Genomic DNA, 106,100 nt, shown 5'->3' with positions numbered 1-106,100 from the left:
AAGGAACGCGACGACGGTCGTCGAGCCGTTGATCCAGCGAAGCTAACGGGCGCAAGGTCCCCTTCCCACCCGTTGCTGACTTCGAGCGGACCGGCTTCCGGCCACTCCATTGACCGGATCAGGTCGGATCTCGATCTTCGAGTTCACCCAGCTGGCGTTGATGCTCCAGGGAGATTCGGCGCGCACCAATCATGTTTCGTAGCCGCTCAGGGGTGAGCTGATAGTAGCCTTCCAGTGAGGTCCAGACTTGTCCTTCAGAAACTTCGAAGGCTCTGTATCGGCACTCAAGCGCCTCCATCTCCGCCAGCGCTTCCGCAAAGATCTCCGCAAACGGCGGGGTCTGCCGATCAAACAGATTGCGCGTCACCACGGGCTGGCCGTGCTCGATTGATCTTCGCACCTCGAGGAGGCTCAACGAGAAGCGCTTTGAGAGAACGCTAAGACACCTTGCTCGGTGCGGGCCCAGGTCGTCGACCAATAAGACTGCTATTGGCATAGTCGCCGCTCGCTACCGTAAGGCCCGAGCCTAACAGATGACCTGGCCGCCGCCTGCCAATATCCGCAACCCACTCGTTGCTGACCTAGCGCCCCGTCCCCTTACGCCTCATCCCAGGCGTACGCCTTGTCCAGCCAGTCCCCCAGCCGCCCGTCCGGCCGCGCCAGGCCGTGGATGCGGGTCATCTCCTCGTCCGTCAGGCTGAAGTCGAGGATGTCGAAGTTCTCCGCGATCCGGGCCGGGTTGCTGGTGCGCGGGATGGCGATGACGCCCTGCTGGACCAGCCAGCGCAGAGTGACCTGGCCGGGGGTCTTGCCGTGGGCGCGGCCGATCTCGATCAGGGTCGGGTCCTGGGCGACCTTGCCCTGGGCCAGGGGCGACCAGGCGGTGATCGAGGTTCCCAAGGCGTGGGCCTTGGCGATCAGGGTCTTCAGCGACAGGTAGGGATGGTACTCGACCTGGTCGGTGGCGATCGGGGCCTCCGACAGTTGGGCGGTCTCTTCCAGCAGCGCCGAGGGGAAGTTCGACAGGCCGATGGCGCGGGTCAGGCCGCGCGAACGCACCTCGTTCAGGGCCTTCAGGGTCTGGGCCAGCGGCACGTCGGGCTTGGGCCAGTGGAGCAGCAGCAGGTCGACATGGTCGACGCCCAGCTTTTCCAGGCTCTTCTCGGCCGAGCGCTGCAGGTCCCCGTCCGCGAAATGGTCGATCCAGACCTTGGTGGTCAGGAAGATCTCGTCGCGCTTGATCCCGCTGTTCCGGATCGCCGCCCCGACGTCGCGCTCGTTGCGATAGATCTGGGCGGTGTCGATATGGCGGTAGCCGACCTCCAGGGCCTTCTCGACCAGGGGGACGGCGGTCCCGTTGTCCAGCTGCCAGGTGCCGAAGCCCAGGGCGGGCATCAGGACGTCGCCCGAACGGACGGCGGGAACGAGCTTGGACATGGGCGACTCCGAGAAAGCGGTCAGGCCGATATAGGCGCTGGGCGAACCAGCGCCACCTTGGCCCGAACGCGCGAGAGGGCGACGAAGACCAACGCGACAGCCGCGAAGGCCAGACTCATCTCGATCATGGTCAGCACCACGGCCGGATAGCCGCGCTTGGTGACGTTCATGAACGGGTACGGATAGAAGCCCGACAGCGCGCCGTGCACCAGGGTCCAGGCGCCGAACAGGGCCGGGAAGGCCATGGCCTTGGCCGCCGCGATCCACCGCGCCTCGCCCTGGCCGCCGCGCAGGGCCAGGTCGATCAGGAAGGCGATCGGCGTGATCGTGTGCAGGATGGTGTTGGACACCACCCGCAGGCCTTCCAGCTTCCACAGGCCTTCCAGCAGCAGGTGGTAGACCACCGCGGTGATGGTCAGATAGGTGGCGATCGCGGCGCGGGGGCCGCTCTGCTCGGCCCAGATCGCGAAACGACTGGCCGGCGCGACCAGGGGCGCGGTCAGGGCGGCGGCGGCCAGCATGTTCGACAGCACGGTGAAGTAGCTGAAGAACTCGACCGACTTCACGGCCGCCGAGACCAGCGTCTCGTCATAGACCATCAGGCCGTACTGCAGGACGGGGCCGAGGCACGCGATGGCGGCGATCAGGATGCGCCAAGCTTTCATGGGGTCTCCGTCGGATGGGTCTCGTCCCAGGCTCTCAGCACCTTCTTCGGCGCCGTGGCCCGCCACTGGCGGGTAATGAGCCGCTCGACCGTGCCGGCATGGGCGCGGGGCAGGCGGACCAGGACATAGGGATAGTTCTTGAAGTGGTCGGTGAAGTGGAAGGTCTCCGGCTCGGCCTCGACCAGCATCTCGCGCTCGTCGAACGGCACGCCGGGACAGACCAAGCTTTCGCCGTCCTCGAACAGGCGGGTCAGGAACTTGCCGTGCGCCTTCAGGCAGGGGCGGCCATAGGCGGTCCCGTCCTCGACGCCGGGCAGGCGAAAGGCGAAGGCGCGGACGTCTTCGTAGGTCATCGGCGGGCGCCATGGGCAAGAGCTTCGCAGCGGGACTATATGAGCAGGATGGACTCCGACAACACCCTGAAGACTCCCGTCCTGGTGCTGGGCGCCACCAGCCTGATCGGCCGCCACCTGCTGGAGCGGCTGAAGGCCGAGGACCTCGACCCGTTCGCCATCAGCCGCCGGCCGCCGGCGGGCGAGGCCTGCTGGCTGGACGGCGACCTCAAGGACCCGCATCTGGCCGACCACCTGCCGGCCGTGGCCACGGTGTTCTCGCTGTCGCCGATCTGGCTGCTGCCCGCCGCCCTGCCGGCCCTGAAGGCCCGGGGCATGGTCCGGCTGATCGCCTTTTCCTCGACCAGCCGCTTCACCAAGGCCGACTCTCCGGACGCTGGCGAGCGGTCGGTGGCGCTGGAGCTGGCGGGGGCGGAAAAGGCGGTCGAGACCTGGTGCGTCGAGCACGGCGTCGCCTGGACCCTCCTGCGGCCGACCCTGATCTATGACGAGGGCCATGACGGCAATGTCAGCCGCATCGCCCGCCTGGTGCAGCGCTTCCACGTCATGCCGCTGTCGGGGCGAGGCGAGGGCCTGCGCCAGCCGGTCCACGCCGCCGACCTCGCCGCCGGCGCCCTGGCCGCGGCTCACGCGCCGGCCACGAAGAACCGGGCCTACGACCTGGTGGGCGGCGAAACGGTGACCTATCGCGTGATGGTCGATCGGATCTTCGAAGGCCTGGGCAAGCGGCCGCGCAGCCTGCCGATGCCGGCCTGGCTGTTCGCCCTGATCATGCGCCTGGCCAAGCCGTTCTATCCCGGCGCGACCACGGCCATGGGGACGCGGATGGGCCAGGACCTGACGTTCGATTCAGCGGAGGCGGTCAGGGATTTCGGGTGGTCGCCGCGGGATTTTCATCCTCGCTTCTGACCCCTCTCCCCTTGCGGGAGAGGGTGGCCCGCGCAGCGGGTCGGGTGAGGGGTTGATGGACGGGGACGCTGCTGAGGCGGTGACGCCGGGCGCCAAGCCGATAGGGCTATCGGCCCCTCATCCGTCGGCTGCGCCGCCACCTTCTCCCGCAAGGGGAGAAGGGAGATCACTCTACATCCGCCAGCACCATGGCGAACGGCGTCAGCGCCCCGTCCTGTTCGACATAGCCGCTGACCAGCTTGCGGTCGGGCGACAGGGCGCCCAGGTCGATCTCCTCGCTGGGGAACACCACGATGCGGCGGTCGCCGACGCAGACCACCAGCTCGTAGCCGTCGAACGACCGGCGCGACATCGCCTTGATGTATGAATAGTAGGGCTCGCGGCGCCAGGCGGCTGGCTTGCCGGGGTCGACGACCAAGTTCAGCCGCTTGCCGTCGCGGTCCGAGTACATCACGAAGCCGGCCTTGTCGGGCCGCCAGTCGTCGCCGAGCTTCTCGGACGTCAGCCACAGGCAGTGGAAGCCCCGGCAGGCGGCCGGCCGGTGTTCGTAGAAACCGCAGCCGCCGCCCTTCTTGAAGTGCGAGCACCAGACGCCGTCGGCCTTGTCCAAGGCCTCGATCGCCAGCACCTTGCAGCACAGGCCGCAGGAGCCGCAGGCCTTGCCGGGGGCAGGAGCGGGCGGGAGTTCGAGCACGGTCTCGCTCATCATGCGGCCCCCCGCACCAAACCGAGGTCGATGTCACGGTCGGCGCGGACCTCGAAGGCGCGCTGGCCGACCAGCACGTTCAGGGTCAGGCCGTCGACGGCGCCGCGCGCGGCCCAGGCGCGCAGGGTGGCGTGATAGGGCGCCTTGCGCCAGGCGTCGGGGCTGGCCGGATCGACCTCGACCACCATGCGGCGGCCCTGGTCCTCGCGGTGCAGGACGAACCGCGCCCGGTCGGGCCGCCAGTCCTCGCCCAGGCCCTCGCTCTTCAGCCAGTAGCAGGCGAAGTCGGCGCAGGCTCGGGGGCGGTCAACGTAGATGGCGCAGCCCGCGCCCTTGCGGAAATGACCGCACCAGGCGTGGGGCGGCTTGGCCAGCGCCTCCACGCCCATCAGCTTGCAGCACAGGCCGCAATCGCCGCAGCTCTTCTCGCCCATGTCCCGCCCCGTCGGGTTCGATCGTCAGGAGGCGGACATTAGCGAGGGTATGTGACGGTTTGACGGGGCCCCCCTCCGCCCTTCGGGAGAAGGAAGGCTACTCGACCCCCGTCGCGCTCCACACGCCCAGCTCGTTGCCGGACGGGTCGGTGAAGTGGAACCGTCGGCCGCCCGGGAAGCTGAAGATCGGGGCGGTGATCACGCCGCCGGCCTTCGTCACCTTGTCCAGCATGGCTTCCAGGTCGTGGGCGTAGAGGATGACCAGCGGCCGGTCGGTCGCGCCCTCCTGCGGCTTGGTGAAGCCGCCGTCGGCGCCCTGGCCCTCGAAGGCGGCATAGTCGGGACCGTAGTCGACGAAGCTCCAGCCGAAGGCGGCGGAATAGAAGCTCTTGGTGGCCGGCAGGTCGCCGCCGGGCCATTCGATATAGTCGATCTTGCCGTCTTCGCGCATGGCGGTCTCCGTAAACTATGTTCTTGAAATGTTCTAGTTTGGCGCTAGGGCAGAGTCCAGACGCTGGTGCGCTTGACGGCGAAATCCTCGAGCTCGCGGGTGGTCTCGACCTGGTATTCGGCCAGCTTCAGCAGGTCGTCCTTGCGGAAATAGGTGCGACCCGGATCGCCGATCAGCACGCTAGAGCCGCTGGCGCGGCCTTGTCTCAGCCAATCCATCACCGCCTCGGCCATGGGCTTCTCGTAGCAGATGTCGCCGGCCAGCAGCACGTCGGCCTGCGGTGGCGGCGCGTCCAGCAGATTGACCTCGGTGAAGCCGACCACGACGCCGTTGGCTTCGGCGTTCAGCCCGACCGCGGCCTCGCAGAAGACGTCGATGTCGGCGGCCAGCACGCTCGCCGCGCCGGCCTTCATGGCGGCGATGGCGACCAGGCCCGAGCCGGTGGCGAAGTCGATCACTCGCTTGCCGGCGACGATCTCGGGGTGGTCGAGGATGTAGCGCGCCAGAGCCTGGCCGCCCGCCCAGGCGAAGGCCCAGAACGGCGGCGGGAGGCCGATCTCCTGCAGCGCCTCCTCGGTCAGCGTCCAGATCGGGGTGATCTCGTCGGCCAGGTGCAGCGACAGTTCCGGCGTGTGCGGCGGCGGTTGCAGGCGGGTGTTGTCGCGGATGAAGGCCCGACGGCCTTCCAGGGTCTGGACGATCATGCGGGCGCTTAGAGCACGGCGGGTCGGCCGCGTCAGGCGTGAACGGTCTCGGGCCGCGCGGACGCCGCCTTCAGCACCGCCACATAGCCGGGCGCCGTCAACATCCCACCCGTCAGGCCCTTTTGCGCCAGCAGCCGGTGAGCCAGCGGCAGGTTCCAGCACGGGGTGTGCATGAACAGGTGGTGCTCGGCGTGGAAGTTGACGTGGTAGGGCGCGATCAGGGCGCGCTCGAGCCAGTTGGCGCGGGTGGTGCGGGCGTGGCGGAACGGGTCGGGCTCGTCCTTGGCCACCAGGGCGTGCTCGGCGATGTTGCGCAGGCGGGTGACCAGCGGGAACCAGGTGGCCATCGGCACGATCCACAGCGCCAGCCACGCCCACCACAGACCCATGGCCGACAGCGCCACCAGGATGCCGAGGTTCCACAGCAGGAACGGCTTCTGCCGGGCGACCTCGCCGGCGAAGATGGCGCCCTTGGGCTGCCCGATGGAATTCGAGCCCTTCATCTTGCCCAGCAGCGGTCCGAAGCGCTGCTTGAAGAAGGTCTGGCCGGTCAGGTCGCGGACGATCTTGCGACGCAGCGAGGCGCGGGTCGTCGGGAACGGGGCGGACAGGATCAGGTCGGGATCTTCGGCTTGCTGGGCGAACTTGTGGTGGGTCAGGTGATAGGGGCGGTACTTGGCCAGCGAGGCGCCGGTCGGGGCGGCGCACAGCCACTCGCCCAGCCAGTCGTTGACCTTCAGGTTCGGGTGCAGCCCGCCGTGTGCGGCCTCGTGCATCAGGATGGCTAGGCCCAGCTGCCGCGCGCCGATCAGCATCACGGCCAGGACATAGGTCAGCGGGTTGGGGAACAGGACGAACAGCGCGCCGGCGGCGATGATCACCGCCCAGGCGTGGGCGACCAGGACGATCCCGCGCCAGGACGAGCGCGCGGAAATCCGCGTCCATTCGTCGGGCGTGAACAGGTCCTGGGGTTTGACGCGCGCTGCGACGGCCATGGAACGATCATCGCACATTCAGCTTAGGGCTGACAGGATGACCCGACGTCACATTCTCCGGAGTTGCCGATGCGCCGCCTGATCCCCGCTCTCGTTCTGACCGCTGTCTGCGCCGCTGGCGCAGCGCCCGCCACCGCCGCTAGCTTCGATTGCCGCAAGGCCCGCACGGCCGACGAGAAGGCGATCTGCGCCGAGCGGTCCCTGAACGACAAGGATGTGCGGATGGACGTGCTGTACGGGATCAACCGCCACACCCTGGCCATGGGCGGGCGCGGCGCGCTGATCGACCGGCAGCAGGAATGGTTGCGCAATCGACGCGCGTGCGGTTCCAGCAAGGCGTGCCTGAACCGCGCCTACGACCAGCGGCTGGGCGAGCTGGAGAACAGCATGCAGCGCATCTACCAGCAGGGGCCGTTCTAGCTAAAACCGCACGCCCGGCTTCCACAGCCCCGCGACCAGCCCCGCCACGACCAGCAGGCCGGCCACGGCGTTGGACTTGAACAGCTTCAGCGCCGCCGGGCCGTCGTCGATCCGGACGGCGGCGGCCTGGCGCGACAGGTGCAGGGCGAACAGGGCGGCCAGCGGCAGGAACAGCGGCCCGACGTTGCCGACCCAGCCGGCCAGCATCACGAACACGAACGAGGCCAGGTAGAAGCCGGCCACGCCGATTTGGACGCGATCGCCCAGCCGCCGGGTCGACGACTTGATCCCGGCCAGGGCGTCGTCCTCGATGTCCTGGATGGCGTAGATCGTGTCGTAGCCCAGGGTCCAGAAGATCCCCGAGGCGTAGAGCAGGGCGGCCGACCACGACAGGTGGCCGACGGCGGCGGCGTAGCCCAGCAGGGCGCCCCAGTTGAAGGTCAGGCCCAGCCAGGCCTGCGGCCACCAGGTGATCCGCTTCATGAACGGATAGGCCGCGACCAGGCCCAGCGACAGCACGCCCAGCCCGATCGCCACCCAGCCCAGGCACAGCAGGATCAGGAAGCTGATCAGACTGCAGCCGACCAGGAACATCCAGGCTTGCTTGACGGTGATCTGCCCGGCGGGGATCGGGCGCATCGCAGTTCGGGCGACCTGGGCGTCGAAGTCGCGGTCGACGATGTCGTTGAAGGCGCAGCCGGCCGCCCGCATCAGGGCCGCGCCGACGAACACGGCCAGCAGCAGCAGCGGATTAGGCCAGCGGCCCTGCTCGGCGGCGGCCAGGGCGATGCCCTGCCAGCCGGGCAGCATCAACAGCCAGATGCCCGCCGGCCGGTCGAACCGTCCCAGCTTCAGCCACGGCCGCAGGCGTTCGGGCGCGTGGCGATCGACCCAGTTGGTGGCGACGGCGTCGGGCAGGATGGTGGTGGACGTCATGGGCGAGGCTTAACCCGCAATCGCGGGCGTGGAAAAGGCCGTGTTCGCGCGGGGCTCGCCTCTCCATAGGAAAATCCAATCGCGCCGAGAGGAACGATCAATTGGATTTATCGGGAGCGGACAGCGAAGGTCGCCTCACGAGATCAGCCGCAGGAGCCCGCCATGACCACCGCCATTCGCCTGTCCGGCTGGAGCCTGCTGCTGGCCGGGGTCGGGGCCGGGATCGTCCTGCCGCATCCGGTGACCACCGCCTTCTGGACCGCCTCGGCCAGGCTGTTCGCCCGCGCCGGCGACCACGGCATGGTCGCGCGCCTGACCGCGGCGACCAAGTTCGGCCCGAAGGTCCGGCGCAGCCTGAACCGCCGTCCCGCCCGCCGCGTCGGCGGCGTGGCGGAGGCGTTCTGAGGCTTCCGGCCGCCGCGACGGCGCGGTAGCGTTCGCCCATGAGCCTCGAGCCCCGTCGCAAGCCGCGTCGCCCCCTGACCCGCGCCGAGCGCTGGGCCCTGGACGGTCTGGGCGGCGCCTTGCTGGCCACCGGCGCGGTCGGCATCGTCACGCCCGGCCTGCCGACCACGGTGTTCTGGATCGGCGCGGTCCTGTGCTTCCTGAAGACACGGCCCCACGCCGTGCGCCCGATGCTGCGCGTGCCGGTCGTCGGTCCGGCGATCCGAGGCTTCCTGCGCTGGCGGCCGTTCGGCGGCGGGCGGCGCAAGCGGCGCGGGATGACGGCGAACCGCTAAAGCACTATCTCCCCGCCATGACCGACGCTTTCGAGGACGAAGACGAGATCGGCGCCCGCAAGCGCGCGCTGTCCAACCGCCAGGTGCTGGGCTTCGTGGCCCGCTTCTGGAAGCGGCGGCCGGTGCTGTTCGGCTTCGGGGTCGGCCTGACCCTGGTGGCGATCGCCTTCGACCTGGCCTTGCCCTACGCCTCTGGCCACCTGGTCGACACCGTCACCAGCAAGCCGCGCGGCGACGCCGGCGCCTGGTCGGCCCTGGCGATGTTCATCGGCGTCTATTTCGCCTTCGCGGTGGTGCGCAACATCGCCCACCGGTTCTGGATCCCGCTGGCGGCCCGGAACATGGAGGAGATGACCAACGAGGGCTTCGCCAAGGTCCAGGCCTTCTCGTCCGACTGGCACGCCGACAGCTTCGCCGGCGCGACCGTGCGCAAGCTGACCCGGGCCATGTGGGGCTATGACAGCGTCACCGACGCGGTGACCATCTGGCTGGGGCCGGGGATCATCGTGCTGTTGGGCCTGTCGATCGCCATGCTGCTGCGCCAGCCCCTGGCCGGCAGCGTGTCGCTGGCCGTGGTGATCGCCTATCTGTCGGTCAACCTGTGGATCACCGAGCGCTATGTCCGGCCCAGCAACCTGCGCTCCAACGCCCTGGACTCCCAGATCGGCGGCGCCCTGGCCGACGCGGTGACCTCGAACCCCACCGTCAAGAGCTTCGGGGCCGAGCAGCGCGAGGCAGCGCGGCTGGCCGAGGTCACCGCCGCCTGGCGCGACGCTGTCATGGTCACCTGGACCCGCTTCACCGACGTCTGGCTGGGCCAGAACCTGCTGCTGGTGGTGCTGCAGGCGGGCCTGACCGGCTCGATGGTCTGGGGCTGGGCCCAGGGCACGGCCACGCCCGGCGACGTCGCCTTCGCCATCACCGCCTTCATGCTGATGAGCGGCTATCTGCGGAACCTGGGCGAGAACATCCGCATGCTGCAGAAGGGCATCGACGACACCGAGGACGTCGCCGCCTGGACACGGCTCGAGCCGCAGATCGCCGACGCCCCCGGCGCGCCCGACTTCCAGCCCGGGGCCGGGGCCATCGAATTCCGCGACGTGACCTTCCGCTACAAGGCGGCCGGCGCGCCGCTGTACGACCGCTTCAGCCTGAAGATCGCGCCCGGCGAGCGGGTGGCGCTGGTCGGGCCGACGGGCTCGGGCAAGTCGACCTTCGTCAAGCTGGTCCAGCGCCTGCACGACCTGCAGGACGGGGAGATCATCATCGACGGTCAGGATGTCTCGAAGGTGACCCAGACCAGCTTGCGCCGCGCCATCGCGGTGGTGCCGCAGGATCCGGCCCTGTTCCACCGCTCGCTGTTCGAGAACATCGCCTACGCCAAGCCGGACGCCACCCGCGAGGAGGTCGAGGCGGCCGCGACCAGGGCCCGGGCCCACGACTTCATCCTGCGCCTGCCCAAGGGCTACGACACCCTGGTCGGCGAGCGGGGCGTCAAGCTGTCGGGCGGCGAGCGCCAGCGGGTGGCCATCGCCCGCGCCTTCCTGGCCGACGCGCCGATCCTGGTGCTGGACGAGGCGACCTCGTCGCTGGACGTCGAGACCGAGGGCCTGGTCCAGGCCGCCGCCGAGGCGCTGATGGAGGGCCGGACCACGATCGTCATCGCCCACCGCCTGTCGACCGTGCGCGGCGCCGACCGGATCCTGGTCTTCCAGAAGGGCCGCGTCGTCGAGGAAGGCCGCCACGCCGAACTGACGGCCAGGGGCGGGGTCTACGCCCGGCTCAACGCGATCAGCGCCGGGGTGGTCTGACCTACTGCCTTTCGAGGGGCGCCAATCCGTCCTTCAGTGGCGGCGCGAGCGCCGGTCGCGAGGCGCAGGCCGATCCCGAAGGCGTCAGGACGTAACGATGGTCGCCGACCAAGAGGTCGCGCCGCTCCGTCGGGGCGTCGAGGCGCACGTCGCTGGCGGCCTTGTCGTCCGGGAAGGCGGCGGCGCCGCAGGCGGCCTTGGCTTCCGCGACCTTCTTCCAGGATCCGCCGCCGGACTTGAACACGTCCATCGTTTCGCCGTTCACCAGCAGCACCTCGTCGACGCCGTCGCCGTCGACATCGAACACAAGCGCGGGACACTGCATTCCGACAATGGTGCAGCTCGAAGCGGGCTCGGACCGGTTCCAATCCTGCTCGCGGAAGTCGCGCGGCAGGGTTTTTCCGGCCGGATAGACCTTCATCTTGTCGAAGTCCGGTCCGCGCTTGCCTTGCGCATAGGTCCTTTCCTTGTGGGCGATCGCCTCGCGAGCGCGGTTGGCGACCTCGGCGTTGCGGTCGGCCTCGAGCCTGTCCAGGCCCTCCCGCCCATAGCGCCCACTGTCGAAGCGCAGGAACTGAAAGTCGAACTTGTCGGGCGCGACCTTGCCGCTTTCCAGCCGCTTCACCTGACTGGCCACCGACAATCGCGCCGGGTCGGCGATCGGCGTGAACAGGGCGATCAGAAGCAGCACCGACACCGCCGCCATGATCAGGTTGGTCGGCTCCAAAGGCTTCATCCACGGACCCGGCCGCACGGCGGCGACGGCGTAGCCGACGGTAAAGCCGATCGCGACCACCAGATAGGCCGTGGCGAGCACCCGGTCCGGCGTCAGGCCGTACTGGTCGATCCGCAGCCACAGGGCATAGGCGGCCAGCACGACGATGGGGATCAGCAGCAGGCCGGCGATCCGCGCCGCCCATTGGGGGACGGCGTGGGGTGGCTCGACGCCGTCCTGGTAGGCGGCGTTGACCAGGATGATCAGGGCCGCGGCGGCGGCCAGCAGCAGGGCTGTGGCGGCCTTGGTGCCCCACAGCGGGGCCAGGCCCGTGAAGGGCAGGGTCGCCAGGAAGCCGGCGGCGATCACCACCATTAGCGGCGACAGCCAGGCCAGCAGGGTCAGGCCCACCGTTCGAACGCCGCGCACAAGGCCGGCCCGCGCCTCGGTCAGCTGCACGGCCATGTGGACGGCGGCGGCGAACATCAGGCCGGTGGCCGGGAAGGCGAAGGCGGTCTCGCCGATCAGCTTCTGGATCGCCTCGATCCCGATCAGCTTGAACAGCGCGCCGGCCAGGACCAGCAGCAGCCAGAACGCGCCGGTGAAGGCCAGCGACAGGAACAGCCGGATCAGGTTGGTGAAGGCCAGGTCGAAATAGTCGGCATAGGGCGCGACGGGCTTGCGCGCGGCGTCGGCGGGCTGGATCAGGTGATGGGCGATGAACAGCAGGGCCGCCGCGGCGATGAAGATCGGCGGCGACAGCGGTCCCGCGCCCAGCCGATCGGGCGCGGCGCCCGTCCAGGCGGCGTGGACCGCCAGGATCGCCGCCAGGACGGCCGCGACCAGGCTCCAGGCGATCAGCGACGTCCGGCGCATGGCCGACAGGGCGGCCAGCGGGATCAGCGGGACCATCAGGGCGCAGACCAGCAGCGGGGCGTAGAGCATCGGCTGGGTCGCGGGCCAGGCCTTGGACTCGTCGGCCTTCTGCAGCAGGAACAGGGCGATGCCCTGGATCAGCCCGATGGCCAGCCGGGTCAGGGCGGTTGCTCGAACCGTCCTAGCGTCCATGGCGTCCATTCCGGCGTCTCCCCTTCGCGTCCGGGCACAGCACCACGGCGGGACAAGATTGTGAAGTTGAACGGTTGGATGGTGTCGGGGCGGAGCCCTTTCGCCCGTCCTTGCTTGCGGCCAGATGACCGCCTGCCGGAGACCCTGACGATGATGAAGCCGCCCGCCGCCTCGATCGACGACTATCTGAGCAAGTTGCCGTCCGACCAGCGCGCCGCCCTGGAAACCCTGCGCGGCCAAATTCGCGCCCTGGCGCCCGAGGCGGAGGAAACGATCAGCTACGGCCTGCCGACCTTCAAGCTGAAGGGCAACCTGGTGCATTTCGGCGCGGCCGCGAAGCACTGCGCCTTCTATCCGGGCGGGGTGGTCGACCGCTTCGCTGACCGGCTGAAAGGCTTCGAGACCGGCAAGGGCACGATCCGGTTCCAGCCCGATGCGCCGCTGCCGCCCGACCTGATCCGCGACATCGTCGAGCATCGCGTGGCCGAGAACGAACGGATCGCGGCGGAGAGGGCGGCGCGGAAGAAGCGCTAGCGCGCCAGCCGCCCGTCCTCCAGCGCCGCCGGTTCGAACGAGAAGATGACGCCGGGGTCCGGCTTGGCCACGCCCTTGACCAGCTTCTTGTCGCCGGCCGCGTGCAGCAGCCAGCGGATGACGTTGAGCCGCGCGGCCTTCTTGTGGTCGGCGCGGACGCAGATCCACGGGGCGACGTCGCTGTGGGTGCGCATGAACATCTCGTCGCGCGCCTTGGTGTAATCGTCCCACTTGTCCTGCGCGACCTTGTCGAGGTCGCTGGTCTTGAAGGCCTTCAGCGGGTCCTCGCGGCGGGCCTTCAGGCGCTCGGCCTGCTCCTCGCGGCCGATGTCCAGCCAGAACTTGACGTAGCGCAGGCCGTTCTCGACCAGCATCCGCTCGAAGGCCGGCACGTCGCGGAGGAACTGCTCCTGCTGCTCCGGCGTCGAGAAGCCCATGACCCGCTCGACCCCGGCCCGATTGTACCAGGAGCGGTTGAAGATCACCGCCTCGCCGCAGGCCGGCAGGTAGTCGACATAGCGCTGGAAGTACCACTCGCTGCGCTCGCGCTCGGTCGGCTTGGGCAGGGCGACGATCGTGGTGGCGCGCTTTGAGAGGTGCTCGGTGACCCGCGCGATCGTGCCGTCCTTGCCGGCGGAATCGCGGCCCTCGAAGACGACCAGCAGCTTCCAGCTGTCCTTGATCGCCTTCTTCTGCATCTCGATCAGGGCCAGCTGCAGTTGGCGGAGTTCGTTGTCGTAATCGTCGGACTTGCTCATGAGCCGAGCCTACCCCCGCGAAGCGTTGTTGCGCTAGAAGGACGCCATGATCCGCCTTTTCGTTCCCAATGACCTCTCAGTCGGCGCCGGCGTCGCGCCCACCGTCGACCAATCGCGCTACCTGACCTCGGTCATGCGCCTGGTCGTCGGCGACGAGGTTCTGCTGTTCAACGGCCGCGACGGCGAGTGGCGCGCCAGCCTGGTCGAGGCCGGCAAGCGCGGCTGCCTGCTGAAGGCCGAGGAACAGACCCGGCCGATGGAGCTCGGCCCCGACCTCGACCTGATCGTGGCCATGGTCAAGCGCGGCCGGGTCGAGACCATCGTCGAGAAGGCCGCCGAGCTGGGCGCGCGTAGAGTGCGGCTAACGGTGACCCGACGGACGAATGTCGACTTCGTCAAGCTGGGCCGCCTGGACGCCATCGCCATGGAAGCCGCCGAGCAGACCGGCCGCCTGGACGTGCCGGAGATCGCCGACCCCGAGAAGCTGGACAAGATCCTGGACGGCTGGGACCCGGCTCGGCGCCTGGTGTTCTGCGATGAAGGCGGCGACGCCAGGCCGGCCATCGAGGCGCTGGCGGGAACGGGCGCGCCGGCCGCCATCCTGATCGGTCCCGAGGGCGGCTTCGCCCCCGAGGAACGCGAGCGCCTGCGGGGCCTTTCCTTCGTCACGCCGGTGTCGCTGGGCCCTCGCATCCTGCGCGCCGACACCGCCGCGATCGCTGCCATGACGCTGTGGCAAGCGGCGGCGGGGGACTGGCGTTAGAATTTAAGGCGAAGGTCGCCCCTTGAGGTTCGGAAAGAAAACGCCCAACTGGGCGTGACTGAGTTCGCCGTCGGCGGAGAGAATGGGCCCTCTCCACCCTCAGCATCGCAACCCTGGGGAGGGACGGCTTGCATGGCCGACACCACTAGCGTCCAAGAGCGTCCGCTGACGCTCGCCGATCTGACCGACTATTTCGCCCAAGGGTCCAAGCCCAAGGAACGCTTCCGCGTGGGCGCCGAGCACGAGAAGTTCGGCTTCTATCTCGGCTCGCACGAACCCGTGCCCTACGAGGGCGACAAGGGCGTCCACGCCCTGCTGACCGGCCTGCAGCGCTTCGGCTGGAAGCCGGTCATGGAAGGCCCGACCATCATCGGCCTGGAACGCAACGGGGCCAATGTCAGCCTCGAGCCCGGCGGCCAGTTCGAGCTCAGCGGCGCGCCGCTGGCGACCATGCACGACATCTGCGACGAGACCGGCCAGCACCTGGACGAGGTCAAGACGGTCGCCGACGAGCTGGGCCTGGGCTTCTTAGGGTTGGGCTTCTCGCCGCTGTGGACGCGCGAGCAGGTGCCGGTCATGCCCAAGGGCCGCTACGTGATCATGCGCAACTACATGCCCAAGGTCGGCGGCCTGGGTCTCGACATGATGCTGCGCACCTGCACGGTGCAGGCCAATCTCGACTTCTCCAGCGAAGCCGACATGGTCGCCAAGTTCCGCATGAGCCTGGCCCTGCAGCCGATCGCCACGGCCCTGTTCGCCAATTCGCCGTTCACCGAAGGCAAGCCCAACGGCTTCCTGTCGTCCCGCGCCAATGTCTGGACCGACACCGACCCCAACCGTACGGGCCTGCTGTCGTTCGTGTTCGAGGACGGCTTCGATTTCGAGCGCTACGCCCGCTGGGCGCTGGACGTGCCGATGTACTTCGTCAAGCGCGGCGACAAATATATCGACGTCGCCGGCCGCAGCTTCCGCGATTTCATCGAGGGCAAGCTGCCCGAGCTGCCGGGCGAGATCGCCACGATGAAGGACTGGGCCGACCACACCACGACCGCCTTCCCCGAAGTGCGGCTGAAGACCTATCTGGAAATGCGCGGCGCCGACGCGGGCCCCTGGAGCCGTCTCTGCGCGCTGCCGGCCCTATGGACGGGCGTGTTCTACGACGACGCGGCCCTGGCCGCGGCCTGGGACCTCTGCAAGGACTGGACGATCGAGGATCGCGAGGGCCTGCGCCGCGACGTGCCGAAACTGGGCCTGAAGGCCAAGGTCGCCGGCCGCACCGCCCAGGACGTGGCCAAGGACTTCGTGGCCATCGCCCGCTCGGGCCTGAAGAACCGCGCCCAGTTGAACGGCGGCTTCCTGGACGAGACGATCTATCTGGGCGAGCTGGAGCAGATCGCCGATAGCGGGATCACGCCGGCCGAACGCCTGCTCTCGCTGTACGAGGGCGAATGGAAAGGCGACATCAGCCGGGTCTTCACCGACTGCGCCTACTGACGGCCGGGGCGGTCCTTAGAGGATCGCCCGCACGCCCGCGATAATTCCGACCCATAGGCTCACGGCCGCGGCCAGGGCGAACAGGCGGCCCCAGGCCACGCGGCGCTGGGGTAGGGTGGTGGTCGTCGCGTGAACAGCGGACGTCCGATGGTACGAGACGTAGGCCATGGTTTCCTCCGCGCCCCTCTGATGGGAGCTGGACCTTATGGTCACGCTCCCAGCGGTTAACGCGGGCTTAAGCCCGGCGGGACCCTACAGCGACCCAATGCCGCGGTAGGGCTGGTCGACGTCGCGCTCGACTCGGTCTGGGTCGGGCATGTCGACATTGGGCGGCCAGCGCTCGGCCTGGCTGGCGCCGGAACCGCTGTCGGTGTGACGGACCACGTCGTCGACGTTCAGCGCTTCGGTCTGGGCCGCCGTCAGGTCGCCGAGCTCGAATTCGACATGCTCCGGATAGAACGCCACCCGGTTGCCGATCTGGCCCACGGCCGGGAACGGGTCCTCGTAGGACCAGACCGCGTTCTCGATGATCTGCCGGTCGCGATAGATCGTGAAGTACGAGGCGTCGCCCTTATAGGGGCAGTGGGTCACCTTGTCGGTCCGGCGCAGGAACGCCATCCGCACGTCGTCGCGCGGGAAATAGAACACGGGCGGATAGTTCGCCTCCTGCAGCACCAGCACGTCGCCGCTGTCGGCGATCTCGTGGCCCTCGAACAGGACCCGCACCGCGTTGGGTGCGCGGGTGATGGTGATGGGGTGGCTCTCGTCGGGGATCTTCATGGGCGGGCTCCCGCGTGAAAAGGTTCACTAGTCAGAACGCGCGAGGCGACCGCCAAGCTTCAACCCAAAGATTGGAAGGCCACAGCCGCCCGGCAAGGCGTTGCTTGTGAAACGCCGGCCCGCGTGATCTTCTCCCCGCCAATTGGGGCCGGCGAGGGCGATTTGACCGGGGGTGGTCAAGGCCCAGCCACTCGTCACGTTCAAGGCTAGTGTATGAATATCGTTATCGCCGCGGGCATTCTGGTCACGCTGGTGACCGGAATTCCCGTCGTCATTCAGCTCCTGAAGGGCCACCCGCGCGGCCTGATCATCTGTTTCCTGGCCGAGATGTGGGAGCGCTTTTCCTACTACGGCATGCGGGGCCTGCTGATCTTCTATCTGACCCAGCACTTCCTGTTCGACCCGAAGGTCGCCAGCGGCCACTACGGCTCCTACACCTCGCTGGTTTATATCGTGCCGTTGCTGGGCGGCTTCCTGGCCGACCGCTACCTGGGCACCCGCAAGGCCGTCGCGTTCGGCGCGATCCTGCTGGTGGCCGGCCACCTGGCCATGGCGGTCGAAGGCAAGCCGGCGGTGCAGACCCTGACCTATGCCGGCCAGACCTATGAGTTCCAGGCCCAGGGCCGCGGCGACGAGCGCCTGGCCCGGATGATCGTGGCCGGCAAGCCTTATGCGGTCACCGCCAGCGAGGCGGGCGATTTCGAGATCAAGGGCCTGCCCGCCGACGCGGCCGTCCCCGCCGTCCTGCCCAAGGGTCAGTACAAGCTGGACGTGAAGGACCGCGACCCGCTGTACCTGAACATCTTCTGGCTGGCCCTGTCGCTGATCATCGTCGGCGTCGGCTTCATGAAGGCCAATGTCGCCACCCTGGTCGGCCAGCTCTATCCGCAGGGCGATCCGCGCCGCGATCCGGGCTTCACCCTCTATTATTACGGCATCAATCTAGGCTCGTTCTGGGCCGCCATCCTGTGCGGCGTGCTGGGTGTCAATGTCGGCTGGTGGGCCGGCTTCGGCGCGGCGGGCATCGGCATGCTGGTCGGCTTCGTGATCTTCGTGCTGGGCAAGCCCTGGCTGCTGGGTCATGGCGAGCCGCCGGAAGGCGCCAAGCTGAAGGAAAAGGTCGTCGGCCCGATCAGCCGCGAGCTGGTGATCTACGGGGTCTCTGCGCTGGCGGTGGGAGCGGTGTTCCTGCTGGTGCAGCACACGCCGGTCGTAAGCGCCACCCTGCTGGCCGGCATGTTCGGTTCGCTGGGCTATATCCTGTGGTTCGCCTTCGCCAAGTGCGAGAAGGTCGAGCGCGAGCGCCTGCTGCTGGCCACGGTGCTGGTGCTAGGCGCGGTGGTGTTCTGGACCCTGTTCGAACAGGCCGGCTCGTCGCTGAACCTGTTCGCGGCCACCAATGTGAACCTCAAGCTGCTGTCCAAGCCGGTCGAATGGTTTGGCGGGGCGGTGGTGCTGGGCTCGCCCGAACAGCTGACCACGGCCGGGATCTCCACCACGGGCAAACTGTGGGTCAACACGGCCTTCAACGCCGCCCAGACCCAGGCCATCAACGCCGGTTGGATCCTGATCTTCGCTCCCGTCTTCGCCGCCCTGTGGACGGTGCTGACGGCGCGCGGGGTCAATCCCAACCCGATGGTCAAGTTCGGCCTGTCGCTGATCCAGGTCGGGGCCGGCTTCCTGATCCTGCTGATCGGGGCGCAGTTCGCCGACGGCGCCTTCAGGATGCCGCTGATCTTCCTGGTGCTGATGTACATGCTCCACACCAGCGGCGAGATGTTCATGTCGCCGGTCGGCCTGTCGCAGATGACCAAGCTGTCGCCGGTCCAGATCGTCTCGTTCGTGATGGCCGTCTGGTACATGGCCCTGGCCATGGCCAACCTGTTCGGCGGCTGGATCGCCGCCATCGCCTCGACCGAGACCATCGGCGGCCAGGTCCTGAACCCCGCCGCCGCCATGACCCAGTCGCTGCTGGTGTTCAAGATCATCGGCCTGGTGGCGATCGGGATCGGGGTGCTTTTCCTGGTCCTGGCGCCCTTCCTGAAGAAGTGGTCGCACGGCTCGGACGACACCAGCGCCGCGCCGATCGCGGATTCTACCGTCTCCGGTCAGGCTTGACCTGACCAGAGGAACGAAGGGCCCCAGCGCAAACTGGGGCCCTTCTCCAAGGCGTGGAGGGGCCACGCCTTCCCTCGGGTGGGAACGGCCTTCGCGGTGGCTCAAACCACGAAGGCCGCTTTCCGCTCCTACCCGAAGCTCTTTCGCACCTTGATGAACAGGTAGGGCTCGAACGGGAGTTCGCGCTGTTCGGTCTGCGCGACGATTCCCGAAGCCCGGTTGCCCGCGTACATCACTCGGGTGCGGGTTTTGTGACGGCTGGTCCAGTTGGCCAGCTCGGTGCGGATAGTCAGGTCCTGGCGCGGCCGCCATTCGACGAAGCCTTCCAGCCATTGCTCGAACTTGAAGGTGCGCACCTCGCCGACGCGGTAGTAGCGCTCCTCGTTCTGGCAGTTGGTGATGGCGCCCCAGCTCCACCGGCCGCCCGGCATGTCGCGCGTGAAGCTGATGTTGCAGGTGAACGGCGTCTGGCCCGAGATGCGGCGCTTGACCCGGGTGACCGGGTCGGTGACCTGGCTCTGCGCCCACGAGAGCCGCGCCTTCAGTTGGCCGCCGCTGACGCCCAGCCTGTCGGTCGGCAGGGTCAGGTTGGCCTGGTAGAAGTCGCTCTTGCCGTCGCCGATATTGCCCGGGGCCTCGAAAGTGGTGTTGATCGGGATGACGTCGACGACGTCCTTGATCTCGGCGTGGCGGTACAGCAGCACCAGGGCGCCGCCGCCCCAGAAGCGCTTTTCCCAGGCGGTCTCGATCGTCCAGCGGCGGTCCGGCTCGAGGTCGGGATTGCCGGCGTCGACCGTGCCGGTCTCGGTGCCCGCCGACGAGACGAAGTCGTCGAAATCCAGCTGGCCGACCTCGCGCTCGATCCGCACCCGCAGCTGGTCGGTCGTGGTCGGCGACCAGGTCGCGAGCAGGCGGGGTTTGGGATAGAAGAACGACTTCGAGAGGTCGGTGTCGCCGCTCTGGCTGATGCGCGAGACCTCCATGCGGGCCCCGGCCTCGAGGTTCAGCTTCGGGCTGGCCCGCCAGATCGCCTTGCCCGACAGCTCGCCGCGCAGCTCCTCGACCTTGACCTGGGCGGCCGGCAAGCGGATCGCGACGCGGTTCTCGGAATAGCGGGTGTCGCCGTCCAGGAAGTTGTAGGCGCCCTCGACCCCGGCCTCGAACGACAGGCTGTCCGAGCGCCGGTGCTTCAGCTCCGAGCGCAGGATGGTTTCGCCGGTGTCGGTCTTGGACGCGTAGTCGACGAACAGGCTGGGGGTCTCGAACGTCGAGCCGTAATTCTCACGCTTCAGGTTCTGCAGCAGAACCAGCTGCAGGTCCGAGCGCGGCGACAGGCTCCGGTCGTAGCGGGCCCCGAATTCGCCGGAGAGGTTCTCCCGCGTCTCGCCGTTCAGCTCGCGGGCCGGGGCCGGAAAGACGCGGGTGGCGGTCACGTCGCGGTCGAAGCTGAAATACTCCAGCTTGCCGTTGACCCGAGCCTTGCCGCCCAGCACCGGCCGCTGGACGGCCCCGCGCAGGATGTAGTTCTCGAAGATGTCGTAGCCCTTCAGGGCGTCCTTCGAGATCGGAACGCCGGCCCCGTTGACGCGCAGGCGTGACGCCCCGTCAAAGGTGTTGTCGGTGCGGTCGCGGGTGGCCTTCAGCGAGCCTTCCAAGGCGTTGTCGCCCTCGCGGCGCGAGCCTTCCAGTTCCAGGACCGGGCCGAAGAAGCCGTCCGGATAGACGTAGGTCTGCAGGTTGACGACCTTCTGGACCTGGACGGTGCGCTTCAGGACGATGTTGGCCATCACCGTGCGGCCCTGCATATCGATGCCCGGCGCGCCGCCGCGGATCAGGTCGATGCGCTCGACCGTGGGCGCCGCGATCCGCCGCAGCATGTCCTCCAGGGACTCGTTCTTGCTGGTGGGGCGTTCGCCGTTGATCAGGAAGTTGCCGGACGTCCCGGCGAAGCCGCGGGCGCTGTCGCCCTGCTCCAGCGAAAAGCCGGGCAGGCGGGTGATCATGTCCAGCGCGGTGCGGGGCTGGGCGGCGGCGAAGAACGCGGGCGGGTAGGCGATGACGCCACGCTGGGCCGGATCGACCTCCTGCGGCGCGGCGGCGGCCGGGGGCGAGGACGGCTCGGCCGTGCTCACGGCCTGGTCCTCGTCGAGGGGCGCGACGCCCGCCAAGGCGATCAGCAGCGCGGTCGCAAGCATTGGCGTTCGTCCCCCAAAAGCGGCCCTCCCCTGGGCCGGGCGAAATGTGGGGGCACGGTGGCGTTGGCCGTGGCGCGAAGAAAGTTACATCCGTGAAATGTGGATTAAACCTTTGAAAGGTTGCCGCTGATCACCCAACGCGGCGGCTTGCGGGGCGAGGCTCGGGGCCATAGGTGCGGGCGTGATGGGGAGCTTGAGATGACCGACACCGTGGCGCCGCTGACGGCGCAGGACCTGGCGGGCGCCGACGGCGCGGCGCTGCTGGCGCTGAACAACGCCCATGCGGTCGAGCTGTCGTGGCTGGAGCCGGAGCGGCTGGCGCATCTGGTCGCCGAGGCGTTCGTGGCCCGGCGGGTCGGCGTGGCCGACGCCCTGCTGCTGACCTTCGATCAGGCCGCCGACTACGACAGCCCCAACTTCCTGTGGTTCCGCGAGCGCTACGACGCCTTCGTCTATGTCGACCGGGTGGTGGTGGCCGACGGCGCGCGGGGCAGGGGCCTGGCGCGGCGGCTCTATGACGACTTGTTCGCGGCCGCCAAGGCGGCGGGCCACGAACGGATCGTCTGTGAGGTCAATGCCGATCCGCCCAATCCGGCCTCGGACGCGTTCCACGCGGCGCTGGGGTTCGTCCCGGTGGGGACGGCCCAGATCCACGGCGGGAAGAAGACGGTGACGTATCTGGAACGGGTGATTTAGGGCGGTCCTAAACCGCCGTACCGCCCACCGTCAGCCCCGTGATCTTCAGCGACGGCTGGCCGACGCCGACCGGCACGCCCTGGCCCGACTTGCCGCAGACGCCGATGCCGGGGTCGAAGTCGAAGTCGTTGCCGATCATGGTCACCCGGGTCAGGGCGCTGGGGCCGTCGCCGATCAGGGTCGCGCCCTTGACCGGCGCGGTGATCTTGCCGTCCTCGACCAGATAGGCCTCGGTGCACTGGAAGACGAACTTGCCGTTGGTGATGTCGACCTGGCCGCCGCCAAAATTGGCGCAGTAGAGGCCGCGCTTCAGCGAGGCGATCATCTCCTGAGGATCGTCGTTGCCCGCCAGCATGCCGGTGTTGGTCATGCGCGGCATCGGCATGTGGGCGTAGGACTGGCGGCGGCCGTTGCCGGTGGCCTTCATGCCCATCAGCCGCGCGCTCATCCGGTCGTGCATGTAGCCTACCAGAATGCCGTCCTCGATCAGGATGGTGCGCTCGGTGGGCGTGCCTTCGTCGTCGACGGTCAGCGAGCCGCGGCGGCCCGGGATCGAGCCGTCGTCGAACACCGTGACGCCCTTGGCGGCGACGCGCTCGCCCAGGCGGCCCGAAAAGGCGCTGATGCCCTTGCGGTTGAAGTCGCCTTCCAGGCCGTGGCCGACGGCCTCGTGCAGCAGCACGCCGTTCCAGCCCGGGCCGAGCACCACGTCCATCTCGCCGGCCGGGCAGGCCACGGCGTCGAGATTGACCAGGGCCATGCGCAGGGCCTCGTCGACCTGCTCCTGCCACTTGTCGGGCGAGATCCAGGCCGCGAAGCCGGCGCGGCCGCCGGCCCCGGCGCTGCCGGTCTCGCGGCGGCCGTCCTTCTCGACAGTGACCTGGACATTGACCCGCACCAGCGGGCGCACGTCGCGGATCAGCTTGCCGTCGGCGCGCAGGATCTCGACCACCCGCCGCTCGCCGGCCATCGAGGCCATCACCTGCACGACACGCGGGTCGCGGTCGCGGGCGAAGGCGTCGATCTCCTGAAGCAGGGAAACCTTGTCGGAGAAGTCGGGCGCGGAAACCGGGTTGTCCTCGCCATAGAGCTTTTCGTTGGTCGAACGCGGGCTCTCGGCGGAAACGCCGGCGTGGCCGCGCTTGGCCAGGCTGGCCGAATCGGCGGCGCGGCGGATGGCGGCCTCGCTGATCTCGGCGGCGTGGGCGTAGCCCGCCGTCTCGCCGGCCACGACGCGCAGGCCGAAGCCCTCGCCGCTGTCGTAGGAGGCGCTCTTCAGGCGTCCGTCGTCGAAGACGAAGGCCTCGCTCTCGGAGCGTTCGAGGAACAGTTCGCCGTCGTCGGCCCCAGCCAGGGCCTCGCCCAGGATGGTCCGGGCGCGTTCGGGATCGACGCCGGCGGCGTCCAGGAGGGAGGGGCCCAGAAGGGAAGAGGCGGAGAGCGGTGCGTTCATGAGCCTACAGGTAGGCGTTCCGAAGGCGTCCGTCACCCCGCCCCTATTGTCGCAAGGGCCTTCTGTGTCCTGATCAGTACTCGCGGCGGATCTCGCCGGAGCCACTGATCTCGCTGCTGACGAGCTTGGGCTCGGTGCGCAGCTCGACGTCGCCGCTGCCGGAGATGTCGATCTTGGCCTTGTTGGTCGCGAACAGCGCGCCGCCGCCGCTGCCCGAGGTGTCGAACACCGCGTCCTTGGCCTTCAGGTCGGTCAGGTTCACCCAGCCCGAGCCCGAATTGTCCACGGCGACGGTCTCGGTTCGGCCGGCGGCCTGGACGTCGCCGCTGCCGCTGACCGTCACGGCCAGGGCCGGGTGGTCGTAGCGGCGGATCTCCAGGTCGCCCGAGCCTCGAACGTCGAACTTGGTGATGTCCGGGGCGATGACCGTGATCTTCACGCGGTCGGAGTCGCTCTGAACCCGAACGCCGTGATGGTCGATGGTCAGGGTGTCGTGGTCGACGTCGTCGCCCTCGTCCAGGCCGATGTGGCCGCCGTCGACGCGCAGGCGGTCGAGGTAGCTCTTCGGTCCCGAAGCCACGATCTTGGCCTCGGCGCCTTGGACGAACACCACGTCGACCGGCAGGTCGATGATCAGCTGGTCCTTGCCGCTCCAGGCGAAGGTGCGGTCGACGGACGGCGAGGGCCGCTCGCCGGCGACGGTGACCTTCCGGGTCGTGCGGATCACCTTGCCATTCTCACGGACGACGATGGTGTCGCGGTCGTCGAAGGGCAGGGTCCAGCCGTTCTTCATGATCTCGGGGCCGGCGATGGCCGCGACCCCGGCGAAACAGGCGATGGCGAGCGCGAAGCTTGCGGCGCCGACAATGAGTGTGTTGCGGATTAGCATAGTGTCCCCTCCTCTTCGCCGCTCAGGCTTGGTCCATGGCCGGCTTCAGGAGCCGGAAGTGCAGGCGGCCGTACCAGACGACCGCGTTGACGACGCCGACCGTGACGACGGTCAGCAGGGCCCCCAGGAAGGTGGCCGTGGCCATCAGGCCGACGCCCGCCAGGAAGGCGGTGATCGGTCCGCCCGGAGGCGCGGCCAGCGGCCCCATGGCGAAGACGAAGCCGCCGACCACGAACAGGGTGACGACCGCGACCAGCACGCCGAACAGCGCGCCCAGCACGCCCATCAGCAGGGGCAGCAGGAACATCAGGTCCAGCGCCCCCAGGCCCAGCAGGGCGATGACGGCGGCCATGGCGTTGGAGGGATTCTTCTTCTCCTCCCACTGCTTGAGGCCAGCCTCGGCGCGCAGCTCGCGGGCCAGGCGGTCGGGATCGCCGAGCGCGGCGGCCACTTCGGCTTCACTGCGGCCGGCGGCCTGAGCGTCGGCGAAGTGGGCCTCATGGTCGGCGACGATGTCGGCGATGGTGGTCACCGGCAGGCCGGCCAGGCCACGGCGCAGGCGGGTCATGAACTCGGCCTGGGTCATGCGGAGGCTCCCACGATGTCGTTCACCGCGTTGGCGAACGTGGTCCACTCGGCCTTCTGCTGGGCCAGGCTCTGACGGCCGGCGGCGGTCAGGCGGTAGTACTTGCGCGGCGGACCGCTCTGGCTTTCCACCAGATAGGTCTCGACCAGCCCATCCGACTGCATGCGGCGCATCAGCGGATAGATCGTCCCTTCCCCCATATCGATGTCCCTCGTGAGCCTGCTGGCGATCTCGTAGGCGTAGCTGTCGGCGTGCGAGAGCAGGGCCAGCACGCACAGCGCCAGCACGCCTTTCTTCAACTGTATTTCAATGGCTTCCGGCACGATGTCCTCGCCTCCTTGGATGCTGCCTTCTATCGCACGGTACTGAGTGGTGCAAGGTACCTACTGATGAACGATACGTAATGATGCGGAAGCCCTTTTGGCGGCCGAGGAAACGGATTCCCGGCCATAGCGCCTCATGCCGGGGGCAACCGGGCAATCCCATGCCGCGTGCGTGGTCTCTGGCGCTTGGCAACCGCTGGCGATGCGCGTATGCAGCCTCGGACCGACCATCGGGCGGACTGGACGTCGACGCGCGACTCACTATGAGCGACGTCGACGGCGGGCGCTGGATCGAGGGTCTCGTAAATACAAGTCGGCGCGGCGCGGCCTTGGATAGAGGTCAACTCGCCGCCGAAACGGGCCGTGAGGGATATGAAGGCGCAATTTTCGGGGATTCGGCGGATCATGACGGGCGCGTCCGCCCTCGCCGCCAGCATCGTGTTCTCTGGGATGTTCGCGGGGAACGCCCTCGCCGAGGATCTGATGGGCCAGCCCACGCCGGGGGCCATCGATCTCCAGCCGGCCGCATCGGAGCTGAAGCACCACGCGATCTGGTTCCACAACATCGTCCTGATGCCGATCGTGACGGGCATCACCCTGCTGGTGCTGGGCCTGCTGATCTGGATCGTGGTGCGCTACAATAAGAAGGCGAACCCGATCCCGGCCAAGTTCAGCCACAACACCTCGGTCGAGATCGCCTGGACCTTGATTCCGGTCCTGATCCTGATGGTCATCGCCATCTTCTCGTTCCGCCTGCTGTTCCACTACAACGACATGCCCAAGCCCTACATGACCGTGAAGGCCACGGGCTATCAGTGGTACTGGGGCTACGAATATCCCGACCAGAAGATCAGCGAGATCGTGTCGCTGCCGCTCACCAAGGAGCAGGCCGACGCCAAGAAGGTCCCGTACCTGCTGGCCGCCGACAAGGCGATGGTCGTTCCCGTGAACCAGGTCGTCCGCGTCCAGGTCACCGGCGCCGACGTGATCCATGCCTTCGCCCTGCCGGCCTTCGGCCTGAAGATCGACGCCATCCCGGGCCGCCTGAACGAAACCTGGTTCAAGGCCGAGCGGACCGGCGTGTTCTACGGCCAGTGCTCGGAACTCTGCGGCGTCGACCACTCGAACATGCCGATCGAGATCCACGTGGTCTCGCAAGGCGAGTTCGACGCCTGGGTCAAGGAGAAGGTCGCGCCGCCGGCCGCCGCTCCGGCTCCGGCCGCCGCTGGCGCCGCCGCGACCCCCGCCTCGGCTCCGGCCGCCGCCCCCGCTTCCGCTCCGGCCGCGGCTCCCGCCGCGCCGGCGGCCTAAGAATACGATCGTAGGATAGAAGTCCGATGGCTCACGCCGCAGACACTCACGGCCACGACGGTCACGACGACGCCGACCACAAGCCGCCCTTCTTCGCCCGCTGGTTCTTCTCCACGAACCACAAGGACATCGGCACCCTCTACATCCTGTTCGCCATCATGGCGGGCCTGGTTGGCGGCGCCCTGTCGGGCCTGATCCGCTGGGAACTGATGGAGCCGGGCATCCAGGTGTTCTCGGACACCGGCCTGCTGGCCCAGCTGGGCGTCTTCAAGGGCAAGCACGGCTATAACGCCGTCGTCACCGCCCACGCCCTGATCATGATCTTCTTCATGGTCATGCCGGCCATGATCGGCGGCTTCGGCAACTGGTTCGTCCCGATCATGATCGGCGCGCCGGACATGGCCTTCCCGCGGATGAACAACATCTCGTTCTGGCTGCTGGTCGCCGCCTGGTGCCTGCTCTGCACGTCGATGTTCGTCGACGGCGGCCCGGGTCACGGCTTCGGCGGCGGCTGGACGATCTATCCGCCGCTGTCGACCATCGGCCACAAGGGTCCGGCCATGGACCTGGCGATCCTGTCGCTCCACTTGGCCGGCGCTTCGTCGATCCTGGGCGCGATCAACTTCATCACCACGATCTTCAACATGCGCGCGCCGGGCATGACCCTGCACCGCATGCCGCTGTTCGCCTGGTCGGTGCTGATCACCGCCTTCCTGCTGCTGCTGTCGCTGCCCGTCCTGGCCGGCGCCATCACCATGCTGCTGACCGACCGTAACTTCGGCACGCATTTCTTCGACCCGTCGGCCGGCGGCGACCCCGTCATGTTCCAGCACCTGTTCTGGTTCTTCGGCCACCCGGAAGTGTACATCCTGATCCTGCCGGGCTTCGGCATCATCAGCCACATCGTCTCGACCTTCTCCAAGAAGCCGGTGTTCGGCTACCTGGCGATGGCCTACGCGATGGTCGCCATCGGCTTCGTCGGCTTCGTCGTGTGGGCGCACCACATGTACACGGTCGGCATGAGCATCAACCTGCGCGCCTATTTCGTGGCCGCGACGATGATCATCGCCGTCCCGACGGGCGTGAAGATCTTCAGCTGGATCGCCACGATGTGGGGCGGTTCGCTGGACTTCAAGACGCCGCTGCTGTGGGCGATCGGCTTCATCTTCCTGTTCACCGTCGGCGGCGTCACGGGCGTCGTCCTGTCGAACGCCGGCATCGACTACAGCCTGCACGACACCTATTACGTGGTCGCGCACTTCCACTACGTGCTGTCGCTCGGCGCGGTGTTCGCGATCTTCGCCGGCTTCTTCTACTGGTTCGAGAAGATGTGGGGCGTGAAGTACAACGAAGCCCTGGGCTGCCTGCAGTTCTGGATCATGTTCGTCGGCGTGAACCTGGTGTTCTTCCCGCAGCACTTCCTGGGCCTGCAAGGCATGCCGCGTCGCTACGTCGACTATCCGGAAGCCTTCGCCAAGTGGAACTACGTCTCGTCGGTCGGCTACATGATCACCGCCGTCGGCGTGGTCGTGTTCCTGGTCCTGCTGCTGGAAGCCGCGATCCGTCGCCGTCCGGCCGTCGCCAACCCGTGGGGCGAAGGCGCCACGACGCTGGAATGGACCCTGTCCTCGCCGCCGCCGTTCCACCAGTTCAGCGAACCGCCGGTGATCAAGGAAGACAGCCACCACTAAGCTGTCGTCCTAACTGGACCTAGAAAGCGGGGCGCGGTCGGGATCCTTAAGGGTCCAGGCCGCGCCCTTCGCCCATTGAAGACCGATATATTCCTCTCGATGTCGAAGACCCTCGCCATGACCCCGGAGACGGCCCAGCCGGACACGACAGAGACCGCGCGCTGGCAGGACTATTTCCAGCTGATGAAGCCGCGCGTCATGTCGCTGGTCGTGTTCACCGGCCTGACCGGCCTGCTGGCGGCCCGCGCGCCGATCCATCCGGTGCTGGGCGCGATCGCGGTGCTGTGCATCGCCGTCGGGGCCGGCGCCTCGGGCGCGCTGAACATGTGGTACGACGCCGACATCGACCGGCAGATGCGCCGCACGCGCGGCCGTCCGGTCCCGGCCGGCAAGGTCAAGGGCGAGGAGGCCGCCTCGCTGGGCGTCGTGCTCTCCCTGCTGTCGGTGATGTTCCTCGGCTTCGCGATCAACTGGTTCGCCGCCGGCCTGCTGGCCTTCACCATCGTCTTCTACGCCGTCGTCTACACGATGTGGCTCAAGCGCTGGACGGCGCAGAACATCGTCATCGGCGGCCTGGCCGGCGCCCTGCCGCCCGCCATCGGCTGGGCCGCGGCCACGGGCTCGGCTCCGCTGAACGCCTGGCTGATGGTGGCGATCATCTTCTTCTGGACCCCGCCGCACTTCTGGGCCCTGTCGCTGTACGTCACCACCGACTACGCCAAGGCCGGGGTGCCGATGCTGCCGGTGGTCAAGGGCGCCAAGGAGACCCGCAAGCAGATCCTGATCTACAGCCTGCTGCTGGTTCCGCTATGCCTGACACCGGTGCTGACCGGCCTGGGCGGCCCGATCTACCTGGCCGTGGCCGCGCTGGGCGGGACGGTGTTCCTGATCCTGGCCTGGCGCGTGTTCGCCAGCAGGGCCGGCGACGCGGCCGACCCGCGCGTGGCCGACCGGGCTCTCTACGACGTCACCGAGGACGAGAAGGCCGCCGGCTCGAAGGCCGCGCGCAACCTGTTCGCCTTCTCGATCCTGTATCTTTTCGCCCTGTTCGCCGCCCTGCTGGGCGAGGCCGTGGCGGGCGTGCACGCCCTGGAGCTGCTCAAGTGAACCAACCGGCAGACAGTCAAGCGGCCCGCGACGCGGCCAGGAAGGCCCGCAACGGGCGCAACATCGCGCTGGGCCTGGGCCTCGTGGCCTTCGTCGTCATGGTCTTCGTCGTCACCCTCGTGAGGCTCGGCGCCAATGTCGCCCACCCCCATCCGTAAGGGACGCACCCCCAAGCCGGCCCCGACCGCGCAGGAGCGCCGCAACGGCAAGGTGGCCCTGATCTGCGCGGCGGCCTTCTTCGGCATGGTCGGGGCGGCCTATGCCGCCGTGCCGCTGTACAAGCTGTTCTGCCAGGCCACGGGCTTCGACGGCACGGTCCGCAAGGCCGTGGCCAAGCCGACCCGGATCCTGGACCGCAAGGTCAAGGTCCGTTTCGACGCCAACATCCGCGACCTGCCGTGGCAGTTCCAGACGCTGCAGGCCAGCCAGGACGTGCGCATCGGCGACACGGGCCTGGCCTTCTTCAAGGTCACCAATCCCACCGACAAGCCGCAGACCGGCCGGGCGCTCTACAACGTGGTGCCCGAATCGGCGGGGCCGTATTTCCAGAAGCTGGAGTGCTTCTGCTTCACCAGCCAGACGATCCAGCCCCACCAGACGGTGGAGTTCCCGGTCGTCTATTTCGTGGATCCCCAGTTCGCGGACGATCCCGAAACCAAGGGCAAGAACGAGATCACGCTCTCGTACACGTTCTTCCCCGCCGTCGATGACGGCAAAGCTGGGAAAGTCGCCGCATCGGCGACGCCTCGTATCGTCGAACCCCTTGGCGGCGCACCGTCGAGAGGGCTATAGCGTTTCAGAACGACCACGGCGCGGGGGGACCAGCGACCGTGCTCAGAGGGATATAAGGGTTAGCAGCAACATGGCCGGCGCCGTCAAACACGACTACCACATCCTTCCGCCCAGCCCGTGGCCCTTCGTGGGTTCGGTCGCCGCGACCGTCATGGCCATCGGCCTTATCGGTTGGATCAAGGGCGGCGTGTTCGGCATCGAGAAGGGCAACTGGGCCATCTTCGCCGCCGGCGTCGCGGGCGTGCTCTACACCATGTTCGGCTGGTGGTCGGACGTGGCCAAGGAAGCCAAGGCCGGCGACCACACCCCGGTGGTCTCGATCGGCCTGCGCTATGGCATGATCCTGTTCATCGCCTCGGAAATCATGTTCTTCGTGGCGTGGTTCTGGATGTTCTTCGAGATGGCGCTGTTCCATCACCACCGCACCCTGTCGGCGATCGAGGAAGTCCGCACCGCCTGGGCCACCTGGCCGCCCGCCGGCGTCGAGACCGTCTCGCCCTGGCACCTGCCGCTGGTCAACACCCTGACCCTGCTGCTCTCGGGCACCACGGTCACCTGGGCGCACCACGCGCTGCAGGTCGGCGACCGCAAGGGCGCCAAGTGGGGCCTGATCCTGACCATCCTGCTGGGCGCGCTGTTCACCTGCATCCAGGTCTACGAGTACAGCCACATCAACCACGAGCAGCTGTTCTATTCGGAAGCCGCCGTGAACTCGGGCCTCTATGGCTCGACCTTCTTCCTGGCCACCGGCTTCCACGGCTTCCACGTGTTCGTCGGCACCCTGTTCCTGATCGTCTGCCTGATCCGCCTGCTGAACGGGGCCTTCACGCCCAAGCAGCACTTCGGCTTCGAGGCGGCCGCCTGGTACTGGCACTTCGTGGACGTGGTCTGGCTGTTCCTGTTCGCGTTCATCTACGTGATCTTCGGGGCCTCGGCCCACTAGAGCCTTCATTAGAAGGCTCCAGCTCACAAAGATGAGCGCGGCGTCGCGCTCGGATCGGAAGATCCCGAGGGGCCCGGAACGCAGACCAGCGTTCCGGGCCTTTTTCGTTTCAAGGCTTAGTCAGCATGACCAAGACCAATCCCTACGCCGCCGGCGCCCGCGGCCTGTGCCCCCACTGCGGCGAGGGCTATCTGTTCGAGGGCTTCCTGAAGGTGGCGCCGCGCTGCGAGGCGTGCGGCTTCGAGCTGGGCAAGTACGAGACCGGCGACGGCGCGGCGACCTTCGTGATCCTGATCGCGGGATCCGTCTGCGCGTTCGGGGCGCTGTTCTCGATGTTCGCCTGGAACTGGCCGGTCTGGCTGCTGCTGCTGGTCTGGCTGCCGGCGGTGCTGGTCATCACCCTGGGGCTGATGCGGCCGGCCAAGGGCCTGATGGTCGCCGCCCAGGTGGCGCAGAAGGCCTCCGAGGCGGGGCGAAGCGATGTCTGAGGCCCCGCCGGCCAGGCCCGGCTTCCCGATCGGCCTGACGGTCGCCACGGGGATCGCCTTCGCCATCCTCTGCGGCCTGGGGGCCTGGCAGGTCCAGCGCCTGCACTGGAAGCAGGACCTGCTGGCCAGGATCGAAACCCTGAAGACCGCCCCGGCCGTCCCGCTGGCCAGCGTGCTGACCGCCGAGACCAAGCCCGAGGCCCTGGCCTGGACCCGCGTCAGCATCGACTGCGCTCCGGTGACCGGCGCGCCGCTGCCGCTCGTTTACGGCGTCCGCGACGGCGACATGGTCTGGCGGGCCCAGGCGCCGTGCGGGATCTCCGCCGCCCGCTACGACATGGTCCTGGTCGATCGCGGCGTCGTCACCGGCCTGACCGGCCAGGTCAGCGCGCCGGACAAGGCTTTCGACGCGCCGCGCCAGGTCACGGGCGTGCTGATGCCCATCGGCCAGCTGGGCGGCGACCGCGCCAAGATCCTGAGCCGCTTCCCGGGCCGCAAGCCCGCGCCGCTGGTGCTGATGGCCGAGCGCGAGACGCCCGCGCCGGCCGGAATCGCGCCCGCGCCGCTGCCGGCAGAAATTTCCAATCGGCACCTGGAATACGCCCTGACGTGGTTCGGTCTTGCCGTAACCCTGCTGTTTATCTATGCCGCCATGCTCTGGCGGAGATTGAGACCCTGATGCGCTACGTGTCGACCCGCGGCCAGTCCGCGTCCATCGGCTTCCTGGATGCGGTGCTGGCCGGCCTGGCCCCCGACGGCGGCCTGTACGTGCCCTCCGAGTGGCCCAGCTTCTCGGCCAAGGAGATCGCGAGCTTCAGGGGCAAGCCCTACGCCCAGGTGGCCGCCGCCGTGGTCGGCAAGTTCGTCGGCGACGACATCCCGGCCGACGACCTGGCCCACATGTGCGAGGAGGCCTATGCCAGCTTCGCCCACACGGCCGTCGTTCCGCTGAAGCAGCTGGGTCCCAACCGCTACCTGCTGGAGCTGTTCCACGGCCCGACCCTGGCGTTCAAGGACGTGGCCATGCAGCTGCTGGGCCGTCTCTACGACTATGTGCTGGAACGCCAGTCGCGGAAGATGACCATCATCTGCGCCACTTCGGGCGACACCGGCGGCGCGGCCGTCGAGGCGTTCCGGGGCCGCAAGAACGCCCGCATCGTCGCGCTCTTCCCGGAAGGCCGCATCAGCGAGGTGCAGCGCCGGTTCATGACCACGGCGACCGACGGCAACGTCGCCTGCATCTCGATCCTGGGCTCGTTCGACGACTGCCAGCACATCGTCAAGTCGGCGTTCCAGGACGACCAGTTCCGCCACGCCGTCGACCTATCGGGCGTCAACTCGATCAACTGGGCGCGGATCGCGGCCCAGAGCGTCTACTACTTCACCGCCGCCGTGGCGCTCGGCGCCCCGGAACGCGAAGTGGCCTTCGTGGTGCCGACCGGCAATTTCGGCGACGCCTACGCCGCCTTCGTGGCCAAGAAGTTGGGCCTGCCGATCCATTCGGTGACCGCCGCCACCAACTCCAACGACATCCTGGCTCGCGCCTTCGAGGACGGCCGCTACGCGCGCGGCGCGGTGGCCGCCACCCAGAGCCCGGCCATGGACATCCAGGTCGCGTCCAACTTCGAGCGTCTGTATTTCGAGGGGGTCCGCCGCGACGGGGTCGAGACCGGCCGCGCCTTCCGCGCCTTCGCCGACACCGGCCTGCTGGACATCCCGCCCGGCGCGCACGCATGGATGCGTGAGCTGTTCCGCGGCGTCTCGGTCAGCGAGGCCGACACCGCCAAGACCATGCTGGCGACGCTGAACGAAACCGGCGAGGTCGTCGACCCGCACACGGCCGTCGGCCTGGCCGCCGCCGCGGGCGTCCGCGTCGATCCGTCGATCCCGGTGGTGGTGCTGTCGACCGCCCATCCGGCCAAGTTCCCCGAGGCCGTCCAGGCGGCCACCGGCCTGCTGCCCTCGACCCCGCGCGCCACGCCGGACCTCTCCAAGAAGCCGGAGAAGTTCGAGCGCCTGCCCGCCGACGGCTCGTCGGTGAAGGCGTTCGTGCGGACCTTCGTGGCCAATACTTGAGCGAAAGCTGGCGTCTAGGCGCGCGAGCGCCTAGATACCGCGGCTCATGACAGCTTCCTTCCGCACCCTCCCCAATGGCGTCCGTGTCGTCTGCGACCCGATGCCGGGCCTCGAAACCCTGGCCCTGACCGTGGTGGCGGGACGTGGAGCGGCCTACGAGGACCCGGCCCGGTCGGGCTGGTCGCACCTGCTGGAGCACATGGTGTTCAAGGGCGCGGGTTCGCGCTCGGCCCGCGACATCGTCGAGGTGATCGAAAGCGAGGGCGGCTCGATCAACGCCGCCACGGGCTATGAGCGCACCAGCTTCCAGGTCCGGGCGCTGAAGGGCGGCCTGGATCTGGGCATGGACGTCATCGCCGACCTGGTGCGCCGTCCGACCCTGGATCCCGCCGACCTGACCCGCGAGAAGCAGGTCGTCGCCCAGGAGATCGCCGAGGCCGCCGACGCGCCCGACGACTACGTCTTCGACCTGATCCAGCGCGCGGCCTGGGGCGACCATCCGGTCGGCCGGCCGATCCTGGGTAGCGACGCGACCGTCGAGGCCGCCACGGTCGAGGCCCTGTCCGATTGGCGCGCGGCACTCTACGCCGCCGACCGCCTGGTGGTCAGCGCCACCGGCGCGGTCGACGAGGCCGAGCTGATGGCCGCCGCCGAGCGCGCCTTCGGCGACCTGCCCGCCACGCCCGGCGCCAGCGTTCCCGCGCCGGCCGCCTTCGTCGGCGGACCCGAGGCCGAGGTCCGCAAGCTGGAGCAGGCGCACCTGGTGTTCATGCTGCCGGCCTGCGGCTCGCGCGAGGACGACTATTTCGCCCTGCGGATCTTCGCCGAGTGCCTGGGCGGCGGCATGTCCTCGCGCCTGTTCCAGGAAGCCCGCGAGAAGCGCGGCCTCGCCTACAACATCGACGCCTATGCCGACACCTATGCCGACCACGGGACGCTGGGCATCTATGCCGGCTGCGCGGCCGGCGACGCGGTCGAGACCGCCAAGGTCTGCGCGGCCGAGGTCGCCAAGCTGATCGAGCGGATCGACGACGCCGAGCTGGCCCGCGCCAAGGCCCAGCTGAAGGCCCACACCTTCATGGCCCGCGAGCAGCCGCTGTCGCGCGCCGAGCAGGGCGCGGGCCAGGTGCTGCTGTTCGATCGCCTCTATCCGGCCGCCGAATTGGCCGCCGAGGTCGACGCGGTGACGCCCGCCGACGTCGCTCGGCTTGGCCAGCGCCTGCTGGCCAAGGGTCGCGCCGCCACGGCCGTGCTCGGGGCCAAGTCGGCGCTCAAGGCCGGCGAAGCGTTCGACAAGGCGTTGTTCTCCGCCGCCTGACCATGGAATGGTGGCGCGAGTGACCGATCCAGAGCTTCGTCCTTGTCCGCCCTTCTGCCGTTCCTGAAAGCCCGACCCCGCCTGAAGCTGGAAGGCCGCGCCGTCTATCTGCGGCCGCCGCGTCCGCACGACCATCGCGCCTGGGCCGCGCTGCGCGCCAGGTCGCGGGGCTTTCTCGAGCCGTGGGAGCCGAGCTGGCCCGAACACGACCTGACCCGGGCGGCCTTCCGCGCGCGCCTGTCGGCCTATGCCCGCGAATTGGAGCTGGGCGAGGCCTATCCGTTCTTCATTTTCCGCCGCGCCGACGACGCCCTGATCGGGGCGGTGCGGCTTTTCCACGTGCGGCGTGGTGTCGCCCAGACCGGATCGATCGGCTACTGGATCGGCCAGCCCTATGTCCGGCAAGGTCACATGGCCGACGCCGTCGAAACTTTAATCCGGTTTGCTTTCAAAGGCCTGGGCCTTCACAGACTTGAAGCCGCCTGCATGCCGGAGAACCACGCCTCGGCCGCGCTTTTACAGAAATGCGGGTTTTTGGAGGAAGGATACGCCCCCGCTTATTTGAAAATTAACGGCGGTTGGAGAGATCATCGTCTGTTCGGCATGGTTGCGCCCGATTGAGCGCAGGGGATCATGTCGGCAATTCGGGATGGGTATGTCTTTTCGGACCAGTGAGCGACGGATCTGGGACACCACCGCCACGCTTGAAGCGTTGGGCGGGGCCGACGTCGCCTTGTGGATCTGGGAGCCGGAAGCCGACCGCCTGCGCCTGAACGGCGCGGCGCGCGCCCTGGGCCTGGGTCCGCTGGCCCCCGAATGCTCGTCCGCCGCCTTCCGCGCTCTGGCCCTGCCGCAGGACCGCGCCCAGGCCGAGGAAGTGCTCAAGACCCGCGCGCCCGGCTCGGAGGTCATCGCTCGCTTCCGCGTGCGCGGCGGCGAGATCTGCCTCTGGCGGGGCGTCTGGCTGGAGGAGGGCGTCCGCGCCGCCGGCGTCGTCGCGCCCGAAACGAAATTCACCGCCTCCGAACGTTGCGAACTCACGGGCCTGCTGGACCGCCGCAGCTTCGTGGCCCGCGCCCGCGAGCGCCTGGGCCAGGAGGGCGTCCACGAACTGGTCGTCGCCGACCTGGACCGTCTGCGCCGCCTGAACGAGGCCCTGGGCCACGAGCGCGCCGACCTCGTCCTGGCCGCCCTGGGCTCGCGCCTGGCCGCCGCCTTCCCGGCCGACGCCCTGCTGGGCCGCATCGGCGAGGACGAGTTCGCCGTGCTGTGCGAACCCAAGGGCTACGAGCCGGCCGAGATGCTGCGCACCGCGCTGGAGCAGCCGCTGCGCATCGCCGGCTTCGACATCCACCCGACCCTGTCGGTCGGCGCGGTCTCGGCCGAGGGCGGCCTGGACGCGCCGGACGCCTGCGAACTGCTGCGCCGCGCCGAGCTGGCCGTCGAGGCGGCGTCCTCCGCCGGTCGCGGCGGCGCGGCCGCCTATGGCCGCTCGATGGAGACCGACGGCCTGTCGCGCCTGGCCCTGGAGGCCGACCTGCGGGGCGCCATCGGCCGCGGCGAGATCACCCCCTACTTCCAGCCCGTCGTGCGCCTGTCGACCGGCGCGCTGTCGGGCTTCGAGGCCCTGGCCCGCTGGATCCACCCGCGCCGGGGCATGCTGCCGCCCGACGAGTTCCTGCCGCTGATCGAAGAGATGGGGCTGATGAGCGAGCTGGGGGCGCACATGATGCACACCGCCGCCAAGCAGCTGGCCGCCTGGCGCGACGCGCACCCGGCGATGGGCGCCCTGACCGTCAGCGTCAATCTGTCGACCGGCGAGATCGACCGGCCCGGCCTGGTGGCCGACGTCGCCGAGACCCTGCGCGTCAACCGCCTGCCGCGCGGCGCCCTGAAGCTGGAAGTCACCGAGAGCGACATCATGCGCGACCCCGAGCGGGCCGCCATGATCCTCAAGACCTTGCGCGAAGCCGGCGCCGGCCTGGCGCTGGACGATTTTGGCACCGGTTTCTCGTCGCTGTCGTACCTGACGCGCCTGCCGTTCGACACGCTGAAGATCGATCGCTACTTCGTCCGCACCATGGGCGGCAACGCCGGCTCGGCCAAGATCGTTCGCTCGGTCGTCAAGCTGGGCCAGGACCTCGACCTTGAGGTCGTGGCCGAGGGCGTCGAGAACGCCGAGATGGCGCGGGCGCTTCAGTCGCTGGGCTGCGACTACGGCCAAGGCTTCGGCTACGCGCCGGCCCTGTCGCCGCAGGAGGCCGAGGTCTATCTGAACGAAGCCTATGTCGACGGCGCCGCGCCGGTGAAGGCGCGGGGGTAGGCGGCCCGGCCCCCTCCGGCCCTGTCGGGCCAGCTCCCCCATAAAGGGGGAGGAGATGTCCGGTTACTGCTTCCCCTTTATGGGGGAGCTGTCGGCGAAAGCCGACTGAGGGGGCGGCGCAGACCTAAGCCCGCCCCGCCTGCGCCGACAGATGGTCCGCCGAGATCCCCAGCTTGGCCAGGGCCCGGGTCCATTTGTGCTCGTGGTCCTCGTCGAACAGGATTCCTTCGTCGGCGTCGCAGATCAGCCAGATGTTGTCGCGCAGCTCCTGCTCCAGCTGGCCGGGGCCCCAGCCGGCATAGCCTAGGGCCAGGATCGCCTTGCGCGGGCGGCGCATGCGGCTGGCCATGGCGTCCAGCACGTCACGGGTGGCGGTGAGGCCCAGGCCGTCGGCCACCGGCAGGGTCGAGTCCGGCGAGACGAAGTCGTCGGTGTGCAGGACGAAGCCCCGCTCGCGCTCGATCGGCCCGCCCAGCAGGACGAGGTCGCTCGGCGCCTGGATGTCGGACTTCACGCCCAGGCGCTCCAGCAGCTCGTACACGGTCAGGCCGTCGACCGGCCGATTCACCGCCAGGCCCATGGCCTGGTCCTCGTCATGGGCGCACAGATAGAGCACCGTGCGCTCGAAGCGCGGGTCCTCGATGCCGGGCATGGCCACCAGCAGCCGCCCGGTCAGGAACTCGCCGTCTTCGCCATTCGGATCGTCTTGGTCGATGAAGCTGGCCATCAGGACAGCATTGGCTTTCGGTGTGACGGTTTCAAGTCGAACACGTTATGAAAGCGCGCTTGGCGGCCGCCTCGGCGAGGGATATTCGAGGCGACGCTACCCACCCACACAGAGGAACACGGCCCATGGCGATCAAGGTTGGCGACACGCTTCCCGCGGCGACTTTCATGACCAGCACGGCCGAAGGGCCGGCGCCGATCACCACCGACGACATCTTCAAGGGCAAGACCGTCGCCCTGTTCGCCGTGCCCGGCGCCTTCACCCCGACCTGCTCGGCCAAGCACCTGCCGGGCTTCAAGGAGAAGGCCGACGAACTGAAGGCGAAGGGCGTCGACACGATCGCCTGCATCTCGGTCAACGACGTCTTCGTGATGAAGGCCTGGGGCAAGGACCAGGGCATCAGCGACGAAGTCCTGCTGCTGGCCGACGGCAACGGCGACTTCACCCGCGCGGTCGGCCTGGACTTCGACGGCAGCAAGTTCGGCATGGGCCCGCGCTCGCAGCGCTACTCGCTGATCGCCAAGGACGGCGTCGTCACCCAGCTGCACGTCGAGGAAGCCGGCCAGTTCAAGGTCTCGTCGGCCGAGTACCTGCTGGAGCAGCTGTAAGGCTGTGACTCACCTCCCCCGCGTTGCGGGGGAGGTGGCCCGGAGGGTCGGAGGGGGCTAATGCGGCCTAGGTCCAGCTGGCCCCCTCAGTCGCTCCGCGACAGCTCCCCCTACCCCTTCACGATCTCCGACCGCAGCGCCTGGATCCGCGCGTTCAGCGCGCCCAGCGCCTCGCCGTCCATGCCCGAGCGCTCCATCAAAAGGTCGCCCAGGCAGCCCGAGCGGTCCAGCAGCGCCTGGCCGGCCTTTGTCATCGTCACCTCGACCTTGCGCTCGTCCTCGACGCCGCGTCGTCGCGCCACCAGGCCGGCGGCCTCCAGGCGCTTGACCAGGGGCGTCACCGTGCTGGATTCCAGGTCCAGCCGCGCGGCGACGCCCCCGATGGTCAAGTTGTTGTTTTCGCCCAGCACGCTGAGCACCAGATACTGCGGATAGGTCAGGCCCAGCTCGTCGAGCAGGGGCTTGTAGGCCCGGGTGATCGCCATGCTGGTGGCGTACAGGGTGAAGCAGATCTGCTCATTCAGCGGGCGCGTCATTGGCGTCTCCGATCGTCATGAATTCTTTTTATCACGAACAATGATATCGCGATAAAGAAATTTATGGACACGGCCTCGGTTCGGGTTTAGACCGCATATAGTTATCGCGATAATGATTGTCGCGAGAAAGAGATGAGGGATGATCATGAGCCAGTCGAACCAAGCTTCCCGCCGCGGCGTGATGACCGCCGGCCTGGGTCTCGCCGCCGCCGCCGCCGCTTCGCTGGGCGAAGCCGCGCAAGCCGCGCCGAAGACCGCCGCCGCTTCCGCTGACCGCGCCGAGAGCGGTTTCGTCACCACCAAGGATGGCGTCCAGATCTTCTACAAGGACTGGGGCCCCAAGACCGCCCAGCCGATCGTGTTCCACCACGGCTGGCCGCTCAGCGCCGACGACTGGGACGCCCAGATGATGTTCTTCCGCCTGAAGGGCTTCCGGGTCATCGCCCATGACCGCCGCGGCCACGGCCGCTCGACCCAGACCGACACCGGCAACGAGATGGACACCTACGCCGCCGACGTCGCGGCCGTGACCGACTTCCTCGACCTGAAGAACGCCATCCATGTCGGTCACTCGACCGGCGGCGGCGAGGTCGCCCACTATGTCGCCCGCGCCAAGCCGGGCCGCGTGGCCAAGGCGGTGCTGATCGGCGCCGTGCCGCCGATCATGCTGAAGACGCCCGCCAATCCGGGCGGCCTGCCAATCGAGGTGTTCGACAACTTCCGCGCCGCCCTGGTCGCCAACCGCGCCCAGTTCTTCCGCGACATCCCCGAGGGGCCGTTCTTCGGCTTCAACCGTCCGGGCGCCAAGGTCAGCCAGGGCCTGATCGACAACTGGTGGCGGCAGGGCATGGCCGGCGGCGCCAAGGCCCACTACGACTGCATCAAGGCCTTCTCGGAAACCGACTTCACCGACGACCTGAAGAAGATCGACGTGCCGGTGCTGATCCTGCACGGCGAGGACGACCAGATCGTCCCGATCGCCGACAGCGCCCACTTGGCCATCAAGTTGCTGAAGAAGGGGACGCTGAAGACCTATCCGGGCTTGCCGCACGGCATGGCGTCCACGCACCCCGAGGTGATCAACGCGGATCTGCTGGCGTTCTTCAAGGCGTAGTCCGCCTTCACTGTCATCCCGGCCGTAGCGCAGCGGAGAGCCGGGACCGCAGGAAGCTCAGCGCTTCCGGCGGTCCCGGATAGCCTCTGTGAGGCTTCCGGGATGACAATCTATTGTGGGTGCTTAAGCCCCCAGCACTTCCGGCGTCATCGCCTCCAGGTCCGCCGCGCCCAGCATCACGCCCGCCGCCGCGCCCGGAACCTGGGCCAGCACAGCCTCGGCGAACACCCGCGCCAGGCCGCGCTTGCTCTCGGCCCAGGCCGTGTCGGCCTCGTCCGAGGCCGCCAGGGCGCCCTTGGCCAGCATCCAGCCGCCGACCACGTCGCCGAGCAGCTTCTGATAGGCCGTGGCCCCCGACAGGGCGTCCGGCATCGACTTGGTCCGACGCTCGATCAGCCAGGCGGTGGCGCTGGCGGCGGCGTCGAGGGCCGCTTCCAGGCGCAGGCCGACGGCCTTGAGGTCGCCGGCGACCAGGATCTCGATGGTGTCGCGGATGTCGTCCATCAGGTCGCCGACCGCCTGGCCTTCGCCCAGCATCAGCTTGCGGCCGACCAGGTCGATGGCCTGGATGCCGTTGGTCCCCTCGTAGATCGGGGCGATGCGGGCGTCGCGGTAGTGCTGGGCCGCGCCGGTCTCCTCGATGAAGCCCATGCCGCCGTGGACCTGCAGTCCTTGCGAGGCGACCCAGACGCCGACGTCGGTCGACCAGGCCTTGGCGATCGGGGTCAAGAGCTCCTCGCGCAGCTTGGCGGCCGTGCGGGTCGCTTCGTCGGCGGCGGCGCGCGACAGGTCGGCGGCGACGGCGGTCGACAGGCAGATACCGCGCGCCGCCTCGATGTGGGCCTTCATCAGCACCAGCGTGCGGCGCACGTCCGGATGGTCGAACAGGCGCGAGGGATAGGCCCCGGTCCAGGCCGAGCGGCCCTGGGCGCGCTCCTGGCTGAAGGCCAGCGCCTGCTGATAGGCGCGCTCGGCGATCGCCACGCCTTGGGTCCCGACCTGCAGGCGGGCGGCGTTCATCATCGTGAACATGTTGGGCAGGCCCTGGCCCAGACCGCCGACCAGCTCGGCCTTGGCGTCTTCGAACAGCATCACGCAGGTGGGCGAGCCGTGGATGCCCAGCTTGTGCTCAAGCCCGCCGACCCGGACGCCGTTGGCCTCGCCCAGAGCGCCGTCCTCGCCGACCAGCACCTTGGGGGCCAGGAACAGCGAGATCCCCTTCACGCCGGACGGGGCGTCGGGCGTGCGGGCCAGGACCAGGTGGACGATGTTGTCGGCCGCGTCGTGGTCGCCCCAGGTGATGAAGATCTTCTGGCCGGTGATCCGCCAGCCGCCGTCGCCATCCGGCGCCGCGACCGTCGTTAGCGCGGCCAGATCTGAACCTGCGTGCGGTTCAGTGAGATTCATAGTGCCGGTCCATTCGCCGGACACCAGTTTCGGAAGATAGAGATGCTTCTGACGATCCGACCCGTGATGCTCCAGGGCCTCGATGGCGCCCAGGCTCAGCATGGGGCACAGGCCGAAGGCCATGTTGGCGGCCTGGACCATTTCCAGCACGCAGACCTCCAGGGTCTTGGGCAGGCCCTGGCCGCCGTGCTCGGGCGGGGCCGCGAGGCTGGCCCAACCGCCTTGGGCGAACTGCTGGTAGGCGTCGACGAAGCCGGGCGCACAGCGGACCGCGCCGTTCTCCAGCTTGGCGCCGACCAGGTCGCCCTGGCGGTTCAGCGGGGCCAGCACGTCGGCCGCGAAGGCCCCGGCCGCCTCCAGAACCGCCGCCACCGTATCCGTATCCGCCTCGGGGAAGGCGTCGGCCAGCCGTCCGAAGTCCGCCGCGTGGCGCAGCGAAAAGGCGAGGTCGCGGACGGGGGCGCGATAGGTCATGGTCGGCCGAGCTCCAGGTTATCGGCGATCTGTTTAGGCGGCCCGACCGCGCGCGCCAAGCGCGGCGCGTCCCGATGCGCCACCGCCGCAAGTCCGCCATTGTCGAGGTTCACCACAGCTATGAGCAGCGGATCACGGGCTCGTGATCGCCAGCCCCTTCCATCGCACGGTGGAGTTCCTAATTCCGTGAAACGGTAACTGCTGCTGTTTTAATTCCTGGAGTCTTCCCCGATGTCTCGTCCCCTCGCTTACCTCGCCCTGACGGCGGTCCTGTTCACGGCCCCCGCCGCCCTGGCCGCGCCGGGCGTGTCGTCGGTCAAGCCGGCCGACCTGCCCGCCGGCCACTATGTGCTCGACAAGAGCCACGCGACCCTGACCGCCAAGCTCAAGCACATGGGCTTTTCGAACTACACCCTGCGCTTCACCAAGCTGGACGCCGACTTCCAGTACGATCCGAAGTCGCCCGCGACGACCAAGCTGAACGTCACCGTCGACCCGGCCTCGCTGGACACCGCCACCGGCGCCGACGCGTTCGGCCTGAAGTTCAACAAGGAACTGACCGGCGACGGCTGGCTGGAGGCGGCCAAGTACCCGACCATCACCTTCGTCTCGACCGCGATCGACATCGGCGACGGCCAGCACGGCTCGGTGACCGGCGACCTGACCTTCCACGGCGTGACCAAGCCGGTGGTGCTGGACGTCACCTTCAACGGCGTCGGCTCGGGCATGATCCCGCTTCAGACCCGGACCGGATTCTCGGCGACGACCACGATCAAACGCTCGGAATATGGCGTCGGCAAGTACGCGCCGTTGATCGGCGACGACGTGACCTTGAACATCGAGGTCGAGTTCGAAAAGAAGTAAGCGTTACCGAACCGGGATCTGGGAGAAGTCCATGGCCGCAAGCCGTACGCGCTACACGACAGTGGCGATCGTCATTCACTGGCTGATCGCCGCGGCCATCTTCTTCCAGATCATCCTGGGCTGGCGGATGGACGACGGGCCCAAGGGCCCGACGACCTACGCCCTGTTCCAGCTGCACAAGTCGATCGGCATCACCATCCTGCTGCTCAGCCTGCTGCGGCTGGGCTGGCGGCTGGTCAATCCCGTGCCGCTGGCCCCGGCCGACCAGCCCCGCTGGGAGCGGGTCGCGGCCAAGCTGGTCCATGTCGGCTTCTACGTGATCATGATCGGCCTGCCGCTGACGGGCTGGATCATGGTCTCGGCCAGCAAGGTGAATATCCCGACCCTGCTATATGGGACCGTACCGTGGCCGCACCTGCCGCTAGTGCCGGAACTGGCGGCGGGCCCCAAACACCTTTGGTACAAGACCGGTGAGACCAGCCACCACGCGCTGGTCTGGCTGGTCTATGGACTGCTGGCCCTGCACCTGGGCGCGGTGGCCAAGCACCAGCTGCTCGACCGCGACGCGGTGTTCGGCCACATGGCCCCCGGCGCCCGTCCCGGCTGGAAAGAGCCGCGCGCCTGGCTGGCCGCTGTCGCGGTCGTCGCCGTGATCGCCGCCGGCTTCCTCTACAGGCCCGCCCTCAAGGCCGCCCCCGCCGCGCCGCCCGTCGAAGCCGCTCCGGTGGAGACGCCCGCCGCCGCGCCGCCGCCGGCCTTGGCCGGGCCGCCCGCCGCCGAGGCCGTCGCGCCGGTCTCCGAGCTCAAGGACCCGGTCGCCTGGTCCGTCCAGAAGGGCTCCAGCCTGACCTTCACCGCCGCCTGGTCGGGCAGCGCCATCGAGGGTCGGTTCAAGACCTGGACCGCCGACATCCTGTTCTCGCCCGAAGCCCTGGACCGCTCGAAGCTGACCGTGAACGTCGACATGGGCTCGGCCGCCACCGGCGACGACCAGCGCGACCAGAGCCTGCCCAGCGGCGACTTCTTCGACACCGCCGAGCACCCGAAGGCCACCTTCACCGCCAGCAAGTTCCGCAAGACCGGCGAGGGCAAGTTCGTCGCCGACGGGACCCTGGACCTGCGCGGCGTGAAAAAGCCGCTCAGCCTGCCGTTCTCGCTGAAGATCGACGGCGACACGGCGACCGCGCGCGGTGTAACCACCCTCGACCGGACCACGTTCGGGGTTGGACAGGGCGAATGGGCGTCGACGGACGAAATCGCGGCGAAGGTGAAGGTCAGCTTCGCGCTGACCGCCAAGCGGAAATAGTCGCCGCCGCCGACGCGCTGCGCGCCGGCGGCCTCGTCCTGCTGCCGACCGAAACCGTCTATGGCCTCGGCGCCGACGCGGCCAATCCGGCGGCGGTGGCGGCGATCTTCGAGGCCAAGGGCCGGCCGCGCTTCAACCCGCTGATCGCCCACGTCGCCGATCTGGCGACGGCCGCGCGGATCGCCGATCTGGACGACCGCGCATACGCTCTGGCCCGCGAATTCTGGCCAGGGCCGCTGACCATCGTCGCGCCGATCCGGGACACGTCGGCCGTCTGCGACCTGGCCCGCGCCGGACTCGACACCGTGGCCATCCGCGTGCCGGGCCATCCGATTTCGCACGCGGTGCTCGAGGCGTTTGGCGGCGCGGTGGTCGCGCCCTCGGCCAATCGCTCGGGCCGGCCCAGCCCCACCACCTTCGCCGACGCCATGGCCGAGACCGGCGACAAGGCCGCCGCCGTCCTGGATGGCGGGCCGTGCGCGGTCGGCCTGGAGTCCACGGTCGTCTCGGTGCTGGACGGCCAGGCCCGCCTGCTGCGCCCCGGCGCCGTGACCCGCGTCCAGCTGCAGCAGATCGTCGGCCCGCTGGCCGAGGCCGAGGACGACGCCCGGCGCTCGCCCGGCCGCCTGGCCCTGCATTACGCCCCCGACGCCCCGGTGCGGATCAACGCCAAGGCGCCCGAGGCCGGCGAGGCGTTCCTGGCCTTTGGCGCGTGGCCGCCAGGGCCGGGTGTCTTCAATCTCAGCCCGACGGGCGCGTTGAGCGAGGCGGCGGCGAACCTTTTCGCGTTCCTGCGCGCTGCGGATAGGACACGGCCCACGGCGATCGCCGTGGCGGCCATACCGCAAGAAGGCTTGGGCGAAGCGATCAATGACCGGCTGCGTCGCGCCGCCGGCTTCGTAGGATAGACCGATGAAATCCCGGATCATGTATGTCGAGGACAAGTCCAAGGGGGTGAACGGGCCGGCGCGGATCGGGCGGGTAGGATCGTCCAAGAGCGGCGAGACCCTGCACTATGCCGGCCAGTCGTTCACGGCGCTGCGTCACTCGGGCCTGAAGGCCAATTTCCAGGACAGCGTGACGGGCCATCCGTACTGGATCGCCCGGGCGCGCAAGGACGGCGCCGACCGGCTGTTCAAGGGCGCGGGCGCTCCGCCCGTGATCGACGACGACGTGCGCGAGGAATATTGGCGCGACATCCGAGGCCTGCCTGATCCGACCCTGGGCTAGTTCCGCCGCAGATACTGACATCGACACCGCCGGAGGCGTATCTTCCCGCCATGACCAAGCCCGTTCCCGCTGATGTCGTCTCCCGCCTGAAGGCCGTGCTCGGCGAAGGTGGCTGGAGCCAGGATCCCGACGTGATCGCGCCCAAGCTGGTCGAGTGGCGCGGCCGCTGGAAGGGCGAGACGCCGCTGCTGGTCACGCCGCGCTCGACCGCCGAGGTCGCCGCCGTGGTCGGCATCTGCGCGGCCGAGGGCGTGGCGATCACCCCCCAGGGCGGCAACACCGGCCTGGTCGCCGGCCAGATCCCGCACGGCGAGATCCTGCTGACCACCGAGAAGCTGAAGGCGATCCGCGACGTCGATCCGATCGACGACGCCATGGTGCTGGAGGCCGGCGTCACCCTCTACGAAGCCCACCAGCAGGCGGCCAAGGTCGGTCGCCGCTTCACCGTGGGTGTGGCCTCGGAAGGCTCGTGCACGATCGGCGGCCTGATCTCGACCAACGCCGGCGGCACGGCCGTGCTGCGCTATGGCATGATGCGCGAGCAGGTGCTGGGGATCGAGGCGGTGCTGCCCAATGGCGAGATCTGGAACGGCCTCAAGCGCCTGCGCAAGGACAACACCGGCTACGACCTCAAGCAGCTCTTGATCGGGGCCGAGGGCACGCTGGGCGTGGTCACGGCGGCCAGCCTGAAGCTGCACGCCCTGCTGGCCTCGCGGGCCGTGGCCATCGTCGGCCTGGCCTCGCCGGCCGACGCCATCCGGCTGCTGGCCCGGGCCAAGGACGAGACCGGCGGCGCGGTCGAGGCCTTCGAGCTGATGGGCCGCCTGGGCTTCGAACTGACCGTCCGCAACGTACCGGGCCTGCGCGATCCGCTGCCCGAGGTTTATCCCTGGTACGTGCTGATCGAGGTCGCCAGCGGCGAGCCCGGCGCGGCCGAGGCGGCGTTGGAACGGCTGCTGGCCGGCGCTCTGGAAGGCGGCCTGATCGCCGATGCGGCGGTGGCCCAGACCGAAGCCCAGATGAAGGCCTTCTGGCATATTCGCGAAGGCCACTCCGCAGGCCAGAAACCCGAAGGCGCGGTGTGGAAGCACGACGTCTCGGTGCCGGTCTCGAAGATCCCGGACTTCATCGGCCAGGCCAACGCCGCGATCGAGAAGGCCTTTCCGGGGACCCGCATCGTCGCCTTCGGCCATGTCGGCGACGGCAATGTCCATTACGACGTGCTGCGGCCGGTCGGCGACGACGACGACGCCCACGACGCCCTGCGCGAGGCGGGGGCCAAGATCGTCCACGACATCACCGCGACCTTCTCGGGCTCGATCAGCGCCGAGCACGGCCTGGGGACGATGAAGACGCTGGAGGCCCTGACCTACAAGGACCCGATCGAGGTTGCCGCCCTGCGCGCCATCCGGGGAGCGCTGGACCCGAAGCGGATCATGAACCCCCGGGTTCTGTTCTAGGCGGCCGCCTTCAGAGCCCGGAGCTTTCGGGCGCGCAGCCAGAGCAGGGTCAGGACGACGATCGCGCCGGCGGGGATCGTCGCCTTGTAGAAGCCCGGCTGCGAGCCCGGACCCAGCAGGTTGAACGCCATGGGGACGAAACCCCACTGGCCCGTGCCCCGCTGCATCCAGAACGCCCCGACGCCGGCGAAGCAGACGACGGCCCAGACGACGCGGAACTTCAGCGTCCGGTCGCGGGCCACCAGAAACAGGGCGGCGATCATCGGGATCGGCCAGGCGAGGGCGGCGGCGAGGCCTAGTGCGTTCGACATCCCGGCTGGATAGCGGGGTCGAGGCCGACGGTCGAGGTCGCGCCGCCGCGAACCGACGCCGCTATTTGAGCGGCAGGAACAGCTCCAGGACCACCTCGTGCGCCGACGCTTCCGGGATCAGAGACAGCCGGCGCTGGCTGTAGATCGGGAAGTCGCGCGCCTCCTCGCCGCTGGCCGGCAGCCAGTCGCGATAGAGGTACAGCGCCGCCGGCTCGAGGTTGTTGGTGTTGCCGGGATAGCGCAGCACCGCGCAGCGTCCGCCGGGGATCACGCCGGGCTTCATCTGCTGGTCGTTCGGTTCGACCGGTCCGTCCGTCCCGGCGCACAGGTCCATGCTGTAGTCGGCCGGGTTGGCGGGCAGCCTTTCGGACCGGAAGACCATGAAGGTCGAGCTCGTCTCGGGCGACAGGCCGGCGGCCTTGCGCCAGGTGATGAACCGCTCCCGGGTTTCGCCGAGCTTGGCCCGGTCGCCCCGATGCTCCAGGACCGCCACCGGGATCGGGGGCACATCGCGGATCTGCACGTCGTCGGGGGTGAAGATAATCTGCATCAGCTTGCTCCTCGCATGGTCCAGGGGCCCGAAGGCCGCGAGCCACGGATCCCAGTCGGGGGACTTGCGGAACGACGAAGGCGACTGCCCCAACCGGCGCCGAAAGGCGCGGGCGAAGGCGTCCGGCGCGTCATAGCCGGCGTCCATCGCGATGTCGGTGACGCTCTGGGCGTTCTCGGCGACCAGCCGGTGCGAAGCCCGCTTCATGCGGGCCAGCTGGACATAGCGATGCACGGACATCTCGAAGATGGCCGTGAACTGGCGGTGGAAATGGAACTTCGAGAAGGCCGCGACGCGGCTCATCGTGTCCAAGTCGAGATCACCGTCAAGGTGCTGGTCGATATAGTCCAGCACCCGCTGCATCCGGGCATGGTAGGTTTTCGGCGCCGCCTGCATCGTTCCTTCTTTCCGTGACGACGCCAGCTAGCCGCCCGCGGCCCTGTCGCGCTCGACCGATCTTGCGGTTTAGCGCGGAAGGCGGACGCTCTCGACATCGCTGGAGAAGTCGGCAGTCTTCGGTCATGAGCAAGCTCTTCCGGTTTCCAGGCGCCGTGCGGCGCGATCCGGACGTCCAGGCGTGGTTCGCCGGCGGCGACGCCGCGATGCGCCAGCTGGCGCGGACCTAGTTCGAACGGATACGCGCGTGCGGCCCCGATATCCGCGAGCTGCGGCACGACGGCCATCCGACCGCGTGCGTCGACGACGCCGCCTTCGCCTATGTCGACGCCTTCGGCGCTCATGTGAACGTCGGATTCTTCGAGGCCGCGTCGCTGGACGATCCTGCCGGCCTGCTCGAAGGCGCCGGCAAGCGGATGCGGCACGTGAAGCTGCACTGGGGGCGGCCTGTCGATGAGGCCGCGCTCGGCGCTCTCATCCTGGCGGCCTATCGGGACATGCAAGGGCGTGTCGACGCCGAGGCGTGAAGCAGCCCGCTAGCGAAGCCTCGCCGAACCCTCTATCTCCCCGCCCATGCTGATGGTCATCTCGCCCGCCAAGTCGCTGAACTTCACCGCCCCCGAGGCGGTGCTGCCGCTCACGACGCCCGAGCTCAAAACCCAGATCGCCGAGCTGGCCAAGGTCACCCGCAAGCTGACGGCGCCCGACCTGAAGCGGCTGATGCACATCTCCGACGCCCTGGCCAAGCTGAACCGCGAGCGGTTCCAGGCCTTCGACGCCGCCGTCGAGGATGGCTTGCAGGCGGTGATCGCCTTCAACGGCGACGTCTATGGCGGCCTGGCGGCGCGCGAACTGGACCGGCCGGCGCTGGAATGGGCCCAGGACCACCTGCGGATCCTGTCGGGCCTATACGGCGTGCTGCGCCCGTTCGACGCCCTGCAGCCCTATCGCCTGGAGATGGGCACGCGGCTGAAGACCAAGCGCGGGCATAATCTCTACGACTTCTGGGGCGAGACCATCTCCAAGACCCTCAACGCCGCCGCCGAGGGCCACAACGACCCGACCCTGGTCAATCTGGCCAGCCAGGAATATTTCGGCGCCGTCGACGCCAAGGCCCTGAAGCTGCCGGTCGTCACCTGCCACTTCAAGGAAGAGAAGAACGGCGAGCTGCGGGTGCTGGGCTTCTTCGCCAAGAAGGCGCGCGGCCGCATGGCCCGCTACATCATCGACAACCGCATCGACCGGTCCGAGGCGCTGAAGGGCTTCGACCTGGACGGCTATCGGTTCAAGCCGGCGCTGTCGACGCCGGCCGATTGGGTTTTCGCTCGCCCGCAGCCATGAATTCATCTAGTGATGAATTTAATAAGCACTCGCCTCTCGCATCGGCGAGCTATATGCTGCATTGCAATATTCTAGAGCAGCATCATTAGGGCGTCAGCCAGGAGCGCGTAGATGGCCGTCGATTTCGGTTTGCAAGGGCAGGTCGCCATCGTCACCGGCTCGACCAGCGGCATCGGTCATGCCCTGGCCGACGGTTTGGCGGCCCAGGGCTGCAACATCGTCATGAACGGCCTGGGCGAGATGAACGCCATCGAGCGGGCCCGGGCCGAGATGGCCGAACGGCACGGCGTCGAGGTGCTGTATCACGGCGCCGACATGACCAAGCCGATCGAGATCGCCGACATGGTGCGCGGCGCCAAGGCCGAGTTCGGCGAGCTGGACATCCTGGTCAACAACGCCGGCGTCCAGCACGTGGCCCCGATCGAGGACTTCCCGGACGACAAGTGGGACCTGATCATCGCGATCAACCTGACCTCGGCCTTCCACGCCACCAAGGCGGCGGTGCCGATCATGAAGGAGCAGGGGCGCGGGCGGATCGTCAACATCGCCTCGGCCCACGGCCTGGTCGCCTCGCCGTTCAAGGCCGCCTACGTGGCCGCCAAGCACGGCATCCTGGGCCTGACCAAGACCGTCGCCCTCGAGGTCGCCACCCACGGCATCACCTGCAACGCCATCTGCCCGGGCTTCGTGAAGACCCCGCTGGTCGAGGCCCAGATCGTCGACCAGGCCAAGGCGCGGGGCATCTCGGAAGAGGCGGTGATGAAGGACGTGATCCTGGCCGCCCAGCCGACCAAGCAGTTCGTCACCTTCGACCAACTGACGGGCATGCTGCTGTACCTGGTCTCCGACGCCGGGGCCTCGGCCAATGGCGCGGCGTTCCAGATCGACGGCGGCTGGGTCGCGCAATAGTCGACGCCGGACGTCGACCGGAGGAAGCGCGCTTGCCGAAGGGCTCCCTTCAGGAGAGCTTCGTCCCATGCCGATCCCGCCTTTCACCAAGAAGAAGTCCGGGCCCAAGGGCCTGAGCCTGGCCCTGCAGGGCGGCGGCGCCCATGGGGCGTTCGAGTGGGGCATCCTCGACCGCCTGCTCGAGGCGGATGATCTCGAGATCCGCGCGGTGACCGCCGCCTCGGCCGGGGCGATGAACGCCGTCTGCCTGGCGCAAGGCCTGATTGACGGCGGCCGCGAGGGCGCTCGCCAGCGGCTTGACTCGTTCTGGCGGCAGGTCAACCGCCAGGGCGGCCGCAACGTCTTCGGCGACACCTCGATCTGGACCAGCGCGTTCGGCGGCGGGGCCGACTGGATCAAGAACACCCCCGGCTGGCGGATGGCCGAGACCCTGGCCCTGTCCTTCAGCCCGTACGAGTTCAACCCGTTCAACCTGAACCCGCTGCACGACACGCTGGAAGCCGAGATCACCTTCAGCCAGATCCGCGAGAAGAGCCCGATCAAGCTGTTCATCGCCGCCACGGCGATCCGGACAAGCAAGGCCAAGGTCTTCCGCGAGACCGAGCTGACCGCCCGCCACATCATGGCCAGCGCCTGCCTGCCGCAGCTGTTTCAGGCCGTGGAGATCGACGGCGAGCCCTATTGGGACGGCGGCTTTCTCGCCAATCCGCCGCTGTGGCCGCTGTTCTACGACGACACGCCCGACGACATCCTGGTGATCACCCTCAACCCGTTCGTCCGCGACGAGACGCCCAAGTCGCCGGGCGAGATCATGGACCGGCTGAACGAGATCACCTTCAACGCCTCACTGGCCTCGGAACTGCGGGCCATCGGCTTCGTGCAGAAGCTGCTGGACGAGGGGCTGCTGAAGGACACCGCCCGGGGCCGCTACCGCCGGATGCTGGTCCACGCCATCACCGCCGACAAGCCGCTGGCGGACCTGTCGCTGTCCACCAAGTTCAACACCGAATGGAGCTTCCTCCTGGACCTCAAGGAGCGGGGCCGGACCGCGGCGGAGGCCTGGCTGGCCGAGTGCGGGACCTGTATCGGGGTCAAGTCCAGCGTCGATCTGAAGGTCGGTTTTCCGTGAGCAACCATCCCGTACCGACCGTCGGCGTCGTCTGCCTGAGGGGCGCCGAGGTTCTGCTGATCCGCCGGGGGACGCCGCCTCGCCTGAACCAGTGGAGCCTGCCGGGCGGCCGCTTGGAATGGGGCGAGACGCTGGAGGTCGCCGCTCTGCGCGAGCTGAGGGAAGAAACCGGCGTCGAGGCCGAGCTGCTGGGCCTGATCGACGTGGTCGACGGGGTCTTTCCGGCAAGACCCTCTCAGGATGGGCTGGGCGGCGAGATCACCCGCCACTACGTGCTGATCGACTACGCCGCTCGCTGGATCGCCGGCGAGCCCGTGGCCGGCGACGACGCGGCCGAGGCGCGGTTCGTCTCCCGGGAAGAGGCGATGGCGCTGGTCGAATGGGACGAGACGCGGCGAGTGATCGCAGAGACGTACGCGCGGTTTGGGGGCTAGCGCGGCTCGTCCCGCCATGGTCAATCCCGCCCATGACCGTCGTCGAAACCCGCGCCCCGCGCAGCCCGATCAGCCCCAACGCCCTGATCCTGATCGCCGCCTGCGTCGCCCTCGGCTGGGCGGTGGCGGCGGAGCTGCCGCCGGTCGGCGTGCTGACCTTCGCCTTCGTCGCCGCGACCTGGGTGCTCAGCGTCGGGGTCCACGAGTTCGGCCACGCCTTCGTCGCCCACAAGGCCGGCGACACGACCATCGTCGAGAAGGGCTATCTGACCCTCGATCCGCTGAAATATTCGGATCTGGTCACCACGATCCTCTTTCCGCTGCTGGCCCTGGCCCTGGGCGGCATCGGTTTTCCGGGCGGGGCGGTCTATCTGCGCGAGGACCTGATGCGCAACAAGGGCTGGCGATCGCTGGCCTCGCTGGCCGGACCGCTGGGGACGCTGCTGGTGCTGATCGCCTTGGCCCTGGCCCTGCCGTTCGTGGCGTCGGCCCCGTTGCGCGACGCCCTGTCGATGCTGGCCTTCCTGCAGGCCAGCGCCCTGGTCCTCAACCTGCTGCCGATCCCCGGCCTGGACGGCTACGGCGTGATCCGGCCGTTCCTGCCCGACGGCGTGCGGGCTAGGATGGTCAAGGTCGAGCGCGTCGGCTTTCTGCTGCTGTTCGCCTTGATCTTCTGGGTCCCTGGCGCCAGCCGCCTGATCTTCGCCGCGGCCCTGTTCGTCACCGACCTGCTGGGCGTCTCGCGCTCCGCGATCGGCGCGGGCTGGGAGACCTTCCACTTCTGGGGCGCTTGACCTCCCGCGGCGTCCTCGGCGGCGGCGGTGGATACCCGATCTTCTAACGGTGCGTTTCCTGGACTCTGAAGTCCAATAAAAACCCATTTAAAACAGCCTCTTGCGGAACCGCTTTGGGGGTGAGAAGCTTTTCCTTACGGCAGTCCGGACATCAGATCCGGGCGCCGACGAGGAAACAAACAGATGACGCCACAAGACGTTGTCAGCCTGGCCCCGCCCCGCGGCTTCATGATGCTGGTCGCCCTGGTCCTGACGGCCATGGCCAGCTGCTTCTGGACCTGCGAAGCGGACGTCGAGGCCGAGCTGGCGAAGCACCGCTAAGCTCGACTGACCTCGCGGCAGGCTTGCGGGCCTGAACGCGCGCCCGGCATCCTTCCGGAAACGAGGAGGAAGGGCCATGGGGCTGCGCACGCCGCTCTGCGATCTTCTGCATATCGAGCACCCGATCCTGCTGGCCGGCATGGGCGGAGTGTCCTACGCGCCGCTGGCGGCGGCGGTGTCCAAGGCCGGCGGCTACGGCGTGCTGGGCATGGCCGGAACCTCGCCGGACTTCATCCGCGCCCAGATGCGCGAGGTCAAAAGCCTGACCGACCAGCCGTTCGGGGTCGACCTGCTGGCCGCCACGCCCGACGCCCTGACCGCCAGCGTCGAGGTCATCATCGCCGAGGGCGCCTCGGCCTTCGTCGCCGGCCTGGGCGTGCCGCTGTCGATCATCGAACGGCTCAAGGCGGCGGGCCTGAAGGTCATGGTTGTCTGCGGGGCGGTGAAGCACGCGGTCAAGGCCGAACAGGCCGGCTGCGACGCGGTGATCTGCCAGGGCGGCGAGGGCGGCGGCCATACGGGCCTGGTCGGCACCCTGCCCCTGGTGGCCCAGGCCGTGGAGGCGGTGCGCATCCCGGTCATCGCGGCTGGCGGCCTGTACGACGGTCGTGGCCTGGCGGCGGCCTTGGCGCTGGGCGCCCAGGGCGTCTGGATGGGCACCCGCTTCATCGCCAGCTTTGAGGCCCACGCGGGCGAGCCCTATCGCCAGGCGGTGATCGAGGCCGCCGACGAGGACACCGTCCGCACCCGCTGCTATTCGGGCAAGCCGATGCGGGTGCGCAAGAACGCCTATGTCGACGACTGGGAAGCCCGGCCGGCCGACATCCAGCCGTTCCCCGGGCAAGCCTTGGTCTCGATCCAGGCCGGGGCCATGGGCGGCATCGGCGGCCAGGTCGAGGGGCTGGATCCGGCCAGATCCTGCTTCGCCATGGGCCAGAGCGCCGGCGGCGTCCGCGAGATCCTGCCGGCCGGCGAGATCGTCGCGCGGCTGGTGGCCGAGGCGGAGGGGGCGCTGGCCAGGGCCAACGCCTACCGTCTCTAGTCGGCGACCTTCGGCAGCACCTTGCGGAAGTGGGCCTCGACCGCTTCGTGGCACTCGCAGGCCCGTTTCTCCAGGCCGGGACGGTCCAGCACCGTCACCCGGCCGCGGCCGATATGGATGATGCCGGCGTCCTGCAGGGCGCGGGCCACGGCGCTGATCGTGGTGCGCTGCACGCCCAGCATCTGGGCCAGGGTTTCCTGGGTCAGGCGGATCGGCTCGTCGCCCGAGCGGTCGTGGGCGAACAGCAGCCAGCGGCAGGCGCGCTGCTCGATCGGATGCAGGGCGTTGCAGGCGGTCACCTGCATCATCTGGGCGATGAACACGTCGGCGGCGCGATCGAACAGGTCGCCCACGGCGGTGTGGCGGGTCTTGACCTCCTCCAGCCGGCTCGTGGCGATGCAGTAGGCGCGCCCGGGCACGCGCACCACGGCGCGGCCGTAGGCGGGCTTGAAGCCGGCGCTGACCACACCGCCGATCGCGCCCTCGAAGCCGATGCTGGCGGCCTCGATCTCCTGGCCGTCCGAGGTGACGACCAGCAGCGAGGCCTGGGTCGGGCCGCAGGGCAGGTAGGTGTGTTCGACATCGTCGCCGGCGTCGAACAGCACCGCGTCCTGGGGCAGGTCGACCAAAACGAGGTGGGGCGAGAGTTCGGCCAGGGCGTCCGGGCGCAGCGCGGCCAGCAGGCGGTTGGCCGAATAGGACGGCGCGCCCTCGCCTTCGGCGGCGCCGCGGACGATGCGGGCGAAGACGGTCATGCGTATCTCCCGTGAAGCTCGTGTGTCTAAGCGCGCGGCGCACGGCTTAGTTTCCCGTGGACGGCGAGAGTCTTCCGAAGCACCCTCAAAACGAAGGGGAGATCGGCGATGATCGCGAGACGGCATCTGCGGCGGCGGCTCAGCCAGTATGGCGCGCTCTGGCTGGGCGGGTTCGTCGTGACCCTGGCGGTCATGTCGCTGGCGGTGTTCGCCGCCCGCCTGCCTCTGGCCGACACCGCCGACCTGGCCCTGCCGGCCGCCTTCGCCCTGCTGGGCCTGGCGGTGGTGGCGGGCGTCGGGATCACGGCGACCAAGGACGTCGGCCTGTCGACCAAGTCGCTGGTCACCGCCCTGGCCCTGCTACTGATCCTGCCGCTGCTGTGGGCCCCGGTCCTGGCGGTGGTGGTCATGGCCGCCCTGGCCGGCGCGTCGGTCGAATACTCCCGCGCCTATGCCGAGTTCCGCATCGCGGTCAGCAACCTGATCTATCCGCTGGTCGCCATGCTGGGTGAGGATCCGCTGGTCAGCTTCGTCTGGCAGGCGTTCCAGGTCGTCGCCTCGATCGTCGGCGCGGTCGCCTCGGTGCTGCAGGTGTGGCGGGTGGTCAAGCCGTGGCTGTACGGCCCCGACGAGCTCGAGGAGGCGGGCTGAGCCTCAGCTGAGCGCGATCGGACGGGGCAGCACCCAGTCGTCTTGCTGTTCGTGCAGCATCACCGACAGGCCCAAGCCAGCCGGATGTTCGGCCAGGCGGCGGGCCGCCGCGCGCGCTTCGCCGCGCGTCTCGTAGGCGCCGAAGCGCAGGTTGTCGCCGATGATGGACCAGCGATCACCGACGCGCACAACGCCGTAATGCACCTCAGTCATGAGCAGACCTCCTTGCAGTATCCACAGGGAACGCCCGATCCGTGGTGATCGCAAGGCCTTTATCGTCCACGCTTTTTTGACACCGGGAGACATTTTATCCCCAAGCTTCCAGCGCCGCCGCTCGCCCGTTGGGCGCGGGGCCGTGACAGGGCGGCGGGCTTTGGCGATAACAGCGCCATGTCGCGTCCGTTCCCCATCGGCGTCGCCCTGGCCGCCCTCGTCGCCTCTTCCGTCCTGGTCTCTGTGGCTTGGGCCCCCGTGGCCTTGGCCCAGGAGCGGGACGCCGGCGAGCGCCAGCGCCTGCTGGACCTCGCCTATACGCTGGGCGAGAGCCATGCCCTGCGCCAGGCCTGCGAAGGCGAGGGCGACCAGTACTGGCGCGCCCGCATGGTGCGGCTGACCGAGGTCGAACAGGCCGACCAGGCCTTCGACGTCCAGCTGCGCGAGCGGTTCAACACCGGCTTCGCCGCCCGCCGCAGCGAATATCCGATCTGTGACGAGTCCAGCCACAAGGCCGAGCAGCAGGCCGCGCGCAAGGGCCAGGCCCTGGCCCGGAAGCTGTCGCAGTCGATGCGTCCGGCCCGCCATGCCGATCCGGCGCCGGATTCCGTGGCGGAAGGCGAAGGGGCGCGCTAACCTCAACCACAAGGTTTGTGAGGGGAGGGCGTCTTGGGTACGTCGATCGTCGTTCTGGTGCTGCTGATCCTGGCCTTCGTGCTGGTGATCAGTGTGATCAAGATCGTGCCTCAGGGGCGCGAATTCACCGTCGAGCGGTTCGGCCGCTACACCCGGACCCTGAAGCCCGGCATCAGCATCCTGACCCCGTTCGTCGAGACGATCGGCCGGCGGGTCAACATGATGGAACAGGTGCTGGACGTCCCGCAGCAGGAGGTCATCACCAAGGACAACGTGTCGGTGAAGGTCGACGCGATCGTCTTCATCCAGGTGATGGACGCCGCCGCGGCCGCCTATCGCGTCGACAACCTGATCTACGCCATCACCCAGCTGGCCCAGACCAACCTGCGCACCGTCGTGGGCTCGATGGAGCTGGACGAGGTGCTGAGCCAGCGGGACGCCATCAACACCCGGCTGCTGTCGACCATCGACCACGCCACCGGCCCCTGGGGCGTGAAGGTGGCGCGGATCGAGATCAAGGACCTGACGCCGCCGCCGGACATCACCAACGCCATGGCCCGTCAGATGAAGGCCGAGCGCGAGAAGCGCGCGGTGGTCACCGAGGCCGAGGGCGAGAAGCAGTCGCAGATCGCCCGCGCCGAGGGCCAGAAGCAGTCGGCCATCCTGCAGGCCGAGGGCCGCCGCGAGGCCGCCTTCCGCGACGCCGAGGCCCGCGAGCGGGAAGCCGAGGCCGAGGCCAAGGCGACCGCCTTCGTCTCGGAGGCCATTTCGAAGGGCGACGTCAACGCGATCAACTACTTCATCGCCCAGAAATACGTCGAGGCGTTTGGCGAGCTGGCCCGCAGCCCGCAGCAGAAGACCGTGATCGTGCCCGCCGACTTCGCCGGCCTGACCGGAACGGTCGCCGGCGTCAGCGAGCTGATCAAGAGCCTCGGCTCTGACACGCAGCGCGCCGCGACAACCAGCACGCCGACCGGCGGCAAGCGCGGAGCCTGATCCATGGACGCCCTGGGAGGCTTCTACGCGATGCATCCGCTCTGGCTGTGGCTGGCGGTCGCGGCCCTGTTTCTGGCCATCGAGGTCGGCACGGGCAGCGGCTGGCTGCTATGGCCGGCCGCCAGCGCCTTCATCGTCGCCCTGGTCGCCCAGGCGCTGCATCCGGGCCTGGTGATCGAGCTAGGCCTGTTCGCGGTCCTGACCATCGCCACCACCTATCTGGCGCGGCGCTTCCTGCGGCCGGTGCTGGAGCCGAACAGTCCCGATCTCAACGATCCGCTTCAGCGCCTGATCGGCCAGCGCGGCCAGGTGCTCTCGACCTTCGAGCAGGGCCGGGGCCGGGTGTTCGTCGACGGCAAGGACTGGGCCGCCGAGACCGAGGAGCCGATCCCGGCGATCAGCCAGGAGGTGGTCGTGATCGGGGTCGACGGCGCGGTGCTGAAGGTGCGCAAGGTCCCCACCTGACGGCCCTCTGCTGACAAGTTCGCGCCACGCCCCTGTTATCCCGGCTGAACCACACCATTTGAGGCGCGAATAAGCCATGTTTCTGCAGAGGACGCGCGATGCCTCGACATCGCGCCTAGGGGAGAGCGCGTGACCTCCATCATTTCGGTGAAGGGTCTGACCAAGACCTATGCGTCGGGCCACCAGGCCCTGAAGACGATCGACCTCGACATCAAGCAGGGCGAGATCTTCGCGTTGCTGGGCCCGAACGGGGCGGGCAAGACCACGCTGATCAGCATCATCTGCGGCATCGTCAATCCTAGCCAGGGCACGATCCTGGCCGACGGCCACGACGTGGTGCGCGACTATCGCGCCGCCCGGACCAAGATCGGCTTGGTGCCGCAGGAGCTGCACACCGACGCCTTCGAGACCGTCTGGGCCACGGTGCGCTTCTCGCGCGGCCTGTTCGGCAAGCCGGCCAACGACGCCCTGATCGAGAAGATCCTTCGCGACCTGTCCTTGTGGGACAAGAAGGACAGCAAGATCATGGCCCTGTCCGGCGGCATGAAGCGCCGGGTGATGATCGCCAAGGCCCTGAGCCACGAGCCGACCATCCTCTTCCTGGACGAGCCGACCGCCGGCGTCGACGTCGAGCTGCGCCGCGACATGTGGGAGATGGTCCGCCAGCTCCGCGCGAACGGCGTCACCATCATCCTGACCACCCACTATATCGAGGAGGCCGAGGAGATGGCCGACCGGATCGGGGTGATCAACAAGGGCGAGATCATCCTGGTCGAGGACAAGTCGGTCCTGATGCGCAAGCTGGGCAAGAAGCAGCTGACCGTGCACCTGCGCGAGCCGCTGACGGCCCTGCCGGCCGGCCTGAACCAGCCGTCGCTGAGCCTGGCCAATGACGGCGCCGACCTCGTCTACACCTTCGACGCCCAGGCCGAGGACACCGGCATCGCCGACCTCCTCAAGCGCCTCGCCGAGCACGGCGTCGAATTCAAGGACCTGAAGACCGACCAGAGCTCGCTGGAGGACATCTTCGTCAGCCTGGTGAGGGCCCCGCAATGAACCTGTTCGCGATCAAGGCCATCTACCGCTTCGAGATGGCGCGCTGGTTCCGCACCCTGGCCCAGAGCGTCGTCTCGCCGGTGCTGTCGACCAGCCTCTATTTCGTGGTGTTCGGCTCGGCGATCGGCTCGCGCATGCAGGCCATCGACGGGGTCAGCTACGGCGCCTTCATCGTGCCGGGCCTGATCATGCTGTCGCTGCTGGGCGAGAGCATCTCCAACGCCTCGTTCGGCATCTACATGCCCAAGTGGGCCGGCACGATCTACGAGCTGCTCTCGGCCCCCGTGGCCTGGATCGAGGCGGTGACCGGCTATGTCGGGGCGGCGGCGACCAAGTCGATCTGCCTGGGCCTGCTGATCCTGGCCACGGCCCGGATCTTCGTGCCGTTCGAGATCGCCCATCCGTTCGTGATGCTGCTGTTCCTGGTTTTGACCTCGATCACCTTCAGCCTGTTCGGCTTCATCATCGGGGTCTGGGCCGACGACTTCCAGAAGCTGCAGATCGTCCCCCTGCTGGTGGTGACGCCGCTGACCTTCCTGGGCGGCAGCTTCTACTCGATCAAGATGCTGCCGCCGATCTGGCAGAAGATCACCCTGTTCAACCCGGTGGTCTATCTGATCAGCGGCTTCCGCTGGAGCTTCTACGGCCGCTCCGACGTGGGCGTCGGCGTCAGCCTGGGCATGACCGCCGTGTTCCTGGCCGTCTGCCTGACCGCCGTCGCGTGGATCTTCAAGACGGGCTACCGGCTGAAGGTCTAGTCGTCCTCCGAGGACGGCGGCGCGTCGGGTTCCGGCGTCGCCGCCGCCTTCAGCCCTTGCAGGCCGCCGCCTCGGACGCCGTTGGCGACCAGCGACGCCTCGGCCGCCCGGACCAGGGCCCGTTCGCCGTTGAAGCTGGCCAGCGTCTGGCAGGCCTCGAAGAAGGCGGCGTCGGCGCGGGTGTCGATCTCCGGCTGGGCCACCACCAGATGCAGGCCGCGCGCCTTTAGTCCCCGCGCTACCTCCAGCAGGTCGACCATCGTGCCCGCCAGGGCGTGCAGGCTGAGCACGGCCAGGGTCCCGCCGTCCTCCAGCGCGGCCAAGGCGCGATCCAGGCCCGGCCGGACCACGCCGGCCGGCAGGCAGCGGTCGCTGAACACCTCCTGGCAGCCCATCAGCAGCAGGCGCTCCTCCTGGGCGGGGCTGAAGAAGACGCCGCGCACCGGGGGCACGCGATAATAGCCGACGAGGTTCATCCCCGGTGCTTGGCAAAGCCGGGCGGGCTTGGCGAGAGGGTTTCTCCCGCCGCCCACAGCTTCGTCGCGCTTAGGTCGCGGCCTTCAGCGCCGCCGCCACCACCGTCGACAGCGGCGCGGTCGGGCGACCGATCAGGGTCGACAGCTGGCGGCCGTCGTCGAACAGCGCGCCGCGGGCGGCGGAGGCGTCCGACTGGGCGATAATCGCCGCGTACGGACCGGGCAGGCCGAAGCTCTCCAGGATCCGCGCGTATTCGGCCTCGGGCAGGTCGTTATAGGGCAGGGTCTCGCCGGCCTGGCGCGACACCTCGGCGGCCAGGTCCGCGCCGGTGAAGGCCGTGTCGCCGGCCAGTTCGTAGATCCGGTTCTCCTGGTCCGGCGTGGCCAACACGACGGCGGCGGCCTCGGCGTAGTCCTCGCGCGTCGCGGCGGAGATCCGGCCCTGGCCGGAGGCGCCGATCAGCGCGCCCGCCGCGATCGCGCCCGGCAGGGCGCCGGTGTAGTTCTCGGTGTACCAGCCGTTGCGCAGGAAGGCGTAGGTCAGGCCCGAGGCCTCGATCAGTTCCTCGGTGGCCTTGTGCTCCTCGGCGAGCGCCAGGGGCGAGGTGTCGGCGCGCAGGACGCTGGTATAGACGATGCGCTTGACGCCGGCGGCCTTGGCGGCCTCGATCACGTTGCGATGCTGCGGGACACGCTGGCCGACCGCGTTGCCCGAGATCAGCAACAGCGTGTCGACGCCGCGCAACGCGGCCGCCAGGGTATCGGGATCGCCGTAGTCGGCCGTTCGAACCGTGACGCCCAGGTCGGCCGCCTTGGCCGGATCGCGCGCCAGGGCGATGATCTCGCCGGCGGGGACGCGAGCCTTCAGCTTCTCGATGACGAGGCGGCCCAACTGGCCGGTCGCGCCCGTGATGGCGATGGTCATGATCGTTCTCCGTGATGACGGATGCGATCTAGGGCTCTTGCTTACTTTTCGTAAGTACGTACATGAATGTAAGTATGGAAGAAGATCTCGAAATCGCCGCCGCGCCGCCGATCGCGCTTTCCGAACGGGTGGAGCGCGGCGACCTGATGGCCGCCGGCTGTCCGTCACGCCAGGTGCTCAACCACGTCACCAGCCGCTGGGGCGTGCTGGTGCTGATGGCGCTGGAGACGCGAACCTGCCGGTTCAGCGCCTTGCGACGACGTATCGGCGGCGTCAGCGAGCGGATGCTGGCCCAGACCCTGCAGCAGCTGGAGGGCGACGGTTTCGTCAAGCGCGTGGCGTTCCAGGTCGTGCCGCCGCACGTGGAATACAGCCTTACGCCGACAGGCGTGGAGGTGGCCGAGCGGGTGCGCGGCCTGGCCGACTGGATCGAGCTCAATCTCGACCGGATCCTGCCGCACTGGAGTGAAGCGGATCGGGCGGCCTATTCGCTTATCCCCTAGCCGCGCGAGAACTTGGCGCGATAGGCGCCGGGCGTGGTCGAGAACTGGCGGCGGAAGTGATGCCGCAGGGCCGGCGCGCCCAGGCCCACCGCCTCGGCCACCTGGGCGATTCCGGCCGTCGAGGTCTCCAGCAGGTCCCGCGCCCGGTTCAGCCGCTCGGCCAGCAGCCAGCGGGCCGGGGTGTCGCCGGTGGCGGCCTCGAACCGCCGCAGGAAGGTCCGCTCGCTCATGCCGGCCGTGTCGGCCAGAGCCTTGATCGTGTGGGCGCCCGACAGGTCAGCACGCATTCGGTCGAGGATCGGCCCCAGCCGCGAGGCTTCGTGGATGACAGGCACCGGCCGCTGAACGAACTGGGCCTGACCGCCGTCGCGGTGTGGCGGCGTCACCAGGCGGCGGGCGACGCTGTTGGCCGCTTCTGGCCCGAAGTCGCGGCGGATCAGGTGCAGGCCCAGGTCGATGCCGGCCGCGCTGCCGGCCGAGGTCATCACATCCCCTTCGTCGATATACAGCAGGTCCGGCTCGACGGTGATCGCCGGATGCCGTGCGCGCAGGGCGTCGGCATGGCGCCAGTGGGTGGTGGCCCGGCGGCCGTCCAACAGGCCGGTGGCGGCCAGGACGAAGACGCCCGAGCAGATCGACATCAGCTGCGCGCCGCGGGCGTTGGCCGCCAGCAGGGCCTCGACCAGGGGCGGCGGCACGGGCGCGTCCGGGCCACGCCAGCCCGGCGCGACGATGATGCTGGCCTGCTCCAGAAGCTCCAACCCGCCGTCGCCGACGACCCGCACGCCGCCCAAGCCCCTCAGCTCGCCCGGCTCCACGGCGGCGGTGGCGAAGCGGTACCAGTCCGGTCCCATCTCCGGCCGGGGCAGGGCGAACAGCTCCACCGCCACCCCGTATTCGAAGGTGCAGAGGCCGTCATAGGCCAGGGCGACGACGAGGCGGCCCTTGGGTGGAGGGTTTGGCATGATCTTTACGGTCGCTGTCGGTCTGGCCTGCTAACGCGGGCAGGCCCCGTGGGGCAAGTCTGCCGCCGTCATCCACGGAGGCCGTCATGAGCTTTGTATCCGAAATCCCCGCCGCGTCCGCCCAAGTCGCCGCCGCCCACTTCGCCGCGCGCCTGTCGCTGGAGACCGACTGCGCCGACGTCGCCGCGGCCCTGCGGGCGGGCGAGGTCGACTTCGTGCTGCTGCACGTCGTCGGCCAGCCCGAAGCCTATGCCCGCCGGCACGTGCCCGGCGCCATCCACCTGCGCCACGCCGAGATCAATGCCGAGCGCCTGGCGCAATGGCCGGCCGACACCCTGTTCGTCGTCTATTGCGCAGGCCCGCACTGCAACGGCGCCGACCGCGCGGCGCTGAAGCTGGCCCAGCTGGGGCGGCCGGTGAAGCTGATGATCGGCGGGATCACGGGCTGGCACTCCGAAGGCCTGCCGTTCGCGACGGGCGACCAGCCTGGAAGTTTGGTGGCGTCGGCCTCGGCGGCTTAGGCGTCAACAATGTCATCCCGGCCGTAGCGCAGCGGAGAGCCGGGACCGCAGCAAGCTCAGAGCTTCCGGCGGTCCCGGATCGACCCTCCGGGTCGTCCGGGATGACAGTCGAATGTTAGCCGAAGCGCGGATTGGCCTTGCGCAGGCCTTCGTTGGCCAGGGCGTCGGCCCGTTCGTTCAGCGGATGGCCGGCGTGGCCCTTGACCCAGCGCCAGTCGACGTCGTGCCGATCGCGCGCGGCGTCGAGCCGCCTCCAGAGGTCGTCGTTCTTGACCGGGCTCTTGTCGGCCGTCTTCCAGCCGCGCGCCTTCCAGCCCCGGATCCACTCCTGGATGCCCTTCATCACGTACTGGCTGTCGGTGTGCAGCTCGATCTTGCAGGGGCGGTTCAGCAGCTCCAAGGCCTGGATGGCGGCCATCAACTCCATGCGGTTGTTGGTGGTCGCCGGCTCGCCGCCGCAGATTTCCTTCTTCTTGTCGCCGTAGAACAGGATGGCGCCCCAGCCGCCCGGGCCCGGGTTACCCTTGCAGGCGCCGTCGGTGTAGATGGTGACCTTGGGCGTCATGCGAACAGCACGAGCCCTTCGCGGTGGACGGCCAGCTTGCGCTCGTACTCCAGCGGATCCTTGGGCCGGACCAGGGCGCCGGGCGGGGTCGAGCCCCAGTCGGCCAGGCGGGTCAGGAAGAAACGCATGGCCGCGCCGCGCGCCAGGATCGGCAGGGCCTGCTTCTCGGCCGGACTCAGCGGCCGGCGGCGCTCGTAGCCGTTCAGCAGGGCCTTGGCGGCGGTGATGTTGAAGCTGCCGTCGGGCTCGAAGCACCAGGCGTTCAAGGTGACGGCCACGTCGTAGGCGTAGGCGTCGTCGCAGGCGAAATAGAAGTCGATCGCCGCGGCGAACTTGCCGTTCGACTGGAAGAAGACGTTGTCCGGAAAATAGTCGGCGTGGATGACGCCGGCCGGCAGATTTCGCGGCCACATCAGGGCCAGCTGCGCCAGGTCGTTGTCGATGGTCGCCGACAGGCCCGGCTTCAGGTCCTCGGCGGCCTTGCGGTGCTTGGCGAACAGCGGCGACCAGGCCTGTTGGCCCAGGTCGTTGGCGCGGCGGCCGGGATAGCCCTCGCCGGCCAGGTGTAGCCAGGCCAGGCCCTCGCCGGCCTCGCGGCAATGGGCGACGGTCGGCTTGCGCACCGACAGGCCGGGTAGGAACTCGACGAGCGCCGCCGGCTTGCCGCGCAGGCTGGACAGGGTCGCGCCCTTGCGGTCCGGGATCGGCCGGGCGCTGGGAAAGCCCTTGTCGGCCAGCCAGGTCAACATGTTGAGGAAATAGGGCAGGTCCTGCGCCTTCACCCGACGCTCGTAGACCGTGAGGATGTAGCGGCCGCTCTCCGTCTCCAGCAGGAAGTTGGAGTTCTCCACGCCCTCGGCGATGCCCTTGAACGCCAGCGGCGCCCCCAGGTCGTAGCCTTCCAGGAAGGTCGCGAGTTCTTGGTCGGTGATGTCGGTATAGACGGCCATGACGCCGGGATGCGGGAGCCGGCGCTGGCGGTCAAGGGGGAGCTTCGTCTTCGACGTGCCATGGCCGCGCGGAAGGAGTTCCGGCATGGACGAGCCTGAAAACGAGCCGACATCCGTGCTAGCGAATCCGGAAGCGAACGCTGATGTCTTCCGGCGGTGTGCTCCCGCTGCTGAGGCCGCCTCGAGACCTATGGTCGCCATTGCCCACTCAGCCTAAAGTCGTCGGATGGGAGCTGTCGTCCTATTCCTGCTGCTTGCGTTCGTGGCCATCGCCTCGGCTACGCTATGGCCTGCCCTCTATGCGGCGGCAATTCGCGAACGCTTTAGGACCTGGCCTGAGGCCAGAGACGCCTTTGTGGGTAGTGGTTCTTGGATTTCTTTTTCGCGGCGATTTGGAAGAGCATATGCCCTGGGGGCGTTCGCCCTTGCGTTTGCCTGGATATTCGCCGGGGCGCACAGCGTTCCTGACACGACAGTTGGCGCATGGCTTCTCTTCGGCCCTGCGATCCTGTTGATTGCCGTCAGTGTTGTCTTAGCAGCGCTCGCCGTATGCCGTTGGGTAGTGGACGAATGAAGCGCATGGCGAACGGCCGGTCACCACGCTAAGCCGTCAGCAGCCTCGGCAGCTTGAAGGTGATGGTCTCCCGCGCCTCGACCAGTTCCTCGACGGTGGTGTCGAAGCGGGCCGAGATGGCGTCGATGACGCCCTGCACCAGGTCTTCCGGGGCCGAGGCCCCGGCGGTGAGGCCCACGCGCTGCACGCCTTCGAACCAGGTCCAGTCGACGCCATTGGCGTCGTCGATCAGATAGGCGGCGGTGGCGCCGGCCTTCAGGCCGACCTCCATCAGGCGCACCGAGTTGGACGAGTTCTTCGAGCCCACCACCAGAACCAGCTCGCTCTGCTCGGCCAGGTGCTTGACCGCGTCCTGGCGGTTGGTGGTGGCGTAGCAGATGTCTTCCTTGTGCGGGGCGGCGATGCCCGGGAAGCGCTCGCGCAGCAGCGCCACCATGTCGGCGGTATCGTCGACCGACAGGGTGGTCTGGGTCAGGAAGGCGACGTTGGCGGCGTCCTTGGGAACCCAGGCGGCGGCGTCGTTGATGTCCTCGATCAGGGTGACCGCGCCCTCGGGCAGCTGGCCCATGGTGCCGATAACCTCGGGATGGCCGGCATGGCCGATCAGCACGATCTCGCGGCCGGCGTCGAAGTGCTTCTGAGCCTCGACATGGACCTTGGAGACCAGCGGGCAGGTGGCGTCCAGATAGATCATCTGCCGCGACTTGGCCTCGGCCGGCACCGACTTGGGTACACCGTGGGCCGAGAACACCACGGGGCGGTCGTCGGGGGCCTCGGACAGCTCCTCGATGAACACCGCGCCCAGCGCCTTCAGCCGATCGACCACGTGGCGGTTGTGCACGATCTCGTGACGCACATAGACCGGGGCGCCGAACTTCTCGACGGCGCGCTCGACGATCTGGATGGCGCGATCGACGCCAGCGCAGAAGCCGCGCGGGCTGGCTAGCACGAGCGAGATCGGGCGACGGACTGGCGTATGGGCGTTCATGGCGCGGAAACTAGTCTCTCGAAGCCCTCGGCGCCAGGAGTCTGCGGCGTTGCGACGTCACGCATATGCCTTTATCAGGCTGCATGACGCCGACGGGGCGCTGTGGTCCCGCTTGGCTCTTTCTTTCTCGGACCGGACGTTTCATGCGCCGCACTCTTTCGTTCGCTCTCAGCGCCCTGATGGCCGTCTCGATCGCCGCGACGGCGACGACTGTTTACGCCCAGGGGCCCGGCCGCGGCGACCAGGGCGGCGACGACGACCAGGGCGCCAAGAAGAAGAAGCGCGACGAGGAGTGGAACCAGCCCAAGGCTCCGCTGCAGCAACTTCGCAACGCCGGCCCGTGCCCGTATGTGAAGGTGCTGTACGACGCCAGCCGCTATGTCGAGTTCAAGGAGGCCAAGGAATCGGCCGCCCAGGCCGGCTTCACCGGCGAGATCCAGAGCATCGCCTCGGGCTGCGCCTACAAGGGCGACGAGCCGATCAAGATCCGTATCGAGGCGCTGTTCCAGCTGGGACGCGGCCCCAAGGCCGAGGGCGACAAGCACGTCTACCGCTACTGGGTGGCCGTCACCGAGCGGAACCAGGCCGTGATCGCCAAGGAATATTTCGACCTGCCGGTGAGCTTCGCCGCCGGCCAGGATCGCGTCTATACGCGTGAGACCATCGAGCAGATCACCATTCCGCGCGCCGACTCCAAGGTCAGCGGCGGCAATTTCGAAGTGCTGCTCGGCTTCGACGTGACGCCGGAAATGGCCGCCTTCAACCGCGAGGGCAAGCGCTTCCGGGTCAATGCGGGCCAGACGGCCCAAGCCCAGCCGAGCCAAGCCCCAGCAGGGACGCCTACCAAGCAATGAACGATTTGAAGCGGTCCCTGAGTGAAGCGGCCGCGGCCGCTTTCCAGGCCGCCGGACTTCCTCCCGAATTCGGACGCGTCACCGCCTCCGACCGACCCGACCTGGCCGATTTCCAGTGCAACGGCGCCCTCGCGGCGGCCAAGAGCGCCAAGCGCAATCCGCGCGAGATCGCCGTGCAGGTCGTCGACATCCTGAAGGGCGACCCGCGCCTGGCCTCGGTGGAGATCGCCGGGGTCGGCTTCATCAACCTGCGCGTCAGCGACGAGGCCCTGTCGGCCCGCGCCCGCGAGATCGCGTCCGACGACCGCACCGGCGCCCAGCTGCTGGAAAGCCCGCGCCGGGTGCTGATCGACTACGCCGGTCCCAACGTCGCCAAGCCGATGCACGTGGGCCATCTGCGCGCCTCGATCATCGGCGAGTCGGTCAAGCGCCTGTACCGCTTCCGCGGCGACGACGTGGTGGGCGACGCCCACTTCGGCGACTGGGGCTTCCAGATGGGCCTGCTGATCAGCGCCATCATGGACGAGGACGCCTTCATCAACGCCCTGATGGAGAAGCTGCCGGAAGCGCCGCGCGGCTTCTCGGCGGCCGACGAGGCCAAGGTGATGGCCGAGTTCGAGAGCCGGATCAGCCTGGCCGACCTCGACCGCATCTATCCGGCCGCCTCGGTGCGTCAGAAGGAAGACCCGGCGTTCAAGGAGCGGGCCCGCAAGGCCACCGCCGAGCTGCAGAACGGCCGCTTCGGCTACCGTCTGCTGTGGCGCCACTTCGTCAAGGTCAGCCGCGTCGCCCTGGAGCGCGAGTTCCACGCCCTGGGCGTCGACTTCGACCTCTGGAAGGGCGAGAGCGACGTCAACGACCTGATCGAGCCGATGGTCCGCCAGCTGGAGGACAAGGGCCTGCTGGTCGAGGACCAGGGCGCCCGCATCGTCCGCGTCGCCCGTGAGGGCGACAAGCAGGACGTGCCGCCGCTGCTGGTGGTCTCGTCGGAAGGTTCGGCCATGTACGGCACGACCGACCTGGCGACGATCCTGGACCGCCGCAAGTCGTTCGACCCGCACCTGATCCTCTACTGCGTCGACCAGCGCCAGGCCCTGCACTTCGAGACCGTGTTCCGCGCCGCCTACCTGGCCGGCTACGCGGCCGACGGCTCGCTGGAGCATATCGGCTTCGGCACCATGAACGGCGCCGACGGCAAGCCCTTCAAGACCCGGGCCGGCGGCGTGCTGAAGCTGCACGACCTGATCGAGATGGCCCGTGAAAAGGCCCGCGAGCGCCTGCACGAGGCCGGCCTCGGCGCCGAGCTCTCCGAAGAGCAGTTCGAGGACACCGCCCACAAGGTCGGCGTCGCGGCCCTGAAGTTCGCCGACCTGCAGAACTTCCGCGGCACCTCGTACGTGTTCGACCTCGACCGCTTCACCAGCTTCGAGGGCAAGACCGGCCCGTACCTGCTGTACCAGTCGGTGCGCATCAAGAGCGTGCTGCGCAAGGCCGCCGAGGCCGGCGCGACCGCCGGCCGGATCGTGATCCACGAGGCGGCCGAGCGCGATCTGGCCATGCTGCTGGACGCCTTCGAGGGCGCCCTGCAGGAGGCCTACGACAAGAAGGCCCCCAACTTCGTGGCCGAGCACGCCTACAAGCTGGCCCAGACCTTCTCGAAGTTCTACGCCGCCTGCCCGATCGTCAGCGCCGAAAGCGAAGACCTGCGCGGCTCGCGCCTGGCCCTGGCCGAGACGACCTTGCGCCAGCTGGTGCTGACGCTGGATCTGTTGGGCATCGAAGCGCCGGAGCGGATGTAAATCTCTAGCCCCTTCCCCCTCGCGGGGAAGGGGTTGGGGATGGGGGCGCCGGCTGCGCGTCTGCTCGTTTCGCGTGCACACCCCCACCCCCGGCCCCTCCCCGCAAGGGGTAGGGGAGTCGCCCGTTGCAATCGCCTCCGACCCGCCCGACAGTCGCGGCTCATTCGGGTCGGGGTAGCGTATGAGCAAGTCGAAGATCGCCATGCTGATGGCCAGCGCCTGCCTGAGCGCGGTCGCCGCGCCGGCGTTCGCCGAGAAGGCCAAGGTCCCGGCCAAGGACAAGTTCGCCGAGGCGATCGTCGGCCTCGAACGCAAGGACGGCCTGGTTCCGGTCTTCGTCGACAGGAAGGACGGCAAGATCCTGCTGCTGCTGCCCAAGCCGGGCGCGGACGGGATCGCTGGGCGCTACCTCTACCAGACCTATCTGCGGGCCGGCCTCGGCTCGAACCCGACGGGCCTGGACCGTTCGGCCCCGGGCGACACCCAGATCGTCGCCTTCCGCCGGGTGGGCGGCAAGGTGATCGCCCAGTTCGAGAACTGGGGCTTCTCGGCCGCGCGCGGCTCGCTGGACGAGCAGAAGGCGGTGGCCGACTCGTTCCCGGTCTCCAGCGTCTGGTCGAACACGGTCGAGGCCGAGGCGCCCGACGGCGGCCTGCTGGTCGACGTGACCTCGTTCCTGGTCCGTGACGCGCAAGGGATCGCCAAGAGCCTCAAGCGCAGCAAGCAGGGCGATTTCCGCCTGAACGACGGCCTGTCCTACGCCGACACCGGGGAGGTCAACGTGTTCCCGCTGAATGTCGAGCTGGAGGCGGTCGAGACCTTCGTTGGCGACGATCCGGGTTCCGAGGTGCGCGGCATCGTCCCCGATCCGCGCAACGTCACCCTGGCCCTGCACCACTCGTTCGTGGCCCTGCCCGAACCCGGCTACCAGCCACGCCAGAACGATCCGCGCGTCGGCGTCATCGACCACACGGTGGCCGACTATTCCGCCCCGCTGAACGAGCCGCTGGTCTACCGCCTGGTCCATCGCTTCCGGCTGGAGAAGACCGATCCGACCGCCGCCCGCTCGCCGGTCAAGAAGCCGATCGTCTTCTATGTCGACCGCGCCGCGCCCGAGCCGGTGCGCTCGGCCCTGATCGAGGGCGGTCGCTGGTGGAACCAGGCGTTCGAGGCGGCGGGCTTCATCGACGCCTTCCGGGTCGAGGTGCTGCCCGAGGGGGTGAGCCCGCTGGACGCCCGCTACAACGTCGTCAACTGGGTGCACCGCCAGACGCGCGGCTGGTCGTACGGCCACGCGGTGGTCGATCCGCGCACCGGCGAGATCGTCAAGGGCGACGTCCTGCTGGGCTCGCAGCGCATTCGCCAGGACCGGCTGATCTTCGAGGGGCTGGAGGGCGCCGACAAGACCGGCAAGGGCGGCCCCAACGACCCGATCGAGATCGCCCTGGCCCGCCTGCGCCAGCTAGCCACCCACGAGATCGGCCACTCGATCGGGCTGCAGCACAATTTCGCCGCCAGCACCTATGGCGGCCGGGCTTCGGTCATGGACTATCCGGCTCCGAAGATCGCCATCAAGGACGGTGGGCTCGACTTCGCCGACGCCTATGGCCGCGGCGTCGGGGCCTGGGACAAGTTCGTGATCGACTGGCTGTACGGCCCCGCCCCGGCCGGAACCGATGACAAGGCCTGGCAGAAGGCCAAGGCCGACAAGAGTCAGGTCGACGGTCTGCGCTACGTCTCCGACGAGGACGCCCGCGCGGCCGACACGCCGCATCCGCTGGGGGCGGTGTGGGACAACGGCTCCGATCCGGTCGCCGAGCTCGACCACCTGATGGCGGTGCGCAAGATCGCGCTCGATCGCTTCGGTCTCGGCAATCTGCCCAAGGGGGCCTCGGTCGCCGACCTGCGCCGCGTCATCGCGCCGATCTACATCTTCCAGCGCTATCAGGTCGACGCGACCGCCAAGCTGGTTGGCGGGATCGACTTCACCTATGGCGCGGAAGGCGACGGCAAGGAGGCCAGCAAGCTCGTGCCGGCCGATCGCCAGGCCGCCGCCATCGACGCCCTGCTGCGCACCATCACGCCGGCGGCGCTGGACCTCTCCGACAAGGCGCTCGACGTCCTGACCTCGGGCCAGTCACAGGGGAGCGACCACGCCTACGAGATCGAGACCTTCGGCCAGGGCCCGGTCTTCGACCTGCCCGCCACGGCGGAAGTCGCTGCCGATCTGGTCTGGGCCGATCTGTTCGCGCCGGCCCGGCTGAACCGGCTGGTCGAGGCCAAGCGCCGCGATCCGGCCCAACCCGGCGTCGAGGGCCTGTTGGACAAGGCGCTGGCGTTCGCCGCCTTCGACGGCAAGACGACGGGGCGCCAAGCCGAGCTGGCCCGTCGCGCGCGCCAGCGGATGGTGACGAACCTGGCTCAGGCGCTCGACGACAAGAGCCTGTCGCCGACCGCCGCCGCCGTGATCCGGGCCCGGCTGGCCGACTGGGGCAAGGGCCTCAAGACGGCGGCCGGCGACCCCGCCGATCGGGCCCAGGCCCGCGCCTTGGCCGGGATCGTCGCCGACGAGAGCGGCGGTCGCCTGGCGGCGCTGGTCGCTGATGGAAAGAGCAAGATCGTGGTCCCGCCTGGTCCGCCGATCGGCGAGGACGACTGGTTTGGCGATCTGGCCCTCTAACCCGGCGGGCCGCCCTTGACTCCACGTCGCCCCTCCCGCATCACCCCAGCGACCCTCGCGGGAGACATCGGGATTCGCTCCCGAGGCCGAAGGCGCAACCGCCCCGGAAACGCTCAGGCAAAAGGACCGCGCGGGTTTAGAAACGCTGGAAAGTAGTCTCCCGAAAGGGCGGCTCGCCGAAGGAGCAAGGCCGACCCCAAACAGCAGAGGGGGAAGGCCGGAATCTCTCAGGTCCAAGGGACAGCGGGGGCGCGACCACCCGGCGAGAGCCGGTCGTCTCGCCGACCCCGCTTGGAGCCTGTGCAGTGTCCGATCAAGATCTCAAGAAGACTCCCTTGTACGACGCCCACGTGGCGCTGGGCGCGCGCATGGTGCCGTTCGCGGGCTACCACATGCCGGTGCAGTACAAGGATGGGGTGCTGAAGGAGCACCTGTGGACCCGTGAGCACGCCGGCCTGTTCGACGTCTCGCACATGGGCCAGGCCCGGATCCGCGGCGCCAACCCCGCCAAGAGCTTCGAGAAGGTGGTTTCGGCCGACTATCAGGGCCTGAAGTCCGGCAAGCAGCGCTATGGCGTGCTGCTGAACGCCGATGGCGGGATCATCGACGACCTGATGACCGCGCGTCCCGACGACGACGGCCTGTTCGTGGTGGTCAACGGCGCCTGCAAGGACAACGACTACGAGATCATCGCTCAGGCGCTGACCGGCGAGGCGACCGTGACGCGCCTCGAGAACCGCGCGCTGCTGGCGCTGCAGGGCCCCGAGGCCGCCGCCGTCCTGGCCGCCCATGTGCCCGAAGCGGCCGGCATGGTGTTCATGGACACCCTGGCCCTGACCGCCTTCGGCGTCGACGCCGTCCTTTCGCGCTCGGGCTATACCGGCGAGGACGGCTACGAGATCTCGGTTCCGGCCGACGCCGCCGAGCGGGTGTGGAATACGCTGCTGACCGACGAACGCGTCAAGCCGATCGGCCTGGGCGCCCGCGACAGCCTGCGTCTGGAGGCCGGCCTGCCGCTCTACGGCCACGACCTGGACGAGACCGTCTCGCCGATCGAGGCCGGCCTGAACTTCGCGGTCGGCAAGTCGCGCCGCGAGGCCGGCGACTATCTGGGCGCGTCCCGCATCGGCAAGGAACTGGCTGGCGAGCTGTCGCGCGTCAGGGTGAACCTGAAGGTGCTGGAAGGCGCTCCGGCCCGCGAAGGCGCCGAGATCGCCGACGAGGCGGGCGCCGTAGTCGGCAAGGTCACCAGCGGCGGCTTCGCCCCCAGCCTGGGCTACCCCATCGCCATCGGTTTCGTCTCGCCGGCCCATGCCGCGATCGGGACGAAGTTGAAAGTCATCGTGCGAGGGAAGCAGGCGGCCGCCGAAGTCGTCGCCACCCCCTTCGTGCCGAACCGTTACGTCCGCAAGATCTGAAAGAGGGCCAGACCAATGCGTTTCACCAAAGATCATGAGTGGGTCATCGTCCAGGGCGACGTGGCCACCGTCGGCATCAGCGCCTATGCCGCCGAGCAGCTGGGCGACGTCGTGTTCGTCGAGGTTCCGGAAGTCGGCAAGACCGTGAAGCAGGGCGAGAACCTGGCCGTGGTCGAAAGCGTCAAGGCCGCCTCGGACGTCTACGCCCCGGTGTCGGGCGAGGTGGTCGAGGGCAATGCCGAGCTCGGCGACACGCCCGAAACCGTCAACGCCCTGCCGGAAAGCGGCGGCTGGTTCGCCAAGATCAAGCTGTCGAACCCGGCCGAGGTCGACGCCCTGATGGACCGCGACGCGTACGAAGCGTTCCTCGCGACTCTCTAACTTTATCTGTCATCCCGGACGGCCGAAGGCCGATCCGGGACCGCCGGAAGCGCCGCGCTTCCCGAGGTCCCGGCTCTCCGCTGCGCTCCGGCCGGGATGACACGCAATTTTCAATAGGCGCCCTCCCCATGCGTTACCTCCCCCTGACCCCCGAAGACCGCGTCGAGATGCTCGGCGCGATCGGCGTGAAGTCGATCGACGACCTGTTCGTCGACGTGCCGGCCTCGGCCCAGCGCGCTGGAACCGTCGACCTGCCGCTGCACGCCGGCGAGATCGAGGTCGAGCGCGAGATGGCCGCCCTGGCCCGGCGCAACCGCTCGGCGGGGGAGGGCGCGTTCTTCTGCGGGGCCGGCGCCTATCGCCACCATGTCCCGGCCACGGTCGACCACATCATCCAGCGGTCGGAGTTCCTGACCAGCTACACGCCCTATCAGCCGGAAATCGCCCAGGGCACCCTGCAGGTCCTGTTCGAGTTCCAGACCCAGGTCGCGGCCCTGACCGGCATGGAGGTGGCCAACGCCTCGCTCTATGACGGCTCGACCGGCGCGGCCGAGGCCGTGATGATGGCCCAGCGCGTCACCCGCCGGAACAAGGCGGTGATGTCGGGCGGCGTCCACCCGCACTATGTCGAGACCATCGAGACCCTGGCCCACGCGGCCGGCGTCACGACCCAGGCCATGGCCCCGGCCATCGACGCCGAGGACGCGGTGATCGCCGCCATCGACGCCGACACCGCCTGCGTCGTCGTCCAGACCCCCAACGTGTTCGGTACGGTCACCGACGTCACCAGGATCGCCGAAGCCGCCCACGCGGCCGGCGCCCTGCTGATCGTGGTCACCACCGAGGCCGTCTCGTACGGCCTGCTGAAGTCGCCCGGCGAGATGGGCGCGGACATCGCCGTGGCCGAGGGCCAGTCGATCGGCAACGGCCTGAACTTCGGCGGTCCCTATGTCGGCCTGTTCGCCTGCAAGGAAAAGTTCGTCCGCCAGATGCCGGGCCGTCTGTGCGGCGAGACGGTGGACGCGGACGGCCGGCGCGGCTTCGTCCTGACCCTGTCGACCCGCGAGCAGCACATCCGCCGCGACAAGGCCACCTCGAACATCTGCACCAACAGCGGCCTTTGCGCCCTGGCCTTCTCGATCCACATGAGCCTGCTGGGCGAGACGGGCCTGCGTCAGCTGGCGGCCCTGAACCACCAGAAGGCCCGCGCCTTGCGCGACGCCCTGGCGGCGGTCCCCGGCGTCGAGATCCTCACCCCCCGCTTCTTCAACGAATTCGCGATCAAGGTTCCGGGCAAGGCCGACGCGATCGTCGAGACCCTGGCCGGCCACGGCGTCATCGCCGGCGTGCCGTTCTCGCGTCTCGACGCCGACGCGGGCCTGGACGACGTGCTGCTGGTCGCGGCCACCGAGACCACGCTCGATGTCGACATCACTTTCTTCGCCAAGCTGCTGACCAAGATGGTGGCCCAATGAGCATGAACAACGTCGGCCGCCCCACGCGCCCGGAAGCCGCCGCCAATGATGGCTCGACCGGTCACGAGACCCTGACCGGCGGCCGTGGCCTGCTGCAGGACGAGGCTCTGATCTTCGAACTGGATTGCTGGAACAAGACCGGCGTCGACCTGCCGCCAGCCGGTCCGCCCTCGGACGATCTGGCCGGCCTGCTGCGCGACGCCCCGATCGGCCTGCCGGGCCTGTCGGAGCCGGAAGCGGTCCGCCACTATGTGCGCCTCAGCCAAAAGAACCACGCCATCGACCTGGCGCTGTATCCGCTGGGCTCGTGCACGATGAAGCACAATCCGCGCCTGAACGAGAAGATGGCGCGCCTGCCGGGCTTCTCCGACATCCACCCGCTGCAGCCGCAATCGACCGTGCAGGGCGCCCTGCAGCTGATGGACCGCCTGGCTCACTGGCTGAAGACCCTGACCGGCATGCCCGCCGTGGCCCTGTCGCCCAAGGCCGGCGCCCACGGCGAGCTGTGCGGCCTGCTGGCCATCCGCGCCGCCCACGAGGCGGCCGGCAACGGCCACCGCAAGACCGTCCTGGCCCCGACCAGCGCCCACGGCACCAACCCGGCCACGGCCGCCTTCGTCGGCTACACCGTCGTCGAGATCGCCCAGACCGACGACGGCCGCGTCGACCTGGCGGACCTGGAGTCCAAGCTCGGCGACCACGTGGCGGCCATCATGGTCACCAATCCCAACACCTGCGGCCTGTTCGAGCGCGACGTCGTCGAGATCGCTCGCCTGACCCACGCCGCCGGCGCCTACTTCTACTGCGACGGCGCCAACTTCAACGCCATCGTCGGCCGGGTGCGCCCGGGCGACCTGGGCGTCGACGCCATGCACATCAATCTGCACAAGACCTTCTCGACGCCCCACGGCGGCGGTGGCCCGGGCGCGGGTCCGGTGGTGCTGAGCCAGGCCTTGGCGCCGTTCGCCCCGACGCCGTGGCTGGTTCACGACGACGACGGCTTCAGCATGGTCGAGCACGCCGGCGAGGAGGGGGCCAAGACCGCCTTCGGCCGCATGAGCGCCTTCCACGGCCAGATGGGCATGTACGTCCGCGCCTATGCCTACATGCTGAGCCACGGGGCCGACGGCCTGCGGCAGGTGGCCGAGGACGCCGTCCTCAACGCCAACTACATCAAGGCCCGCCTCAAGGACGTGATGAGCCCGGCCTTCCCCGACGGCCCATGCATGCACGAGGCCCTGTTCGACGACGCCTGGCTGGAAGGCACCGGGGTCACCACGCTCGACTTCGCCAAGGCGATGATCGACGAGGGCTTCCACCCGATGACCATGTACTTCCCGCTGGTCGTCCATGGCGCGATGCTGATCGAGCCGACCGAAACCGAGTCCAAGCAGGAGCTGGATCGTTTCATCGAAGCGCTCCGCGCCCTGGCGGGCGCCGCCCAAAATCTGAAGGGGGGGGCGGGCGAGACGGAACGCTTCAAGGGCGCCCCGTTCCACGCCCCGCTCCGGCGGCTGGACGAGACCTTAGCGGCCCGCAAGCCCCGGTTGAGGTGGAAACCTGTGGCTACGGCGCCACTGGCGGCTGAATAGCATTCTCCATACCCCTGTTGCGACGGAAGGGCGCCTTTACGGCGCCCTCATCCCTCCACATATCGGAGGGGCGCGTCGGGGCTAGCTGGCTTTTCCAGGGAGCAGGCGCCGCGCAAGCTCGTTTGTTCCTCCCATGACTGCTCTCGCCCTCGCCATGTCGCGCGCCCACCGCCCCGCCGATGACCTCGCCCGTGAGTTCATCGCGCGATTCCTGCGCGTGTTTCTCGTGGCGCTGGGCGTGGTGCTGATCGCGGCCGGCGCGCTGATCGCGCCGCTGCCGGGTCCGCTGGGCCTGCCGCTGACGGTGGTCGGCCTGATGCTGGTGCTGCGCAACTCGTTCAAGGCGCGCAAGCAGTTCGTCCGCTTCCAGCACGCCCATCCCAAGCTGATCTTCCCGCTGCGCCGCCTGCTGCGTCGCGAGCCCGAGGTCGTGCTGGTCGCCTGGCAACAGGCCCTGCGCGTCGAGCGCCTGATCATCCCGCGCAAGTGGCGGGTCGCCGTTCGCTGGCGCAAGTCGCTCAAGCAGCGCTCGTCGAAGCAAGCCGGGCGGTGAACGCGATCGCCGCCACCATCGACGTCAAGCACAGGGTCCGCCGCCGCGCGCGGCTGGCCCTGTTGCTGCGCGAATCCGCCGCTCGAGCGTTCCGCTGGATCGCCATCGGCTTCGGCTCGCTGGTGATCGTCGCCGGCGCGGTGCTGACGCCGCTGCCGGGGCACGTGGGCCTGCCGCTGCTGGTCATCGGCCTGATGATCGTGCTGCGCTACTCGTTCCAGGCCCGCAAGACCTTCATCCGCTGGCAGAAGCGCCATCCCAAGCTGGTCTTTCCGATCCGCCGGCTGATGCGCCGCGAGCCGGAGGTGCTGCTGGTCGTCTGGCAGCAGATGCTCCGCACCGAGAAGATGGTCCTGCGCCGGGCCCGCTGGCGGCTGCTGAAGAAGACCCGCAAGCGCGTGAAGCGCTACATCGCGCGGAAGAGGGCGGAGAAGGCCTAGCTCGGGCTCGCGCCGACCAGGGCCGCGATATACGCCTCCAGCGTTGTCGGGCCCTTCTCCGTCTCGCGCTCCGGAACCATCTCGCCGTCCAGGGTCGCGCCGGTCATGCGGGCGTAGCTGTGCGCCGCCGCCGGCGAGAAGCCGAGGGCCCGGAAGGCCTGCTCCCACTGCTCGCGCGGCGTGACGACGGCGCGCACCGGGCGACCCAGCGGGTCGGCGAAGGCCCTGGCCACATCATTCATCGTATAGCGCGCCGGCCCTTCCACATTGCGCAGGCCGACATCGTCCAGGCCGGACGTCAGACGCCGGGCGGCCGCCTGTCCCAGGTCGCGCGGGGCGACCATCGGCAGCTTGAAATCGGCCGGGAACATGGTCGGGACGACGCCGTCCTTGCGCGCGCCCTCCAGGGCCATGTCCCAGTTGGACATGTAGTAGGCGGCGCGGTTCCAGGCGGCGGGGATGGGCTGGGCTTTCAGCCCTTGCTCTAGTTCGTACAGCACGTTGAGGTCGCCGAGCCGTTCGCCGGGCTGGGCGCCCATGGTGCTCTCGGCCACCACCTTCTCCAGCCCCGAGCCGTCCAGGGCCGCCAGGATGGCCGTGACCGTGGCGCGTTCGCCGACGTCGGTGTCGCCGCTGACGGCGGCCGGCGGATTGAGCAGGAAGGCGCGGCGGGCCTGTTTCAAGATCCCGCGTAGGGCGTCGACATCCCGCACGTCGACGACGGCGACCTCGGCGCCCTTGCGCCGGAGATCATCGCCATGCTCGGCGCTGTGGGTGAGGGCCAGGACGGGCTCGCCCGCCTCCAGCAGGGCGTCGACGACGGCGGACCCGACGTGCCCGGTGGCTCCCATGATCGCGTACACGGCGCTCTCCGATCGGTTGTCGAAGAGACTAGAAGGGCCGGTCGCGGAGCTCGGTTCCGGGCGCGACGGCCAAAAGAAAAGGGCGCGGACCTTGCGATCCGCGCCCTCTCTGTCTTGTCCGAAGGAGCCTTGCCGCTATTGCAGCTTGGCGCCCATCTGACCGATCGCGATGTCGACCAGAGGATCGTTCTTGGCGCCGGCTAGGCGGGCGGCCAGGACGGTCTCGGCGGCCTGGGCGGCGAGATCGACCGCGGCGGCCTTCACGTCGGCGGCGGCCTGGGCCTCGGCCTGGGCGATCTTGCGTTCGGCCATTTCGGCGCGGCGCTTGATCTGCTCCTCGAGCTTTTCCTTGGCTTCCTCGGCCAGACGCTTGGCGTCGGCCTTGGCGGCTTCCAGCATGCCCGTCGCCTGGCGCTCGGCTTCCTCGCGCTGGGCCTTCACGTCCGCGAGCAGGGCCTGGGCCTCTTCACGCAGTTGCTGGGCTTCGTCGAGCTCGGCCTTGATCTTGGCGGCGTAGCCGTCGAGCGCGCCGAACAGCGCGCCCGGCAGGACCTTCAGAACGACCAGCAGGCCGAAGAACAGCACCAGGCCGACCAGAACCCAGAACTCCGGGTTGGCGAGGCTGAACAGGGATTCGTGTTCCATCTTCAGCGCTCCTTAGGCCAGGGCCGACTTGAGCTCGGCGGCGGTGGCCGCTTTGCCGGTCAGCTTCTCGACGATCGCGGCGGCGGTTTCCTGGGCCACGGCGGCGACGTGGCCCATGGCCTCGTCGCGAGCGGCTTGGATACCGGCCTCGGCCACCGTCAGCTTTTCAGCCAGGATGGCCTCTTCCTTGGCCTGACGCTCGGCGGCTTCGGCCGAAGCCTTGGCCTTGGCGTCCGCCGCGGTCTTCTGGGCCTTGGCGCGCGCCTCGGCCACTTCAGCGGCCGCGGCGCGAGCCTGGGCTTCAGCCTCGTCCTTTAGACGACGGGCGTCGGCGATGTCGCCGGCGATCTTGGCGCCGCGCTCGTCGATCGCGCCGCTGACGCGGGGCAGCAGCCCCTTGGCCAGCACCGTGTAGAGCACGGCGAAGATGAGCAGCAGCCAAACGATCTGGCCGCCCCAGTGCTGGAATTGCAGCTGCGGAAGACCGCCGCTGCTTTCCTCGCCATGAGGCGTACCGGTCGTCTCGACCGTGCCTTGATGAACCGTCGCCATGGGCGAAGAGCCCTCTTACTTACCGTTGAGGATCAGGATGGCGACGACCAGGGCGAAGATGCCCAGGGCTTCCGTCAGAGCCATGCCCAGGAACAGCATCGGGCGCTCTTGAGCGGCGGCCGTCGGGTTGCGCAGGGCGCCTTGGAAGTAGTTGCCGAACATCACGCCCAGGCCAATGCCCGCGCCGATCATGCCGAGCATAGCCAGGCCGGCGCCGATGAACTTAGCGGCGGAAGCGTCCATGATTGAGACTCCTTGAAAGACGTATTGGTTGAAAGACTAGAGATTGATCAGTGGCTGTCGAGGTGCACGACGTCGTTGAGATAGACGCAGGTGAGCACCGCGAACACGAAGGCCTGCAGGAAGGCCACCATGAACTCGAGGGCCGTCAGAGCGACGACCGAACCCATCGCCAGAACGGCGCCGGGGAACCCGATGAGGCCCATGCCGCCCAGGGCGATCACGAAGCCAGCGAAGATCTTCAGCACCACGTGGCCGCCCAGCATGTTGCCGAACAGACGAAGGGCCAGGGTGACGGGGCGGATGACGAACGACAGGATCTCGATCGGCACCAGCAGGAAGTACAGCGGCCACGGCACGCCCGACGGGGCGAAGAGCTTGAAGAACTTGAAGCCGTTCTTGATCACGCCGACGGCGACCACGGTCAGGATGACCAGGAAGCCCAGGGTCAGGGTGACGGCCAGTTGCGACGTGGCCGTGAACACCAGGAACATGCCTTGCAGGTTCATGAACAGCACGAAGGCGAACAGGGTGAAGACGAAGGGCATGAACTTCTTGCCCTCGTGACCCATGATCGAGTCCGCGAGACCGTCCACCAGATTGTAGAGAAGTTCGCCCACCGCCTGCAGGCGGCCCGGCACCACGGCGCGCTTGGCCGACGCGAAGCTGTAGAAGACCGTCAGCAGCGTCGCGGCCAGCAGCATGGCGGCCACGGAATTGGTGATCGACAGGTCGATCGGCATGCCGAAGACGGTCACGGTCGGCAGTTCCACGATCTTCTGGATCTGGAACTGGTGCATCGGATCGGCCATCGGCCCTAGTCTCTCTTCTGCTTGGGGACGGTAGGCCCGTCTCCCGTGTCTTCGCCGCCGGTCCCTTGCGAGGAAGCCGCCGACGCCTGCGCGCTCATGGTCGTCGCCTTGCGGACGACGGAGAAAATCGCGACTCCCAGACCGATCAGCAGGCCGCCGATCATGCCCCAGGGCGCCGTGTGAACGTAGCGGTCGAGGAGCCAGCCGAAGCCGAGACCCACCAGTACGCCCCCGATCAGGTCCGCCAGGAGGCGGTAGCCGTCCTGACTGGCCTTTTCGGACTCCGCTTTCGCGGGCTTTTCCGCCGCCTTCTTCGCCTCAAATGCGTCGAGCCGAGCGTCGAGGCTGTTGAAGGCCTTGTCGTTCGGTTCGTCGGCCTTGGGCATGGGAAGCGGCAGGTCCGAAAGCGCCGCCGACGCGCCAAAACAAGGCGCTTTTCCGGCCGGCTTGATCGGCGCGGAACCTATAGACCTCGCTGCGGTGCGTCAAGGTGAGCGCATCGCCCGTCAAGTAGCGGGAATACTTAAGGATTTCGCCTTCGACTTCGCGGAGAGGCAAAACCGTCCCCATTCTCGACGGGAAAGACGTCGGCCGACCCCTACCGGATCGGCGAAGGCTCCCTACATAGACCGTGCTCTGGCGACATCACCTCCCATAGGCAAGGGGTGATGAAGCCCGATGACGCATTGATTTTTGCGCCGATCTGGGCTTTAGAGCCGCCGCCTCCAAATAACACGAAGATTCATGTCGCACCTGAAGAACACCGGATTCGCCGATCGTCTTACCGCCCAGCAGGAAGCCAAGAAGGCGATGCTGGCCAAGTTCAAGGCCAAGCCCGCCGTCCAGGACCCCGATTTCGACAAGCGCGAGGAACTGCGCGCCGCCGAACTCGAAGCTGTCCGCGCCGCCCGCGCTGAAGCCAAGGAAAAGGCCCGCCTCGAGGCCCTGGCTCGCGAAGAAGAAGTCGCCGCCGCCCGCCGCGCCGAACGCAAGGAGCGCAAGGCGCTCGAAGCCGCCGAGATGCGCGTCCGCAAGGAAGAGAAGGCCAAGGGGCGCGACGAGCTTCGCGCCCTGGGCAAGACCAGCAACAGCAAGGCGTCCCGCGCCCACGCTTGGGGCAACCTCCTGGGCTGATGAAGACGAGGGGTCCTTCGGGGCCCCTTTTTCTTTGCGCTGATGCGAGAACGGCGCGATGAGCCGGCCATGGGCCAGGTTCATCTCGACGTCATCGCCACCCTGTTCGCGGTCGCCGCCCTCGCTGGGGCCATCGACGCCATCGCTGGCGGCGGCGGCCTGCTGACTCTGCCCGCCCTGCTGCTGGCCGGCCTGTCGCCGGTCCAGGCCCTGGGCACCAGCAAGCTGCAGAGCTCCCTGGGCTCGATCTCCTCGACCAGCGCCTTCGCCCGCCGGGGCCTGATCGACTGGAAGACCGCCTTGCCCGTCGCCGCCGGGGCCGCGGTCGCCGGCCTGTGCGGCGCCCTGTGCGCCAGCCTGCTGTCGCCGCAGCTGCTGCGGGCCGTCGTGCCGCTGCTGCTGATCGCCATCGCCCTCTATTTCGGCTTCTCGCGCGCTCTCAAGACCGAGGACGTCGCGCCGCGCATGGCGTTGATACCGTTCGCCTGTTTCGTGGCGCCCGTGATCGGCTTCTACGACGGCATTTTCGGCCCGGGCGCGGGAGCCTTCTACATGATCGCGATCGTCACCCTGCTGGGCTACGGCGCGCTGAAGGCCACGGCCCATACCAAGCTGGCCAACGCCGCCAGCAATCTGGGCAGCCTGGCCCTGTTCATCTCCAAGGGCGTGGTCATCTGGCCGATCGGCCTGGCCATGGCGGTCGGCGCATTCCTCGGCGCCCAGGTGGGATCGAGGCTGGCCATGCGCTTCGGGCCCAAGCTGATCCGGCCGCTGCTGGTGGCGATCTCGTGCGTCATGGCGGTGAAGTTGCTGGCGAATCCGGCCAATCCGCTGCGGATGGTGATCGGGTTCTAGATCCCCCCACCTGACCCGCTGCGCGGGTCGTCCGCCCCCAAAGGCGGGCGGAAGGAAGTGCGCGATCCTTCTTCCCCCTCCGGGGGAGGAGCGCCGCAGGCGCCGAGAGGGCAAGCCGCCGCCTAGGCCGCGACCAGCTTCTCCGCCGTGCTCAGGTCCACGCTGACCAGCTGGCTCACCCCACGTTCGGCCATGGTCACGCCGAACAGCCGGTCCATCCGGCTCATGGTCACCGGATTGTGGGTGATGGCGATGAAGCGCGTCTGGGTGCGCCGGCGCATCTCGTCCAGCATGTTGCAGTAGCGGTCGACATTGGCGTCATCCAGCGGCGCGTCGACTTCGTCCAGCACGCAGATCGGGGCCGGATTGGCCAGGAAGACGCCGAAGATCAGGGCGCTGGCCGTCAAGGCCTGCTCGCCGCCGCTCATCAGGCTCATGCTGGCCATCCGCTTGCCGGGCGGGCAGGCGAAGATCTCCAGGCCGGCTTCCAGCGGATCCTCGCTCTCGATCAGCTTCAGCTCGGCCTGACCGCCGCCGAACAGGGCCTGGAAGAGCGTCTGGAAGTTGGCGTTGATCACGTCGAACGCGGCCAGCAGGCGCTCGCGCCCCTCGGCGTTCAGCTCCTCGATGCCGGCCCGCAGCTTGGTCACCGCGCCGGAGAGGTCTGCCCGTTCGGTGCGCATGGTCTCCAGCCGGCCGGCATACTCCTGGGCCTCCTCGTCGGCGCGAAGGTTCACCGGGCCGATGGCGTCCCGCTCGCGTTCCAGGGCGAACAGGTGAGCCTCCACGCCGGCGGCGTCCTTCGGCACGGCCACCGCCTCGCCCGCGACGTGGCGGCCCAACTCCTCGGGCTCCATGCGGGCCTGCTCGCGGATGGCCGAGGCGACCTCGGCGAAGCGCTGGCGGGCGCCGTCCAGGTGGGCGACCAGGGCCGCGCGCTTTTCGCGGGCCTCGCCGGCGGCCTGCTCGGCGGCGCGCGCGGCGCGGTCGGCGTTGATCCGCGTGGTCTCGGCGGTCTCCAGGGCGTCGCTGGCCTTGGCGCGACGCGCCTCGGCGGCGGCGAACTCGTCCAGCAGGACGAGCAGCCGTTCCTTCAGCACGGCCGGCGCCTCGCGGGCGGCCTCCAGAGCGGCGGCGGCCTTGACGCGATCGCCTTCCAGAGACTCCGTGCGCTTGGCGGCGGCCTCGGCCCGTTTGGCCCAGTCTGCGCGGTCGCGCTCCAGGCTTTCCAGCCGGCGTTGGCGGCCGGCCCGTTCGCGGGTCTCGACGTCCAGGGCGGTGCGGGCGGCGCTGGCCGCCTCACGGGCCTGGGCCGAGGCCTGGCGGGCTTGCGCCAACTGCGGCTGCAGGTCGCCCGAGGTCTGGGCGGCGGCATGGGCTTGCTGGGCCTGATCCAGCGCCGCGTCGGCCTCGGCCTTCTCGGCCTCGAAGCGGGCGATGGTGTCGTCCAGCGACTGGGCCCGCGCCGCGCGCAAGGCTTGCTCGCGCTCGAACTTGGCGACGGCCTCGCGAGCTCCGCTCAGCAGGCGCTCGGCGTCGGGCGGGCCGCGCCGCTTGTCGCGCAGCAGATCCTCGGCGGCGCGCAGGCGGTCGGCGGCGGTCTTCAGGGCGGCGGCGGTGGCCTCGGCGCGCGGGGCCATCAGGTCGATCTCGGCCTCGACCTCGGCCAGTCGGGTGCGCTGCTCGAGCCGCACGGCGGCGGGCCGGGGCGCGTCGGCGCGGGCCACGAAGCCGTCCCAGCGCCAGAGGTCGCCTTCCTTGGAGACCAGCCGCATGCCCGGCTTCAGCGCCGCTTGCAGCCGATCGCCATCGGCGCGGGCGACCACGGCCACGTGCGAGAGGCGGGCGGCCAGCGCGGGAGGCGCCTTGACCAGCGGGGCCAGCGGCTGGGCGCCCTCGGGCCAGGTCGGCGCGGGCGCTTCGGCTCCGCCCCAGTAGGACGGCGCCTTGGCGTCGAGCGCGGCGTCCAGGTCGTCGCCCAGCGCCGCCGCCAGGGCCGCGCCAAAGCCCTTGTCGGGCGCGACGCTGTCCAGGGCGGGAGCGTGGCCGCTCTTGGAACGGGGCGCGGTCAGCTGGGCCAGGCCCCGGGCTTCCGTGCGCAGGCGGCCCAGCTGGTCTTCGACATTGCGGGCCAACTGGCGAGCCTGGGCCTCCTGCTCGGCGGCCTTGACCCGCTCGGCCTCGGCTTCCTCGAGCGCCGCGCGGGCGGCGGCCAGGGCGGCCTCGGCGTTGGCGAAGCGCTGGCGGGCGTCGGCGGCGGCCGGATCGACCTCGGGACCGACGGCGGCGCGCTCAGCCTTGGCCTGGTCGAGGGCGCGGTTGGTGCGGTTGGCGCGGGCCTCGGCCTCGGCGAGGCGCGTGGCGGCGGCGCGGAACTGGGCCTCCTCGGCGGCGACCCGGGCGGCCAGCTGCTCGACGGCGGTCTCCGCGGCGGCGCGCGCGGCTTCGGCGGCCTTGGCGGCCTCGGCCAGCTCAGGCCCACGCTCCGGCGCGGCGGCGACCAGGGCGCGGACCTCGTCGAGCTCGGCGTCGATACGGGCCAGGGCGGCGGCGGCGTCGTCCTTGGCCTGGCTCTCGCGGGTCCGGTCGTCGTCGATGCGGGCCAGGTCGCCCGCCAGGCGTTCGAACTCGGCGGCGGCGGCCTCGGCCTCGCGCTCGGCGCGGTCCTTCTGGATGGCCAGCTGGCCCAGGATCGCCTGGGCGATGGTCGCCTCCTCGCGCAGCGGCGGCATGGCGGTCTCGGCGTCGGTGATCGCCACCTGGGCGGCGGCGCTGGCGCGGGCGGTCTCTTCGACGAGTCGCGCGGCCTCGGTGGCGTCCTTCTGGGTGCGCTCCAGCGTGTCGCGGGCCTCGGTCCAGCGGGCGTAGAGCACGGCCCCCTGCACGGCGCGGATCTCGGACGACAGGCGCTTGTACTTCTCGGCCTGCCTGGCCTCGCGCCGAAGCCGGTTCAGCGCTGTCTCCAGCTCGCGGGCCACGTCCTCGAGGCGGGCCAGGTTGCTCTCGGCCGCCCGCAGACGCAGCTCGGCTTCGTGACGGCGGGTATGCAGGCCCGAGACCCCGGCCGCCTCTTCCAGGATACGGCGGCGGTTCTGCGGCTTGGCGCCGATCAGCTCGCTGATCTGGCCCTGGCGGACCAGGGCCGGCGAATTGGCCCCGGTCGAGGCGTCGGCGAACAGCAGCTGGACGTCACGGGCCCGCACTTCGCGGCCGTTGATCTTATAGGTCGAGCCTTCGCCGCGATCGATGCGGCGGACGACCTCCAGCACCGGCTCGTCGTTGAACTGGGCCGGGGCCGTGCGGTCGGCGTTGTCGATGGTCAGGGTGACGTCGGCGTGGTTGCGCGGCGGCCGCGCCCCGCTGCCGGCGAAGATCACGTCGTCCATGCCGCCGGCCCGCATGGCCTTGGCCGAGTTGGCCCCCATCACCCAGCGCAGGGCTTCCAGCAGGTTGGACTTGCCGCAGCCGTTCGGGCCGACGACGCCCGTCAGCCCGGGCTCGATCCGGAACTCGGTCGGCTCGACGAAGGACTTGAAGCCCGAAAGGCGGAGGCGCTGGAACTGCACGAGGCGGTCCCTTCCGGGCTAGCCCTTCGCCGCGGCGGCGAAGGCCTTGGACAGCGCGGCGAGGTTGGCCTCGCCTGTGATGGGCGCGCCGTTGACGAAGAAGGTCGGGGTGACCTCGATATTGTCCTCGTTGATCGCCTTGAAGAAGCGGTCGTTGACCGCCTTCAGCGCCGCCGTATCGCTGAGCGCGGCCTTGAACTGCGTCTCGGTCAGCCCGTACTGCTTGCCGATCGCCTCGAGGCCCTCGAACAGCTGCTCGCTCTGATAGATGGCTTCCTGCTTCTGGAAGATCGTGGTCAGCACGTCGAAATACTTGCCCGGGATCCGGCGGGCCAGGATGAAGGCCGCGGCGGCGAACTCCTCGGGCGGAGTCAGGAACTCGCGGAAGACCAGCCGCACCTTGCCGGTGTCGATGAAAGCCTTGCGGACCCCCGGCAGCTCCGTCGTCCACCAGTGCGCGCAGTGCGGGCAGCTGGCCGAGGCGTAGACCACGAACTGGACTGGCGCCTTGGCCGAACCCAGCACCATCTCGCCAGGGACCGGCGGCAGCGGCTTGGCGCGCGCGACAGCGGGGCTCGCAGCTATGGCGAGGCCCGAGACGATCAGCGCGCGCCGGTCCAGGCTCATTACTTGGAGGCTTCCGCGATGGCCGCGTCCAGCTCGGCCAGGGTGCGCTCGCCGCCCTCTTCGCTGCCGACCTTCTTGCCGTTGACGATGAAGGTGGGCGTGCCCTCGATCTTGTCGGCCTTCATCAGCTTGTCGATGCGTTCGGCCGACTTGGCGGCGTTCTCGTCGCTGAGGCAGCTGTTGAACTGGTCTTCGTTCATGCCGGCGGCCTGGGCGATGGTCAGCAGCTCGCCGCGGATGTCGCCGGTTTGGAAGATGCTGGCCTGGGCGTGATAGATGGCGTCGGTCACCTGGAAGTACTTATCCTTGCCGGCGCAGCGGGCCAGCATGGCGCCGGCGTTGGCCAGGCGCGGCTCGCCGGTCAGGGCCTCGCGCGACACGTAATGGACCTTGCCGGTGTCGATGTACTTGGCCTTGAAGGCCGGGAAGACGTCCTCGTTCCACCGGGCGCAGTGCGGGCAGGCCACCGAGGCGTATTCGATCACCGTCACCTTGGCGTTCGGATTGCCCAGGGTCATGTCGTCGGCGGTGACCTTGGCCCCCTTGGGACCGCAGGCGGCGAGGCTCGCCGCGAGGGCGATGACGAGGGTGACGCGGGTGAGCAGCGAACGCATGAAATGGCCCTTCGGCGGTCGATTGGGAAGTTAAGCCCGATTCTCGTTAGGGAGCGAAAAAGGCGCAACCAAGACTGGCTCAAAGGCTTGAGCGGAGCCCTGTTGTCAATGGCTCAGCGGTCGGCGTTCAGCACGCCGCGCCCCAGCTTCAGCAGGGCCTGTTTGAGGCCGCCCTCGGGCTGCTCGGCCAGGCTGTCGGCGAGCTGCTTTTCCAGGGCCGCGTCCAGCGGCGGCTTGCGGCGCGGACGCTGGGCCGGCGCGGCGGCGGCCTTGACCGGGCCCTGGACGATGCGAAGCCGGGTGACGACGCCCTTGCCCAGCAGCATGTCGAGGCGCGCGGTGATCTGCGGGGCCTGGTGCTGGATCAGCGAGGCCACCGGGCCATCGACGCGCAGCTCCAGCGCGCCGCCTTCGCCGTTGCGGCCCTTGATGATGCGGACCGGCTCCGTCCGACGCGCGAGCGTGTCGCCGACGATCTCGCGCCAGCGGGTCTGCAGGGCGGCGGGACCTTGGCCGAAGCGGGTCTCCAGGTCCTTCAGCAGCGGCGCCAGGCTCTTGCCGGCGGGCGGCGGCGGGCGGCGCTGCGGCTTCGTGCGCTTGCTGCGCAGGATCGCGAGGGCTTCTTCCGGCGAGGGCAGGGGGCGGCGGGCCATGTCGAAACCCTAGCACGGCGCCCGTTCTTCGCGGTAGGCGAGGGACGATGAAAGACCGTGACGCTCTCCGCTCCAACCTGCTGGCCTGGTACGACCGCCAGGCCCGCGACCTGGCCTGGCGCGTGGGTCCGGCCGAGCGTCGAGCCGGCGTCTGCTCCGACCCCTACCGCGTCTGGCTGTCGGAGGTGATGCTGCAGCAGACCACCGTGCCGCACGCCACGCCGTACTTCCTGAGCTTTACCCAGCGCTGGCCGACGGTCTCGGACCTGGCGGCGGTGGAGGACGGCGACCTGATGGCCGCCTGGGCGGGCCTCGGCTACTATGCCCGGGCGCGCAACCTGCTGGCCTGCGCCCGGGCCGTGGCCGCCGAGCATGGCGGGGTGTTCCCCAATACCGAAGAAGGGCTGCGAGCCCTGCCTGGCGTCGGGGCCTACACCGCCGCCGCGGTCGCCGCGATCGCCTTCGACCGGCCGGCCAACGTGGTCGACGGCAATGTCGAGCGGGTGGCGGCGCGGCTGTTCGCCGTCGAGACGCCGCTGCCGGACGCCAAGCCCGAGCTGAAGGCCCTGGCCGGGGAGCTGGCCACCGACGAGCGTCCCGGCGACTGGGCCCAGGCGCTGATGGATCTGGGCGCCACGATCTGCAAGCCCAAGGCCCCGCTCTGCGATCGCTGCCCGGTCTCGACCTGGTGCGACGCCTACAAGACCGGCGCGCCGGAGACCTATCCGCGCAAGACCAAGAAGGCCGACCGCCCACGCCGCCATGGCGTGGCCTATGTCCTGACGCGGGGGGACGAGGTCGCCCTGGTCCGCCGGCCGCCGAAGGGTCTGCTGGGCGGGATGCTGGGCCTGCCGACCAGCGACTGGCGGGCCAGCCCCTACGCCGACGCCGAGGCGGTGGCCGCCGCGCCGGTTCCCGCCGCCTGGCGCGACCTGGGCGCGGTCGAGCACGTCTTCACCCACTTCTCCCTGACCCTGCGGGTGTTCGCGGCCGAGGGCGGGGAGGGCGATTTCGTCTGGACGCCGCGCGCGGGGCTCTCGGCCCTGCCCAGCGTGTTCCTGAAAGCGGCGCGGGCGGCCGAACGGCTGCTCTGATATCGAGAATATTTCTCTGGAACAACTCAGAGCTTTACTGGCAAGCTGAGGCTGTCGCGGCGGGGGCCGACAGTTCGCCCAGGGTCGCGCGCGTGCGTCATTCTCAAGCCGAGGAGCGCCCCATGGCCGCTACGATCACCAACGCCGTCGCCGACCTCTCGCACCACAACACCAAGCCCGACTTCGCCAAGGCCGCCGCCGACGGCCTGATCGGCGTGATCCACAAGGCCACCCAGGGCCAGTCGGGCGTCGACGCCACCTACGCCGCGCGCCGTCCGAAGGCCGAGGCCGCCGGCCTGCTCTGGGGCGCTTATCATTTCGGGACCGGCAGCGACGGGGTGAAACAGGCCGAGCACTTCCTGAAGACGGTCGGGCCCAACCACGGTTCGATGCTGCTGGTCCTGGACCTGGAGGGCAATCCGACCGGGCCGAGCATGACCCTGGAGGAGGCCCGCGCCTTCGTCACCCATGTCCACGCCGCGACCGGACGGTGGCCCGGCCTCTATTCGGGCCACTACGTCAAGGAGCTGCTCCACGCCCAGAAAGATCCGGTGCTGGGCCAGTGCTGGTTCTGGCTGGCCCAGTACGGATCCACGGCCGTGGTGCCGCCCAACTGGGCCAAGTGGACCTTCTGGCAATATACCGACGGTTCGATCGGGCCGGCCCCCCACGAGGTCGCCGGCATCGGGCGCTGCGACCGCGACAAGTTCAACGGCGACGCCGCGGTCCTGAAGACGTTCTGGAAGAAGGGCGGGGTCTAGGGCCTGTCAACAGTCACCGCGAGTAGAATTTGCCCGCCTTCCTGGGCCTTGTGCCCAGGACCCAGGGCTCAGATCCAACAGAATAGGGGTTGAGTTCACGGTCTTTCGGCCGCGCGGACCCAAAGAGTCCACGCCGGCCTCGAACATGGGTCCTGGGCACAAGGCCCAGGAAGGCGGTGGATTTGTACCGCCCCAGATGAATGTCGATTGACCTCTAGTTCATCCCCGCCCGCACCTGGGCGCGCAGCACGTCGATCGGGGCCAGGCCGGCGTCGGTCTTGAAATGCCAGTAGGTCCAGCCGTTACAGGCCGGGGCCGACTGCACCAGGGCGCCGATCTTGTGGATCGAGCCCGACAGGTCGCCGACCGTGATCGAGCCGTCGGGGCGCACCTTGGCGGCGTGGGCGCCCTTCGAGCAGTAGAGGGTGTCGCCCGGCGACAGCAGGCCAGCCTCGACGATCGTGCCGAACGGCACGCGCGGCTCGGACCGCTTGGAGCCCATCACGTCCAGGTCTTCCGGGGCGATTGGCACGACCTTGGCGATGCGGGCCTTGGCGTGTTGCAGATATTCGGCCTCGCGCTCGATGCCGATGAACTTGCGGCCCAGGCGCTTGGCGGCCGCGCCGGTGGTGCCGACCCCGAAGAACGGGTCCAGGATCACGTCGCCCGGCTTGGTCGTCGACAGGATCACCCGATAGAGCAGCGCTTCCGGCTTCTGGGTCGGGTGGGCCTTGTTCCCGTCGGCGCCCTTGATGCGCTCCTCGCCGGTGCACAGCGGGATGGTCCAGTCCGAGCGCATCTGCACCTCGTCATTGGCCATCTTCAGGGCGTCGTAGTTGAAGGTGTAGCGCTTGGCGTTCTGGCTCTTGGAGGCCCAGATCAGGGTCTCGTGGGCGTTGGCGAAGCGGGTGCCCTTGAAGTTGGGCATCGGGTTGGACTTGCGCCAGACGATGTCGTTGAGGATCCAGAAGCCCAGGTCCTGCACGGCCACGCCGACGCGGAAGATGTTGTGATAGCTGCCGATCACCCAGATCGCGCCATCGTCCTTCAGCACGCGGCGGGCGGCCTTCAGCCACTCGCGGGTGAACTTGTCGTAGGCCGCGAAGCTCTCGAACTGGTCCCAGTGGTCGTCGACCGCGTCGACCTTGGAATTGTCGGGACGCAGCAGGTCGCCGCCCAGCTGCAGATTGTAGGGCGGATCGGCGAAGATCAGGTCGACCGACTTCTCCGGCAGGGCGTTCATCTGCTCGATGCAGTCGCCCTGGATGATGGTTTCCGGCCCGAACTTCATGGTCCACGTCCCTAAGAAAGAGAACGGAATCATGAGTCTCGCTGGTAAACGCGAGGTGTGGAGACGTGGTTAGCGGAAGGTAAACGGCCTACTCAGCCTATTCGCCGAGGGGCGCATCCTCGAACGGCAGGTCGAGGGTCAGCTCGCCCGCCAGAGCGGCCTTGACCGGCGCCCAGCCCAGGCGGTGGATCGGTGAAGGACCCAGCCGGATCAGGCCTTCGACGTGGACCCGGGCATGATAGCCCTTGTGGCCGGCGAAGCCGTAGCCGGGATAGACGGCGTCCATCTCGACCATGATCCGGTCGCGGGCCTCCTTGGCCAGTATGGAGGCGGCGGCGATCGAGCACGACAGGCTGTCGCCCTTGACCACCGTCTTGATCGGGCAGGGCAGCTTGAAGGCGTAGTTGCCGTCCACGAGAGCGATGGCCGGCGTCACCGACAGGCCCTCGATGGCCCGGCACATGGCCAGGCCGGCGGCGTGCAGGATGTTGAGCTCGGCGATCTCGTCGATCGAGGCCATGCCGACCGACCACGAAAGGGCGACGGCCTTGATCTCTTCCTCCAGGGCCGCGCGGGCCTTGGCGGTCAGCTTCTTGGAGTCGTTGAGGCCCTTGGGCACCCGGTCGGGATCCAGGATCACCGCGCCGGCGCTGACCGGTCCGGCCCAAGGACCGCGCCCAGCCTCGTCCACCCCGCAGACCGGTCCCGGTCCGCAGGCCAGCTCCAGCATCATGTCGGGTCCGGACGGCATGGAGCGGTGTTTAGGCCGGTTCGGCGACGTCGGAAAGAAGATTACGCCCGTAATAATAGCGCTTGACCAAGGCGCGCTCGGCCGCTCATCTGATTACGCGTGTAATTCTGAAGGGCGGGCGATGAGCGGCGAGGCAGGCTATCGGCGGGATATCGACGGACTGCGGGCCGTGGCGGCAGCCGCCATCGTCTTCCACCACGCCTTCCCGGCCCTGCTGCCGGGCGGCTTCGTCGGGGTGGACGTCTTCTTCGTGATCTCGGGCTACCTGATCACGCGGCTGATCGCCCAGGCGCGCGACACCGGCACGTTCTCGTGGGGCGGCTTCTACCTGCGCCGGGCGCGTCGGATCGCGCCGGCCTATGTCGTGGTGGTGATGGCGACCGTGGCGCTGGCGGCCTGGGTCGAGATGCCCCGGCTTCTGGCCCAGACCGGCGCGGCGACGGCGGCCTCCGGCCTGTTCGTGACGAACCTCCTGCTGCTCCAGACCCCCGGCTATTTTTCGCCCGGAGCCCAGCAGAACCCGCTGCTGCACCTGTGGTCGCTGGGCGTGGAGGAGCAGTTCTACCTGGTCTGGCCGCTGGTCGTGGCCGGGCTGTCCCTGCGGCTGGTCCGAGGCGCGCGGGCGGGGTTGGCGGCGGCCCTGCTGGTCGGCTCGCTGGTCCTGGCCCAGGCCCTGGTGGCGACCGGCGCGACGACCCTGGCCTTCGCCGCCCTGCCGGCGCGCGCCTGGGAGTTCCTGGCCGGCGGGGTCCTGGCCCTAGGTCTCGTCCGACCGCCCGGCGACCGCAACACCGCCAACCTGGCCGCGATCATCGGCGGTCTGATGATCGCCGGCAGCCTCGCCCTGCTAAACGAGACCAGCGCCTTTCCCGGCCTCTCGGCGGTCCCCGCCTGCCTGGGCGCGGCGCTACTGATCTGGAGCGGATCGGGCGCGGCGCCGGGCGCGGCCCTGCTGCGGCTGGCGCCTGTCGTCGGCCTGGGGCGGGTGTCCTATTCGTTCTATCTCTGGCACTGGCCGTTGCTGGTCCTGGCCGCCGACGTCGCCCAACAGCCGCTGAGCGCGGCATGGCGGCTGGCCTTGATGGGTATGGCCCTGATCCTGGCGGTCCTGACCTGGCGCTTCGTCGAGCAGCCCTTCCGGCGCGGTTCGCTGGAGCGGCCATGGCGTCGCCTGGGCCTGATGCTTCTGCCGCTGCTGGCGCCGGTCGCGGCGGGGGCGCTGCTGTTCGTCACCCACGGCCTGCCGGGCCGACTGTCGCCGGCCGCGCGCGCCCTGGCCGACCTCGAAGAGACCGACGTCAATCCGGCGCGCGCGACCTGCCTGGAGGGCCAGGACAAGGCTGGTCCCGACGCCTGCCGGTTCGGGGCCGCCCCCGGCGCGGTAGGCGACGAGGTCCTCGTCTGGGGCGACTCGCACGCCGACGCCCTTACGCCTGGCGTGGTGGAATGGGCCCGGCGGCGTGGCTGGAGCGTGCGCGAGGCCGCCCGCAGCGGCTGTCCGCCGATGGTGGGGCTGAAGATCCGGCTCAGCGCCAGCTTCGCGCTCGACTGCGCCCCGACCGCTGAGGCGGCCCTGGAGCGGATCGGATCGGACAAGCGGCTGAAGCTGGTGGTGCTCTCCGGCCGCTGGCCGCTCTATCGTGGCGCGCCGCCCTTCTACGACGTCAACTCGCCGCGCGTGAGCGTCGAGGCGGTCGGAAAGCCCGGCTTCAAGCCCTCGATGACGGCTTCGTTGAGGGCCACGCTCGAGGCGATCGTCCGCCGCAATCCGAATGTCCGGGTGCTGATCGTCGGACCCTTCCCGGAGCTGACCCTGGGTGCGCCCGAGTGCCTGGCCCAGGTCAAGCAGCTTGGCGGACGGGCGGAGGTCTGCGCCGACGTCGACGCCGAACTGCCCCTCTCGCGCGCCGGTCCGGCCGAGGACGAGATCCGCGCCGCCATCCAGGATCGCGGCGGCGTGGCGGCGGTCTTCCCGTCCGAGACGCTCTGTCGAGGCGGTCGTTGCCTGGCGATGATGGACGGCCGGCCGATCTATTTCGACGACGACCACCTCTCCGCCTCCGGCGCGCGACGGCTGGCGCCCGGTTGGCTGGACGCCGGATGGGCCGCGCTGGAGACACCTCACCCCTGAGCTTGGCGAATCCCGATCCGGCCCTTCTACTGGGGCGAGCTCATCGACCGGGAGACCGCCCATGACCGCGAAAGCCAGGACGATCGGCGCCATGGCCGGCCTTGCCCTCATGCTGGCCTGCAACGGCGCGGCCAGGGCCGACGGCTGGACGCTGGTCTGGTCGGACGAGTTCGACGGCGATCGGCTGGACGAGACCAAGTGGACCTATGCGGCCGACTGCGGCGGCGGAGGCAATGACGAGCGGCAATGCTACGTCGTCAGCCCCGAGACGGTCGCGGTCGCCGGCGGCGTCCTGAAGCTGACGGCGATCAAGCGCAAGACCCGGGGCCTGGCCAACCCCTGGGCCGGCCCGACCGGGCCGATGAAGACCGGCGACTACGCCTCGGGCAAGATCCTGACCCAGGGCAAGGCCAGCTGGCGCTATGGCCGCTTCGAGGTGCGGGCGCGGGTCCCGGGCGGCCAGGGCGTCTGGCCGGCGATCTGGATGATGCCCGAGCTGGCGACCTACGGCGGTTGGCCCAGGTCGGGTGAGATCGACATCCTGGAGACCGTCAACCTGGGCGCGCCTTGCCCGCCGACGGGCGAGGCCTGCCAGGACGGGCGGGAAAACCGGATCTTCGGCACGATCCATTTCGCGGCGGACGCCAGCGGCGCGCATCGCCAGCACGGCGCATCGACGCCGATGCCGGCCTCGGCCGACGGCTTTCACGTCTACGCGGTCGAGTGGACGCCCGAGGCGATCACCTGGTTCGTCGACGACCGCCAGTACGCGCAGGCCAAGGCGGCCGACTGGAAGCGCGACGATGGCGACGTGGGCGCGGCGCCCTTCGACCAGCCGTTCCACCTGATCCTCAACCTCGCCTTCGGCGGCCGCTGGCCCGAGGGCGCCAACGCCAAGGGCGTCGACGAGGCCGCCCTGCCGGCGACGATGGAGGTGGATTGGGTGCGGGTCAGCCAGCGGCCTTAGAGGAGAGCGACTGCAAAGCTATCCGCTCCAAATCCTACCTCCCAAGCCTCTATGCCTAGGACCCAGGACTCAACCGACTGTGCATCGGACGGAGATCGCCCAACCCGACGGCGACCACTGACCACCGGCGAGCCAAGCCGCACCATGGGTCCCAGGCGCAGGGCCTGGGAAGGCGGTGTTTTCCGGAGAGCGGTGATCGCTTGAAAGCAGGGCTTGGAAAGTCCGGCCCCGCTGATCTAGATGCGCTCGCGGCTGAGCGGTCGCGAGGGGACTTCCGATGAACTGGCTGACCAACGCCGTGCCGCTGCTGTGGCTGCTGGCCTCCGGCGCGGCGTTCTTCTTCGTGTTCAAGCCCAGCCCGCGGTGGCCGGTGGTCGGCACGCCGGCGCGGGCGCTGCTGGTGTTCGTGGCGGTGTTCCTGGGCGGAGCGGCCCTGATGGCGGCGACGCGGCGCGAGGCGCCGCCGCCGCTCCCGCCAAAGCCTGTCCGTTCCGCCCCGCGCGCCGCCTGGCCCGACCCCGCCCTGGTCCGCGCCCATCCGGAGCGATACCTGGCCCTGTACCGCGTGAGGGCCGACAGGAACCAGGCCGGGGCCGTGCTGCTGACCGGCGCGGCGATCAACACCTCGGGCCTGCCGATCCGCGAACCACGCCTGACCTGCCGGATGTCCCGTGGCGAGGTCGCGGCGGGAACCGTCACGACCGTCGTTCACGAGACGGTTCCGGCCGGCGGCAGACTGATCTTCGCGGCCATCAACCTTGGCCTGGCCGACGGGGTCTGGGACCGTTGGGCCTGCGCGGTCGTCGAGGCGAAGGCGGCAGGTTAGGCGCGTACGGCTTGTGGCGGACTTGGAAAACGCGGTGAACTTCTTCTAGATGCGGTCGCGCCGCGACGGCGCCGGGGGGCCGCGATGAAGTTCTTGACCTATGCCTTGCTGATCCTGTGGCTGCCCGCCTGCCTCACGGCGCTGGTGTTCCTTGTGCGCCCGAGCAGACGCTGGCCGGTTTTCGGGACGCGCCCGCGCGCGCTGTTGATGCTGGTGGCGTTCGTCTTCGGCGTCCCGGTGGTGGCCGCCCTGATCGCGCCCGAGAGCATGCGGGCCAAACCCGGCGAGGCGACGGCCGGCGCGCCGCCAGCGACCGCGACCTCCCCAACGCAAACGTCCCCAACGCAGACTGCCCCCACGCAGACGGCCGCGGCGGAGAGCGGCGACGAGGTTGTCTCGCATCCGGAGTACTATCTGGAACTCAGCCAGGCGAAGGCCGTCAAGGCCAAGGGCGGAAGGGTGATCCTGGGCGGCAAGATCACCAACGCCGCCGCCCGGCCGATCCGGAACCCACGTGTGGAATGCTACCTCTCGAAGGGAAAGCAGAGCGCCGGGACAGTCGCGGGTTCGGTGCGCAAGACGATCCCCGCCGGCGGAGAGGTCGCGTTCGCGGCCGTCGATCTGGGCGCCGCTGAGGGCGCCTGGGATCACCAGATCTGCAAGATCACGGGGGCGGAGGTCGCAGGCTGAGACCGCGACGGCGAACGGCCAGTCCGGCTTGCGCCTCGCTCGACGCCCCTTATGGTGACGGTTCTGATCCGGGGATGTTTGATCGATGCGTAGTTTCAAGATCGCGGCCGTCGCCTTGATGGCGCTCAGCCTGGCCGCCTGCGGCAAGTCCAAGTCGTTCGAGGCGCTGCCCGACGACATGGACCTGGGCTCCAAGGACGCCAAGATCACCGTGGTCGAATACGCCTCGGTCGGCTGCCCGATCTGCGCCAAGTGGCAGAAGGAGGTCTTCCCGGCCTTCAAGGCCAAGTATGTCGACACCGGCAAGGTCCACTACGTGTTCCGCGAGATGCTGGTGGGCGGAACCGAGGAGGTGACCGTCGCCTCGGCCGGCTTCCTGGTGGCGCGCTGCGCCGGCAAGGACAAGTATTTCGCCGTCAACGACGCGATCTTCGCCAGCCAGCCCGGGGTGTTCTATTCGCCGCGCGAGACGCTGTCGGACATCGCCAAGTCGGTCGGGATGAGCGAGGAGCAGTTCAACAGGTGCGTCTCCGACGAGGCGGCGATCACGGCGCTGAACAAGCGCGTCGAGAACAACGCCAAGGCCCACGACATCGACGCCACGCCGACCTTCGAGATCAACGGCCACAAGATGGAGCCCGGCTACCACGCCCTGGCCGAGATCGACGCGGCGATCGCCGCGGCCGGGAAGTAGCTCACCCCACCCCCGCCAGTCGCCGGGTCAGGTCGGCGGCGGGCATCGGCTGGGCCAGGCGAAAGCCCTGGCCGGCCCACAGCGGGCTGAAGTCGCCGCGCCCGGCCGCCTCGGCCGCCTTGCGCAGCGGGGCCACCGCCGCGCCGGCCGTCGGGAAGGCGGGGACCAGGTCCGACAGCGGCCCGAGCTCGGCCATCAGCCGATTGACGATCCCGCGCGCCGGGCGGCCGGTGAACAGGTTGGTGACCGCCGTGACTTCCTCGGCCGAGGCCAAGGCCTGGCGATAGACGGCCGAGATGCTGGCTTCCGGGGTCAGCAGATAGGCGGTGCCGACCTGGGCGGCCTGGGCCCCCAGGGCGAAGGCGGCTTCCACGCCGCGCCGGTCGGTGATCCCGCCCGCCGCGATCACCGGGACCGAGACCGCGTCGACGATCCGAGGGACCAGCGCGAAGGTCCCGACTTGGCTGTTCATGTCGTGGTCGAGAAAGTTGCCGCGATGGCCGCCGGCCTCGAAGCCCATCGCGATCACCGCGTCGACGCCGCGCGCCTCCAGCCACCGGGCCTCGGCCACGGTGGTCGCCGAGGACAGCAGCTTGGCCCCGGTCCGCTTGACCCGATCGACCAGGGCCGGGGCGGGCAGGCCGAAGTGGAAGCTGACCACCTCGGGCCGATAGTCCTCGACCACGCCGGCGAAGGCCTCGTCGAATGGCGCGCGGCCGGCGCCGCTAATCGGCTGGTCCGGGTCCAGGCCGGCCTCGACATAGTAGGGGGCCAGGGCTCGACGCCAGGTCGCCTGGCGGGCGGGATCTTCGGGCGGGGGCTCGTGGCTGACGAAGTTGACGTTGATCGGCCGCGACGTGCCGGCCCGCACCGCATCCAGCGCCGCCCGCAGCTCGGCTTCGGAATAGAGCGAGCTGGGCAGCGAGCCCAGGCCGCCGGCGTTGCTGACCGCGATCACCATCTGGGGCGAGGTTGCGCCGGCCATCGGGGCCTGGATGATCGGCAGCTCGACGCCGAGCAGGTCAAGCAGGCGGTGGGAAGAAACCATGACTGACCTCCTGTGGCGCGGATCCGGGCCGTCCTGACGTGGGCGGCCCATCTCCTGTTGTGAAGACCCGGGCCGCTGGGGCGGCCCGGATAGGGGTATCAAGTCTGGCCGGCGGCCAGGCGTCGGCGGTATTCGGGCACGGGCAGGCCGCCCCAGCCCCAGTTTTCCAGCTCGACCTCCTCGATGACGACGAAGGTGGAGTCCAGCGGCTTGTGCAGCACGTCCAGCAGCAGCTGGCTGACGCCGGCGATCAGCTTGGCCTTCTCGTCGGCGGTGACGGCCGAGCGGCCGGGGCCGGAGCCTTCGCGGGTGACTTGGATGGTGACCATGGGCATCGGAGTCTCTCCTGTCGGCTGAAGCCTAGTGACCGGCGCTCTGGCCGCCGTCGACGTGCAGGATCTCGCCCGTCACGAAGCCGGCGCTCTCCAGATAGAGCACGGCCTCGACCACGTCGCGGATCTCGCCCAGGCGGCCGACCGGATGCAGGGCGGCCAGGAAGGCGTGGGTTTCGGGCGCGTGCATCGGGGTCTTGATTACCCCCGGCGAGACGGCGTTGACCCGCACGCCCTTGTCGGCGAACTCGATGGCCAGCGACTTGGTCGCCGAGTTGATGCCGCCCTTGGTCAGGTTGGCCAGGGCTGCAGGCACGTCGGCCAGGGCATGGTCGGTCAGGCTGGTGGTGATGCTGACGATATGGCCCGAGCCCTGCTTCAGCATCTGGGCGGCGGCGCGCTGGGTGATGTGGAAGAAGCCGGCCAGGTTGGTCGAGACCTTGGCGGCGAAGTCGTCGGCCGTATAGGCGGTGAACGGCTTGGCCTGGAAGATCCCGGCGTTGTTGACCAGGGTGTCGATCCGGCCGAACCGGGCCAGGGCCTTGGCGACGATCCGATCGGCGGTGGCCGGGTCGCCGATGTCGCCGGCGACGGCCAGGATGTCGGGATCGGCGCCCTGCTTGATCGAGCGCGACGTGGCCACCACCCGATAGTCGCGGTCGCGATAGGCCTTGACCAGTTCGGCGCCGATGCCTTGCGACGCGCCGGTGACGATGGCGACCTTCCGTTCGTTGCTCATGACTTGCCTCATTCGTTTGGTCCGATGCGGAGATCGCCATCGGATGAGAGGCAATGTCGGTTCGATCGCGAAACAACTGAATGGACGCCGTCCGGCAGGCATCCTTCCGTGTGGCGGTTGAATGCAGCGCTACGACGTCAGCGCCTCGGCGTCGGCCGACAGTCCGGCGAACGCGGCCTTCAGCCGGGGCGCGGCGAAGTCGAGGAAGGCGCGGACCTTCGGCGTCGCGGTCCGGCCCTGGGGCGTGATCAGGTGGACGGGCAGGGGCGGCGGCTCGGCGTCGCGCAGCACGATCCGCAAGCTCCCATCCAGCACGCGCGGGGCCACGTGATAGGTGTAGAGCCGCGTCACCCCCAGGCCCTCGACGGCCGAGGCTAGGGCGGCGCGGACGCTGTTGACCACCAGCCGCGGCTTGAAATGCACCGACCGGGCGATCGTCGCGCCCGGGGCCGGCGGGAACACCCAGGTGTCATGGCCGAAATGGGTGGTGGTGACGATCTGGTGCTTGGCCAGGTCGGCCGGCTCTTCGATGCGGGGGTGAGTGTCCAGGTAGCGGGGCGAGGCGGCGATCACCCGCTTGACGTCGCCGCCGACCCGCACGGCGATCAGCGAGGAGTCCGGCAGCTGGCCGACCCGCAGGGCGACGTCGATGCCCTCCTCGACCAGGTTGGTGTGACGGTCCAGCAGCACCAGGTTCACGCAGACGGCCGGGTAGGCCCGCAGATAGGCGTCGATGACGGGGCGCAGGATCTCTTCGCCGCTGATCGGCGGGGCGGAAATGGTCAGGGTCCCGCGCGGGGCCGAGCGCTCGCCCAGGGCCGACAGGTCGGCCTCCTCCAGGTCGACCAGGATGCGCCGGCAGGCGGCGGCGTAGCGCTCGCCGGCCTCGCTGAGCCGCAGGCTGCGGGTCGTGCGGTGCAGCAGCTCGGCCCCGACACGGTGCTCCAGGAAGGCGATCGCCCGGCTGACGGCGGCCGGCGAGCGGTTCAACCGACGCCCGGCCCCGGCCAGGCTGCCCTCGTCCAGCGCGGCGACGAACACCCGCATCGCCTCGATACGATCCATCCGGTCTTCCGCGTTCCGCAAGGGTGGAGGTCAGACGGCCAGGATAGCGCCGCTTGGGGGAAGGATCCACTCGCCGCGGGCCTTGCCGGGGAGGCCTGTGTTGGAGCGCCTCACACCATCCGCCGGTACACCAGAAAACCGGACTTCTCCGCCACCTGGTCGTACAGCCGCATCGCCGTTTCGTTGGTCTCGTGGGTCTGCCAATAGACCCTAGGGACGCCGGCCTGGCGCGCCGCTTCGTAGACCGCCTCGATCAGCGCCCGGCCCACGCCCCGCCCGCGCGCCTCGGCCGTCGTGAACAGGTCCTGCAGGTAGCAGCTGGGCGCTATGGCCGTGGTGCTGCGGTGGAACAGGTAGTGGGTCAGGCCCAGCAGCCGTCCTTCCCGCTCGGCCACTAGGGCGTGGACCGGCTCATAGGCGTCGAAGAACCGTTCCCAGGTCGTGGCGGTGACCGCCGGATCCAAGGCGGTGTCGCCCTCCCGGCCATAGAAGGCGTTGTAGCCGTCCCACAGGGGCAGCCACTGGCCGTGGTCGGAACGGGCGATCGGGCGAACGAGGACGGGGTCGGACATGGCCATGCTGTGCCTCGGGCTCTCCCCCATGACCAATCACACAAAGATACCGAAGATTTCGAGCGACAATCCCCGCCTTCCTAGGCCTTGTGCCTAGGATCCATCGTTCCGTTCGCGCTGCGAATTCCAGGTGCGCGGCCACGCGACGGAACGCTCCCGAAATCTCCAAGCCTGGCGCCGCCATGGGTCCTAGGCACAAGGCCTAGGAAGGCAACGGGGTAGACTGAGCCCTACCCCCTCGCCAACTCCGCCTCGACCTGGCCCAGGCGTTCCTTGCCGAAGAACATCTCGTCGCCGACGAAGAAGGTCGGGATGCCGAACGTTCCGCGCGCCACGGCCGCTTCGGTATTGGCCATCAGCCCCGCCTTGACCTCGGGATCGGCCGTCGCCGCCAGCAGGGCCGCGCCGTCCAGGCCGGCCGCGTCGGCCGCGGCCACGAACACGTCCGGATCGTCCAGCTTCAGCCCGTCCTCCCACATGCCCTTCAGCATCGCGTCGAGATAGGCCTCGCCGATGCCCATGCGCTGGGCCGCGATCATGCCGCGCATCAGCAGCAGGGTGTTGACCGGGAAGTGCGGATTGAAGCGGAACGCCGCCAGGTCATGCGCGGCGATAAAGCGGCGCATCTCCAGCATCTCGTAGTCCATCTTGCCCTTCACGCCGCTGAAGGCGATGGCCGGGGCCTGGTTGCCGGTCGCCTTGAAGATCCCGCCCAGCAGGCACGGCAGCAGGTTGACGGTCGCGCCGTGGCGGGCGGCGATCGCCGGCAGCACCTTCCAGGCCAAGTAGGCGTTGGGGCTGCCGAAGTCGAAGATGAAGTCGATGGCTTTGGTCATCTCGCGCCCTCCGCTCACCAGGTCTCTCCCCAGGGCCGCAGGTCGACCTCGTGGGTCCAGGCCGAGCGCGGCTGGCGGTGCAGCCAGACATAGTTCGCGGCGATGTCGTCGGGCTTGAGGATCTCGTCGCGGGCCAGCAGCCCTTCGACGTCGTCGCGGATCGAGCGCGTGAAGACCCCGTCGATCGCGCCGTCGACCACCACATGGGCCACGTGGATCCCCTTGGGCCCGACCTCGCGCGCCAGGCTTTGGGCCATGGCCCTCAGACCGGCCTTGGCCGAGGCGAAGGCCGAGAAGCCGTCCTTGCCGCGCAAGGAGGCGCTGGCCCCGGTGAACAGGATCGTGCCCCGGCCGCGCGGCAGCATGACCCGCGCCGCCTCGCGTCCGGTCAGAAAGCCGGCGAAGCAGGCCATCTCCCAGACCTTGGAAAACACCTGGGCGGTGGTCTCGACGACGCCGAACCGCACGTTCGCGCCGATGTTGAAGACCACCACCTCCAGCGGTCCGACCTCGGCCTCGATGCGGTCGACCAGGGCGACCATCTCGGCCTCCTGCCGGGCGTCGACGCCATAGGCGCGGGCGTCGCCGCCGTTCTGACGGATCTCGACAGCCAGCGCTTCCAGCTGGTCGAGGTGACGCGGCCGGCGGGTCATGCAGACCGTGTAGCCCTCGCCCGCGAAGGCCCGGGCGATCGCCCCGCCCACACCATCGCCGACGCCCACCACCAGGCACGCGCCCCTGGATGCTTCGACCATTGGGGGTTTCCTCCGTTGTCCGAGAGGCAGGTTCGTTCTTAATCGCTACGGAGTCAAAGCGGGCGATCCCCTATCGCCGTTTCAGCTTCCGCAAGGCCGCCTGCATCGCCAGGGCCTGGGCCGCCGGCGGCTTGATCTCGGCCTCGAGCTCACGCTCGGCGGCCGCGATCAGCGGCGCGGTGGCGGCGGCCGGCCGGAGCAAGGGCTTCTCGGGTTTGGGCGGCGGGAGCAGGGCGACGACCTTGCGGGCCTCGGCCGCCATCTGGCCGCACAGCCTGGCCTTGTCGCGGGCCCGGGCGATCACGGTCGGGTCGTCGCTCTTCTCGGCCAAGGCCCAGGCCGCGTCGAGGGCGGCCATCAGCTTGACCTGCAGGTCGGCGCACCATTGGCTGGGCGAGGGGGTTTGGATCTGGCTCATGGGAATAAGCATGAGGCCGGAAAAAGTAGCGGGGACAGGAAACGTGCGTTTTCGTATAAGTGGTTGTCGGAAAACAGAAACGCGTATTTTTTAGCGGGGATATCCACGGGAATTTCCCTCTCCCCTTGCGGGAGAGGGTGGCCGCCGGAGGCGGTCGGGTGAGGGGTTGAAGATGGGATCCGCCGCGGCGGCGATTGATGCTAGGCGCCAAGCCGACAGGTCTATCAATCCCTCATCCGGCCCTTCGGGCCACCTTCTCCCGCAAGGGGAGAAGGGAGTCGCCCCTGTGGATAACTTCACCCCACCGCGCCGACGCCCACAACGCAAAAGCCCCGCGCCGTTGCCGGCGCGGGGCTTTCGAAAGCTTCAGTTCGAGCGAAGGATCAGGCGATCTTTTCGACCTGGCTGTATTCCAGCTCGACCGGGGTGGCGCGGCCGAAGATCGAGACGGTGACCCGCAGGCGGGCCTTCTCCTCGTCGACATATTCGACCGAGCCGTTGAAGCTGGCGAACGGGCCGTCGGTGACGCGGACGTTCTCGCCCACTTCGTACAGCACCACGGCCTTCGGGGCGGCGACGCCTTCCTCGATGGCGCCGACGATGCGCTGGACTTCCTTTTCGGAGACCGGCATCGGCTTGGAGCCGCTGCCCAGGAAGCCCGTCACCTTCGGGGTGTTCTTGATCAGGTGATAGGCCTCGTCCGAGAGGTTCATCTTCACCAGGACGTAGCCCGGGAAGAACTTGCGCTCGGCGTTGACCTTACGGCCGCGGCGGATCTCGACGACCTCTTCGGTCGGCACCAGGATCTCGGAGAAGTTCTCCTCCAGGCCCTGGTTCTTGGCCTGCTCGCGGATGCTCTCGGCCACCTTCTTCTCGAAATTCGAGTAGGCGTGGACGATGTACCACTTGTGGTTCGGGTTCGAGGCGGTTTCGGTGCTCATCGCTCTATCTTATCCCGAGGTGGCCAGCTTCAGAAGCTGGTTCACGGCGAAGCCCAGACCGCCGTCGACGGCGAGGAAGAACAGCGACGCCATCACCACCATGATGAAGACCATCACCGAGGTGATCCAGGTCTCCTTGCGGGTGGTCCAGGTGATCTTGCGGGTCTCGGCGCGGACCTCGCGGAAGAACTGCACCGGGCTGGTGCGCTTCTTCGGGGCGGCGGGGGCGGCGCTCGTCGCGGCTGCGCCAGCGGGCGCCATCGCCGCGGCCGTCTTGGCGGCGCGGGACTTGATCGCGGACGGGCTGGATCCCGGTTTCCTGGCCATGCTTTAGAGGCTCACGACTTTCAAATGTGACGAGGCCGGAAGCCGACCCGTCGCAAACATATAGTGGCAGGAGTGGGGGGACTCGAACCCACGACTTTCGGTTTTGGAGACCGACGCTCTACCAGCTGAGCTACACTCCTGCAGACCGACCGCCCTTTCGGGCTGACGGACACCCGGAGACAGACAGCGCGCCAGAGGGCTTTGCAGCCTCGACGCGCCACGTCCAGTCGCCAGAGCCGCGCCATTTAGCAGGGTCGCACCCGGCGGGCAAGCGGCGCGCTGAGGTTTGGCGGGTTCGCGGCGTTTCAGGCCAATGGGCCGCGTTGGCGGCCGGGTTGTAGGCGGCGTTCGTGGACGGGGTTCCGGGCCGATCTCGCACGAGATTCGCGACAGGATCGAAGGCTCGGATCGGGCGTTACCCTTCCATGCCGACGATCTCCAGCCAGCCCTCACAGCCTTCTTCCTCCGGCCGCCCGTCGAATCGGGAGGTCGAGCACGAGAACCAGCGGTCCGCGCCTCGGGAAGGACAGCCTCCCCGGCCGGCCACCGAGCCGCGGGGCGCGGCCGACAGCGTCCGTTCGCCGAAGACCCGGACCGATCCGGGCTCCGGCGAGGGTTGAGGTCATCCGGAAGGCGGCTAGATCAGCCGGCCTTCTCGGTCTTGGTCTTGGCCGCCTTGTCCTTATCGGCGTCCGTGGACGCACTGGCCGGCAAGGTCGCGCCACACTGAATGCCCAGGTAGCTGAACTTGATGTTCGTCAGCTCACGTCCGCACTGAGTGTTCTTGCCGCTGTCCGTGCCGCGCAGCGACACCGCCACGCCCTTGGACAGGTCGGGCGCTGGACTGGCGGAGCTGATGTCATAATAGCCGCCGCCGCGACCCTTCACGACGAGGCAATTGGTCTTTTCGACGGGCCGCACGCAGCCCGACGCCGTGATAGGTGTTCCTTCGACGACAACTTGATTGGCTTGCGCGACTTTCGTCTTCGCGCCGCCGTCGCTGCAACCAGCCAACCCAAACGCTAACAGACCGGCCGCCGCGGCGGCCCCTACGAACCATACCCGCATACGTTCCTCCGTATCGTTGGCTCCGCGAACGAAGCAAAACGAAGTCTGCGCCTCGTTTGGAGACCCGGCAATCACATTTTTGACGTTTTCGAAAAAGCGGTGCGGCGGTTTCGCGGTTTGGGAAAAAGATTGTCCTTAACCGGACGACAGGCGCACGGGGTTTCAGAACTCTGGCGCGAACCGCGCAATCTCTTGCCGACCTCAGATGACACTCTTTCTCATCTGAACGACTGTTCGCGGACCGAGACGGTGCTTTCTGTTCCACTCGAATACTCGCGTGATCTTACGACTTCCCGACACAGCGGTTTCGCGCCGCCGGCGCGTCCAGATTTTCCGAAGTCCGCTTTAGACAACCCGCGTTGACATCAAGACGGCCATGCTCACATGAGACAGGCGCCGCCAGAGGGCCAAGGCGGCTTCATCCGCGCCGCCCCCTTGAGTTTCAACGAGGGCTGGCGCTTCTTCCGCGCCGAGCGCGCGCACAGGACACAAGAGTTCAGATGACGGCCACCGCGACCGTTCCCACGCCCCCCGTGAAGGAAGCCCCGCACCACGTCGAGAAGGTGCTGTGGGTCAAGCACTGGACCGACCGGCTGTTCAGCTTCGCGATCACCCGTCCGGCCAGCTTACGCTTCCGCTCGGGCGAGTTCGTGATGATCGGCCTGCCGCCGCGCGAGGAACTGGGCGAGAAGAAGCCGATCCTGCGCGCCTATTCGGTGGCCTCGCCGCACTTCGCCGAGGAGCTGGAATTCTTCTCGATCAAGGTCCCCGACGGCCCGCTGACCTCGCGCCTGCAGCTGATCCAGGAAGGCGACGAGGTCCTGTTGGGCAAGAAGCCGACCGGCACCCTGGTTTTGGACGCCGTCCGCCCGGGCAAGCGCCTGTTCCTGTTCGGCACCGGCACGGGCCTGGCGCCTTGGCTGTCGGTGGCTCGCGACCCCGACGCCTACGCCCGTTTCGAGCGGGTGATCGTCGCCCACGGCGTGCGCGAGGTGCAGGAACTGGCCTATCGCGACCTGTTCACGGCCGAGATCCACGACGACCCGCTGGTCGGCGACGAGGCCAAGGCCCAGCTGACCTACTATCCGACCGTGACCCGCGAGCCGTTC

General features: G+C 68.8%; 119 protein-coding genes, 1 tRNA gene and 1 riboswitch (1 of these 121 only partly in view). Of the genes, 64 read left to right on the top strand and 56 right to left on the bottom strand.

The features are described from left to right. Window positions 1-118: 118 nt before the first annotated feature. From ASC70_RS22830 to ASC70_RS22815, 4 genes are all read right to left on the bottom strand, one after another. Entirely contained in the window at window positions 119-367 is a 249-nt protein-coding gene (locus ASC70_RS22830) for a hypothetical protein (protein WP_156400879.1), read from the bottom strand. Window positions 368-597: 230 nt separating this feature from the next. Next, window positions 598-1,437, bottom strand: coding sequence for an aldo/keto reductase (locus tag ASC70_RS22825; RefSeq protein WP_056055060.1), 840 nt, complete (start codon window positions 1,435-1,437; stop codon window positions 598-600). A gap of 20 nt (window positions 1,438-1,457) precedes the next feature. Beyond that, a complete protein-coding gene (locus ASC70_RS22820) occupies window positions 1,458-2,102 on the bottom strand; it encodes a Pr6Pr family membrane protein (protein ID WP_056055057.1) in 645 nt (214 codons plus the stop codon). Then, entirely contained in the window at window positions 2,099-2,455 is a 357-nt protein-coding gene (locus ASC70_RS22815) for an MmcQ/YjbR family DNA-binding protein (RefSeq protein ID WP_047411962.1), read from the bottom strand. The genes ASC70_RS22820 and ASC70_RS22815 overlap by 4 nt, the downstream gene beginning before the upstream one ends. Before the next feature lie 48 nt (window positions 2,456-2,503). On the opposite strand from ASC70_RS22815, the gene ASC70_RS22810 reads away from it, so the two are divergent. After that, window positions 2,504-3,364 carry an NAD(P)-dependent oxidoreductase gene (locus ASC70_RS22810; protein ID WP_056055054.1) on the top strand — a complete coding sequence of 287 codons (861 nt, stop codon included), beginning with the start codon at window positions 2,504-2,506 and terminating at the stop codon, window positions 3,362-3,364. 166 nt (window positions 3,365-3,530) lie between these two features. On the opposite strand, the gene ASC70_RS22805 is transcribed toward ASC70_RS22810, so the two are convergent. From ASC70_RS22805 to ASC70_RS22785, 5 genes are all read right to left on the bottom strand, one after another. After that, window positions 3,531-4,073 carry a YkgJ family cysteine cluster protein gene (locus ASC70_RS22805; RefSeq protein WP_235519583.1) on the bottom strand — a complete coding sequence of 181 codons (543 nt, stop codon included), beginning with the start codon at window positions 4,071-4,073 and terminating at the stop codon, window positions 3,531-3,533. Further along, window positions 4,070-4,504, bottom strand: a complete 435-nt coding sequence (locus tag ASC70_RS22800; RefSeq protein WP_056055049.1) for a hypothetical protein — start codon at window positions 4,502-4,504, stop codon at window positions 4,070-4,072. Before ASC70_RS22800 ends, ASC70_RS22805 begins: the two co-directional genes overlap by 4 nt. 97 nt (window positions 4,505-4,601) lie before the next feature. Further along, complete coding sequence (locus ASC70_RS22795) at window positions 4,602-4,955, bottom strand: VOC family protein (RefSeq protein WP_056055047.1); 354 nt, start codon at window positions 4,953-4,955, stop codon at window positions 4,602-4,604. Between the two features lie 44 nt (window positions 4,956-4,999). Further along, on the bottom strand, window positions 5,000-5,659 hold the full coding sequence (locus ASC70_RS22790; RefSeq protein WP_056055045.1) for a methyltransferase: 660 nt from the start codon (window positions 5,657-5,659) through the stop codon (window positions 5,000-5,002). A gap of 32 nt (window positions 5,660-5,691) precedes the next feature. Further along, entirely contained in the window at window positions 5,692-6,654 is a 963-nt protein-coding gene (locus ASC70_RS22785; RefSeq protein WP_082539917.1) for a fatty acid desaturase family protein, read from the bottom strand. A gap of 69 nt (window positions 6,655-6,723) precedes the next feature. Here ASC70_RS22785 and ASC70_RS22780 point away from each other — a divergent pair, with 69 nt between their 5' ends. Beyond that, entirely contained in the window at window positions 6,724-7,074 is a 351-nt protein-coding gene (locus ASC70_RS22780; protein WP_056055039.1) for a lysozyme inhibitor LprI family protein, read from the top strand. Here ASC70_RS22780 and ubiA read toward each other — a convergent pair whose 3' ends face one another. Next, window positions 7,075-8,010, bottom strand: a complete 936-nt coding sequence (ubiA, locus tag ASC70_RS22775) for a 4-hydroxybenzoate octaprenyltransferase (RefSeq protein WP_056055036.1) — start codon at window positions 8,008-8,010, stop codon at window positions 7,075-7,077. A gap of 162 nt (window positions 8,011-8,172) precedes the next feature. Here ubiA and ASC70_RS22770 point away from each other — a divergent pair, with 162 nt between their 5' ends. Genes ASC70_RS22770 through ASC70_RS22760 form a run of 3 tightly spaced genes read left to right on the top strand, consistent with a single transcriptional unit; the run spans window position 8,173 to window position 10,561 of the window. Beyond that, window positions 8,173-8,415: a hypothetical protein gene (locus ASC70_RS22770; protein WP_056055033.1), complete on the top strand. Its 243-nt coding sequence runs from the start codon at window positions 8,173-8,175 to the stop codon at window positions 8,413-8,415. A gap of 38 nt (window positions 8,416-8,453) precedes the next feature. Continuing rightward, complete coding sequence (locus tag ASC70_RS22765) at window positions 8,454-8,750, top strand: DUF454 family protein (protein ID WP_056055031.1); 297 nt, start codon at window positions 8,454-8,456, stop codon at window positions 8,748-8,750. A 17-nt stretch (window positions 8,751-8,767) separates the two neighbouring features. Beyond that, on the top strand, window positions 8,768-10,561 hold the full coding sequence (locus ASC70_RS22760; protein ID WP_056055028.1) for an ABC transporter ATP-binding protein: 1,794 nt from the start codon (window positions 8,768-8,770) through the stop codon (window positions 10,559-10,561). A 1-nt stretch (window position 10,562) separates the two neighbouring features. On the opposite strand, the gene ASC70_RS22755 is transcribed toward ASC70_RS22760, so the two are convergent. Beyond that, on the bottom strand, window positions 10,563-12,344 hold the full coding sequence (locus tag ASC70_RS22755) for a DUF4153 domain-containing protein (RefSeq protein WP_056055315.1): 1,782 nt from the start codon (window positions 12,342-12,344) through the stop codon (window positions 10,563-10,565). Between the two features lie 150 nt (window positions 12,345-12,494). On the opposite strand from ASC70_RS22755, the gene ASC70_RS22750 reads away from it, so the two are divergent. Beyond that, window positions 12,495-12,878: an iron chaperone gene (locus ASC70_RS22750; RefSeq protein WP_056055025.1), complete on the top strand. Its 384-nt coding sequence runs from the start codon at window positions 12,495-12,497 to the stop codon at window positions 12,876-12,878. Here ASC70_RS22750 and ppk2 read toward each other — a convergent pair. Beyond that, window positions 12,875-13,636: a polyphosphate kinase 2 gene (gene ppk2, locus ASC70_RS22745; RefSeq protein ID WP_056055022.1), complete on the bottom strand. Its 762-nt coding sequence runs from the start codon at window positions 13,634-13,636 to the stop codon at window positions 12,875-12,877. The two genes, ASC70_RS22750 and ppk2, sit on opposite strands and share 4 nt — an antisense overlap. 46 nt (window positions 13,637-13,682) lie before the next feature. Here ppk2 and ASC70_RS22740 point away from each other — a divergent pair, with 46 nt between their 5' ends. Both ASC70_RS22740 and ASC70_RS22735 read left to right on the top strand, forming a co-directional pair. Then, window positions 13,683-14,399 carry a 16S rRNA (uracil(1498)-N(3))-methyltransferase gene (locus ASC70_RS22740; protein WP_056055020.1) on the top strand — a complete coding sequence of 239 codons (717 nt, stop codon included), beginning with the start codon at window positions 13,683-13,685 and terminating at the stop codon, window positions 14,397-14,399. Window positions 14,400-14,531: 132 nt separating this feature from the next. Continuing rightward, on the top strand, window positions 14,532-15,893 hold the full coding sequence (locus ASC70_RS22735) for a glutamate--cysteine ligase (protein WP_056055018.1): 1,362 nt from the start codon (window positions 14,532-14,534) through the stop codon (window positions 15,891-15,893). A 15-nt stretch (window positions 15,894-15,908) separates the two neighbouring features. Here the strand turns inward: ASC70_RS22735 and ASC70_RS25340 are convergent, their stop codons facing one another. Together ASC70_RS25340 and ASC70_RS22730 are read right to left on the bottom strand one after the other, a co-directional pair. Then, complete coding sequence (locus ASC70_RS25340) at window positions 15,909-16,061, bottom strand: hypothetical protein (RefSeq protein WP_082009389.1); 153 nt, start codon at window positions 16,059-16,061, stop codon at window positions 15,909-15,911. A gap of 84 nt (window positions 16,062-16,145) precedes the next feature. Continuing rightward, the gene (locus tag ASC70_RS22730) at window positions 16,146-16,673 is read right to left on the bottom strand and encodes a DUF427 domain-containing protein (protein ID WP_056055015.1); all 528 of its coding nucleotides are present in this window, start codon (window positions 16,671-16,673) and stop codon (window positions 16,146-16,148) included. A 213-nt stretch (window positions 16,674-16,886) separates the two neighbouring features. On the opposite strand from ASC70_RS22730, the gene ASC70_RS22725 reads away from it, so the two are divergent. Further along, a complete protein-coding gene (locus ASC70_RS22725; RefSeq protein WP_056055012.1) occupies window positions 16,887-18,791 on the top strand; it encodes a peptide MFS transporter in 1,905 nt (634 codons plus the stop codon). Window positions 18,792-18,919: 128 nt separating this feature from the next. On the opposite strand, the gene ASC70_RS22720 is transcribed toward ASC70_RS22725, so the two are convergent. Further along, window positions 18,920-20,986, bottom strand: a complete 2,067-nt coding sequence (locus ASC70_RS22720; RefSeq protein WP_056055011.1) for a TonB-dependent siderophore receptor — start codon at window positions 20,984-20,986, stop codon at window positions 18,920-18,922. 198 nt (window positions 20,987-21,184) lie between these two features. Between ASC70_RS22720 and ASC70_RS22715 the strand changes: the two genes are divergently transcribed. Then, the gene (locus tag ASC70_RS22715; protein ID WP_056055008.1) at window positions 21,185-21,682 is read left to right on the top strand and encodes a GNAT family N-acetyltransferase; all 498 of its coding nucleotides are present in this window, start codon (window positions 21,185-21,187) and stop codon (window positions 21,680-21,682) included. 7 nt (window positions 21,683-21,689) lie between these two features. Here the strand turns inward: ASC70_RS22715 and tldD are convergent, their stop codons facing one another. The 4 genes from tldD to ASC70_RS22695 all read right to left on the bottom strand — a co-directional run bounded on the left by tldD (window position 21,690) and on the right by ASC70_RS22695 (window position 24,933). Then, entirely contained in the window at window positions 21,690-23,135 is a 1,446-nt protein-coding gene (gene tldD / locus ASC70_RS22710) for a metalloprotease TldD (RefSeq protein ID WP_056055006.1), read from the bottom strand. A 73-nt stretch (window positions 23,136-23,208) separates the two neighbouring features. Beyond that, on the bottom strand, window positions 23,209-24,024 hold the full coding sequence (locus ASC70_RS22705) for a GIN domain-containing protein (RefSeq protein WP_056055004.1): 816 nt from the start codon (window positions 24,022-24,024) through the stop codon (window positions 23,209-23,211). 22 nt (window positions 24,025-24,046) lie between these two features. Beyond that, on the bottom strand, window positions 24,047-24,610 hold the full coding sequence (locus tag ASC70_RS22700) for a DUF1700 domain-containing protein (protein ID WP_056055001.1): 564 nt from the start codon (window positions 24,608-24,610) through the stop codon (window positions 24,047-24,049). Beyond that, window positions 24,607-24,933: a PadR family transcriptional regulator gene (locus tag ASC70_RS22695; protein WP_047411906.1), complete on the bottom strand. Its 327-nt coding sequence runs from the start codon at window positions 24,931-24,933 to the stop codon at window positions 24,607-24,609. Before ASC70_RS22695 ends, ASC70_RS22700 begins: the two co-directional genes overlap by 4 nt. A gap of 372 nt (window positions 24,934-25,305) precedes the next feature. Between ASC70_RS22695 and coxB the strand changes: the two genes are divergently transcribed. The 12 genes from coxB to ASC70_RS22640 all read left to right on the top strand — a co-directional run bounded on the left by coxB (window position 25,306) and on the right by ASC70_RS22640 (window position 36,982). Continuing rightward, window positions 25,306-26,244, top strand: coding sequence for a cytochrome c oxidase subunit II (coxB, locus tag ASC70_RS22690; protein WP_056054998.1), 939 nt, complete (start codon window positions 25,306-25,308; stop codon window positions 26,242-26,244). Between the two features lie 26 nt (window positions 26,245-26,270). Then, window positions 26,271-27,935 (top strand): cytochrome c oxidase subunit I, encoded by a 1,665-nt coding sequence (ctaD, locus tag ASC70_RS22685; RefSeq protein WP_056054996.1) that lies wholly within the window; start codon window positions 26,271-26,273, stop codon window positions 27,933-27,935. Window positions 27,936-28,034: 99 nt separating this feature from the next. After that, a complete protein-coding gene (gene cyoE / locus ASC70_RS22680; protein WP_056054992.1) occupies window positions 28,035-29,042 on the top strand; it encodes a heme o synthase in 1,008 nt (335 codons plus the stop codon). Next, the gene (locus ASC70_RS24685; protein ID WP_082539918.1) at window positions 29,039-29,200 is read left to right on the top strand and encodes a hypothetical protein; all 162 of its coding nucleotides are present in this window, start codon (window positions 29,039-29,041) and stop codon (window positions 29,198-29,200) included. Before cyoE ends, ASC70_RS24685 begins: the two co-directional genes overlap by 4 nt. Beyond that, window positions 29,178-29,834 carry a cytochrome c oxidase assembly protein gene (locus ASC70_RS22675; RefSeq protein ID WP_056054990.1) on the top strand — a complete coding sequence of 219 codons (657 nt, stop codon included), beginning with the start codon at window positions 29,178-29,180 and terminating at the stop codon, window positions 29,832-29,834. The genes ASC70_RS24685 and ASC70_RS22675 overlap by 23 nt, the downstream gene beginning before the upstream one ends. Before the next feature lie 70 nt (window positions 29,835-29,904). Next, on the top strand, window positions 29,905-30,777 hold the full coding sequence (locus ASC70_RS22670; protein WP_056054987.1) for a cytochrome c oxidase subunit 3: 873 nt from the start codon (window positions 29,905-29,907) through the stop codon (window positions 30,775-30,777). 125 nt (window positions 30,778-30,902) lie between these two features. Continuing rightward, entirely contained in the window at window positions 30,903-31,265 is a 363-nt protein-coding gene (locus ASC70_RS22665; RefSeq protein WP_047411891.1) for a DUF983 domain-containing protein, read from the top strand. Continuing rightward, window positions 31,258-31,944 (top strand): SURF1 family protein, encoded by a 687-nt coding sequence (locus ASC70_RS22660; RefSeq protein ID WP_056054985.1) that lies wholly within the window; start codon window positions 31,258-31,260, stop codon window positions 31,942-31,944. The genes ASC70_RS22665 and ASC70_RS22660 overlap by 8 nt, the downstream gene beginning before the upstream one ends. Further along, window positions 31,944-33,341 (top strand): threonine synthase, encoded by a 1,398-nt coding sequence (gene thrC / locus ASC70_RS22655; protein WP_056054982.1) that lies wholly within the window; start codon window positions 31,944-31,946, stop codon window positions 33,339-33,341. Before ASC70_RS22660 ends, thrC begins: the two co-directional genes overlap by 1 nt. 46 nt (window positions 33,342-33,387) lie before the next feature. Continuing rightward, window positions 33,388-34,659 carry a pitrilysin family protein gene (locus ASC70_RS22650; RefSeq protein ID WP_056054979.1) on the top strand — a complete coding sequence of 424 codons (1,272 nt, stop codon included), beginning with the start codon at window positions 33,388-33,390 and terminating at the stop codon, window positions 34,657-34,659. A gap of 42 nt (window positions 34,660-34,701) precedes the next feature. Beyond that, complete coding sequence (locus tag ASC70_RS22645; protein ID WP_047411885.1) at window positions 34,702-35,280, top strand: GNAT family N-acetyltransferase; 579 nt, start codon at window positions 34,702-34,704, stop codon at window positions 35,278-35,280. 34 nt (window positions 35,281-35,314) lie between these two features. Beyond that, the gene (locus ASC70_RS22640) at window positions 35,315-36,982 is read left to right on the top strand and encodes a bifunctional diguanylate cyclase/phosphodiesterase (protein ID WP_047411884.1); all 1,668 of its coding nucleotides are present in this window, start codon (window positions 35,315-35,317) and stop codon (window positions 36,980-36,982) included. Window positions 36,983-37,106: 124 nt separating this feature from the next. On the opposite strand, the gene ASC70_RS22635 is transcribed toward ASC70_RS22640, so the two are convergent. Then, window positions 37,107-37,709, bottom strand: a complete 603-nt coding sequence (locus ASC70_RS22635) for a YqgE/AlgH family protein (RefSeq protein ID WP_047411880.1) — start codon at window positions 37,707-37,709, stop codon at window positions 37,107-37,109. Window positions 37,710-37,834: 125 nt separating this feature from the next. On the opposite strand from ASC70_RS22635, the gene ASC70_RS22630 reads away from it, so the two are divergent. Further along, entirely contained in the window at window positions 37,835-38,317 is a 483-nt protein-coding gene (locus ASC70_RS22630; protein ID WP_056054977.1) for a peroxiredoxin, read from the top strand. A gap of 110 nt (window positions 38,318-38,427) precedes the next feature. On the opposite strand, the gene ASC70_RS22625 is transcribed toward ASC70_RS22630, so the two are convergent. After that, a complete protein-coding gene (locus ASC70_RS22625) occupies window positions 38,428-38,853 on the bottom strand; it encodes a MarR family winged helix-turn-helix transcriptional regulator (RefSeq protein ID WP_056054974.1) in 426 nt (141 codons plus the stop codon). A gap of 145 nt (window positions 38,854-38,998) precedes the next feature. Between ASC70_RS22625 and ASC70_RS22620 the strand changes: the two genes are divergently transcribed. Further along, window positions 38,999-39,967: an alpha/beta fold hydrolase gene (locus ASC70_RS22620; RefSeq protein WP_056055312.1), complete on the top strand. Its 969-nt coding sequence runs from the start codon at window positions 38,999-39,001 to the stop codon at window positions 39,965-39,967. Between the two features lie 123 nt (window positions 39,968-40,090). Here the strand turns inward: ASC70_RS22620 and ASC70_RS22615 are convergent, their stop codons facing one another. After that, the gene (locus tag ASC70_RS22615) at window positions 40,091-41,848 is read right to left on the bottom strand and encodes an acyl-CoA dehydrogenase (RefSeq protein ID WP_056054972.1); all 1,758 of its coding nucleotides are present in this window, start codon (window positions 41,846-41,848) and stop codon (window positions 40,091-40,093) included. 231 nt (window positions 41,849-42,079) lie between these two features. On the opposite strand from ASC70_RS22615, the gene ASC70_RS22610 reads away from it, so the two are divergent. The 5 genes from ASC70_RS22610 to ASC70_RS22590 are packed head-to-tail and all read left to right on the top strand — an operon-like array spanning window position 42,080 to window position 46,708. Beyond that, a complete protein-coding gene (locus tag ASC70_RS22610; RefSeq protein WP_056054969.1) occupies window positions 42,080-42,712 on the top strand; it encodes a YceI family protein in 633 nt (210 codons plus the stop codon). Between the two features lie 31 nt (window positions 42,713-42,743). After that, window positions 42,744-44,018, top strand: a complete 1,275-nt coding sequence (locus ASC70_RS22605) for a YceI family protein (RefSeq protein WP_056054966.1) — start codon at window positions 42,744-42,746, stop codon at window positions 44,016-44,018. Beyond that, window positions 43,949-44,926, top strand: coding sequence for an L-threonylcarbamoyladenylate synthase (locus ASC70_RS22600; protein ID WP_056054963.1), 978 nt, complete (start codon window positions 43,949-43,951; stop codon window positions 44,924-44,926). The genes ASC70_RS22605 and ASC70_RS22600 overlap by 70 nt, the downstream gene beginning before the upstream one ends. Before the next feature lie 4 nt (window positions 44,927-44,930). Further along, on the top strand, window positions 44,931-45,248 hold the full coding sequence (locus tag ASC70_RS22595; protein WP_047411869.1) for a hypothetical protein: 318 nt from the start codon (window positions 44,931-44,933) through the stop codon (window positions 45,246-45,248). A gap of 50 nt (window positions 45,249-45,298) precedes the next feature. After that, window positions 45,299-46,708 (top strand): FAD-binding oxidoreductase, encoded by a 1,410-nt coding sequence (locus ASC70_RS22590; protein WP_056054960.1) that lies wholly within the window; start codon window positions 45,299-45,301, stop codon window positions 46,706-46,708. Here ASC70_RS22590 and ASC70_RS22585 read toward each other — a convergent pair. Together ASC70_RS22585 and ASC70_RS22580 are read right to left on the bottom strand one after the other, a co-directional pair. Continuing rightward, window positions 46,705-47,019 (bottom strand): hypothetical protein, encoded by a 315-nt coding sequence (locus ASC70_RS22585; protein WP_056054957.1) that lies wholly within the window; start codon window positions 47,017-47,019, stop codon window positions 46,705-46,707. The genes ASC70_RS22590 and ASC70_RS22585 overlap by 4 nt on opposite strands. Window positions 47,020-47,080: 61 nt before the next feature. Then, window positions 47,081-47,965 (bottom strand): GyrI-like domain-containing protein, encoded by an 885-nt coding sequence (locus ASC70_RS22580; RefSeq protein WP_056054954.1) that lies wholly within the window; start codon window positions 47,963-47,965, stop codon window positions 47,081-47,083. A 239-nt stretch (window positions 47,966-48,204) separates the two neighbouring features. Here ASC70_RS22580 and ASC70_RS25750 point away from each other — a divergent pair, with 239 nt between their 5' ends. The 8 genes from ASC70_RS25750 to ASC70_RS22545 all read left to right on the top strand — a co-directional run bounded on the left by ASC70_RS25750 (window position 48,205) and on the right by ASC70_RS22545 (window position 53,935). Then, the gene (locus tag ASC70_RS25750; protein ID WP_369815463.1) at window positions 48,205-48,492 is read left to right on the top strand and encodes a DUF1801 domain-containing protein; all 288 of its coding nucleotides are present in this window, start codon (window positions 48,205-48,207) and stop codon (window positions 48,490-48,492) included. A 46-nt stretch (window positions 48,493-48,538) separates the two neighbouring features. Then, window positions 48,539-49,306, top strand: coding sequence for a peroxide stress protein YaaA (gene yaaA / locus ASC70_RS22570; RefSeq protein ID WP_056054951.1), 768 nt, complete (start codon window positions 48,539-48,541; stop codon window positions 49,304-49,306). Window positions 49,307-49,417: 111 nt separating this feature from the next. Further along, window positions 49,418-50,215 (top strand): 3-hydroxybutyrate dehydrogenase, encoded by a 798-nt coding sequence (locus tag ASC70_RS22565; RefSeq protein ID WP_056054947.1) that lies wholly within the window; start codon window positions 49,418-49,420, stop codon window positions 50,213-50,215. A 67-nt stretch (window positions 50,216-50,282) separates the two neighbouring features. Continuing rightward, complete coding sequence (locus ASC70_RS22560) at window positions 50,283-51,344, top strand: patatin-like phospholipase family protein (protein WP_056054944.1); 1,062 nt, start codon at window positions 50,283-50,285, stop codon at window positions 51,342-51,344. Continuing rightward, a complete protein-coding gene (locus ASC70_RS22555) occupies window positions 51,341-51,778 on the top strand; it encodes an NUDIX hydrolase (protein WP_056054941.1) in 438 nt (145 codons plus the stop codon). Before ASC70_RS22560 ends, ASC70_RS22555 begins: the two co-directional genes overlap by 4 nt. Window positions 51,779-51,810: 32 nt before the next feature. Next, window positions 51,811-52,572 carry a site-2 protease family protein gene (locus ASC70_RS22550; RefSeq protein ID WP_056054939.1) on the top strand — a complete coding sequence of 254 codons (762 nt, stop codon included), beginning with the start codon at window positions 51,811-51,813 and terminating at the stop codon, window positions 52,570-52,572. A gap of 183 nt (window positions 52,573-52,755) precedes the next feature. Beyond that, on the top strand, window positions 52,756-52,893 hold the full coding sequence (locus ASC70_RS25335) for a hypothetical protein (RefSeq protein ID WP_164468828.1): 138 nt from the start codon (window positions 52,756-52,758) through the stop codon (window positions 52,891-52,893). Window positions 52,894-52,969: 76 nt separating this feature from the next. Next, window positions 52,970-53,935, top strand: a complete 966-nt coding sequence (locus ASC70_RS22545) for a nitronate monooxygenase family protein (RefSeq protein ID WP_056054936.1) — start codon at window positions 52,970-52,972, stop codon at window positions 53,933-53,935. Here the strand turns inward: ASC70_RS22545 and ASC70_RS22540 are convergent. Further along, complete coding sequence (locus ASC70_RS22540; RefSeq protein ID WP_056054932.1) at window positions 53,932-54,690, bottom strand: Crp/Fnr family transcriptional regulator; 759 nt, start codon at window positions 54,688-54,690, stop codon at window positions 53,932-53,934. The genes ASC70_RS22545 and ASC70_RS22540 overlap by 4 nt on opposite strands. A gap of 108 nt (window positions 54,691-54,798) precedes the next feature. On the opposite strand from ASC70_RS22540, the gene ASC70_RS22535 reads away from it, so the two are divergent. Further along, the gene (locus tag ASC70_RS22535) at window positions 54,799-55,341 is read left to right on the top strand and encodes a hypothetical protein (RefSeq protein ID WP_056054931.1); all 543 of its coding nucleotides are present in this window, start codon (window positions 54,799-54,801) and stop codon (window positions 55,339-55,341) included. A 3-nt stretch (window positions 55,342-55,344) separates the two neighbouring features. Here the strand turns inward: ASC70_RS22535 and ASC70_RS22530 are convergent, their stop codons facing one another. After that, window positions 55,345-55,554 carry a hypothetical protein gene (locus tag ASC70_RS22530; RefSeq protein ID WP_047411854.1) on the bottom strand — a complete coding sequence of 70 codons (210 nt, stop codon included), beginning with the start codon at window positions 55,552-55,554 and terminating at the stop codon, window positions 55,345-55,347. 177 nt (window positions 55,555-55,731) lie between these two features. Between ASC70_RS22530 and ASC70_RS22525 the strand changes: the two genes are divergently transcribed. The 5 genes from ASC70_RS22525 (at window position 55,732) to ASC70_RS22505 (ending at window position 59,465) form a co-directional block, all read left to right on the top strand. After that, window positions 55,732-56,190 (top strand): TIGR02301 family protein, encoded by a 459-nt coding sequence (locus ASC70_RS22525; protein WP_056054928.1) that lies wholly within the window; start codon window positions 55,732-55,734, stop codon window positions 56,188-56,190. Window positions 56,191-56,223: 33 nt separating this feature from the next. Next, window positions 56,224-57,186 carry an SPFH domain-containing protein gene (locus tag ASC70_RS22520; protein WP_056054925.1) on the top strand — a complete coding sequence of 321 codons (963 nt, stop codon included), beginning with the start codon at window positions 56,224-56,226 and terminating at the stop codon, window positions 57,184-57,186. 3 nt (window positions 57,187-57,189) lie between these two features. Beyond that, a complete protein-coding gene (locus tag ASC70_RS22515) occupies window positions 57,190-57,651 on the top strand; it encodes an NfeD family protein (protein WP_056054923.1) in 462 nt (153 codons plus the stop codon). Between the two features lie 108 nt (window positions 57,652-57,759). Beyond that, window positions 57,760-58,707, top strand: coding sequence for an ABC transporter ATP-binding protein (locus ASC70_RS22510; protein ID WP_047411845.1), 948 nt, complete (start codon window positions 57,760-57,762; stop codon window positions 58,705-58,707). Beyond that, window positions 58,704-59,465 carry an ABC transporter permease gene (locus ASC70_RS22505; RefSeq protein ID WP_047411843.1) on the top strand — a complete coding sequence of 254 codons (762 nt, stop codon included), beginning with the start codon at window positions 58,704-58,706 and terminating at the stop codon, window positions 59,463-59,465. The genes ASC70_RS22510 and ASC70_RS22505 overlap by 4 nt, the downstream gene beginning before the upstream one ends. Here ASC70_RS22505 and ASC70_RS22500 read toward each other — a convergent pair. Together ASC70_RS22500 and ASC70_RS22495 are read right to left on the bottom strand one after the other, a co-directional pair. Further along, on the bottom strand, window positions 59,462-59,941 hold the full coding sequence (locus tag ASC70_RS22500; protein WP_082539919.1) for a recombinase family protein: 480 nt from the start codon (window positions 59,939-59,941) through the stop codon (window positions 59,462-59,464). The two genes, ASC70_RS22505 and ASC70_RS22500, sit on opposite strands and share 4 nt — an antisense overlap. Before the next feature lie 70 nt (window positions 59,942-60,011). Further along, the gene (locus ASC70_RS22495; RefSeq protein ID WP_056054914.1) at window positions 60,012-60,866 is read right to left on the bottom strand and encodes an SDR family oxidoreductase; all 855 of its coding nucleotides are present in this window, start codon (window positions 60,864-60,866) and stop codon (window positions 60,012-60,014) included. Window positions 60,867-60,940: 74 nt separating this feature from the next. Between ASC70_RS22495 and ASC70_RS22490 the strand changes: the two genes are divergently transcribed. Beyond that, window positions 60,941-61,369 (top strand): helix-turn-helix domain-containing protein, encoded by a 429-nt coding sequence (locus ASC70_RS22490; RefSeq protein WP_056054911.1) that lies wholly within the window; start codon window positions 60,941-60,943, stop codon window positions 61,367-61,369. Here the strand turns inward: ASC70_RS22490 and ftrA are convergent. Then, window positions 61,366-62,334, bottom strand: a complete 969-nt coding sequence (ftrA, locus tag ASC70_RS22485; protein WP_056054908.1) for a transcriptional regulator FtrA — start codon at window positions 62,332-62,334, stop codon at window positions 61,366-61,368. The two genes, ASC70_RS22490 and ftrA, sit on opposite strands and share 4 nt — an antisense overlap. Before the next feature lie 86 nt (window positions 62,335-62,420). On the opposite strand from ftrA, the gene ASC70_RS22480 reads away from it, so the two are divergent. After that, window positions 62,421-62,855, top strand: coding sequence for a rhodanese-like domain-containing protein (locus ASC70_RS22480; RefSeq protein WP_056054906.1), 435 nt, complete (start codon window positions 62,421-62,423; stop codon window positions 62,853-62,855). A 115-nt stretch (window positions 62,856-62,970) separates the two neighbouring features. Here the strand turns inward: ASC70_RS22480 and rnhA are convergent, their stop codons facing one another. The 3 genes from rnhA to ispH all read right to left on the bottom strand — a co-directional run bounded on the left by rnhA (window position 62,971) and on the right by ispH (window position 65,932). Further along, complete coding sequence (rnhA, locus tag ASC70_RS22475; RefSeq protein WP_056054903.1) at window positions 62,971-63,420, bottom strand: ribonuclease HI; 450 nt, start codon at window positions 63,418-63,420, stop codon at window positions 62,971-62,973. Next, window positions 63,417-64,370, bottom strand: coding sequence for a homoserine kinase (thrB, locus tag ASC70_RS22470; RefSeq protein WP_056055309.1), 954 nt, complete (start codon window positions 64,368-64,370; stop codon window positions 63,417-63,419). The genes rnhA and thrB overlap by 4 nt, the downstream gene beginning before the upstream one ends. Before the next feature lie 602 nt (window positions 64,371-64,972). Then, on the bottom strand, window positions 64,973-65,932 hold the full coding sequence (gene ispH / locus ASC70_RS22465) for a 4-hydroxy-3-methylbut-2-enyl diphosphate reductase (protein WP_056054900.1): 960 nt from the start codon (window positions 65,930-65,932) through the stop codon (window positions 64,973-64,975). 143 nt (window positions 65,933-66,075) lie between these two features. Here ispH and ASC70_RS22460 point away from each other — a divergent pair, with 143 nt between their 5' ends. The 9 genes from ASC70_RS22460 (at window position 66,076) to ASC70_RS22420 (ending at window position 77,124) form a co-directional block, all read left to right on the top strand. Beyond that, a complete protein-coding gene (locus ASC70_RS22460) occupies window positions 66,076-66,786 on the top strand; it encodes a hypothetical protein (protein ID WP_056054897.1) in 711 nt (236 codons plus the stop codon). Then, entirely contained in the window at window positions 66,783-68,585 is a 1,803-nt protein-coding gene (gene argS, locus ASC70_RS22455) for an arginine--tRNA ligase (protein WP_056054894.1), read from the top strand. Before ASC70_RS22460 ends, argS begins: the two co-directional genes overlap by 4 nt. Before the next feature lie 181 nt (window positions 68,586-68,766). Next, window positions 68,767-71,265 (top strand): zinc-dependent metalloprotease, encoded by a 2,499-nt coding sequence (locus ASC70_RS22450; protein ID WP_056054892.1) that lies wholly within the window; start codon window positions 68,767-68,769, stop codon window positions 71,263-71,265. A 48-nt stretch (window positions 71,266-71,313) separates the two neighbouring features. Further along, window positions 71,314-71,404: riboswitch (glycine riboswitch) on the top strand. Between the two features lie 166 nt (window positions 71,405-71,570). Beyond that, window positions 71,571-72,683, top strand: a complete 1,113-nt coding sequence (gcvT, locus tag ASC70_RS22445) for a glycine cleavage system aminomethyltransferase GcvT (RefSeq protein ID WP_056054889.1) — start codon at window positions 71,571-71,573, stop codon at window positions 72,681-72,683. 15 nt (window positions 72,684-72,698) lie between these two features. Then, complete coding sequence (gene gcvH / locus ASC70_RS22440; protein WP_047411812.1) at window positions 72,699-73,064, top strand: glycine cleavage system protein GcvH; 366 nt, start codon at window positions 72,699-72,701, stop codon at window positions 73,062-73,064. A gap of 128 nt (window positions 73,065-73,192) precedes the next feature. Then, window positions 73,193-74,539, top strand: coding sequence for an aminomethyl-transferring glycine dehydrogenase subunit GcvPA (gene gcvPA, locus ASC70_RS22435; protein WP_047411810.1), 1,347 nt, complete (start codon window positions 73,193-73,195; stop codon window positions 74,537-74,539). Continuing rightward, window positions 74,536-76,131: an aminomethyl-transferring glycine dehydrogenase subunit GcvPB gene (gene gcvPB, locus ASC70_RS22430; protein ID WP_056054885.1), complete on the top strand. Its 1,596-nt coding sequence runs from the start codon at window positions 74,536-74,538 to the stop codon at window positions 76,129-76,131. Before gcvPA ends, gcvPB begins: the two co-directional genes overlap by 4 nt. Before the next feature lie 133 nt (window positions 76,132-76,264). After that, window positions 76,265-76,684, top strand: coding sequence for a hypothetical protein (locus ASC70_RS22425; protein ID WP_056054882.1), 420 nt, complete (start codon window positions 76,265-76,267; stop codon window positions 76,682-76,684). Then, complete coding sequence (locus ASC70_RS22420; protein WP_056054878.1) at window positions 76,681-77,124, top strand: hypothetical protein; 444 nt, start codon at window positions 76,681-76,683, stop codon at window positions 77,122-77,124. Before ASC70_RS22425 ends, ASC70_RS22420 begins: the two co-directional genes overlap by 4 nt. Here ASC70_RS22420 and ASC70_RS22415 read toward each other — a convergent pair. From ASC70_RS22415 to ASC70_RS22390, 6 genes are all read right to left on the bottom strand, one after another. Next, window positions 77,121-77,987, bottom strand: coding sequence for an NmrA family NAD(P)-binding protein (locus ASC70_RS22415; RefSeq protein WP_056054875.1), 867 nt, complete (start codon window positions 77,985-77,987; stop codon window positions 77,121-77,123). The two genes, ASC70_RS22420 and ASC70_RS22415, sit on opposite strands and share 4 nt — an antisense overlap. A 135-nt stretch (window positions 77,988-78,122) precedes the next feature. After that, entirely contained in the window at window positions 78,123-78,632 is a 510-nt protein-coding gene (locus ASC70_RS22410; RefSeq protein WP_047411798.1) for a F0F1 ATP synthase subunit B, read from the bottom strand. A gap of 12 nt (window positions 78,633-78,644) precedes the next feature. Further along, window positions 78,645-79,184: an ATP synthase F0 subunit B' gene (locus tag ASC70_RS22405; RefSeq protein WP_047411797.1), complete on the bottom strand. Its 540-nt coding sequence runs from the start codon at window positions 79,182-79,184 to the stop codon at window positions 78,645-78,647. A gap of 15 nt (window positions 79,185-79,199) precedes the next feature. Then, window positions 79,200-79,427 carry a F0F1 ATP synthase subunit C gene (locus ASC70_RS22400; RefSeq protein ID WP_028037480.1) on the bottom strand — a complete coding sequence of 76 codons (228 nt, stop codon included), beginning with the start codon at window positions 79,425-79,427 and terminating at the stop codon, window positions 79,200-79,202. Window positions 79,428-79,474: 47 nt separating this feature from the next. After that, window positions 79,475-80,236, bottom strand: a complete 762-nt coding sequence (locus ASC70_RS22395; RefSeq protein ID WP_047411795.1) for a F0F1 ATP synthase subunit A — start codon at window positions 80,234-80,236, stop codon at window positions 79,475-79,477. Between the two features lie 5 nt (window positions 80,237-80,241). Next, window positions 80,242-80,622, bottom strand: a complete 381-nt coding sequence (locus ASC70_RS22390; RefSeq protein WP_047411794.1) for an AtpZ/AtpI family protein — start codon at window positions 80,620-80,622, stop codon at window positions 80,242-80,244. A 358-nt stretch (window positions 80,623-80,980) separates the two neighbouring features. Between ASC70_RS22390 and ASC70_RS22385 the strand changes: the two genes are divergently transcribed. Both ASC70_RS22385 and ASC70_RS22380 read left to right on the top strand, forming a co-directional pair. Continuing rightward, a complete protein-coding gene (locus ASC70_RS22385; protein ID WP_047411793.1) occupies window positions 80,981-81,370 on the top strand; it encodes a DUF6481 family protein in 390 nt (129 codons plus the stop codon). A 69-nt stretch (window positions 81,371-81,439) separates the two neighbouring features. Next, entirely contained in the window at window positions 81,440-82,225 is a 786-nt protein-coding gene (locus ASC70_RS22380) for a TSUP family transporter (protein WP_156396291.1), read from the top strand. Window positions 82,226-82,347: 122 nt separating this feature from the next. On the opposite strand, the gene smc is transcribed toward ASC70_RS22380, so the two are convergent. The 4 genes from smc to ASC70_RS22360 all read right to left on the bottom strand — a co-directional run bounded on the left by smc (window position 82,348) and on the right by ASC70_RS22360 (window position 87,685). Next, a complete protein-coding gene (gene smc / locus ASC70_RS22375) occupies window positions 82,348-85,791 on the bottom strand; it encodes a chromosome segregation protein SMC (protein WP_056054871.1) in 3,444 nt (1,147 codons plus the stop codon). A gap of 18 nt (window positions 85,792-85,809) precedes the next feature. Next, window positions 85,810-86,418: a thioredoxin domain-containing protein gene (locus tag ASC70_RS22370; RefSeq protein ID WP_056054868.1), complete on the bottom strand. Its 609-nt coding sequence runs from the start codon at window positions 86,416-86,418 to the stop codon at window positions 85,810-85,812. Next, entirely contained in the window at window positions 86,418-87,032 is a 615-nt protein-coding gene (locus ASC70_RS22365) for a DsbA family protein (RefSeq protein WP_056054866.1), read from the bottom strand. The genes ASC70_RS22370 and ASC70_RS22365 overlap by 1 nt, the downstream gene beginning before the upstream one ends. Before the next feature lie 113 nt (window positions 87,033-87,145). Further along, on the bottom strand, window positions 87,146-87,685 hold the full coding sequence (locus tag ASC70_RS22360; RefSeq protein WP_047411776.1) for a DUF721 domain-containing protein: 540 nt from the start codon (window positions 87,683-87,685) through the stop codon (window positions 87,146-87,148). 47 nt (window positions 87,686-87,732) lie between these two features. Here ASC70_RS22360 and mutY point away from each other — a divergent pair, with 47 nt between their 5' ends. Continuing rightward, window positions 87,733-88,779, top strand: coding sequence for an A/G-specific adenine glycosylase (gene mutY, locus ASC70_RS22355; protein ID WP_056054863.1), 1,047 nt, complete (start codon window positions 87,733-87,735; stop codon window positions 88,777-88,779). Window positions 88,780-88,901: 122 nt separating this feature from the next. Continuing rightward, window positions 88,902-89,540 (top strand): glycoside hydrolase family 25 protein, encoded by a 639-nt coding sequence (locus ASC70_RS22350; RefSeq protein ID WP_082539920.1) that lies wholly within the window; start codon window positions 88,902-88,904, stop codon window positions 89,538-89,540. Between the two features lie 214 nt (window positions 89,541-89,754). On the opposite strand, the gene ccrM is transcribed toward ASC70_RS22350, so the two are convergent. Together ccrM and ASC70_RS22340 are read right to left on the bottom strand one after the other, a co-directional pair. Further along, window positions 89,755-90,831: an adenine-specific DNA-methyltransferase CcrM gene (gene ccrM, locus ASC70_RS22345; RefSeq protein WP_056054861.1), complete on the bottom strand. Its 1,077-nt coding sequence runs from the start codon at window positions 90,829-90,831 to the stop codon at window positions 89,755-89,757. A gap of 97 nt (window positions 90,832-90,928) precedes the next feature. After that, window positions 90,929-91,582 carry a ribonuclease HII gene (locus ASC70_RS22340; protein ID WP_056054858.1) on the bottom strand — a complete coding sequence of 218 codons (654 nt, stop codon included), beginning with the start codon at window positions 91,580-91,582 and terminating at the stop codon, window positions 90,929-90,931. Between the two features lie 121 nt (window positions 91,583-91,703). Between ASC70_RS22340 and ASC70_RS22335 the strand changes: the two genes are divergently transcribed. The 5 genes from ASC70_RS22335 to ASC70_RS22315 all read left to right on the top strand — a co-directional run bounded on the left by ASC70_RS22335 (window position 91,704) and on the right by ASC70_RS22315 (window position 96,890). Beyond that, window positions 91,704-93,713 (top strand): acyltransferase family protein, encoded by a 2,010-nt coding sequence (locus ASC70_RS22335; RefSeq protein ID WP_056054856.1) that lies wholly within the window; start codon window positions 91,704-91,706, stop codon window positions 93,711-93,713. A gap of 91 nt (window positions 93,714-93,804) precedes the next feature. Beyond that, a complete protein-coding gene (locus ASC70_RS22330; RefSeq protein WP_156396300.1) occupies window positions 93,805-94,680 on the top strand; it encodes a family 16 glycosylhydrolase in 876 nt (291 codons plus the stop codon). Window positions 94,681-94,957: 277 nt separating this feature from the next. Continuing rightward, entirely contained in the window at window positions 94,958-95,506 is a 549-nt protein-coding gene (locus ASC70_RS22325; RefSeq protein ID WP_056054849.1) for a hypothetical protein, read from the top strand. Window positions 95,507-95,590: 84 nt separating this feature from the next. Beyond that, window positions 95,591-96,196, top strand: coding sequence for a hypothetical protein (locus tag ASC70_RS22320; protein ID WP_056054847.1), 606 nt, complete (start codon window positions 95,591-95,593; stop codon window positions 96,194-96,196). 85 nt (window positions 96,197-96,281) lie between these two features. Further along, a complete protein-coding gene (locus ASC70_RS22315) occupies window positions 96,282-96,890 on the top strand; it encodes a thioredoxin domain-containing protein (protein WP_056054844.1) in 609 nt (202 codons plus the stop codon). 1 nt (window position 96,891) lies between these two features. Here ASC70_RS22315 and ASC70_RS22310 read toward each other — a convergent pair whose 3' ends face one another. From ASC70_RS22310 to ASC70_RS22255, 12 genes are all read right to left on the bottom strand, one after another. Beyond that, a complete protein-coding gene (locus ASC70_RS22310; protein WP_056054842.1) occupies window positions 96,892-97,938 on the bottom strand; it encodes a nitronate monooxygenase family protein in 1,047 nt (348 codons plus the stop codon). Between the two features lie 98 nt (window positions 97,939-98,036). Beyond that, window positions 98,037-98,273 carry a 4-oxalocrotonate tautomerase family protein gene (locus tag ASC70_RS22305; RefSeq protein ID WP_056054839.1) on the bottom strand — a complete coding sequence of 79 codons (237 nt, stop codon included), beginning with the start codon at window positions 98,271-98,273 and terminating at the stop codon, window positions 98,037-98,039. Between the two features lie 25 nt (window positions 98,274-98,298). Then, on the bottom strand, window positions 98,299-99,009 hold the full coding sequence (locus ASC70_RS22300; RefSeq protein ID WP_056054835.1) for an SDR family NAD(P)-dependent oxidoreductase: 711 nt from the start codon (window positions 99,007-99,009) through the stop codon (window positions 98,299-98,301). Window positions 99,010-99,138: 129 nt separating this feature from the next. Continuing rightward, the gene (locus ASC70_RS22295; protein WP_056054833.1) at window positions 99,139-100,074 is read right to left on the bottom strand and encodes a LysR family transcriptional regulator; all 936 of its coding nucleotides are present in this window, start codon (window positions 100,072-100,074) and stop codon (window positions 99,139-99,141) included. Between the two features lie 110 nt (window positions 100,075-100,184). After that, window positions 100,185-100,652 (bottom strand): GNAT family N-acetyltransferase, encoded by a 468-nt coding sequence (locus tag ASC70_RS22290; RefSeq protein WP_235519566.1) that lies wholly within the window; start codon window positions 100,650-100,652, stop codon window positions 100,185-100,187. A 224-nt stretch (window positions 100,653-100,876) separates the two neighbouring features. Next, window positions 100,877-101,482: a 2-hydroxychromene-2-carboxylate isomerase gene (locus ASC70_RS22285; RefSeq protein WP_056054830.1), complete on the bottom strand. Its 606-nt coding sequence runs from the start codon at window positions 101,480-101,482 to the stop codon at window positions 100,877-100,879. A gap of 14 nt (window positions 101,483-101,496) precedes the next feature. Beyond that, entirely contained in the window at window positions 101,497-102,237 is a 741-nt protein-coding gene (locus ASC70_RS22280) for an SDR family NAD(P)-dependent oxidoreductase (protein ID WP_056054827.1), read from the bottom strand. A 70-nt stretch (window positions 102,238-102,307) separates the two neighbouring features. Then, the gene (locus ASC70_RS22275) at window positions 102,308-102,655 is read right to left on the bottom strand and encodes a hypothetical protein (RefSeq protein ID WP_056054824.1); all 348 of its coding nucleotides are present in this window, start codon (window positions 102,653-102,655) and stop codon (window positions 102,308-102,310) included. Window positions 102,656-103,038: 383 nt separating this feature from the next. Beyond that, window positions 103,039-103,596, bottom strand: coding sequence for a transcription termination/antitermination protein NusG (gene nusG / locus ASC70_RS22270; RefSeq protein WP_047411743.1), 558 nt, complete (start codon window positions 103,594-103,596; stop codon window positions 103,039-103,041). Window positions 103,597-103,605: 9 nt separating this feature from the next. Further along, window positions 103,606-103,923, bottom strand: a complete 318-nt coding sequence (gene secE / locus ASC70_RS22265) for a preprotein translocase subunit SecE (RefSeq protein WP_056054821.1) — start codon at window positions 103,921-103,923, stop codon at window positions 103,606-103,608. 64 nt (window positions 103,924-103,987) lie between these two features. Next, a tRNA-Trp gene (locus tag ASC70_RS22260) sits at window positions 103,988-104,063 on the bottom strand. Window positions 104,064-104,565: 502 nt separating this feature from the next. After that, a complete protein-coding gene (locus ASC70_RS22255; protein WP_047411739.1) occupies window positions 104,566-104,991 on the bottom strand; it encodes a hypothetical protein in 426 nt (141 codons plus the stop codon). 500 nt (window positions 104,992-105,491) lie between these two features. On the opposite strand from ASC70_RS22255, the gene ASC70_RS22250 reads away from it, so the two are divergent. Continuing rightward, window positions 105,492-106,100, top strand: partial view of a ferredoxin--NADP reductase gene (locus tag ASC70_RS22250; RefSeq protein WP_056054817.1) — the 5' portion only. The gene runs 222 nt beyond the window's last position; only the first 609 of its 831 coding nucleotides appear in the window; the start codon lies at window positions 105,492-105,494; the stop codon falls past the right edge of the window.

It is taken from the genome of Caulobacter sp. Root343 (genome assembly GCF_001425745.1).
In the GTDB taxonomy this organism is placed as follows: domain Bacteria; phylum Pseudomonadota; class Alphaproteobacteria; order Caulobacterales; family Caulobacteraceae; genus Caulobacter.
This window is presented reverse-complemented; position numbering and strand designations above follow the sequence as displayed.

Excerpts from the sequence above, each read along its gene's own strand:
- ASC70_RS22825 (WP_056055060.1), bottom strand. The coding sequence starts at position 1,437 with ATGTCCAAGCTCGTTCCCGCCGTCCGTTCGGGCGACGTCCTGATGCCC.
- ASC70_RS22820 (WP_056055057.1), bottom strand. The coding sequence starts at position 2,102 with ATGAAAGCTTGGCGCATCCTGATCGCCGCCATCGCGTGCCTCGGCCCC.
- ASC70_RS22815 (WP_047411962.1), bottom strand. The coding sequence starts at position 2,455 with ATGACCTACGAAGACGTCCGCGCCTTCGCCTTTCGCCTGCCCGGCGTC.
- ASC70_RS22810 (WP_056055054.1), top strand. The coding sequence starts at position 2,504 with ATGGACTCCGACAACACCCTGAAGACTCCCGTCCTGGTGCTGGGCGCC.
- ASC70_RS22805 (WP_235519583.1), bottom strand. The coding sequence starts at position 4,073 with ATGATGAGCGAGACCGTGCTCGAACTCCCGCCCGCTCCTGCCCCCGGC.
- ASC70_RS22800 (WP_056055049.1), bottom strand. The coding sequence starts at position 4,504 with ATGGGCGAGAAGAGCTGCGGCGATTGCGGCCTGTGCTGCAAGCTGATG.
- ASC70_RS22795 (WP_056055047.1), bottom strand. The coding sequence starts at position 4,955 with ATGCGCGAAGACGGCAAGATCGACTATATCGAATGGCCCGGCGGCGAC.
- ASC70_RS22790 (WP_056055045.1), bottom strand. The coding sequence starts at position 5,659 with ATGATCGTCCAGACCCTGGAAGGCCGTCGGGCCTTCATCCGCGACAAC.
- ASC70_RS22785 (WP_082539917.1), bottom strand. The coding sequence starts at position 6,654 with ATGGCCGTCGCAGCGCGCGTCAAACCCCAGGACCTGTTCACGCCCGAC.
- ASC70_RS22780 (WP_056055039.1), top strand. The coding sequence starts at position 6,724 with ATGCGCCGCCTGATCCCCGCTCTCGTTCTGACCGCTGTCTGCGCCGCT.
- ubiA (WP_056055036.1), bottom strand. The coding sequence starts at position 8,010 with ATGACGTCCACCACCATCCTGCCCGACGCCGTCGCCACCAACTGGGTC.
- ASC70_RS22770 (WP_056055033.1), top strand. The coding sequence starts at position 8,173 with ATGACCACCGCCATTCGCCTGTCCGGCTGGAGCCTGCTGCTGGCCGGG.
- ASC70_RS22765 (WP_056055031.1), top strand. The coding sequence starts at position 8,454 with ATGAGCCTCGAGCCCCGTCGCAAGCCGCGTCGCCCCCTGACCCGCGCC.
- ASC70_RS22760 (WP_056055028.1), top strand. The coding sequence starts at position 8,768 with ATGACCGACGCTTTCGAGGACGAAGACGAGATCGGCGCCCGCAAGCGC.
- ASC70_RS22755 (WP_056055315.1), bottom strand. The coding sequence starts at position 12,344 with ATGGACGCTAGGACGGTTCGAGCAACCGCCCTGACCCGGCTGGCCATC.
- ASC70_RS22750 (WP_056055025.1), top strand. The coding sequence starts at position 12,495 with ATGATGAAGCCGCCCGCCGCCTCGATCGACGACTATCTGAGCAAGTTG.
- ppk2 (WP_056055022.1), bottom strand. The coding sequence starts at position 13,636 with ATGAGCAAGTCCGACGATTACGACAACGAACTCCGCCAACTGCAGCTG.
- ASC70_RS22740 (WP_056055020.1), top strand. The coding sequence starts at position 13,683 with ATGATCCGCCTTTTCGTTCCCAATGACCTCTCAGTCGGCGCCGGCGTC.
- ASC70_RS22735 (WP_056055018.1), top strand. The coding sequence starts at position 14,532 with ATGGCCGACACCACTAGCGTCCAAGAGCGTCCGCTGACGCTCGCCGAT.
- ASC70_RS25340 (WP_082009389.1), bottom strand. The coding sequence starts at position 16,061 with ATGGCCTACGTCTCGTACCATCGGACGTCCGCTGTTCACGCGACGACC.
- ASC70_RS22730 (WP_056055015.1), bottom strand. The coding sequence starts at position 16,673 with ATGAAGATCCCCGACGAGAGCCACCCCATCACCATCACCCGCGCACCC.
- ASC70_RS22725 (WP_056055012.1), top strand. The coding sequence starts at position 16,887 with ATGAATATCGTTATCGCCGCGGGCATTCTGGTCACGCTGGTGACCGGA.
- ASC70_RS22720 (WP_056055011.1), bottom strand. The coding sequence starts at position 20,986 with ATGCTTGCGACCGCGCTGCTGATCGCCTTGGCGGGCGTCGCGCCCCTC.
- ASC70_RS22715 (WP_056055008.1), top strand. The coding sequence starts at position 21,185 with ATGACCGACACCGTGGCGCCGCTGACGGCGCAGGACCTGGCGGGCGCC.
- tldD (WP_056055006.1), bottom strand. The coding sequence starts at position 23,135 with ATGAACGCACCGCTCTCCGCCTCTTCCCTTCTGGGCCCCTCCCTCCTG.
- ASC70_RS22705 (WP_056055004.1), bottom strand. The coding sequence starts at position 24,024 with ATGCTAATCCGCAACACACTCATTGTCGGCGCCGCAAGCTTCGCGCTC.
- ASC70_RS22700 (WP_056055001.1), bottom strand. The coding sequence starts at position 24,610 with ATGACCCAGGCCGAGTTCATGACCCGCCTGCGCCGTGGCCTGGCCGGC.
- coxB (WP_056054998.1), top strand. The coding sequence starts at position 25,306 with ATGAAGGCGCAATTTTCGGGGATTCGGCGGATCATGACGGGCGCGTCC.
- ctaD (WP_056054996.1), top strand. The coding sequence starts at position 26,271 with ATGGCTCACGCCGCAGACACTCACGGCCACGACGGTCACGACGACGCC.
- cyoE (WP_056054992.1), top strand. The coding sequence starts at position 28,035 with ATGTCGAAGACCCTCGCCATGACCCCGGAGACGGCCCAGCCGGACACG.
- ASC70_RS22675 (WP_056054990.1), top strand. The coding sequence starts at position 29,178 with ATGTCGCCCACCCCCATCCGTAAGGGACGCACCCCCAAGCCGGCCCCG.
- ASC70_RS22670 (WP_056054987.1), top strand. The coding sequence starts at position 29,905 with ATGGCCGGCGCCGTCAAACACGACTACCACATCCTTCCGCCCAGCCCG.
- ASC70_RS22665 (WP_047411891.1), top strand. The coding sequence starts at position 30,903 with ATGACCAAGACCAATCCCTACGCCGCCGGCGCCCGCGGCCTGTGCCCC.
- ASC70_RS22660 (WP_056054985.1), top strand. The coding sequence starts at position 31,258 with ATGTCTGAGGCCCCGCCGGCCAGGCCCGGCTTCCCGATCGGCCTGACG.
- thrC (WP_056054982.1), top strand. The coding sequence starts at position 31,944 with ATGCGCTACGTGTCGACCCGCGGCCAGTCCGCGTCCATCGGCTTCCTG.
- ASC70_RS22650 (WP_056054979.1), top strand. The coding sequence starts at position 33,388 with ATGACAGCTTCCTTCCGCACCCTCCCCAATGGCGTCCGTGTCGTCTGC.
- ASC70_RS22640 (WP_047411884.1), top strand. The coding sequence starts at position 35,315 with ATGTCTTTTCGGACCAGTGAGCGACGGATCTGGGACACCACCGCCACG.
- ASC70_RS22635 (WP_047411880.1), bottom strand. The coding sequence starts at position 37,709 with ATGGCCAGCTTCATCGACCAAGACGATCCGAATGGCGAAGACGGCGAG.
- ASC70_RS22630 (WP_056054977.1), top strand. The coding sequence starts at position 37,835 with ATGGCGATCAAGGTTGGCGACACGCTTCCCGCGGCGACTTTCATGACC.
- ASC70_RS22625 (WP_056054974.1), bottom strand. The coding sequence starts at position 38,853 with ATGACGCGCCCGCTGAATGAGCAGATCTGCTTCACCCTGTACGCCACC.
- ASC70_RS22620 (WP_056055312.1), top strand. The coding sequence starts at position 38,999 with ATGAGCCAGTCGAACCAAGCTTCCCGCCGCGGCGTGATGACCGCCGGC.
- ASC70_RS22615 (WP_056054972.1), bottom strand. The coding sequence starts at position 41,848 with ATGACCTATCGCGCCCCCGTCCGCGACCTCGCCTTTTCGCTGCGCCAC.
- ASC70_RS22610 (WP_056054969.1), top strand. The coding sequence starts at position 42,080 with ATGTCTCGTCCCCTCGCTTACCTCGCCCTGACGGCGGTCCTGTTCACG.
- ASC70_RS22605 (WP_056054966.1), top strand. The coding sequence starts at position 42,744 with ATGGCCGCAAGCCGTACGCGCTACACGACAGTGGCGATCGTCATTCAC.
- ASC70_RS22600 (WP_056054963.1), top strand. The coding sequence starts at position 43,949 with ATGGGCGTCGACGGACGAAATCGCGGCGAAGGTGAAGGTCAGCTTCGC.
- ASC70_RS22595 (WP_047411869.1), top strand. The coding sequence starts at position 44,931 with ATGAAATCCCGGATCATGTATGTCGAGGACAAGTCCAAGGGGGTGAAC.
- ASC70_RS22590 (WP_056054960.1), top strand. The coding sequence starts at position 45,299 with ATGACCAAGCCCGTTCCCGCTGATGTCGTCTCCCGCCTGAAGGCCGTG.
- ASC70_RS22585 (WP_056054957.1), bottom strand. The coding sequence starts at position 47,019 with ATGTCGAACGCACTAGGCCTCGCCGCCGCCCTCGCCTGGCCGATCCCG.
- ASC70_RS22580 (WP_056054954.1), bottom strand. The coding sequence starts at position 47,965 with ATGCAGGCGGCGCCGAAAACCTACCATGCCCGGATGCAGCGGGTGCTG.
- yaaA (WP_056054951.1), top strand. The coding sequence starts at position 48,539 with ATGCTGATGGTCATCTCGCCCGCCAAGTCGCTGAACTTCACCGCCCCC.
- ASC70_RS22565 (WP_056054947.1), top strand. The coding sequence starts at position 49,418 with ATGGCCGTCGATTTCGGTTTGCAAGGGCAGGTCGCCATCGTCACCGGC.
- ASC70_RS22560 (WP_056054944.1), top strand. The coding sequence starts at position 50,283 with ATGCCGATCCCGCCTTTCACCAAGAAGAAGTCCGGGCCCAAGGGCCTG.
- ASC70_RS22550 (WP_056054939.1), top strand. The coding sequence starts at position 51,811 with ATGACCGTCGTCGAAACCCGCGCCCCGCGCAGCCCGATCAGCCCCAAC.
- ASC70_RS25335 (WP_164468828.1), top strand. The coding sequence starts at position 52,756 with ATGACGCCACAAGACGTTGTCAGCCTGGCCCCGCCCCGCGGCTTCATG.
- ASC70_RS22545 (WP_056054936.1), top strand. The coding sequence starts at position 52,970 with ATGGGGCTGCGCACGCCGCTCTGCGATCTTCTGCATATCGAGCACCCG.
- ASC70_RS22540 (WP_056054932.1), bottom strand. The coding sequence starts at position 54,690 with ATGACCGTCTTCGCCCGCATCGTCCGCGGCGCCGCCGAAGGCGAGGGC.
- ASC70_RS22535 (WP_056054931.1), top strand. The coding sequence starts at position 54,799 with ATGATCGCGAGACGGCATCTGCGGCGGCGGCTCAGCCAGTATGGCGCG.
- ASC70_RS22530 (WP_047411854.1), bottom strand. The coding sequence starts at position 55,554 with ATGACTGAGGTGCATTACGGCGTTGTGCGCGTCGGTGATCGCTGGTCC.
- ASC70_RS22525 (WP_056054928.1), top strand. The coding sequence starts at position 55,732 with ATGTCGCGTCCGTTCCCCATCGGCGTCGCCCTGGCCGCCCTCGTCGCC.
- ASC70_RS22515 (WP_056054923.1), top strand. The coding sequence starts at position 57,190 with ATGGACGCCCTGGGAGGCTTCTACGCGATGCATCCGCTCTGGCTGTGG.
- ASC70_RS22505 (WP_047411843.1), top strand. The coding sequence starts at position 58,704 with ATGAACCTGTTCGCGATCAAGGCCATCTACCGCTTCGAGATGGCGCGC.
- ASC70_RS22500 (WP_082539919.1), bottom strand. The coding sequence starts at position 59,941 with ATGAACCTCGTCGGCTATTATCGCGTGCCCCCGGTGCGCGGCGTCTTC.
- ASC70_RS22495 (WP_056054914.1), bottom strand. The coding sequence starts at position 60,866 with ATGACCATCGCCATCACGGGCGCGACCGGCCAGTTGGGCCGCCTCGTC.
- ASC70_RS22490 (WP_056054911.1), top strand. The coding sequence starts at position 60,941 with ATGGAAGAAGATCTCGAAATCGCCGCCGCGCCGCCGATCGCGCTTTCC.
- ftrA (WP_056054908.1), bottom strand. The coding sequence starts at position 62,334 with ATGCCAAACCCTCCACCCAAGGGCCGCCTCGTCGTCGCCCTGGCCTAT.
- ASC70_RS22480 (WP_056054906.1), top strand. The coding sequence starts at position 62,421 with ATGAGCTTTGTATCCGAAATCCCCGCCGCGTCCGCCCAAGTCGCCGCC.
- rnhA (WP_056054903.1), bottom strand. The coding sequence starts at position 63,420 with ATGACGCCCAAGGTCACCATCTACACCGACGGCGCCTGCAAGGGTAAC.
- thrB (WP_056055309.1), bottom strand. The coding sequence starts at position 64,370 with ATGGCCGTCTATACCGACATCACCGACCAAGAACTCGCGACCTTCCTG.
- ispH (WP_056054900.1), bottom strand. The coding sequence starts at position 65,932 with ATGAACGCCCATACGCCAGTCCGTCGCCCGATCTCGCTCGTGCTAGCC.
- ASC70_RS22460 (WP_056054897.1), top strand. The coding sequence starts at position 66,076 with ATGCGCCGCACTCTTTCGTTCGCTCTCAGCGCCCTGATGGCCGTCTCG.
- argS (WP_056054894.1), top strand. The coding sequence starts at position 66,783 with ATGAACGATTTGAAGCGGTCCCTGAGTGAAGCGGCCGCGGCCGCTTTC.
- ASC70_RS22450 (WP_056054892.1), top strand. The coding sequence starts at position 68,767 with ATGAGCAAGTCGAAGATCGCCATGCTGATGGCCAGCGCCTGCCTGAGC.
- gcvH (WP_047411812.1), top strand. The coding sequence starts at position 72,699 with ATGCGTTTCACCAAAGATCATGAGTGGGTCATCGTCCAGGGCGACGTG.
- gcvPA (WP_047411810.1), top strand. The coding sequence starts at position 73,193 with ATGCGTTACCTCCCCCTGACCCCCGAAGACCGCGTCGAGATGCTCGGC.
- gcvPB (WP_056054885.1), top strand. The coding sequence starts at position 74,536 with ATGAGCATGAACAACGTCGGCCGCCCCACGCGCCCGGAAGCCGCCGCC.
- ASC70_RS22425 (WP_056054882.1), top strand. The coding sequence starts at position 76,265 with ATGACTGCTCTCGCCCTCGCCATGTCGCGCGCCCACCGCCCCGCCGAT.
- ASC70_RS22410 (WP_047411798.1), bottom strand. The coding sequence starts at position 78,632 with ATGGAACACGAATCCCTGTTCAGCCTCGCCAACCCGGAGTTCTGGGTT.
- ASC70_RS22405 (WP_047411797.1), bottom strand. The coding sequence starts at position 79,184 with ATGGCGACGGTTCATCAAGGCACGGTCGAGACGACCGGTACGCCTCAT.
- ASC70_RS22400 (WP_028037480.1), bottom strand. The coding sequence starts at position 79,427 with ATGGACGCTTCCGCCGCTAAGTTCATCGGCGCCGGCCTGGCTATGCTC.
- ASC70_RS22395 (WP_047411795.1), bottom strand. The coding sequence starts at position 80,236 with ATGGCCGATCCGATGCACCAGTTCCAGATCCAGAAGATCGTGGAACTG.
- ASC70_RS22390 (WP_047411794.1), bottom strand. The coding sequence starts at position 80,622 with ATGCCCAAGGCCGACGAACCGAACGACAAGGCCTTCAACAGCCTCGAC.
- ASC70_RS22385 (WP_047411793.1), top strand. The coding sequence starts at position 80,981 with ATGTCGCACCTGAAGAACACCGGATTCGCCGATCGTCTTACCGCCCAG.
- ASC70_RS22380 (WP_156396291.1), top strand. The coding sequence starts at position 81,440 with ATGGGCCAGGTTCATCTCGACGTCATCGCCACCCTGTTCGCGGTCGCC.
- ASC70_RS22370 (WP_056054868.1), bottom strand. The coding sequence starts at position 86,418 with ATGAGCCTGGACCGGCGCGCGCTGATCGTCTCGGGCCTCGCCATAGCT.
- ASC70_RS22365 (WP_056054866.1), bottom strand. The coding sequence starts at position 87,032 with ATGCGTTCGCTGCTCACCCGCGTCACCCTCGTCATCGCCCTCGCGGCG.
- ASC70_RS22360 (WP_047411776.1), bottom strand. The coding sequence starts at position 87,685 with ATGGCCCGCCGCCCCCTGCCCTCGCCGGAAGAAGCCCTCGCGATCCTG.
- mutY (WP_056054863.1), top strand. The coding sequence starts at position 87,733 with ATGAAAGACCGTGACGCTCTCCGCTCCAACCTGCTGGCCTGGTACGAC.
- ASC70_RS22350 (WP_082539920.1), top strand. The coding sequence starts at position 88,902 with ATGGCCGCTACGATCACCAACGCCGTCGCCGACCTCTCGCACCACAAC.
- ccrM (WP_056054861.1), bottom strand. The coding sequence starts at position 90,831 with ATGAAGTTCGGGCCGGAAACCATCATCCAGGGCGACTGCATCGAGCAG.
- ASC70_RS22340 (WP_056054858.1), bottom strand. The coding sequence starts at position 91,582 with ATGCCGTCCGGACCCGACATGATGCTGGAGCTGGCCTGCGGACCGGGA.
- ASC70_RS22335 (WP_056054856.1), top strand. The coding sequence starts at position 91,704 with ATGAGCGGCGAGGCAGGCTATCGGCGGGATATCGACGGACTGCGGGCC.
- ASC70_RS22330 (WP_156396300.1), top strand. The coding sequence starts at position 93,805 with ATGGCCGGCCTTGCCCTCATGCTGGCCTGCAACGGCGCGGCCAGGGCC.
- ASC70_RS22325 (WP_056054849.1), top strand. The coding sequence starts at position 94,958 with ATGAACTGGCTGACCAACGCCGTGCCGCTGCTGTGGCTGCTGGCCTCC.
- ASC70_RS22320 (WP_056054847.1), top strand. The coding sequence starts at position 95,591 with ATGAAGTTCTTGACCTATGCCTTGCTGATCCTGTGGCTGCCCGCCTGC.
- ASC70_RS22315 (WP_056054844.1), top strand. The coding sequence starts at position 96,282 with ATGCGTAGTTTCAAGATCGCGGCCGTCGCCTTGATGGCGCTCAGCCTG.
- ASC70_RS22310 (WP_056054842.1), bottom strand. The coding sequence starts at position 97,938 with ATGGTTTCTTCCCACCGCCTGCTTGACCTGCTCGGCGTCGAGCTGCCG.
- ASC70_RS22305 (WP_056054839.1), bottom strand. The coding sequence starts at position 98,273 with ATGCCCATGGTCACCATCCAAGTCACCCGCGAAGGCTCCGGCCCCGGC.
- ASC70_RS22300 (WP_056054835.1), bottom strand. The coding sequence starts at position 99,009 with ATGAGCAACGAACGGAAGGTCGCCATCGTCACCGGCGCGTCGCAAGGC.
- ASC70_RS22295 (WP_056054833.1), bottom strand. The coding sequence starts at position 100,074 with ATGGATCGTATCGAGGCGATGCGGGTGTTCGTCGCCGCGCTGGACGAG.
- ASC70_RS22290 (WP_235519566.1), bottom strand. The coding sequence starts at position 100,652 with ATGGCCATGTCCGACCCCGTCCTCGTTCGCCCGATCGCCCGTTCCGAC.
- ASC70_RS22285 (WP_056054830.1), bottom strand. The coding sequence starts at position 101,482 with ATGACCAAAGCCATCGACTTCATCTTCGACTTCGGCAGCCCCAACGCC.
- ASC70_RS22280 (WP_056054827.1), bottom strand. The coding sequence starts at position 102,237 with ATGGTCGAAGCATCCAGGGGCGCGTGCCTGGTGGTGGGCGTCGGCGAT.
- ASC70_RS22275 (WP_056054824.1), bottom strand. The coding sequence starts at position 102,655 with ATGAGCCAGATCCAAACCCCCTCGCCCAGCCAATGGTGCGCCGACCTG.
- nusG (WP_047411743.1), bottom strand. The coding sequence starts at position 103,596 with ATGAGCACCGAAACCGCCTCGAACCCGAACCACAAGTGGTACATCGTC.
- secE (WP_056054821.1), bottom strand. The coding sequence starts at position 103,923 with ATGGCCAGGAAACCGGGATCCAGCCCGTCCGCGATCAAGTCCCGCGCC.
- ASC70_RS22255 (WP_047411739.1), bottom strand. The coding sequence starts at position 104,991 with ATGCGGGTATGGTTCGTAGGGGCCGCCGCGGCGGCCGGTCTGTTAGCG.